Source organism: Pseudoalteromonas luteoviolacea (assembly GCF_001750165.1).
GTDB classification, from domain to species: Bacteria; Pseudomonadota; Gammaproteobacteria; order Enterobacterales; family Alteromonadaceae; genus Pseudoalteromonas; species Pseudoalteromonas luteoviolacea_G.
Genome location: NZ_CP015411.1, coordinates 2,864,957 through 2,980,299, shown reverse-complemented (window position 1 = coordinate 2,980,299; position 115,343 = coordinate 2,864,957). Strand labels below are relative to the sequence as shown.

Here is a 115,343-nt window from a genome sequence, read left to right as displayed (position 1 = left end):
TTTATGGTCTGGCGCCTTTTGCACAAATTACAGTCATTGGTACGGGTTTTAATGAATTAACTCAAGCCCAACTGCAAGACTTAGGTGGTTATGCAGCGGCGAGCACGCCAGCCAATGGCAAAGATCAGTATGCGTTGATCACTGATACTTTAAACACACAAGTATCAACACCTGCTGCTTGGATTGCGATGGGTGCAGGTCTTCGTGACTACCACTTTGATAAATATAAAGCTCAGGCAAAGCAATCTTCTCCTCGTAATTTTGTGCTTCATAGCAATAACAGTGCTGCAGCCACAAAAAAATATAATGACGATTTAAAGTATATGGTGCAAGGTGTACACCTAACCCGCGATATGGCTTCAGAGCCTGGTAAATCTATTTACCCGCAGAGCTTTGTTGATAGAGTAAAAGATGCCTTTGATGACATTGATAACGTTGATATCAAGGTGATGAAAGTCAGAGAAATGAAAAAGCGAAATATGGGCGCAATTTTAGGTGTTGGCTTGGGCTCAATTCATGAACCACGCATGTTGGTGATCAACTACCGTGGCGGTAACAAAAAAGACGCGCCAATTGCGCTGGTGGGTAAAGGGATCACGTTCGATACCGGTGGTATCAGTTTGAAGAAAAACAGCGGCATGTGGCAGATGAAATCTGATTTGTCTGGCGCTGCAGCGGTTGCTGGCACTATGCTAGCAGTGGCAAGTAGAGGTGAGCGCGTCAACCTAGTAGGTGTGATGCCGCTTGCTGAAAATATGCCAGCTGAAGATGCTATACGTCCGGGTGACGTACTGACAACAATGCAAGGTACGACAATTGAAATCATCTCAACAGATGCAGAGGGTCGCTTGTTGCTAGCGGATGCAGTTCGTTATGCACAAGATGAATTTAAGCCTAGAATGCTTGTTAATATTGCAACGTTGACAGGATCAGCAGCGAGAGCATTAAGTGATGAGTATGCGGCCATGGTTACGCGTGATTGGTCTCTTGCTCAAAACATGATGCAGGTCGGTGAAGCCAGTGGTGAAGCGGTTTGGCCTTTGCCTCTACACCCTAATTTCTTTAAGCAGATTAAGTCAGACATTGCAGACATTAAAAACTCAGGTGCAGGTAACCCAGGTGCAAGTATCGGAGCTGCAGTGGTGGCAACGTTTGTAGATAAAGATATTCCATGGGTTCATTTGGATATTGCGGGCGTTGATTGGTTAAATCAGCCGATTGCTGTGGCACCAAAAGGCTCTCAAGGCTGGGGTGTACGGTTTTTAGATCAATTAGTTAGACAAAATAGCAACTAAACAGTTGGTTATTTGCATAGAGTGCTACTGCAAGTTAGGTTTTGCACTCTATGTTTACGCAAAATTACTCTTCACACGAATCATTTTTTAAGTACTTCAAATTAATCATTCCATACTGCGTATTCATATAGGGCTCGTATAGCTTTGTCGTGCGCGTTATCTTTATAAATTGGCCATTTATTTAGTTTTTAACAAGTTTCATCTAGAGGCTAAAAAAAGCGGCACCATTATAATAGGGCCGCTTTGGCGGATATAGATATAGAAGAAGTATTAAATTAATAAATTATCTGTTTTCCGAAAAGGTTTTACATACAGTGTACAAAGCAAATAATAGTCGAGTTTTTAGATGGTATGTAGGCAAGGAACGTAAAAGTTAGACGTTTAAAGTTTACAAAAGTTTGCATTTAAACTTTTATGAAAATTGGTACACTGAAGATGGACTATATAGATGTGGTTGGGTTTTATATAAAAAGAAATGAGAAAAAGCCCTTGATCAGCATTAAATTTATATCAAGAAAAGGAAGTGGTTTGAGTATTAAACCAAAGTTACTCATCGTTGAAGATGAGCCAAGCATATTAAGAGGTTTGACTGATTTATTTGTATTTCATGGCTATGATGTTGACAGTGCCGTAGATGGAAAAGAGGGGTTAGAAAAGGGGATATCGGGTGATTACACCTGTATTTTGCTCGATGTTATGCTGCCGTCAATAAATGGTTTTGATATTTGCAATACTCTGCGTGCTCATTCTCGTACTCAACCAATTATGATGTTAACGGCGAAAAATGCTGAGGAAGACATCATTAATGCGCTCACACTTGGTGCTGATGATTATGTGTCAAAGCCTTTTTCAACTTCAGAGCTGGTGCTGAGAGTTAGTGCATTAGTCCGGCGATCAGGGTGGACAGAACAAGGCGATATCATCACGCTTAGTGAGCAAGTTTCAGTTTGTTTACAATCACTTACTGGAAGCTCTTATCAACAAGATATTAAGTACACGCGTCGAGAAGTTGAAATTTTGGCTTATTTAAATCGTAAAGGCGGGTTAGTGTCTCGTGATGATTTGTTAAGACATGTCTGGGGATATAAAGAAACGAAGGATATTGACACTCGGACTGTAGATATCCACATTGCGAAAATCCGTAAAAAAATTGAAATTGCCCCTAAAAAGCCTAAGCATTTGATCACCCACAGAGGTGAAGGATATCAGCTCTACATACAATAAGAATAATACATGACTTTCATAAAAAATAAGCGCTTACTCAATTACTCTGAGCGCTTAAAACGTCTTCGTATCTCGGCGGTTTTACTTCTATTTGTGTTATTAATTCCACTTTCATTGCTGTTTTTTATTAGTTATCAGCAATCGGAAAAAAAACGCTTATCTGAGTATCAAAAAGAAGCCAGTAATTTAGTCAGGGTTATTAATAGAAAGCTGTTTCGGATGACCAGTGTTAGTAATCAAATTCCAGTGGATGCATTTAACTATTATCGCTATATTCATAACCCAGTTACTAAGCAAACGCAAAAAGTGCTTTCACCTCTAGCGCAGCTTGATGGGTCACAAAATATCACTGGACTTGTGGGGTATTTTCAAATTGATCACAAGGGCAATTTTAATTCTCCAATTTGGCCAGATGCAATTACAGTTGATGAGCTGGCTGACACTTCCAATGAAATACAAACCTTAGAGGCGATCACTCGTCGTGAAATGGCGGTAACTGTTTATCACACTGTATTTCAATCTAAATCGATTAAAGCAATGCTGAGAACTGGGCTAGAGCTTAACGGAAGTCAGTTTGATGTGAATTTTGACTTGCCTGAATATATTATCTTTTATCGTGTTGTTGCTGTTTTGGATCAGCCGGTGTTACAAGGGTATGTCATAAAAAGAGCCCCGTATTTACACCAGCAAGTGATAGATATCCTCGAGAATAGACGTTTTGACATGCCCATTGCAGTTACGTTGAAGGCTGTGGATGACATGGTTCCCAATGCATACTTTATATATTCGCCTGTAGAGAGAGTACCTACCGTTACACAGCCTGAGATACTTGATAATTTGTTTAGGCAGCAACCAATCTTTGAGGCTCGACTGCACTGGCCATACAAAAATTATGCAATATCGGTGAGCTCACAACTTATGCCACTTGCTGGTACAACCATATTTAGCTTAATCTTTAACGGTATTTTATTAATCGCCATTGTATCGGCTTGCTATGGTTTTTATCGTTTTAGTGTTAAGCAGTTGGCGCTTTCAGAAGAGAAGAATAACTTTATCTCATCAGTTAGTCATGAGCTTAAAACACCGCTTACTTCTATCAAAATGTACTCTGAGATGCTTAAATCTGGCATGATAACTACGCCAGAACATCAAGGGGAATATTACGACTTTATCTGTGATGAAAGTGATAGGTTGGCACGACTCATTGATAATATTTTGCAGTTGTCTGCTTTCGAGCGTCAGCAGCAAAGGGTTGATCCTGAATATATTCCGTTGACGGTGTTGCAAAACATCATTCATTCTAAAATTTCGTCATTGACTGACAAGCATGGCTTTGAACAGGTTCATCGCTTGGCGTTTTCAAAACCTGAGTCTGTTTTGGCATTTATAGAATCAGACGCTTTTACGCAGGTGGTGATAAATATAACGGACAATGCCATTAAGTTTTTTAAATCAGCAAATATAGATGATCCGACACGAAAGAAAATTGATTTTATTTTTCAACAGCACCCAACAAACCAAAGAATGGTCCAATTGGAGATCCGAGATTATGGCAACGGTATCAGCAAGGAGCAAGAGGATAAAATATTTGAGCTCTTTTATCGAGGGAGTAGTGAGCTTACTCGAAATACCAAAGGAACGGGGATTGGATTAGCACTTGTCCGAGAGCTGATGTTGTCGCAGCAAGGTGAGGTTCAAGTACAAAGGAGGCACCCTGGTTTGGCTTTATTAGTGTCATTTAGGTTAAAGCTCAATGATGAGAAAAACAGCTAAAAGAATTGGAATAGATTATTGAATTGATATGCAATTGCATACAGTTAGCTTTACTTAGGGGGCTTATAAAAAAGTGTGTGGTTCTGAACGATGCTCCAGCCTTATACCGAGTACACTTGTCTGATATAGGAAAGGGTATACGTGTATTTTAGTTCCGAGAGATACCAAGTAGCTGTAACAATCTGTAATAGTTTTATTTTATACCTCGACCCACAATAAAGACATTGTATTAGCCTGAACAAAAGGAAGCATCGCAATGTTTTTAACCCAAAGTCAAAAAGAGAATATTGAGTCAATAGTTGGGAAGAGCAATGTATATTATCCAAACGACGACTTTAATAGCGAAAAAAATCCTTACAATCAATCACGCAAAGTGTTTAACCGCAAGTTTGATTTTATCCCAAGTGCTGTTGCTCAAGTAACTAATACTGAGCAGGTTTCAGAACTCATTGCGTATTTACAGAAAGAAGGCATTGATTTAACTGTAAAATCTGGTGGCCACGACCATGAAGGTGAGTGCGTCGCGACGGGGAAAGTGCTGATAGATTTTGCATGCATGGGTGAAATTGACGTAAGTGAGAATAAATCACAAGTCAGGATCCAGCCAGGTGCAAAATTCGTCAACATAAAAGAGGAGCTTGATAAACACAACCTTGGGATCCCTCATGGTACATGTATGACAGTGGCGATCGCTGGTTACACTATGGGTGGCGGTTGGGGACCATGGACTCGTAGGTATGGCATGGGGTGTGAGCGACTGATTGGCGCCACGATTGTACTTGGTGATGGCACAGTTGAATACCTTGGCCAAAGCGCGACTTACCACAATAAAACGCAGTCTGCTCATAATAGCCAGCTGTTAAGCGCCTTACGAGGCGGTGGAGGACTTAGCTACGGTATTGTCACAGAGTTTTTCTTCGAACCATTTGAGCTGCCAGGAATTGCACAAAGTTTTGAGATTAAAAGAGATACGTTACCTGCTCTGGAAAATATTAAAGCAACAACCATTATTGCTGCTTGGGAGCACCTAATTGCAAACGATAAAAATCACAACTTAATTGGTACTAACTTAAAAGTTGATGCCAAAGCGGTGGCTTGCGCATCTGAAATCAGTCAAGATGCTGTACTAGATTGGCAAATGAATGGACACTTTGGCGGAACTATCGAGGAGCGTGATGCATTGCTGGCAGAATGGGCAAAAATTGTTGGACTGACAGGGGGAAAATCGTCACAGTTAAACGCACCTAATTTACTGTCTGAACTATATAAAAAAGTGAATGCAGATGCGCAAGTGCACTCAAGTGCCAGCAATGCAGGCGATTATGCTCTGAACTTTGATAGCTGGGATCGCAGTACGGGTATAGAGCTTGAAACAGATGGACCTGCACCACATAAAATTACTTCAAGGATGCCTACATCGGATTGGGATGAGCAAGGGCGAGAAGCGCTAGTTAAATCTCTACAGTCGACTTTGCTTTTTGACCAAAATAGTAAATCAACCGTGTCTGCGTATATTACGCTTGGCGCAATAAGTGGGCCGTATTACACAAATAAACTGAAAGCGCCGCTGAACGAAAGGGTGTCTTGTGCATTTCCTTACCAAGACCGACCTTTTACCATCCAATATCAAGCATGGTGGGACCAACCAGACAAGGGTAAACCAGTGAGCAAAGAGCAAGAGATTGCCACGCGTTTTTATGAAAATAGAGCACAAGACTGGATTGAGTCGTGTCGCAGCTATGATATTCCACATACGTATGGGTCGTTCATCAGCTTTAAAGATGCCTCCGTTGAAACGAAAGACTACTTTGTCGATAAGTACGAAGAGTTGATCAACACTAAATTAGAATGTAGTAGAGACGATAAGTGTTTACTTAGAAGCCGTAAGACGATTATTTAAGGCCGTTTTATTTCCGGTTGAATTACAATCACGTCATCCATGCTTTACGGTTGGCGTGATTAAAAAAGCAATGTTAACAAAGCCCGCTATAATACCTGCCATATTTAATTATTTATTAATCTAATCAGAAGCTTGTGCTTTAGTGCTCAGCGATATAAATTCGGAGCCTAATCGTTTATTTTTTCAGTGGGAGAGATTAAAAATGGAAAAGCTGTTTTCATATGGCACATTGCAGTTAGAGCATGTTCAAATTGAAACGTTTGGTCGCAAACTAAAAGGTGAAAAAGACCAGCTTGTTGGCTATGTGCTATCCGAGGTTAAAATTACCGATGCTGAGGTGATTAAAACCAGTGGTAAAGACATACATCCGATTTTGAAATACACGGGTAGCGAGTCAGATATTGTTGAAGGCACGGTATTTGAAATCACCCCTGAGGAGCTTGCCCAAGCAGACGAATATGAGGTGGATGAATACGTTAGGATTGCAGGGCAGTTTCAATCAGGTCAGCAAGCTTGGGCATATGTGTGCGCGGCAACAGAGTCTGCTAGAAGCTGAAACTTTTAGTGTTTATCCCCTAAAACATTTGGCTGTGTAGGTTGTTCGGCGATTAGTAATCTAGCCGCCTTATAGTCGCTATTCACCTTTGTAAAGGCGAACATTAACAAGCCTTTTTTTGAGTCTAAATAACCTGTACTTCAAATGATAAAGGCCTAAGCTTGCCCTCTTAAAAAGCTAAATTTATAGGGTTTATTTGCGTATGAGTGATTAGTTCTTTGTTTTGGCTACTATTCTGTTTTAAAAGGATGTTATGTAAGGCAACTGCAGTGCCTAGTTGTTGGATATCCAGCTTATACATATTTTCAGGAGATATTGGAGGTCAATGTATTGTTGGTTGATATATTGATACTGCCAGTAATATAGCAATCAATACCAAAAATGCGGTAACGGGTTTGCTCAATGGTGATTCTCCAATTCATCACTTTGCATTGTAAGTAGTGATTGCTGGTAGGTATTACCTTCTTTTTTGAATAAATACATAATCAAGCCTTCCTCTAAGTAAATTGATCCCTTACTCCAAATGATAAAAGCTTTCGATTCACCACCTAAATATTCAAAGCCGTATGGTTTATCCCATGGATCAAGTGGCATATCTTTCAGTAAATTAGGGGAAGTTTGAGAAAGTTCATAGAAGTTTTGGAGTTGGCTAATATCTTTATTCAAGAGTTTGTCATACGCGATAACGGCGGTTCGAAGTAATAAGATATCTAACTCAACTTTTTCGATTAGTGGGTTAGATGTACAACGAATGAGGTTCACCATTGTTGCGAATAGGCCGGCGCTCAATAATGAAACGGCTAAGGCGTATACAAAGTACTTTTTCATTCTTTATTATCTGTTCATTGGGGCATTATTAGTCTTACTAAACAAAACCTTATCTGATACGAATGAACACACACTTTATTAAATGGTTGCACAGAGTGTTATTTGTCTCGGGCGGCGGTGAAATCGATAACCCTATCTCAACAGTTTACGCATATTGAGCACGCCACTTACTTGGAGTGGTGCCTAATTGCTTTTTAAACTCCATATAAAAAGAACTTTTGTTGTTAAAACCACTATCCAGTGCGATTTGAGTGATGTTATCCCTTGTAGTGCTCTGTTTGAGTAGCTCACAAGCGAAATGGATTCTGTGCTCATTGAGCAATGTATAAAAACTTTTGTTCATATGCTCATTTAACAGTTCTGAGGTTTGATGTTGAGTCAGTCCAAGCTGCTGTGCCAGTTGCGCAAGTGTTAATTGGTTGTCTAAGAATACTTGTTTTTTTTCAAGTAACTGTTTGAGCTCATCAATACAACTTTGCGCAATCGATGGGCTTAGTTGTAGTTGCTTTTCGGATATTGGCCGATCAACTGAATCCGCTAGGTGAGCTTGTTTAATACGATAGACAGAGGTGAAAGAGCAAGCCAGTAAATAAATACAAACACTGATATTCAAAATCAACCATAGTGGGTAAGTCAGTGGTGAATTGCTTAAAAATGCGATGGCAACCCCCCCGTTGAGTGTAATAACACATACTACCCAGCCCAGTAATAATTGACTGCTCTTTAGTGTTGCCACTTTTGCTGCCCTGTGGCTATGCCATATCGCTGTAACGTAGCTGAACATCAAGCCAAAATAGATAACATACATGAGTGCAGCTTGGGTATGAAAGTTGGCGAGTTTTACAATGAGAAAAGCAATAAAAGGTGTGCAATGTAGCAATACTGTTTTGAGTTTTGGTGTGACGTCATATCGATAGAATAAATATGTAAGGCCACAAAATAACACAATGCAGTTGTTGGCTATCTGGGAAAGTAAAGGCGCATGAATATTAAACTTAATTTGAAGATAACTGGTAAATGGTATCAGCAACAAAACGCAATTCGCGAGGGTCAAAAATGGTAAGCGGGTATTAAAGCTGCGCTCGTACTTCTGCATCTTGCCTACACAAAACAATGTTAATAAACACGATACGAGATAAAACTCTTGTTGTAGTTCAAGCCACATAATCGACTTATCCTTAGTGAGAGTGGTCATACACGATTTACATTGTCAGTTTAGCTAAATTGACAGATATAATTACTTGATACATCACGTTATTAATTCAAAAAACTCCTATTTTATCAAGATGGAATAATTTTGATTGCAGCGCTTTAAAACTAAAAAGGTGATAAATACAACGACTAGGAGTCATCATGAAATCTATTCAAGCAGGTTTAGTTTTATTAGGTTCAGGGTTTTTAAGCTTTAATGCGAGTGCAGAACCTTTAACAGCAGCACAGGTAGAGCAGGTAAAACAGAATGTTTTAACGTATATGAGTGCCTGGAATATTCTTGAAGAAGGTGAGCGAGTGAGTCATTTGGAGCGCGCGACTAATCCAGGTTTTCGCTATCAAGACCCAACAACAGCCGGTTTTTTGGTTAATGATGCACAAAACGTCAGTAATTGGATCAGCGGATTTCAAGGGCAAATGCGTGACTTCGGACTCTGGCCTTTTGATGCAACTTTGGTGTCAAATGTTGAAATACATGGCAGTGTCGAAAGTACAAACATAAGGTTCAATTGGCACATATCTGCTTTGGGTGGTGCGGTGACAGTTGCCGAAGGGGTAGATTATGGTACAGCTTCAAATTTAAAGTTGGACTCTATCACTGGCTTTTTTGGGCCACTTTCACCGCTTTGTCGCTCACCGCAATGGCAAGCTGGCAGTACGTATGTACGAGATAATCAAGTGACGTTCAAGGGCGCAATTTATAAAGCGAGTTGGTGGACGCAAGACTCGCCAGAACAAGATGCACAAGCTTGGGTCAAATTAACAGACTGCAGTGTTGCACCGTAACGCATAGTTAGCAATCAACCAGAGTGGTTCGAAATGAGCCCTCTTTTAAATTTTCAGAAAATATTGAAACTTTGTTTGTTGACGCTAATATAAAGATTACCTAGCGAAAGAAATAAAGGAATATTCTATGGGTAATAAACATTATCTAGTTGACCGCTCTCTCCATTGGTTTGCTGCCTTTTTAATCTTGTTTATTTTAATGAACATGGGCGCGCAGATCCATAATATAGACTACCGCATTAAAGGTCAGGACTTGCATCGCCAAGATGCTATTGAGACTCATGCATTAATGGCGCTTGGCTTATTTAGTTTAGTACTAGCAAGGTTTGGCTGGGAAAAGCTATTCGCCAATAGGCTGCCTCGTCAACTGATGCAAAATGAGCTGCACAAAAAGCTCGTTAAAACCGTTCATCTGTGCTTTTATCTTATACTTATGGGGCTTGTGATCACCGGATTGGGTATGGCAGTAAACGCAGAAGTGGATATTCACTTATTTGGCGTGCAGTTGTCTGATGTTGCAAGTAGCAACGGGCGGTTTTATGCAAAGATGCTAGATGTGCATTTGATACTCATTGACACATTATGGTGGTTAATTGGATTGCACTTTATTGGCGTGTTATATGCGCGTAAGTAATTTTAGAGGGGAGTATTCAGAGTGAATATTTCACCCTGAATACATTCATGCTTTTACTTAAGTGCATCTCGAAGTGCGGCCAGTAGCAGCGCGATATTTTGTTCATTTGCGGTACTGCCCATCAGGCCAATACGCCATGTTTTTCCAGCGAGTTGTCCAAGCCCTGCGCCGATTTCAAGGTTATATTTGTTCAATAGCATTGATCTAACCGCCACATCATCAATGCCCTCTGGGATCAAAACAGAGTTGAGCTGAGGTAGGCGATGCGCTTCATCAACCAAGAAGGTAATACCAAGGCTTTCTAGACCATCGCGCAGTGTTTCATGTAGTTTCTGATGGCGTTGCCATGCATTTTCAAGCCCTTCTTGTTGGAGCATAAGTAACGATTCATGCAAAGCATACAGTGAATTGATAGGTGCGGTGTGGTGATAGCTGCGCTTACCCTCACCAGACCAATAGTCCATGACTAATGATTGGTCTAAAAACCAGCTTTGTACCTTGCTTTGACGAGATTTTAGCACTTCGACAGCCTTTTCACTGAAGCTGACAGGAGAAATTCCCGGTACGCATGATAGGCATTTTTGAGAGCCTGAATAGATTGCATCAATACCCCACTCATCGACTCTAAGCTCGCTGCCGCCAAGAGAGGTAACAGCATCAACAATGCTCAGCGCGTTATATTGTTTTGCAATTTGGCACAAGCTTTTTGCATCACTACACGCGCCTGTTGAGGTTTCTGCATGCACAAATGCTAGGGCTTTTGCTTCAGGGTTAGCTTTAAACGCATCACTGACTTTTTCAATTGAGACCGGGTGTCCCCATTTGTCCTCTACTACAATGGCTTTGGCACCGACTCGTTCAATGTTTTCTTTTAGGCGGCCGCCAAATACTCCATTGATACAGACAATAACTTTATCGCCTGGTTCAATTAAGTTAACAATACACGCTTCCATACCGGCAGAGCCTGGCGCTGAGAGCGCAATTGTAAAAGGGTTTTGCGTGTTGAATGCATATTGGAGGAGTTGTTTGATTTCGTCCATTAAACCAATGAACTGTGGGTCTAGGTGGCCAATGGTTGGTCTTGATAGTGCGCCTAAAACTCTCGGTGATACATTGGATGGGCCCGGGCCCATAAGTATACGTGGTGTTGGATTAAATGACTCAAACATAAAAGCTCCCGTTATTAGTGTGTTAGTCGGTTTAGCGGTGAAATATGGAAAAACACGTGATGTACAATGAGGCTTAATTGTGTGTGCTTTGATATATATTATCCAGTGTTTATATCAAACTTTATTTAATTATTTTTCACTTTGTAGGCGCTGGCTTTTGGCCATTTGTTTATTACGGCGTTAAGTATACTTGCCGCCGCGACTAAGAATATGCAGCCAAACAGAATTGGAAATAATAAAAACCCTAGGTGTGTATTACCTGCCATGATAATAACCAAAGGGGTTGCGCCTGCTGGTGGGTGAATGATTTTAAATATCTGCATGGCTGCGATAGCGCTGCCTACGCCAAGGGCCATGGTCCAGATATTGGTGCCAAGCAAGAGTAAAATAAGCAAACCAATTGCACCAGAGAGTAGGTGCCCCCCGATCACATTTTTGGGTTTAGACAATGGGGAGTGTGGGACTGCAAAGAGTAAAACGCAGGTTGCCCCAAACGGCGCCATTAAAAGTGGATATTGAACGAATGTAGAGAGCATACCTAAGCCCCAAACAGCAAAAAAGCCACCAAAAAAGCCTCTTGTTACCTCTGTAAATGTACTCATCTTCTCTCCTTAATTTGAGTGACATAACAAGTGTACAGGTTTGTACACTCTTGTTTGCTAGAGTACAGACCTGTACACTTTCGGGCAAGTGTTTTTTTGAGCAGAAAAATGGATATAGAGCAGCATATTTTAGATGTGGCAGAGACGTTGTTTAACCAGCATGGTTTTAATATGGTTGGTGTAGACTTGATCAGGGATGAAGCAAAAGTGTCTAAAACCACTTTATATCGACGCTTTGGCGATAAACTTGGGTTAATTGAGGCCGTTTTACTTAGACGTCATCGCCGCTTTGAGCAAGCGCTCAGTGCGGTTTTGGATGATAAAATGACCCCGCATGACAGACTGTCAGCCATATTAGCATGGCATTTTGAGTGGTTTAATTCGTCGCATTTTCAAGGGTGTATGTTTATGCATGCCCAATCTGAGTTCAAACAGACAAAACAAAAGCCCAGTAAAATTGCAATGACTCATAAAGCGTGGTTGCTGTCTTTGTTGGTCCGAGCGATTGGGGATGAACAACAATATGCAAGCAAGCACGCTGAAATCTTATTAACCTTTTTTGAGGGCTTAATCGTACGTGCTGAGTTTGGCTGTATTATGGAAGATAAACAATTCTACCAGTCAGCATGTTTGAAGCTTTTACCCCAGTGATAAATACATCGTTATGTAAACCGCGTTCTAAGCCAGTCAACAAAAATCTGTTGTTGCTGACTGTAGCGAACTTCTTGCGATGATAAGTAGTACCCAAGCTTGGAGCAGATAGGTTGATAAGTGTGCGCTGTAAGCACACCGCTTTGTTCAAGGGGGCGCACTAAAGTGTGCGATGCAAAAACAAAGCCTGATCCTGCTATGGCCTCTTGAATACAGTACAGCTCTTGGTCATAGGAAATTAACTCGTACTGTGTATTGCTCATCTGATTTCGGTTTAACCACGCATGCCAGGGTGCCTCGGGGAGTGATTGGTTTTTCCATTTTGGTATGAAGACCGTATTTTGGTTATTGCAGTCAAAGTTTCGATTTGCGTATAAATTAAAGCGTTCGAGTGAGAGAGTTTGGCGCTTGTCAATTTGGCTAACATCACCAAATCGAATTGTAATTGCTTTGTTGTCATGGACGAGGTGCTCACCGGTGATCACCGACACCTCTATATTCGGGTGTAATTGAGTAAAATCCCTCAATGCGGGAATAAGCATCTGTGCAGCAAAGGATGAAGTAGTGTGAACCTCAACGCGTAGATTTTGATCTACCAACAGGTGGAGTGCTCGCTCTATGGTACCAAATCCCAACGTTGTAGCTTGAGCCAGCTCATTTCCTGCTTTTGTCAGCGCGACTTCTCGGGTTTTTCTAGTAAATAATTCGATGTCCAAGCGCGACTCTAGGTTTTTAATATGGTGTGACACCGCGGTAGCAGTGAGGCTCAGTTCATCAGCCGCGAGTTTAAAACTGCCGTGTCGTGCAGCAGCGTCAAACACCTTAAGCGCTTGCATTGATACGTTTTTCATTGAACACTCCTAACGTTTAGCACAACAATATTATACATGAGTAAAACTTAGTTATAAGGTGGTTCTTTTCATTTGTCGCGCAGTCATAAAAGCCGCAATATTGCAGCCATTGAACAGTAACAATAGGTGTTAAACTCAATGTATTCAGTATTGCATATAGATTCAAGCATTAGAAAGCGTGTCAACGACAACCCAAATCATGATTCAATCTCTAAAAGGTTGGCCCATAGTTTTGTCGATTATTTAAAAGAAAACTCATCTATAAAAGGGTATCAGTATCGAGATGTCGGAATGAATCCCCCGCCATTTACGGATCAAGACTGGTTAGGCGCTGTATTTACGCCACAAGAAAATCGCAGTGATTACCAGCGTCAGAAGTTGGCAGTATCAGATCGGTTAATTGAAGAGGTAAAAGTGGCAGACATCATTGTGATCTCCACACCAATGTACAATTATGGGATGCCAGCGCAATTAAAAGCTTGGTTTGACCAAATTGTGAGGATCCATGAAACATTCAGTTTTGATTTAAGCAGAGGTGATTTTCCATTAGCACCAATATTAGATGGTAAAACGTTGGTATTGATCACCTCATGTGGTGAGTTTGGTTTTGAAAAAGGGGGGATCAGAGAGAGTATGAATCACTTGGCACCTCACATTAAAACCTTATCTAAATACCTAGGCTGTGAGCAAGTGTTCGAAATTGCCTCTGAATATCAAGAGTTCGCAGACTTGCGCCACCAAACTTCGCTGGAAGCGGCGTTTGTTGAAACACGTGCACTGGCGAATAAACTTTCTTAATCAACTTGAAACAGCGAAAAGCGATTTTTGCTGTTTATTCTTGTACTGACAGTCTTTATCATTGATACATACCTTAACTTGCCAAAAGGAGTATACTTTGGTTAAGCCCTCTCAAGATCCGTCCGTTGCGTTGATATGCCAACGTTACTTTTCCGAACACAACTTGCCGAACAAGTATCTAGCCAGCTGGCACTTTTGTGACAATGAACAGGACGCAAATACATGTTTAGCTTTAGTACTCGCAGGGACGAAAAAAGCGACTTCACCATCGTTATGGTGGTATGAGGCAAATAATGAGGCGTTGCCTGAAGAGGGCGATCTAAACGTTGTAACAAACTTTCAAGGGCAAGCGTTCTGTATTATAAAAACCACCAAAGTGACCATTATGCCGTTTAATCAAATTAGTGAAGCATATGCGTATAAAGAAGGTGAGGGTGACAAATCTCTTGCTTATTGGAAACGTGTCCACTGGGCTTATTATCATCGAGAATTGGCTGATACTGATTTTGTGCCTGAGTGTGATATGCCCATTGTGTGCGAAGAATTTGAAGTCGTTTTTGTGAAGGAGGCATCATGATTGAAGCCGTGATCTTTGACATGGATGGAACCTTAATTGACTCAGAACCAATGTGGAAAGAGGCAGAAAAGCAAGTATTCAGTAGTTTAGGCGTTAATATAAAAGAAGAGTTGGCTGCAAAAACAGCGTCGATGACAACCATTGAAGCTGCTGAGTTTTGGTATAAGGAATCACCTTGGGTTGGAGCGTCTATTTCACAAGTGGCAGATAAAGTCGTTAATAAAGTATCTGAGCTCATTGTGCAACGAGGTGAAGCACTGCCTGGTGTACATGATGCGTTGGATTTTTTAACTGAAAAGCAGGTGAAAATTGGATTGGCAACTAATGCACCAAATGTACTTATTTCGGTAGTATTGAACAAACTCAAGATCACGCACTATTTTTCAGTTTGTTGTTCATCAGAGTATGAAAGGTTAGGCAAGCCCAGCCCAGATGTTTACTTAAGTACTGCGGCTAAGCTGCAAGTAGCACCGCAAAACTGTCTCGCAGTTGAAGACTCTGTAACCGGACTTTGTGCTGCAAAAGCTGCAAACATGTGCACGCTAGTTGTGCCTCATAAAGATGAATATCACAGTGATAAATTTGCACGAGCTGACTATAAATTGGTGAATTTGACAGAGCTAAAATCACTATGGTTGGATAGAAAAAACTAAGCTTAGCTGCACAAAATGCGCTCAAATGCAGTTAAATAGGTTGTCTTACTTTGCAATTATCGCAAGCTGTTACTAGCATCAAACTGTGGTGTAACGAAAATTATTTCGCTAAGGAAGACAATGAAGATTTTGATCGTAGATGATACTTACTTTATGAGAGAGCTAATTAGCGAAAGCTTACAAGAGCGTGGCTTTAAAGAATTGACCCAAGCATCAAATGGAGAAGAAGCGCTACGAGCATTGTCACATAAGGACTACGATTTAATCGTGACGGATTGGAACATGCCAAAAGTAAATGGGGTAGAGCTTATTAAAAGGATGAAGCAAAATCCCTCCTGTCGAGATACAAAAGTGATTATGCTGACTGGAGATACCACACCAGAAAAAATTCTCGAAATGAAAGCGCTGGGTGTAAATGGCTACATCTCAAAACCATTTACGCCAGAGCTGTTAACTGATTTAGTCCTCAAGTTAGCATAGGCACACTTTATTTAGCCATTTATTCGCTTCGACTCAGCCCACAAATCTTCCTCAACTACTTGAAAAAATGCTAAAAGGCAGAGACTATAAGCGCAGTTTATCAACTAATCTGAAATGGAAATTAAAATGACTAAAGTGTTGCATACAGAATCTGCTCCAGCGGCTATTGGCCCATATGTTCAAGGGGTTGACTTAGGTAATATGGTACTGACTTCTGGCCAGATCCCAGTAAATCCAGCAACGGGCGAAGTGCCAGAAGCAATTGCAGATCAAGCAAGGCAGTCGCTAGAAAATGTTAAAGCCGTTGTGGAATCTTCAGGCTTGAGCGTTGCTGACATTGTAAAGCTGACTGTATTCGTTAAAGACTTAAACGACTTTGGTACGGTTAATGAAGTATACGGTAACTTTTTTGATGAGCACAAAGTGGCAAACTACCCCGCGCGTTCATGTGTTGAGGTTGCACGTTTACCTAAAGATGTAAATATTGAGATAGAAGCCATCGCGGTACGTAAACAATAAGCTTCGTCAATAAAAAGGAGCTTTTGCTCCTTTTTCACATTCTTCTCTACTGGCATTGCCGATACTCAGTGAGCGCACTCCCAGCTCGAAAAAATGATGATCATGGAGTTATCTTATGATTGAAAGAATGCGTGGCCAGTATATTGGCCGAAATAAAGCATCTGCTTATAAAGATTTAGTGTGGACTGTGGCAACCTCTTTTGACACACAAGTAGGTTTAGCTGAGCAGACACACAATACGTTAGACACTATTCAAAAGAACTTACAAGAACTTGGATCAGACAAAAGCCAGATTGTATCTGCACAGGTGTATATTGCCAGTATGGCTGATAAGCAAGTGATGGACGAAGTATGGCAAGCGTGGCTTGGTCCGAACCCTGAGCACTGGCCACAGCGTGCTTGCTTAGGTGTGGACCTTGAAGGGGATGTATTAATTGAAGTGACTGTTACAGCAGTTAGAAATATATTTGATTAATTAGGGACTTGTAGAGAAAACAATGATTGAGCTAGCTCCGGCTTTACCTGAACACATCGACGCATTTGTAGTAATGGAACAGCACAGTGATACCACACCATTTATTATTCCTTATACGAATGCTCAGCATCAAGCTGAAATGCGAAATCAGGATACTATTTATCTTTCAATATATTCAAACAAGGCTTTATCAGGGTTTTTCATCCTAGTACGACATGCCAACACAGAGATAGAATTTAGACGGGTTGTCGTGGATAGCAAATGTCGTGGAATTGGACAGCAAGCGATTGCACAAATGGAGCAATATTGTATCGCGCATTTTGATACTCAACGGATCTGGCTAGACGTATTCGAGTCAAACCAGCGCGGGTTACATATCTATAATAAGCTGGGTTATAGACAGTTTAAAACTGCGCTTCATCAAGGGCAGCCTCTAATCTTGATGGAAAAGTACGTGTAGATAAAAACAGCTTTGACAAAAAATACAGGTATAGATATGCTGATAAAATGCACAAATTAATTAATCAGAATATTCGACACATTATCATCATCATTCCTTAGGAATGGTGGGATTTGATGTGTAAATATTTTATCAAACCCGCCCAATACGGCGGGTTTTTTATGCGGTATTAGGAGACAAATCATTAAGGAAAATAAATGAAAAAAGTCGCCGTATTTGGCAAGCCAGGCAGTGGCAAATCGACGTTGAGTAAATATTTAGCAAAGCAGGTAGATTTGCCTCTGTATCAATTAGATATCATGGTATTTAATCAGGATGGCAGCCATGCCTCCCGAGCAGAGTTTGAGGATAGCCACGACAAAATTCTGCAACAACCAAGTTGGATTTTAGAAGGGCTCGGTCCGTTGGGTTCTTTCAAACAGCGCCTAGCTCACGCTGATACACTTATATACATCGACTTACCTTATTGGCTGAGCTATTGGCTCGTAACAAAGCGCGCAATCAAGGGGCTAATTCAACCCCCAGAAGGGTGGCCACAAGGGTGTTCGATTTTGCAAGGCACGCGTCAGTCATATCATTACTTAAAGCTATCACGGCAGTTTTGGAATGATGAATTTGAGCAGAATTTAAAAAACATTGCCAGTGACAAACAGCTCTATATCGTACGCTCTTTGGGTGAGCTTAAATCGTTAAAGCAAAAGTTAGCAAGCTAGCTTCTGTAGATGTGAGCAATAGCATTGCCATTGCTCATCTTAACTATTCATCTTGATCAAATGTGGCTTGTAATAAGGACTCTGTTTGAATCGCAATGTCTTTCATTTTAATGGCATATTGCTCTAATGCTTTTTGTTCTGGCGTTTGTGCAACAAACTTTGAAACTGGGATGGGGTAACCTGCTTGATCCATCGCGATAAAACTAATAATACAGTGATTGGTTTCGACCATGTGCTGTTTTTGCGGATCGCCACACCGAACTTGAATAAAAATTTGCATACTGGTTTTGCCTGTGTGTGCAATCTTTGCTGATACTTCAACAATTTGACCAACTAGAATAGGCCTGTGAAAGCGAACGCCTGCCACGGATACGGTCACACAATAAGCGCCGCTCCAGCCAGCAGCACAGGCATAGCCAGCTTGATCAATCCACTTCATTACAACGCCACCGTGTACTTTGCCACCAAAGTTGACATCGGTTGGTTCAGCTAAAAATCTGAAAATCACTTCTGATTGGTTGGCCATGTGCACCTCATCATTTTTTTAGTATGAGGTAAGTATAGAAAAAAAGGGGCATTTCGCCCCTTGCAATTTAGGATATGTAAATAATTGGTTGGTTTTACATATTGGGGTAGTTGGGACCACCTGCGCCTTCAGGGGTGACCCAAGTAATATTTTGGCTGGGATCTTTGATATCGCAGGTCTTACAGTGGATGCAGTTTTGCGCATTGATGACAAACTGCTTCTCACCTTCTTCATTTTCATTCACTTCGTATACACCTGCAGGGCAGTAGCGCTGTGCAGGTTCTGCGAACTGCTCGAGGTTCACGGAAATAGGGATCGTGCTATCTGTTAACTGTAAGTGGCATGGTTGCACTTCTTCATGGTTCGTATTAGATAAAAACACTGAAGAGAGCTTGTCAAAGCTGAGCTTACCGTCTGGTTTTGGATAATCGATTTCTGTTGCATCTTTTGCAAGTCTTAATGATTCATAGTCCTTACTGATGTCTTTGATGGTGAACGGTAAAGCGCCAGAGAAAAAGTTCTGATCAATCATGTTATATGCACCGCCCAAGTAACGGCCGAGTTTGTGCATAGCAGGGCCAAAATTGCGCGATTGATATAGCTCTTCATGCAGCCAACTGGCTTTAAATTTATCATCGAAGCTGTGTAAATCTGCTTTCGCATCTTCTTGTGAGAGTGCTTCGATAATGGTATCAGCGCCAATGATCCCTGATTTCATGGCGGTATGATTTCCCTTGATCTTTGCAAAGTTCAAAGTCCCCGCATCACAGCCAATCAATAAACCGCCCGGAAAGTGCATTTTTGGCAAGGCATGCAAGCCACCTTTAGCAATAGCTCTAGCACCGTATGAAATACGTTCACCGCCTTCGAGTGTTTGCTTAAAGACAGGGTGGTGCTTCATGCGTTGAAATTCATCGAAGGGGCTAAGATATGGGTTTTTGTAGTTCAGGTCGATGATAAGACCCACCACAACTTGGTTATTTTCAGCGTGGTACATAAATGAGCCACCGTGGGTCTCACTATCTAGTGGCCAACCTGTGCCATGTACAACTGTGCCTTCTTTATGTTTTTCTGGATCTATTTGCCAAATTTCCTTAAACCCAATACCGTAGTGCTGAGGTGTGGCATCTTTATCGAGCTCAAACTCTTTGATTAGCTGTTTACCAAGGTGACCTCGGCAACCTTCTGCAAATACAGTGTACTTCGCTCTAAGCTCCATACCAGGCATGTAAGTGTCTTTTGGTTGGCCATCTCGATCTAGGCCCATATCACCTGTGACAATGCCTTTTACTTCTTTGTCTTCAATGATTAAAGAGTGGGCACTAAAGCCAGGGAAAATCTCAACACCTAACTCTTCGGCTTGTTCAGCCAACCATCGGCATACATTACCCATTGAAACGATGTAGTTGCCATCATTTTTGAAGGTTTTCGGCACAACCATGTGGGGCAGGTTGGTTGCGTTTTGCTCATCTTTGAATAGGTAGATTTCGTCTTCTGTAACTTTTGTGGTTACTGGTGCCCCTTTTTGTGCCCAGTCAGGGATGAGTTCATCCAGTGCTTTCGTTTCGAACACCGCACCGGACAAAATATGTGCACCTACTTCAGAGCCTTTTTCTACCACACAGATCATGAGTTCTTGTTCTTTTTGCTGTGCTTTTTGAGCGAGTCGAATAGCGCACGATAGGCCTGCAGGGCCTGCTCCCACTATGACGACATCAAATTCCATGGTTTCACGTTCGACCATTTTTACCTCGTATACATTGACGGTAGATTAACTTAAACTCGAGTTAAGTTTTTTTTACGTTAAGCTAAGGTTATTTTAGGTTGACGTTTACGTCAACAGGAAGTAGGCTGGTTTCATTAAATTGTTTCATTGACGTACGCGTCAGCTATACAAATAACCAGATGATGGAGTAACCATGAAAGTACTTGTACCAATCAAACGCGTGATTGACTACAACGTCAAAGCGAGAGTCAAGGCAGATAACAGCGATGTTGATCTTACAAATGTGAAGATGGCCATGAACCCGTTTTGCGAAATCGCAGTAGAAGAAGCGATTAGATTAAAAGAAGCAGGTAGTGCAACTGAAGTAATTGCCGTATCAATTGGCGATAAAGCTTGCCAAGAACAACTTCGTACTGCATTGGCACTTGGTGCTGACAAGGCTATCCACATCGAAACAGACGCAACGTTAGAGTCTCTTCATGTTGCAAAGTTACTTGCTAAATTAGTAGAACAAGAAAACCCTGAATTGGTTATTCTAGGCAAGCAGTCAATTGATGCTGATAACAACCAAACAGGACAGATGCTGGGGGCACTGACTAAGCGTGGCCAAGGCACGTTTGCATCTAAGCTGGTAGTTGAAGGTGGTAATGCTGTGGTTACTCGTGAAGTAGATGGTGGTCTGCAAACTGTCTCACTGGCGTTACCTGCTATTGTAACTACAGACCTTCGCTTAAACGAACCGCGTTATGCGACATTACCTAACATTATGAAAGCAAAGCGTAAGCCTCTCGATGTAATTGCTGCTGACTCACTGGGTGTAGATTTAGCACCACGTGTCGAGCTAGTCAGAGTAGATGAGCCTGCTAAGCGTGAAGCAGGTGTTATTGTAGAGAGCGTTGAAGAGCTAGTAACAAAACTTAAGACAGAAGCAAAGGTGATCTCATGAGCGTATTAGTTATTGCAGAACATGAAAATGGCGTATTAAAGCCTGAAACCGCGAAGGTGATCACTGCGGCTGTTAAGATTGGTGGCGATGTTGATGTGTTAGTGGCTGGCAGCAATGTGGCTGCGGCGGCAGATGCAGTAGCTGGTATTGCTGGCGTTACGTCAGTGAAATTAGTAGATGATGCTAATTTTGAGCACCAATTAGCTGAAAATACCGCTGATTTAGTGGTTGAGTTGGCAGGTGGTTACAGCCATATCTTAGCGAGTGCTTCGACAACAGGTAAAAACATTTTGCCTCGTGTTGCGGCGCTATTGGATAAATCACAAATTTCTGAAATTGTCGACGTAGTAGATGCAGACACATTTAAGCGTCCAATTTATGCGGGTAATGCAATTGCGACGGTTAAATCACTTGAGTCTCAAAAAGTCATTACAGTTCGCGCAAGTGCATTTGATGCTGCGGGTGAGCAGAGCCCAGTGTCTGTGGAGTTACTTTCGAATGGCGCAGCTAACAGCCTAAGTAGTTTTGTTGGCGTTGAGCAAACTGAATCAGAGCGCCCTGAACTAACCGCTGCCCCTGTGATTATTTCAGGCGGTCGCGGCATGCAAAATGGTGATAACTTCACATTATTAAACGGTATTGCTGACAAGCTAGGTGCAGCAATTGGCGCTTCTCGTGCGGCAGTTGACGCAGGCTTTGTACCAAATGACATGCAAGTCGGTCAGACTGGTAAGATTGTTGCACCTGATCTGTACATTGCGGTGGGCATTAGCGGTGCTATTCAGCACCTTGCTGGTATGAAAGATTCGAAAGTCATTGTGGCAATAAATAAAGACCCAGAAGCACCAATTTTCCAAGTTGCTGACTATGGTCTGGTCGCTGACTTGTTTGACGTCTTACCTGAGCTAGAACAAGCTTTGTAACCTATTCTGGTTGTTGAAGCCGTGTGCATTATGCCGCGGCTTTTTTATTTTTTGAAAACTTAGATTCATGTCTCTCTTCATACTCTCTTACCCATCACGATACTAGGTTATACTTTTAAGGTCTTCGACGACAAAACCCTACGCTGGATGAGAAAAATGCGCTTTAGACATTAGTCTAATTAACGATTGTTGCGCCCTAAGCTTGCAAGTTTTAAAGCGATAAATATGTTGAATGTTGTTATTTATTGTACTGTTAATTGCCAAAGCATATGCGTTGACGCTATACAAGATTGATTTCATTCGACTACCTCAAAGAATATTAAGATAAATTTGCTCGCTATCGCTTATACGCCGCAATAATTATGAATCCACAGAGTGTTTTCGTTTCATTTTAAAGTCGCAAAAATTTTAATAATTTTTGTAGAGAACGCATTTCTTCTAACAGCCTGTCTACACATTTTGTGCATTCAAACTCTGTGATCACTGTTTTATGTTTGTAACTTATTTGTCATTAATCGGTAACTTTTCATAGGATGGGTAGGCAGTATCACATTTAATTTAACTAAAAGGATGTTAAAAAATGAAAAAATTACTTTTGAGTCTTGCAGCGCTTAGCACTCTTACTGTTACAGCAAGTGAATTACCAGAACTTGATAGCTTGATCAATGAACCAGAGTTTCTCGAGTATAAAGACTCTTTAAAAGAAGAAGTTGTTAAAACACATGAAAACTATCAGTTATATATTGAGGAGCTACAAAATAAAGGCGAAATCTCGCCTATGGCACCAGCCCCTAAATTGACTTATCTAGAGATTCGAGGTGTACGCTCTGCCAAGTACCCTCAGTGGGATAATATTTCAGCCTCTTCATTTTCGACTAATCAAGATCATGGCGGTGAATTTTATGCCGTAACTTTGGAGTATGGATATGCAACTCCTTCATCAAGACGCTTTCAAGTAAATGGCTTAACGCTGTCTCTTGCGTTATCTGATCCCATCAAAGATGCAGGTAACATTGTAATTGGCTATGTTAATTATTGGCATAATACGCAAACAAGCTTCAGTAGCGGGACGTCTACTTATAAGGCTACTTCAATAAATTTCCCATACAATACCGAGGATGATCGTCTGTACATTAGATAGCCACCAAGACCTAGGAATGAGTGCTTAATCATTAAGCACTCGTATTTAAACCATATTGATAGACTTCAAGTTTCCTGATCATTGATTCATAATTTTTTACAACATCATCTGTTGCCATTCCTTGCTGCTTTACACTTGCCAGGTTGTCTTTAAGTTGCGTGATAACATTGAACTTTTCACTTTGTGCTTGCGCCAGGGTTGTACCACCTAATTGACCGTCATGCTTGATAAGGTTATATCGACCGGTCATGAATGCGACCTCTCCAAAGCTGAGTACACCTTGTTGATAGAGCTCTTCAGCTGCTTCTGATTGCTCTTTAAGCGTCATATTTGAAAAGTCGAACTGTCTTTCAGGCGCCGAATGTGTATATTCTGTTTTGTTTGATTCAGAAAGTCGCTGGTGGTTTTGAACCTGATTAGAGTGAGTTGCTTGGCTATTTGCGGTTGATACTTGGTAGTAACTGTTAATTCCAACTGAGTTTATCATTTCTATTCCCTAACATGATGTGTCATTGAGCTATATGAAGCAAGCAGCATTCCAAGTTGGCGGGTGTTAATCAAATAAAGTAGTAACTGTGTTTAAGGTGCGCTTTCAAAAAAATTAACTGTATTACAATTAACAACTTAATCTTGATACTTTGGTGAGGGGCACATAAGACTGAGAGTGAGATTAAAGAGTAGGTGTTTTTAAGCGGCAATTTGGTGCTCGCTTTGAAGCGGTATATAGGCGGCAGCGGCGTGTGATTGCCGCATGTTTTCATTCTAAACCTTTAGTGTCTTACGAAGTTCTGAAGGTGTGACACCAAACCAACGTTTGAACGTGCGGCGAAAATTGGGTAAGTCGTTAAACGCTAGAGCTTTGGCTACCTGTGCATTAGAGTAGCCTTGTTGTTGAATACAAAACGCGGCTTGTTGGCTAAGCACTCGGTCTCTTAAGCCGCTGAATTGACTGTTATGTTGTTTGAGTTTTCTCTTCATTGTTGCTTCACTCACCATAAAGTGGTTGGCAAGATCTTCTAAACAGGCTTTAGGGTATTGAATCAAAAAGGCTTCGGCGTAGGATAAAAAACCCATTGATAAGCAGGGCTGCAAGCTTGTTAAATTACTCTGTAAAGCTTCCACAGCATCGCGCTGGCGAGTGTGCAGCATGTTTTTGTTAATGACTACAGCACATGTACGATGCCCGAAAGATAACTTGCTGGTATGCATAACATGATAGTGTTCAAGATGTCTTGGCGTGGCGTAAGGAAGTTGAATTTGGATTTCTAACTCACAGAACCGCCAATTGATGAATCCACTGACAAGGCTGAGCCAAACTTCGAGAAAAAATTGATAGGTGCAAGAGGAGGGTTCACTGACAGCTGGGTTTATCAGCAAATGGATAGCTTGCTGCTCCCTAAGTATTCGAGTGCTAAAATAGGGAAATAGATCATTTTCGAGTTGTTTGCAGGCAACTAGCAAGGCTTTTAAGTCGATACAATGAAATAAATAAGATGCATACTTTGCACATAAGTTATGTAGTAGGTGCTGACCCAGCACAAAGCTAATATCTTGGCTCAACTCATGTTTTGAAATATTTGTTATGATCTGCTCTAGTTCCTCATAACTAGAGAGATGGCCTTGCGCCTTGAAATCCTTATAAAAGACCTTTGTTCCTTTGAGCGCTTTATCAGGGTGTATGCCGCGTTGTTTTGCAAGTTCAATCAGCGGCTCTAGTAGCTGGTGGCTATTAAACCTGAGGTCACTTGTCTCGAAATAAGGCATCAGCATGCCTGCTTGTTGTGTGTTAGTTGAACCATCAGTTGTTCGAAAATTTGTTCACTTTGCATGGGAAGTGATACTTCAATACAGGCAAAATGCAGGGTTGTTGGGTTTAACTTTACCAAGTTTTTATCGTACTGATGATGCATTTTTGCCGCTGCACATACCCTACCTGTGATATCTATGGCGGTACTGAGTTTCGTTGCAGGGTATAAGACGACGAATTTATCACCAGCATATCGGCAGGTGAGGTCACAGCCACGAATATTCAACGTGATTAGCTGCCCTGTGTCGCGAAGTAATAGCTCACCCTTGGTGATACCATGCTCAAAGCAAAATCGGCTATAGGCTTTTAAGTCTAAAATAGCGACACAGAATCGGGTGCCATTATCGATGAGTTGTGAAACTTCCGCATCAATTTGCTTTTCCATATAGCGCACACTGTACAGGCCTGTAACATAGTCAGTAAAAGTGTGTTCTCTAAATTGTCGCTCTTTTCTCAATAACGTTAAGTTCAAATAAGTTTGCTCTTGATACCACCAGTACATTGCCATACTCATGACAATCATTCCTACTAATGCTGGAAAGGCTTCTAGTGAGCTAAGAGTCGGGTGAATATGGTTAAAAGAGAAAAACTCATCAAGGCAATCTAAGAGCAATGAAATCAACATTAGTGTAAGTCCAGAAACTAGCGCTGTTGTAACGCGTCCTCGTGGGCGACTTAAAAGTGTTGCGACAAGCCAAGCGAGAGACATGGCTGCCAGGCCTCCTTCACCAATAGCATCGAGCACTTCTAACTGAACGTAAGGTTTTAATTCGCCAAATTGGATTGCAAATAAAAGTGTGAGTGTGACTGAAAAAACAAGCATCACCCATAACTGAAGGTGCTTGATTGGTTTAATACAGTGAGCCATAAATTGATGCCGAGCAAAATGTTTATTGTTGTTATGTTATTGCAGTGAAATTTCATGAACAGGGTCAATTTAGCTCATTACTTTGACAGTTTTTTTAATTTTTACGGCTGCTGCAAGTAAAAAATGGCTGAGCTTGTTTTTATTTGCCAATTTTAGGGGGTGAAATTAGCTCAAAAGCACAGCTTCATAAACTAAAAGCCAACTAAATCAGTACCTTCAGCTGGGTAGTGAAATAAATAATTCATATTGTACAGATATTGTGGCCGCGATTTTTAGGGTAATCAAACAACACAATCTGTAAGAGATAAATATGAAACAATCACGACCGTTACCTTTTTCAAAGCCCTACCAAGCCATTGCGCTGTTATTAGGCGTGTGTGCAACTGGTGTGCATGCAAATACGTTGCAGGGGCGAGTAGGGGATATTCAAAACAAAACTTTTTTTGAAGGTGCTCATGTCAAAATAACTGAGCTCAAAAAACACATCAGTTCAAGTCGAGATGGTCGCTTTGTGTTTACCAAGTTACCTGCTGGGGAGTACACACTGGAGGTTAGCTACATTGGTGCTCTGCCTTACCTTCAAACAATAACAATCAGTGACGATAAGCTGACCCAAGTGGCTGTGAAGCTAAAACCTGTACAAGAAGAGTTAGACAATATCATTGTGGTTGGTCAGCGCGCGGGACAAGCTGGCGCATTTAATCGACAAAAAAATGCGGATGGGATCATGTCTGTAGTGAGTGCGGATGGTATTGGTCAACTTCCTGACCAAAATGCAGCAGAAGCCCTACAGCGCTTGCCGGGGATGTATATTCAGCGCGATCAAGGTGAAGGCCGCTTTGTCGGGATCAGAGGCATTGATCCTGGGCTGAATAATGTGTTGATTAATGGGGCTAACGTGCCTTCACCAGAGGCTGGTGTGCGAAGTGTCGCGATGGATGTGATCCCCAGTGAAATTATTCAAAGCTTAGAGGTAAGCAAAACCGTGACGCCAGATATGGATGCCAGTGCAATTGGTGGCAGTATCAACGTAAAAAGCCTCAGTGCTTTTGACAGGCAAGGTCAAAGTTATAGCTTCACTGTGCAGGGCTCATACAACGAACTAGTCAGCGAATCCAGTCCTAAATTGTCAGCGACTTTTAGCGATATTTTTGCGCTTTCCAGTGACACACAGTTAGGTATTGCGACAGCCGTTTCTTGGTTTGAACGCAAGTTTGGATCTCACAATATGGAAACTGATGGGGGGTGGATGGCGTTAGAGCAAGAAGAGGCTTCAACGGGAGAAGATGTTGCGTTCTTTGGCGCCGAAGAAATAGAACAGCGTCACTATCAAGTGACTCGTGAAAGGTTGGGTGCTGCGCTAAATTTAGACCTTCATCATAATGCCTTCAATAAGTATTATTTGCGGACTTTATACAGTGAGTTTTCGGACGATGAGTTTCGTCTGCGTAACGAATATAAGTATGACAAAGGCAAGTACATAGCTGCGCAGTCAGGCTCAAGTGCGGCATATTTCACAGATGCTGAAATGGACAGAGACACCAAAGATAGATACGAAGAGCAAAGTATTTTGTCATTGGTGGCTGGCGGGGAGCACATACTGCAAAGTTGGTTTGTGGAATACAGTCTTGGCTATTCAAAATCGGATGAAATTGAACCTAATCGATTAGACGTCGATTTTGCGGGAGAAGGTTTTGCACTGGGCTACGGTAGCCTAGATGATGCACCGATACTTGCTCATTCAGACAGTGCTCATGACTTAAGTAATTTTACATTAGATGAGATTGTCAGTGAGCATAACCTGAGCGAAGATGAAGCGGTCAGTTTTAAGCTAGATGTGAGTAAAGATTTAATTGTAAAAGGGCATAATGCGCAGCTAAAAGTCGGTGTGAAATACGGTGATCGTGAAAAACGCAACCTTGTGAATACGCGCGTCTATGATGACGGTTTTGTTGACGTTACGGCATTGCAGTTTGCAGCAGCTAGTCCTGAATTTGAGCTGGGTCAGTTTGGACCGGGATTATCGCGAAGTGGCATAAGACGATTTTTCGCAGAGAATCAAGCGCACTTCACGCTTAATCAATTAGAGACAGACATTGAGAGCAAAGGTAAATCTTATACATCTGAAGAGCGCGTAACAGCTGCCTATATGATGGCGAGTATCGACATTAATGATTTAAATGTTATTGCTGGGGTGCGCTTTGAAGACACAGAATATGAGACATCAGGAAACCGAGTTGAGCTGCTTAAAAATGATATTGAAGACAGTGAGCAAGTATCAATCACGCCATGGAATATCAGCAAAAATTACGACCATTTATTGCCAAACCTGACTTTGCGATATGCCCATTCAGATGAATTAATCACGCGATTTGCGTACACGCATACGATTGCCAGACCAAGCTTCGGTGATGCCGCTGCTTTTCAATTATTGGAAAGCGAAACATCTAGTGATGACGATGGTATTCAAGTGGAACGTAAAGGCGAAGTTGGCAACCCAGATTTAAACCCTTATGAGTCGAGCAATTTCGACTTCTCAATTGAATATTACCCCGGCAAGATTGGCATTATGTCTGCGGGGCTTTTTCATAAAAACATCGATAACTTTATTGCTAAGCAGCAAGTTCAAGACAATGGTCAATGGCAGGGCTATGAAGAAGTGATCCAGTCGGTCAATGGTGGCGAGGCGCAATTGAGTGGCGTTGAGTTAGCTTACACGAAAAACTTCGAGAATGGCCTGATGATCTCAGCCAACGGCACTTTTATTGATGCGGATGAGCATTTGCCAAATCAATCTGACACAGTTGCAAACTTTATGATTGGGTATGAAAACAATGAGGTAAGTGCGCGCCTCAGCTCCAGCTACAAAAGTAAGTCTTACATCATGACTGATAATGATGCTCGCGTTTATCAAGATGCCCACAACCAAATAGACTTCAGTGTGAAGTATTTCATAGATGAGCAAACTCAGATTTATTTTAATGCAGTAAACCTGACCGATGAGCCGTATTACGTGTATCACGGCGAGCAGCGTTACAACTATCAATATGAAAGTTATGGCCGCGCGTATCAGCTGGGTATCACCTTAAGTTCTTTCTAATTTTTCTAAAAACAACAATGGCGCTGCTTGGGTAACCTTGCAGCGAAAATGTATGAAGTTATCTACCTCTTGCTTCGCAGTATCTGCGTTATTACTGAGTGGCTTATTTAATGTGGCTGCTAAAGATTCAATTTCGTTTTTGGCTTTTGGTGATGGGGGATATCACCCTGATTATCCAAAAACTAAGCATATTAAAAAGCCTAAGAATAAGCAGCAATTTATAGCAGCTGAACGCGCTGACTGGCTAGAGGACCACAGACCGATAGAGGAGTTTAATCACGCGCCGATATACGTATATCCCGGCACAGAAATCGCGACAGAAGAAACCGGCGCTGCGGCTGTTGGCAAAGCAATGGCGACACTATGCGAGCGTAAAGCTTGCGAGTTTGGCATTCAGCTTGGCGATAACATCTATCCAGACGGCGCGGATGCGAATGATGGTAAAGATGACCAAAAACGCATGAATGATTTGATATTGGGTCCCTTAAAGCCGCTATTTAAGAATAATAAAGAGCTTGTGGTTTACTCTGCACTTGGCAATCATGATTGGAAGACATCTCGAAAGGGCGTAAAACTGCAAACGCAATGGATGGCTAATCAACCTAACTTTCATATGGATAAACGGGGATACTACAGTTACAGAGTGGGTGAGACAGGCAATGACGTAGAGTTTTTTGTGCTCGATACAAATATGTTGTTATCAGGGCAGCACTATTATGAAATTCCACTGGCAAAAGATGGCAGTGAGCAAGGTCTTGCGACGGCACTGGCACATGGTCATGCTGAAGTGGAAGACATAGAAGTACATGAGTCGCCAGTCAATGGTGAAGATCATAAACAATTAGCGTGGCTTGCAAAGGGGCTGAAAACATCAACCGCAAAATGGAAAATTGTATATGGTCATCACATCTTGTGGTCAATCGGTGGAACAAAATATGATGAAGGGCACGTACTTCGTCGACTGATTCTACCTGAGCTGTGTCAATATGCTGATACGTACATTGCAGGGCACGAACATGACCTTGAATTGCTGACAGATGATTGCTCTCGAGTCATGCCGGGTAACAGCAAGCCCAAACTTCCACTCATTATCAGTGGGGCAGCCTCAAAAATGCGGGGCACACACACGCCATTTGCGCAGCAGCAAGAAAACCGTTATCCAGAGTATGACTTAATTTGGACCAAGAGCTTTATTTGGGGATTTGCCCATATTGAGTTAGATAATCGCGGTGATAGTTTAAATGTGAGCTTTTACACCACGCCACATGATAAGTCTGGCCACGTTATCCCTGAAGCAAGCTTTTCTTTTAAACATCGTAGTGAGTAGTTTTTTCAAAAAACGCTGTTGTATGCATCTGTGTGCAGCAGTTTTCTTGACTGTTTTCATTAATCAATAATTTTCAGTACCTGAAAGTAGTAAGAATAATTCCCAACACTTGTTAGAAAAGTATCTAAATTACGCATATGGGTACAATTACAGCTGTTATATTTGTGTAACTATCCAGTTGAGGCAACAATAAACATAGGAATAAGGAAATGAAACTTACAAGTTTAACATTGGCTGTGATTGCAACTTTGGGCGTGGCGCTATCAGACAACGCGCAAGCTGAAGCGGAAATAAATTCACCTGTGCGTGTCGCGATTGATCATTTAGGTGTGCCTTGGGTGCACAAAGATGACTCAGCTGGGCTTTGGCGTGAAAAGCCATTGCCACATGGTCAAAAGGCGATTGCAACAGCAGGTGGATATTTTCACTATCATTTTGGCACCGGACCTGATGACAAAGGGTATGCATATTATGAAGGAGCGACTTTTGCGGTTGGACAAAATGGCAATGCATATCGATACCAAAATTATGACTGGCAATCGGTTGTTGGCTGCTGGGGCGCAAAGGATGTAAGCTCATTTACAGTTGACCATGCATACTGCGTGAATGGCGATGGTACTTTGAAGAAGTTCAATGATGTCAGTGATAGTTTCGAAGGTTACTATGCCATTAGCAACGAAAAAATTAAAAAAATTGATGTTGCGCTAGGTGGTGTTATTTGGGCCATCACTGAAAGTGACAAGTTGTTTAAATATGATGGCGTAAAGTGGGTACAACAAAAAGTATCCTGTGGCGATTTATGCTCGCTTGTTGACATCGCAGTTGGTGGCGGCCAAGTGTATGTTGTAGCGAGTGTTTACGGCAGCAATGATGGTCCGCAAAGTGTATACACACTGAATAATGGCAATCTAGTTAAATTTGGCTCATTTTATAATATTGATGTCGATAGAGAGGGCGTCATATGGGCAATCTCAAACTATACACGCACACTATTTTTGAAACGCCCTGGCATGAGCGAATTTGTTGAAGATGTTCAAATGAGCTATAAGGTGTCGACTAATATTGGCGGCTAAATACCATTGTATATGAAGAGGGGGGGCCTTGTTGATCAAATATGCTCTTCCTAGCTGTCTTGTCATTTTTACTGATATTCAGGCATACCTAGCCTGTTCATCGTGTTGATCACCTTGGCTTTAATCATTACTTCTGTGTGTTGGCTGTTGAAGGTGCGGCTTGTTAATTTGTCACCCGTAAGCTGTATAAAACGATAAACGCCTGTTTCAGCCAGCGAACGCTCATGATAACCAGATTTTTCCTTCCAGTGTTTTAAACCAAGTTGATGCATTAATATTATGGCGCTGTTTCTCGGATGACCTTTCTCCCAATATTGGGCATTTTCCCTTGGGGGGATCCGTGCCACGGCACCTTTAGCCGCAATTTCATCATAGCAATCACGTGTATCATAAGCTCCATCGCCTGTAACTCGGTCAACATTTCGCCGTAATGACCGCAGTAAATCACCTAACACTTCACCATCCGATACATTCACCATTGATAGCTCTGCACTGACAATGTCATGACTGGCTGCATCTATCGCTAAATGCAATTTACGCCAAGTTCTACGCTTGTTGGCTCGGTGTTTTCGGGTATGCCATTCGCCATTACCATAGACTTTTAGGCCGGTGCTATCGACAACAATATCAATAAATCCCTGCGTGGTTGGCTTGGTTCGATATTGAACATCTAGTGTCTTTCCTCGCTTGCACAAACAGCTGTAACCAGGGGAATGAATAGGTGCATCCATTAAATTGAGGAGTGAATTAACGAACCCTTCAAGTGCTCGAAGTGGCAAATTAAAGACAGACCGAAGTGTCAGGCAAGTTTCAATTGCAAAGTCAGTATATTTATTTGAACGACCACGCCCACCGTGTTTTTCTACGGTTTGCCATTGCTGAATAGCGTCGTCGCTGAGCCAAATAGCAATATTGCCACGCTGTATCAACGCACGGTTATAGGCAGACCAGTTCTTAATTTTCTTTGTCATGGTGGCTTGAGTTACGTTATGTTTTTTTGATCTGATCACGCAAAAGGTCAGAAGTTCAACTATTTAGGAAACAAGGCCAAGAGGGGGACAAACCTCCTCTTCAGGCTTAGATAACATTTATTATTAATATTTAAAACTCTGTGCTTATTAGTTATTCATACTACCTCCATCCGTTTATTAATATCTTGCTGTTCTAGCATTACATAATTATTCACATTTTATGGCTTATTTTAAGCTAGTTAATATACATGTGAAATGTCATAGATATATATAATAAAACTAGGAAGTAATTCATGCTTAACAATTGGTGCAAATTAACCTTATTTATTACATCTTTTTGCTTTTTTCTAGGCGGTGCGCAGGCAGCAAATGAGACATCTAAGCCTAATTTAAAATATGAATTTGAGCTTCAAGTTGGCACAGAAGCCTTGTATAAAGTGAAAATGACACTTAAAGATGAGCAGCCTGCTGACATCACCTACTATGATGAGAAAAACAGACCGATTTATAGAGTTATTTTAAATGTAGATTATGAACAATCTATCAAGCGTGGAAAAGAGAGCACGATAAAGCACTCCATACAAAAGTATAAAAACAATGATTGGGTAGAGTTGTTTTCTCCAGAAATGACATACTTAGTTGGGTTGCCAGGCAAATTAGAAATATATAATGAAGACATGGTTAGAATGTCATTAAATGGTGAGCTTACTATCGCCGATAGCACGCACCTTTGATGAAGAGTTACTAAGCTTTACGAGAAATAGAGCTTAGTAATATCACTGATAAAAGAGAAACATAAAACGATAGCTTGGTACATGCTTCATCTATTTCGCTTCAATATAGAGTGTCATTTCAGTTCGGTTGCTAATGCTTTTTTAAATTAGTATGCCCACAAGGAAATATTTATTTTTATGTTTCAATTAAAAGGTAACTATATCAATAGCTTGAATTATTATATAAAGATATTTGTAACATATGCGCTTATCTTCTAGAATCTTAGCGGTTTTCTAACTGGGTAAAGCGTTCAAATAATTGCATGTTTGCAATCTTTTGGACAAAGGAGAGTAATGAAAAAAGCCATTTTTACTTTGGCCATTGGTGATAACCCAATGTATAAAGCCGCACTTCATAGTTTTAAACTATACGCACAAAAGGTTGGCGCTGATTTAATCGTTTCGGATCAGCTACACTATAAAATAGACATTGTTAACCCCAAGTTTAATGCTTCTCCTGCTTGGACCGAAAAGCTCAGGATTGGCGCGTTATTAAAAGAGTATGATAGAGTACTTTACGTCGATTCTGACATTATCATTCGACCTGACGCGCAAGATATTTTTGAATCACACCAAGATTTGGATACAACTTATTGGCTCAATGAAGGTTTATTAAAAGATCGCGGAGGTGATATTTCGCTTATTTGTGGTTTGTTGGGCTCAGTAGAATGGCCCTCAGAGAAGGGGATGTCTACTTATTATAATGCTGGAGTAATACTGACTTCTAAAGAAGCAGGGTTATTCTCCATGACTAATCTAGAGGATTTGCAGCATCTATGTAATGAGATATCTTTTTATGAGCAAAGCTATTTTAATTACTGTTTGCATAAATATGGTTTTAAACATCAAGGAATTGATAAAACATTTAATCATATGGATATGTTTGGTAATGCTGACTATCTAGAAGCCGATTTTATTCACTATGCTGGTAAAGGGTATGCTAAGACCAGTCGACGTCGCGATGTACAATTCTTAAAGGACTTCTCTGCTATTTATGATGGAATATTACCTGCTGATGAAATTAAAAAGCTCAAAGAGGAAGCATGGCAGGCCTATCTTGAGGTGATTTATAAGAAGTACCCTCTACCCAATATGTTGATAAAGTGCTTTGCAGAACGTTTTGTACCGCGCTAAAAGGGAAGGGGAGTAAGAAAGTGCAGTAATGTTTACTGCACTGAAACATTACAGACTAAGAAGTCTTTTTCTGACGGCTAACTAAACAATATGAACCGTCTTTTGTGCTGGTCATATAGCCAACAAAGTTTTCATCTCTTTTATGAGAAAAAACATGAGTCTCGTCGTTTAATTTACCTTTAAATTGCCACTTTTTGAATACTTCCTCACGCACCACAATGCATGGGTTTTTAACAGCAAAGCTTTCTTTATAAGCCACTTCACAGTGTCCGCCACTGTGAGACATAGAAAAAGTAATATGACTTTGTCTGTCTTTATATTCAAGCACACCCGTTACCAACAAAGTTTCAAGTTCATTTTTGTTAGTTTGGTTTGATACCAATAAACGATGCTTTTTTGAACCTATAATGTCTCTGGCCATAGTCTTTAATTCGGTATGACAGTGTTTAACATTATATTTTTCAATGATCGTTTCAATCGAGTTTTTAGCAACAACCTGTGTACTTGCCATTAAAAGGCCAGCTATGAATAATGGAGATTTCAAAGCATAAGCTCCTTAATTTGAGCTGCAAGTTCATTAGGCGTTGTTGTATGGCTCATAGCGGTAATTAAATCACCTTCTTTGTTTATGATGTAAAATCTTGATGCATGCGCCACAGAGTACTCCATGAACGACTCTTCAAGGTTTTCGTCATCATAATAAACGCCATATAATCCACCAACTTCTTTAGTTTGCGCAGCGCTGCCAGTCAAACCGGTAATACGCTCGTGAAAGTAGTCGGTATATTCCTTTAAATCTTCTACTGTATCACGCGCAGGGTCTACTGTTACAAGTAAGCCCTGCACCTGATCAAATCCCTGTTTCTCTAGTCGCATAAATGCATTTGTCATTACCGCGAGAGAGTTAGGGCATACCTCTGCACAAGACAGATAGCCGAAGTACATGACAACGACCTGGCCTTTATAATCAGAGAGCGAAACAGGTCCGGCATAGCTTTGCAGCGTAAAATCACCACCCAATTCATCGAATGATTTTCTTGTTTCGTTAAAGTCTTTTGTGGTTGTTGATAAATAAAACCAAATGAGTCCAATGATACCAAGAAAAGACGTAATCCAATGTAAGTGAGCGGCTTTAAACTGCTTCATAACTCTACCTTGCTGTTACATAAGTGGTTGGGTCAATGTGAGCAAAATCAACAGACATCAGAACACTCATAGAAGTAATGGCAACAAGCGATAAGATAAATACGCGTTTTGCCCAAGTATGATTGTCCATACGGTGGAAGTCGAAAATTGTGCTCAATAGCCAGATCAAACCAATGATAAACGTAAGTGTCGCGAAAATAGCACCGACATAGTTTAACGTGAATAGCGAAAGTGCAAGTACAGTAAAGGCAACAATAAAGCCAATCATGTGTTTTCTAGCAACTTCAACACCACTGACGATTGGTAAAACTGGGATATTTGCGTCTTTGTAATCTTTGAATCGGTAAATAGCAATCGCATAAGAATGCGGGATCTGCCAAATACAGAAAATTGCTAAGATAACAGCTGCGCCAATATCAAATTGACCGTTAACAGCACAGTACCCCATAACAGGAGGACATGCGCCAGAAATACTGCCTACAAAAGTACCGTATATAGATTTTCTTTTATAATAAAGCGTGTAAAGACCAACGTATACCACGAAGCCTAGCACGCCGAAATAAAAGCTCATCATTGATGCGTACAGTGCTAATGAGGCGAAACCTATGCAACCCAAAAGGGTTGCATAAGCCAAAGCTTTGTTCACCGAAATCGACTCTAAGAGTGGCTTTCGGTACTTTGTGCGTGACATCAACTGGTCGATGTCACGGTCAATCACATTATTAAAAACGCAACCAGAGGCGATGATACACACTGTACCCACTATCATTGCTGTAAATGTAACGAAATCAATATTACCTTTGGCTGCGAGCACATAGCCCGCAACCGCAGTGATTAAGTTACCAAAGATAATGCCTGGTTTTGTAATTAACAGGTAACTTCTTAACATTTTAATGTCCCATGAGCATGTTGTGATTTAGGTGCTCCATAATCCAAATGGAGCCAATCACAACTATGGCCACTGTCAACACAATAAACGCGGCTGAAGTAGTGTTCCATATTTGCTCAGAAGATGAGTTCATGTGTAAGAAAAATACAAGTTGTACAAATAGCTGTGCAATAGCTGTAACTAGGATGATCCCAAGCGTGATAGCTGGAGATGCCATATCGTACATTACAACTAAAAACGGAATAGCAGTTAGTACTAGAGATAGAAGTAAACCTATCGTGTACTCTTTAACGCTACCGTGAGATGCACCGCCAGTGCCATGTTCATTATTAGTGTGGCCCATTACATCACTCCTACTAAGTACACAACGCTAAATACACAGATCCAGATGATGTCTAGGAAGTGCCAGAATAAGCTTAGGCAAGATAGTCTTACCAAGTTATCTTCACTAAATCCGTCACGCTTGAAGTGAACGAATAGAACAAGCATCCAGATGATACCACCGAATACGTGCAAACCGTGTGTTGCTACTAGTGCATAGAATGCAGACCAGTAACCACTTGTTTGCGGCGTAGCACCAAGTGTACTGAAGTGCCAGAACTCATACATTTCTAAGCCAAGGAAACCAAGGCCTAGAAGTAATGTGATGACCAACCAAGTGATCATGCCTTTCATCTTGCGCTGGTTGGCTTGAAGCATTGCCATACCAAACGTAAAACTACTGAATAGTAGGAACGCAGTACCAACTGCAACTAGATTAAGGTCAAATAACTCTTTTGGTGTAGGGCCGCCTGCGAAGCCGCCACTTAGTACTGCATATGTTGCAAACAATGTTGCGAACAAAATACAGTCACTCATGATATATATCCAGAATCCGAATATAGTATCACCACCGGTATCATGATGCTCATGATCATCGTGATGATCGTGAGCGTCGTTTGCGATTACGTGATCGTTTGACATGATTTAAAACTTTCCTCTACTTGCCTTTATTAGCTGCGTGTTCTGCAACAGCTGCCAAGTGCTTTGACTCGATTTCTTCAACTTGATCTACTGGTACGTAGTAGTCTTTGTTGCGATCAAATGAGTACGCAATCCAAGAAGCTACGATACCGATGAAGCTAGCAATAACCATCCACCAGATGTGCCATACGAAACCGAAACCTAAAGATAGTGAGAATGCACTGATCACAAAGCCAGCCCATGTATTTGAAGGCATGTGGATCTTTGAGTACTTCTCAGGCTTTTGGTAAGCAATGCCATGTTCTTTCTTGTAATGATGCTCATCACGGTCATGGATTTTAGGCAGCTTAGCAAAGTTGTAGAATGGAGGAGGTGACGAAGTAGCCCACTCAAGAGTACGACCATCCCACGGATCACCAGTTACGTCCATATTTTGCTTACGATCTCTGAAGCTCACGTAGCCCATGTAGAACTGAACAGCGATACCAGCAGCAACGATGAATGCACCAACCATTGCAACGATAAGTAGTGGCGTCCACTCTGGGTTGTCATAGTAGTTAAGACGACGAGTCATACCGTTGAAACCAAGGATGTATAGTGGCATGAATGCAACGAAGAAACCGATTGTCCATAGTGCACAAGAAAGCTTGTTAAGTTTCTCGTTCAGCATCCAACCAGTTGCTTTTGGCCACCAGTAAGTAAGACCTGCGAAGTAACCAAATACTGCACCACCAATAATTACATTGTGGAAGTGTGCAATTAGGAACAAGCTGTTGTGTAGTACGAAGTCAGCTGCTGGTACTGCTAGCATTACACCAGTCATACCACCAATTGTGAACGTGAATAGGAAACTACATGTCCACCACATAGAAGCTGTGAATTCAACACGGCCTTTGTACATAGTGAATAGCCAGTTGAAGATCTTAACCCCGGTGGGGACGGCTATGATCATGGTGGCGATACCGAAGAAGGCATTTACACTTGAGCCTGCACCCATGGTGAAGAAGTGGTGTAGCCATACAACCATTGCTAGAACCATGATAACGGCTGTTGCCCATACAAGTGATGTATAACCGAACAAACGCTTACGAGAGAACGTAGCTGCAACTTCAGAGAAGACACCAAATGCAGGTAGAATCAGAATGTAAACTTCTGGGTGACCCCATGCCCAAATGAGGTTTACGTACATCATTTGGTTACCACCAAGGTCATTAGTGAAGAAGTTTGTACCTAGGTATCTATCTAGCGTTAGAAGCGTGATAGTTACAGTTAGGATTGGGAACGACAAAATAATTAGTACGTTTGCACACAGAGAAGTCCATGTGAATACAGGCATTTGCATAAGCTTCATGCCAGGCGCACGCATTCTGATGATAGTAACGAAGAAGTTAACACCAGTTAGTAGTGTACCAATACCTGAGATCTGTAGTGCCCAGAGCCAATAATCGACCCCGACCCAGGGACTGTATTCAATACCTGATAACGGCGGATATGCTAACCAACCAGTTGCAGCAAACTCACCAACGAATAGTGAAATGTTAACTAGTAATGCACCAACTACGAATAACCAGAAGCTCAAAGAGTTCAGGAATGGGAATGCAACGTCACGCGCACCGATTTGTAAAGGTACAACAATGTTCATCAAGCCAACAACTAAAGGCATGGCTACGAAGAAAATCATGATTACACCGTGAGCAGTAAAAATCTGGTCATAGTGTTCTGGAGGTAGATAACCCGCCCCCACACTGTCAGCGGTTGCTAACGCTTGGTGAGTACGCATCATAATTGCGTCCGCGAAACCACGGACCAGCATCACAATCGCTGCGATGATGTACATAATACCTATTTTTTTGTGATCCACTGACGTGAACCATTCTTCCCAAAGGTATTTCCACTTACCCATTTTGGTAATAAGTGCGAATAGGAAGATACCGCCAAGTATTGCACAGATCATTACTGGCAAAATAACTGGGTCATGAACAGGAATAGAATCCCAGGTCAGTTTACCCGTGAGCGGATCCGGATCTGTGATTATGGTAGCTTTACTTGCCATTTTGAACCCCAGTGTATTTCTCTATGGTTTTCTTAAAGTGCAGAGGGTCGACATCCGAATAGTAAACTACAGGATGGTCTTTTGATTTCTCGCTAAGCGCTTTGTAAGTAGGTTCGTCTAGCACATACTCTGATGCTTTTACTTTGTTAACCCAAGCATCGAAGCCAGCTTGATCTACAGAGTGTGTTTTGAACTTCATGCCTGAGAAACCAAAACCACTATAGTTTGCAGACATGCCACGGAAGGTACCTTCTTTAGATGCCATCAGGTTTAGTCTATTTTCCATACCTGCCATCGCGTAAATCTGGCTACCCAAACGCGGAATGAAGAATGAGTTCATCACAGTATCTGATGTGATAAGGAACTCAACCGGCGTATTCACAGGGATTGAGATTTCGTTGACGGTTGCAATTTGCTGCTCTGGATAAATGAATAGCCATTTCCAGTCCATTGCCACTACTTGAATAGTCAATGTGTCTTTGTCTTTACCTAGCGGCTTACGCGGGTCTAGAGTATGAGACGTGACATATGTGAAATATGCAAGTGCTGCGATGATCATACAAGGCACAATCCAAACAACAAGTTCGATTTTTGTTGAGTGTTCCCACGACGGCTTGTACTCAGCTTTTTTATTGCTAGTACGATACTTGTACGGGAAGTAAATAGACATAAATAATACAGGGATTATTACAATAAGTAATAAAGCCACAGAAATTATAATCAGGTCTTTCGCCTGCTCACCAATTGGACCCGCAGGGTCAAAAAGCGCAAGCTCACAACCTGTTAGAAGAAACGCCATCGTAAAAACCATTACGAGTGACAAGGACTTTTTCAGCATATTCAACCTACTTGATATCGCGGGTAATTACCCCATTACCTGCCTGAATAAATTAACGAGATTAATGCAATTGAGAACTGTTTCCATTCACACCCCTCTCGGAGGGGAATGTTATAGGGAATACAGCTAAAATTCAAGAATGTCTTGACCCACATCAATACGTTCTAAATTCAAATTTAGATGTTTTTTGAGCGATTTATGTCTAGACTTCGTATTGACACCGTCAAAAATAATTCTGGAGCGTGCGATATGAAAAGACTATTTTATTCCACTGATAGCTTGGATGATGCAGAAATGATTTCGGACGAAGTACATCAGTTAGGCATTGATGACCACCATTTTTACGTACTATCTCGGGATGAAAGTGGTATTAAAACGCATCATTTGCATGGTTCAACACAGATCGAGAAAACGCAAATTTTGTCAGCAAGAAAGAGAGCTTTTTTGCTCGCTGGTGCAACTGCTTTAGCGCTACTTACTTTTATGTATTTTTTTACCGACTTAACCAATAAATTTTTACTACAAGCATTTGCCGCGAGCATAATTGGCGGTTTTGTTGTCATGTTCATTGTTAAACTTGCTGGTAAATCATTCGACGAATACTTTCAACTGCTAGTAAATGAGCACCTTGACGCCGGTGATGTAATTATCATAATCGATGTTGAACGTTCTCAAACACATAAAGTTGAAACCCAACTCGAAGGTCATCCAAAAGCACAATTTTTAGCTGACAGCTCGAATTTGGCATCGCCAATACCAGACTAGTTCTGCAATTTTGTCGAAAAATAGTGGTGATAGACTTTGGAGAATGAAAAAGGTATCACCACTCGTAGCATCAACTTTTGATTGCAACTTATGCTGCAGAGCTAACTTCCTTGTTAGCTTCATCGTCCTTGACTGCCTTCAGTTTTGGCAGCGGGTTTCTTGAACCAATGGCTTCTTCAATAGAATTGAAGCCATCTGCTTTCAATAGTTTAACTAGGCCTCTGTTGATTTCACTTATACTTTGAGGTCCGTCAAAAATCAGCGTTGAAATCATGTGCAAAATGCTTGCACCAGACGTTATTTTTTCATAAGCATCTTTGGCAGTGAACACGCCACCCACGCCAATGATTGTGAGCTTGCCTCTTGTTCTTCTATAAACGTGTCTGATCACGTTGGTAGAAATACGTTGTAGTGGTAAGCCACTCATGGCGCCTTTGTGGAACGGAAGCTCTTCTTTAACATATTCTTGGTTGAATTTTGGTTTGGCCAAGTTGGTCAATACCACACCATCCATTTTATGTTCAACGCACGCATCAACAATGATGTTAATTTCTTCTAAAGTCATGTCTGCAGCGAGTTTGACGTAAATAGGGCGGCCTTCAACTCTGTGTTTATTTACCGCGATAAGTAACGCATCTAGATTGTTCTTATCTACAAATGGTTCGCCATCTTGTGTATTTGGACAGCTTATGTTGATGGTGTAGTAATCCCCAATGTCTTTGAATAACGCCATTGTTTTGGTGTAGTCGTCAATAGAGTCTTGTAAATCAAATTCAGGCGTTATATTAGATTTAGCCGCGTTGATCCCGACTTTTAACTTGCCAAAATTTACACCTTTCAATCGTGATGAAATTTTCTCAGCGCCTTGGTTATTTAAACCATACCAAACAAGAATTGATTTTGATTTAACCATTCTAAATAAACGTTTGCCGGGGTTTCCAGGGCAAACTTCACCGGTAAATGAACCTAGCTCAGCCAAACCAAAGCCAATCGATGGGTAAATTTTGGTTAGTTCACCATCTTTGTCAAAGCCTGCGGATAAACCTAACGGGTTTCTATATTTTACACCGTCAACTTCAATTTTCAGGCTTCGGTGACCGTAGTTGAAGAAAAAAGAGGTGATCCAGCGAGTTAGAAAGTTTGAGCCCAATATTACTCCGACACGTTTAAACATGTAGTGAGCATCTTCAGGGTCCATCAGGAATATCAGCGGGCGGACCGCTCTGTATAGTAGCTTTAAGACAAAGTTACGAATGCCGATGATAAGGCGCATTTTCAACCTCCAAATTTGTCATCGATTGTTGTTGTTGGGTGCTTTTTTACGAGCACATCTGGTAACTCATGTTTTTAGCTTATGATCATTAAATAATAATAGCAATAAGAATCGTTATCATTTACATTGTTCTTATTCAAATTGGAGGTGCTGATGAAAAAGTGGATGCTGAAGCTATTGGGTACAGATGTAACTAAGCCAATTGTTAGAAGTGTAGTTGAGCCTATTTGGCAAAATACAGGTGAGGTTTTTTATTTATTGAATACTTTGCAATTGCGCTATAAATCCCGATATGGGGTGGTGAGTATCGATGCATTTGATATCAATTCATTCTTCAAAAACGTGGACGAACCTTTAGACGAGCTTGTGAGCGAATTTGGAGAAGAGTTTACTTTCTCAGTTTGTGCAGTTGCTTGGGAGAGGCTTGGTAATCAAACGCGGGTCAAGGCTATTGACAACGCCGCGGTGTTTAGATTTAACAAATCATTAGACATATCGACTCAAGCGCTTTTTCAGCACCAGTTTTGTTCGTCTGATGAGAGCAGGAAAAGTGAAGTTAATCTCGCTTTAAGCAGAGGTGTATTTAAATATTATAACGTCCAAATTGGGGAGTTTATTAATCAACTCAAAGAAGCCAATAAAAAAATTAATCATGAGCGTGTTAAACGCCATGGTATAACTGGCGAAAATTTTCACAAAGATGTTTTTGACAGGATATCGGTGGCGTGAAAAAGTATCGTGAAAGAGTGGGGTACTCATAACCCACTCCTGCGTGTGCAACTTATTGGTCGTCGTAAGTTGCGATTTCTTGCTCAATAACCACAAGTTCTACACCTGCCATCTCAAACATATCTCTGGTTTCTTGTGCTGCATGGTAGCGCTTTTTTGCAACAACTTTGGAAATGCCACAGCTGATGATGAGCATGGCGCATACACGACATGGCTCCATTGTACAGTATAAAGTTGCACCATCTAATGGCACGCCATAGCGAGCGGCTTGGCAGATAGCATTTTGCTCTGCATGGATCGTGCGTACACAATGCTGTCGTGTGGTACCATCGCTATCTGTGACTTGTTTCATTAGGTGACCGACATCGTCGCAGTGTGGTAAACCAGAGGGAGAACCCACATAACCTGTTGATATTATTCTTTTATCTTTAACTATAATACAGCCTGATTTACCTCTATCACAGGTGGCCCTTTGTCCAACACTGTCAACTAAATCAATGAAGTATTCATCCCAATCTGGTCTCATTGTTTGCGCCTTCAATACTACTTACATGTCAATAGTATACTCAGTATCTGACTCAATTCGAAGCTTATCTTATCAATGAGTTATATCTTTAAAATGAATCTAATGTATAGGGTGAATATATAATTAATATTATTAATGTATCTATTAGCTTTGGAATTTAGTATAAATTGTTTTTTAACTCTTATACTTTGGCGCTGTATGAAAAATAGATATTTGTTATTTGCTGCTTATTCAAGCTTTTTAGCGGCTGTTTTACATCTTGGATGCATTATATTTGGCGCTCCTTGGTATCGCTTTTTTGGTGCAGGTGAGCACATGGCATCGATGGCTGAAGCTGGGAAGTTTGAACCTACTTTGACTACTTTACTGATTGCAACTGCGTTAAGTACATGGGGCTTATTCGCTTTATCTGGCGCTGGTGTGATACGTCAATTACCCTTCTTGAGAACGGTTATCTTCTTGGTTGCTATGGTATTTATTGGCCGTGGGATTGCATTCCCGTTTATTATGCCTTTGTTTCCTGAAAATACATTGACGTTTTGGCTTGTGAGTTCTTTTATATGTTTGACGATCGGTCTGTGCTACGCATTAGGTGGATGGCAACTGTATAAGCAGCAATCCGATCTATAAAAAGTGATTTATCAATATATATAAGTTGATATTCATATATTTTATATTACGTATGTTCTGACTGTATCCACAATTACCTCCTATATTTCAATTTGGCACTAAACTTGAAGCTCCATATTGTTAGCAGACTCTGCTAGCAATATCTCAACTTATTATCATGTAAATAGGTAAATGTGAGCTCATCAACAGTATGAATCTAACTAAAATTGTGCAAAGCGCACCAAAAGGGGGCAATAATGAACTTCTATGAAGTTAATTTCGATGGACTTGTCGGGCCATCACATAACTACGCAGGCCTGTCATATGGAAATGTGGCTTCAAAAGCAAATGCAAAAAAATTTTCCAACCCTAAGCAGGCAGCTTTGCAAGGGTTAGATAAAATGTTCGCTCTAGCGCAATTGGGCTTACATCAAGGGGTGTTGGCTCCAAATGCCCGCCCAGATTTAAAGACGTTACGTGCGCTTGGATTCGGTGGAAGCGATGCGGATGTTATCGCGAAAGCTGCAAAAGCAGAGCCTCAATTGCTTAAAGCATGTTATTCAGCGTCGTCGATGTGGACAGCAAATGCGGCTACGGTGTCGCCAAGCTGCGATACTGAAGATCGGAAGGTTCATTTTACGCCCGCCAATTTAAACAACAAACTGCATCGTGCGATAGAAGTTGAAACAACGGCTCGTATTCTGAAGCAAGTCTTCCATGATAAAGATTATTTTGCACATCACGAACCGCTACCACAGCATCCGCTTTTTGGTGATGAAGGGGCTGCAAACCATACTCGCTTGGCTGACTCTTATAATCATTCTGGCTTGGCTGTATTTGTTTATGGACAAGATAATCAAAGTGATATCAGGCCGTCCAAATTCCCAGCCAGGCAAACACGTCAAGCAAGTGAGGCGGTAGCACGCAGTCATCTGCTTAAACCTGAAAATAGCCTTTTTATTCAGCAAAACCCTGATGTAATCGACGCAGGTGTATTTCACAATGACGTGATAGCGATAGGCAATGAAAATGTATTTTTATTTCATGAACAGGCATTTTATGATCAGCAAACGTCAGTTAGAAAAATTCGAGAGGCCTACTCTGGTAGTCGGCCTTTGCACTTGATTGAGGTCTCTAGTGCTGATGTGACGGTAGAGCAAGCTGTTCAGAGTTACATATTTAACAGTCAGCTGGTGAGCTTGCCAAATGGTGGAATGGCTCTGATAGCGCCAAGTGAATGTCAAAAAATCAATGCCGTTGAAACGTATTTAAGTACGCTTAAAGAGGCAAGTAATCCCGTCAATGATGTCATTTACCTAGACGTCAAACAAAGTATGCAAAATGGCGGTGGGCCTGCTTGTTTGCGTTTGCGCGTGGTGTTGTCGGAGCTTGAACTCAAAGCGGCCAATCAAGCTTGCCTTTTAGATGAGCAATTATATTCAAAGCTATCTGCTTGGATAAGTAAACACTATCGTGATCAGCTAAGCGAATATGATTTGGCTGACTATCAGCTATTGTTAGAAAGTTATTCTGCTTTGGATGAATTGACTCAGATTTTGCAACTTGGTTCTGTGTATGACTTTCAAATAGGGTGAGCTTAAATGAGCCTTCTATCACCTGAGAAGGCTTAGGTACTTCCTCGTTTGGGCTACATATGTGAGTAGCCCATGCAGCCCAAAGCACTTCGACTGATCCCATGGCGGTATAACTAACTTTTGCCATTCATAACTTATCTGTTGCGATTTACGCGCCAAACGTTGTCTCTATTATCTTTTTTTGAAATTGTGTTGTTTTAGCTCTATTGAAAATGTACCCGAAATCTAAAGTGTATTTTTAATATCGTTGATTATACTTTGCTTATCTCTATCTAGGCATGTTTGGTGTTCTAGTCAGTAGCGGGTCGTGAATTAGGATTAAGTGGTCTTGCTTGAAGTAGATAGTGATGAACATACGATAACCAATGATAGGTGATTAGCTATGTCACTAGTACTTCGATGCGCACAGTACGCTTTTATAACACTTGCCAGCTTGATGAGTTCAATATGTTTGGCACAGAACAATGTATCTCAATCTGATGAGAGCCTGAAAAAAATTCTCAGTGAAATTAACGCCAATTTAGCCCAAAAAGACTACCAATCAGCATATCAAAAAGCCGAAGCAGAAATTGATGAGTGGGCTGGTGAGCCTAACTTCGATTTTTTATATGCTCAAGCCGCGTTAGAGCAGGCCAAGTATGATGAGGCTATATTCGCGTTAGAACGGGTGTTGGTGAGCTGGCCAGATCATGTCCCCAGCCATTATTTGTTGGGTTTAACATACGCGAAACAAAAAAACTATACGCAGGCCAGTGGTGTTTTTTCAAGTTTGCTAAATGCTCAACTCAGTCCGTCAATGCGCGACAGGGTAAGCCAAGCGTTAGAAGCCGTTGAGCGAAATACGCAAAAGCTGGAGCAATCTTTTAATCATACAGTGTCACTCGCTCTGGGTCATGACTCAAATGTAAATAGTGGAGCCTTGGATGATAGAATAGTGATTGGTGGGTTGCCGCTCACATTAGGCCAAAGTAGTTTGAAAACAGCAGATAACTTTATGCGGTTCAAATATCGCTTTCGAGGAAACTGGCAGCAGACACAGTACCAAGGTTGGAAATTAGACGTTAATTACTCAGATCAGCGCCATAAAGATGCTGATCAATATGACCGATATCAAGGCTCAATTCGATTTGGGTATGAACATAAAAAAGATGATTTTACTTTTTCAACTGGGGGGCAATTTGGTGTTTTAACACTCGATAATAACACCTACCAACAAGACTTTGGCTTGTATGGCTCAGTGCAATACAACATTACACCTCATTATTTCACGGCTTTAAGTGGCTTTGCTTTTTCACAAAACAATGTTCAAGACCGCAATCTCGATAGTCGTATTTATACCATTCAAGGCTCCGCAGGGTATTCATCAGCATTATGGCTGTTGAAGGCTGATATTGGATATACCTGGCAGCCAGCCAGATATGATGAAGGTGAACATTATGGCCGAGACTACAATTTTATTTCTGGATCAGTGAGTCACAAAACTGGGGAAAAGGGGTTATTGAGTTTTAAAGCGCAATATAGAGATATTGAACACAGAGCAGATCATCCTCTTTTCTTGTCTACAAGAAACGAAGAGCTTGTCATTCTTAATTTGAATTGGCGATACAAGTGGAGCCAATCACTGAGTGTGGATTTGTCAGCATCTTACTACGATAAACACAGCTCAATTACCTTATATAGCTACGATAGAACAGAATGGTTCTCAGGAGTCCGTTATGAATTCTAATTTTAAGTTGATTGCCAATTGTACACCTGTATCAACAGTGATGGCTCTCGCGCTGTTTTTGCCATTTTGTACGGCTGCAGAACAAGCAGGTAAAACCATAATGTCTCGTGGGGAAGTGATTGCAACTGATAGCAGTAGTGAGGCGAATAGAGCTTTGAAGAGACGTAGTCCAATTTATGATGTGGATGTTGTAAATACTGGTGAGTCAAGTCAGGCCCAGCTCAGAATGCAAGATGGCGCTATTATTGCCCTCAAAGCCCAAACTCAATTGAAGATTGAAGAATATAAATTGGGCAGCGCTGAGGGCGGCTCTGTTGTGATGGAACTTATTTCTGGTGGATTACGCACTATCACAGGTGAAATTAAAGGTGATAAGGGTAATTATAAATTGAAAACACCCGTTGGCAGTATTGGGATCCGTGGTACCCATTATGAAGCTGAATGGAAAAACAACGAGTTACTCTTGGCGGTTTGGGATGGCACCATTGAAGTTGATATGAGTAATGCGACAGGTGCGCAAGCACCTGTTTTACTTGGCAAAGGCGGAGATTTTTCTTTTGCGAAAGTGAGCGAGAGCGGGGCCGTTACCTCACTTCTCAAACCCCCTTCTGAGTTATCTTCACTGTCTTCGTCAGTAAGCGAGTCAGCACAGTCTAATGATACTGAAGAACAAAGTTCTACGGTTGCGAGTGCTGAATTAGACCCCACTGAACAACCGGCTCCAGTGTTGGAGGGGAGTTTTTCTCAAGTGGCTAATGATGTGTCGCAAAATGAGTATATTAATGAGCAAGAATTGGATAGCTTGGGAACCGATGACATCGGTGAGTTAATTTCCGAGCGAACTGGTAGTGCTGCTTATACTGTGCTGGAAAGCATAGACGCAAGCTCAAGCCTTGGTACAGTGAGTGCTCTTAATTTACAAATGACGGTTAACTTTGATCGAGGAACTGTTGAGCAGGGGGCTTTGTCCTTTCAAGATTCTGGTGGTGAGTGGTTTGCTGCATTTAATGGCTTGATAACCACTGAGGGAATGGATCTTGGTGTTAACTTTGCCTCTCATGGTAATAATCTTGCTAATGGGACGATTCAAAGTCAATTCATTAACGGACTTGATAATTTAAGTGGTTCCTTCAATTTAAGAGAAATCGAAAACCCGAGCGTTTCAGCTCGAGGTGAGTTTCTTTTAGGTCAGCCTTAGGAGAAATATGATGAACCTAAGTGCAATGGTACGTATTTATATCGCACTCATATTTGCAGTAGCGATGGTCGGTTGTGGTGGCAAAGACGATAGTAAGCCACTTCAACAAATAGATAATACATCTGAGTTGGTAGAACAGCTCAATGAATCAAGCTCAAACACTTCTTCGAATGTTCCTGTCGTAGTGGACTTTTCATATCAACCGAAATTTAGACATGCTCGATTAGCCGCGACTCAGGTCGTAGATGAATTGATGATCAATGGGACGGGCGATCTTACTCACCCACAAGGTGATTTTACAGAACGTGGTAATATCACGGTTGCTGTTGATAACATTGAAGATCCTGATGGTATTGGCCGCGTTCTGCTAGGCTTTGATAATGCTGAGCAGGCGATAGAGTTATGTAGTGCAAATTGTACTTCTCCTTTCAAGTTCACTCAGACCGGTGTTAATCCATTTGACTTTGGTCAGCCGAGGGGCACTATCAATTTGCAAGTATGGGTTGAGGATCTAAATGGCAACCTGAGCATAGTGGCGATAAAGCAGGTTAATTGGCAGCCGCTAAGTGTTGTGGTAGAGCCCGCGCAAAGACAAGATGATGGTTCTGTAGAAATTAACTGGCAGCCACTTGATAGTGCGCTTAGATACAACGTTTATTTGTCAGAAGAGCCGATAAATAGTCGTTCATCGATTGATTCACTCCCAACGAGTAATCGATTTGTTGCCCTATCAACCACCACCCAATCATTTTCAGGTTTAGATCCGAAAAAACATTATTATGTTCTAGTTACTGGCATTGATGGGAGTGGCGAAAGTGCTTTCAGTGAATCAATATTACTACCTGCTACTGAGCAAACTCCTCCGATTGCGAATAATGACGGCTTCACAGGTTTACAGTTTGAATCGATTTCAGGCAATGTGTTAACTAATGACTTAGATTTGGGCTTTGGACCTATCGAGGTTTTGGGTAACCTTATTACGGCACCATCAAATGGTAGTGTGAACATTTCTGCAAATGGTGACTTTGTATATACACCTAATGATAGTTTTTTTGGTACGGATAGCTTTGTATATCAAATACAAAACTCACAAGGTGCGACTGCTCAGGCGACTGTGACTTTGGAAGTAGAAGCGGTAAAAATCTCTATATTGACACTTAATAACACTTACACGGTCGAGAAAAATACGGAGTTGACTGTGGCGGGAAGAGGTGTGCTGGTAAATGATGTGCACTTATCTGACCAGACGTTGCAAATTGATACTCAGCCAGAGCGAGATGTAGTCAATGGCGTTTTATCGCTTAACTCTGATGGTAGTTTCACTTATGTACCAAATAGCGAGTTTATCGGTGATGACTCATTTGTATACCGTGTACGTAGTAACGATGGTGAGGTGCAACTGGCAGAAGTATTTATTTCAGTTCAAGAAAGCGTCACCAGTATTCCGCCCGTAGCTGTTAATGATGCGTTTGAGACTAGCGAAGACTTTATTCTATCAGTTAGCTCGCCAGGTGTATTAGAAAATGATATTGATCAAGCACTTAATACTGTTTCAATTAGCATAGAGACAACCACAACCAGCGGTTCGCTGGAGTTGACGGAAGAGGGGGGGTTTAGATACGTCCCTAATGCTGATTTTGCCGGTCAAGACTTCTTTATATACATCATAACAAATGAAGTGGGATTGAGCGCAAGTGCATTTGGTGTAATTAACGTCCTAAGTGTTAATGATCCACCTATGGCGATGGATGACTCTTTCGAAGTTGCACAGGGGCAGCCAACTGCGATAAATGTAGTAAGCAATGACAGTGATAAAGATGGTGAGTTAGTTTTATCGACATTAGAAATTGTGATGCAGCCCATGCACGGTTCTGTCTCTGTAGATTCAAGTACGGGACAATTGATATATCAGAGCGATGCCAATTACCGCGGTTCTGATTATTTTGTCTATACAATAGAGGATAATGAAGGTGCTAAGTCAAATGAGGCATTTGTCCAAATTTTTGTTACGGGAGAGAACTCCGCACCAGTGGCGGTAAATGATATTGCCAGCACTTCTCAAGGTGTACCTGTAGATATTGATGTACTCGCTAATGATGCTGACTCAGATGGTTCATTAGTGTTTAGCTCTATTGAAATCACAACAAATCCAGCTAATGGGCAAGTGAATTTGAATTCTAGCGACGGGGTTTTGGTCTACACGCCTAGTTCAGGGTTTTTTGGCACAGATTCATTCCAATATCGTGTACAAGATAATGAAAATCAATTTTCTAATATTGCGTCTGTTACCGTGACGGTACAAGCTGTTAATCAGGCACCTGTCGCAAACGCAGACAGTGCACAGGTTGAAATTGGTGCGTCAGTGATGATTGCAGTGTTAGAAAATGATACCGATTCTGATGGTACTATTGATGCGAGTACGGTTGAGGTTGTTACAAATCCAAGTAAAGGGACGGTTAATATTGGGTCTACCGGAGAGATTTCGTACATGCATTCAGGCACAGCGGTTGGTACAGATAGTTTCTCATACCGAGTGAGTGACGATGATGGTACGCTCTCTAATATCGCACTTGTTTCCATCAATATTGTTGAGCCAAATACCATCCCTATCGCGAATGCAGATACAGCATCACTTGATAAGAATACGTCTGTCATGATTGATGTGCTCAATAATGATGATGCCAAAGGGCAGACATTAAATTTATCTAGTATTGAGATAATTAATCCAGTATCACATGGCTCAACCTTTGTTGATACTTCTACAGGCTATATTAGTTATATTCCGATGAACAACTTTGTTGGTACTGATAGCTTTACGTATCAAATCATGAATAACTTAGGTGAGACATCTAATGTTGCAACTGTGACGATCACCGTTTTACCAAAGAATTACTCACCGACGGTATCACCTAATTCAGCGAATATTGATACCAGTGTTTCTAATGGTGAGCTTGTATTACAAGTTACTGCGTCAGATCCGGATGGTGACAGTATCAGCTACACATTGAATGGCACGAACGCCAGTCTATTTTCAATCGCGAGTAATGGCCAAGTAACGGTGGCTAATGCGGGTCAAATTAGTACTAATGGTGAAGCTGTTTACACGTTGACGGTTGAAGTCTGTGATAATGCCTCTCCTAGTTTGTGTGCTTCGGCGCAAATAACAATCAATGTGAGTGTTGCGCAAACTACATTTGTTGCAAACAAACTGACTACGTTTGGCTCTGATGGAGAAAGTATTGTTAGGCTTCGCGCTTCAATGGAGTCGCACGAAGCGGGCCAATCTTTATTGTTAAGTGATGGTAGCGTGTTAGTCGTCGGTGGAGTAGGGTATTGGAATGAAACCCTAGTCAGGAATATACATCGCGCATCGATAGCGAAGGTGATGCCTGATGGATATCCAGATACAAGCTTTGCAAGTCAAGGCGTGTTTACCAGTTACTTCGGGATTGAAGTTGCTGATCAGCCACAAAATATCGTTGCTAAGGCCGTCGCCGTAGACAGTAGTAATCGTATTTACGTTGCTGGTTTTGCCGATTTTGGTGCAACTGAAGCGCAAGAGCTACTGTTGTTTAGATTGACTGCCGAAGGTGTCCACGATACTTCTTATGGCGCAGGCTCTGGCTATACCAAATTGCCACTCACCACCGGTGGACGAGTAACGCCGATATCTATTGCTGTGGATGATGCTCAGGTTGTTACTGTGCTGAGTAATGTAGCAGTTGGTGAAAATACCAGCATCAAGTTCACTCGTGTGGACGCCAGTGGAAACATAACTGCGTCACTTGATATTGCGCCAAGTTCTTCTCAATATGCCGATGGTGTGATTGACCTGGGTAGTAATTTACTGGTCTATGGCGAAGTTATGTCGGAGGCTGGGAATAAGGATTTATTATTTGTAAGAGTAATAGAAGATACGCTTGCAATTGACACTAGCTTCCAATCTGCCGGATTTTTACAAATTGATATTTATAGCGCCGCATTTGACAACCAAGTACATGATGTTATTCAGTTGAGTGACGGGAAGTTGTTACTGACAGGAGACTCTTACCTTACCGGTGGTAGTGATAAATCGGTATTTGTAATGCGGTTGAACAGTGATGGCTCAATGGATACTTCATTTAATTCTACAGGGTACATTTTATACGAGCTAAATCAATTACCTGCATCCGGTATTGACGGTCAGGACTTTTCAACATGGAATGCGTTTGGCTTTGGTCTGTATGCGGATGATACACACTATTACGTTGGGATTGGCCGGGGACAATACAGTACGTCTTCAAATGCTGTACAGCTATTTAGAACGGACTTAAACGGAGTCATAGATACGAGTTGGCTACCAGAATCTGGCGGTCCTACAGCCTACAGACAATTTTTATTGACTCCAGTTGATTGGCATCGCACGAGTCAAGGGCTGTTTGTTTATGGTTATCAGTATCGCTCTGTAGGAAACAATTTTTTCTATTCTCAATGGATCGGAGAGTTTACGCTCAGTGCAGCTTTAAATAGCAATTTTGGCTCAGCAGGTGAAGTCAACTTAGACACAGGAGATGCCAACGAATCATTTACTGAAGGACTGAGCATTCAGTCGTCATCGAGCCAATTACTTCTCACTGGTAACGCAACGACTTGGCAGAACGGCGAAGTGCCTTATGTCTATAAATTAGATGACACAGGTAAAGGGGTTGCAAGTTTTGGTAACCTTGGCAAGGTGCAGCTCGCGCTGAGTACTTCCGTAACGACAACCACTGCCGTAGAAGCATTGGCTGGTAATATCTTACTTGCAGGCAATCAGACGGTTGATCAAGCGGTCATTGTGAACGTCAAAAATAATGGTCAGCAAGATTTTGACTTCATACCTGGTAGCAGTGCAACCGCCATCGGTATTTCCGCTTCTACTTATGGTGGCACGGGCAGTACAATTAAAGTGACCAAGTTATACACATTACCGACCTCAGACTTTATCGCATTTGCGAAAATTAATGATGGCTGTATTGACCAAAGCCATGCATTTTTCTATTCGAGTGTGGGTCTGATGTTAGGACACTTCCAATACCCTGTTCCTAGTGAAGTTTCCTGTGGTACCACAGCGAGAGGGATTGATTTTATTCACCCCGTGTCCACAACGGAATTAGTTGGTATTGGTACCGATGAGCAAGTATTTAGCGAACCACGCGTGATTCTAGCGAAATCGAATTTAACAGGTGACTTGGATGCATCGTTTGGTACTGCAGGTGTATCAGCCTTAGACATTGGATTGGTATCTGGAGAAACGATGGACTTAAAAGGCTCGTTTGTTGACTCGCAAGGCAAGTTTGTCATATTCGGCACTGGTGGAAGCAAAAACTTTGTGCTTAGAGTGAATATTGATGGCTCTATTGACAGTACATTTGGTTCTGGTGGTGTATTGATATTTGAACAGTTAGGTACGACAGCCGTTGTGGTCAAGCAAGGTTGGGTTCAAAGTACTGGGGAGTTGGTGTTATTCCTACAAGAATCAAGCGGTCAAGGTGTTTACATTGCTCGGGTTAAATTGGGGGATGACGCAGGTACTCTCGATACAGCGTTTAACACTGTTGGTTATCAGAACTTTTCAACCCCCATGACAGGACAGTTATCCTCTGCTATTAGTTTGAATAATGGAGATAGTTTTGTACTTGTTTTACAACAAGATGAGCCGAAGGTCATCGTGTTGCAAGCAGGAATCATTGAAATTTCTGACTAGCGAGGTTGATATAGGATGCAGTTAAAATTCTACGGTGTGAGGGGCTCTATCCCCACACCGGGGCCAGATACAGTCAAATATGGTGGTAATACAGTGTGTGTATCACTGCAAAGTCAGAATAACACACACATTATCTTGGACTCTGGAACCGGTATTCGAATTCTTGGTGATGAGCTAATAAGAGATACTCGGGACATATACATTCTACTAAGTCATAACCACTGGGATCATATCCAAGGTTTTCCGTTCTTTGTGCCTGCGTATATGCCAAATAGGACGATAGCAATTGTGCCAGGTGTCACGGATTGCCAGGCACCTGATGCAATTTTAAGGCAAATGGATGGTAGCTATTTTCCAGTTCAATATGATGATTTACCCTCAGCTGTCAGAGTCTTACCGCAACAAAGCGATAAGTGGCACTATCACGATATTTATATTGAACGTATGGCGATGAATCACCCCGGAGGAGGCAGTGCGTATCGCTTAACGGTTGATGGTGTAAAAATTGTTTACGCTATAGATAACGAATTATACCCTCCGAATGACCCCGTTACGAGCTTTGATGAGTGGGTGGAGTTTGTAGATGGCGTTGACTATTTAATCCACGATGGTCAGTTTATTCCCAGCGATTACCCATTGAAAATGGGATGGGGACATTCTCAAATTAAAGATGCTTTGGCTTTAGCGGTTCAAGGGAAAGTAAAAAATTTAGTTATCATTAGTCATGATCCGGCAAGAACTGACAAAGACTTGGACCAAATCGCATTAGACATTGGCCAAAAAGGGTTTGATTTTAATACCATTATTGCGCATGAAGGCTTAGTGATTAAATGAACCTTGCCAAACACTTCAAGCTTTACCGGCTTCAGTGGGCGACAGGTAGTGTTATTACATTTTTCTTTATTTTACTCCATATGCTAGCGTTGTCGCCCGCAGCACCTTACGGGCAAGTATTGAAGAGATTTGAGGGCCTAGCTTATGACGTGAGGCTCGAAGAATCACTTCTTTGGCAGCAAAGGTCTTTCTTACCCATTGTTATCGTTGATATAGATGAACAAAGTTTGATTGAAATAGGCCGCTTCCCTTGGAGTCGCCACGTAATGGGAAAGCTACAGGACCAACTTGTTGCTGCGGGAGTATCTGTTGTTGCATACGATGTTTTGTTTTCTGAGCCCGAGTTAAACCCGGCTATGCAAGTAGCATTACATTTGGGTTCAACGGATCCACAGACAAACGAAATACTTAGAACGATTGCCCCAGATATTGATGCCGATATTGCCTTTTCTAAAACACTAGATGCAACAGATACTGTATTGGGTATGTTGTTTGAACACCAACAAGATATTCTTGTTGGCAAACTTCCTGATCCTATTTTTGCCAGTGAGATTTCACCTGAAAATTTGCCTATCCCAGATTTTGCAGGTCACGTGGCAAATGTAAAAGTACTGCAACAAAATAGTCCTGGAACTGGGTTCATTAATAGCGCACCAGATGGAGATGGGTTTGTAAGATACTCAATGTTAATGATTAAGCATGATAAAGAAGCTTATCCGGCTTTGGCTCTGGAGGCTGCGAGGTTATATACCTTAGCTGATACCGTAGAAATTGTCGCCAAGCCCTTTGGTGATGGTCATAGCGTTCAGGGAATAAAATTAGGCACTACTCTTATTCCCACAGATGACTATGGTCGCGTTGCGATACCTTTTAGAGGTCCAGCTTTTAGTTTTCCTTATATTTCGGCAATTGATGTGATCAATGGAAATATTGACAAAAATTTATTTGATCAGGCTATTGTTTTTGTGGGTACGTCCGCCGTTGGTCATGCTGATTTGCGAACCACACCAGTAGGTGTGCAATATCCAGGTGTTGAAGTTCATGCCAATGTACTAGAGGGGTTAGTGTTTCCAGAGTTGCTGCCTTCTCGCCCCGATTGGATAGACGGCGCGGTCGTGGTGTTGCTTGTGACATTGGGCTTGACAATGTCAGTTGTATTGCCGTTGTTAGGTGTTTTGGGGATGACGCTGTTAGCTTTGTTTGTCACGTCATGTTTTATCTTTTTTAGCTTCTATGCATGGGTTGTGTGGCGGTTGGACTTCCCACAAGTTGCGATATTAGGCCTGACGATTACGCAAACGACAATCTTAGGAAGCCTTGGCTTTGTTAGAGAGCATAAAGAGCGTGTGCAAATTAAATCTATATTTGACCAATATGTTCCACCTGCACATATTGCTTCTATGTTAGAGCAACCTGATCAGGCTTCCATGGAGGGAGAGAAGCGTGTAATGACTGTATTATTTGCTGATATACGAGAGTTCACGAGCATCTCGGAGTCGCTCGACGCAGGCAGGTTAAAGGCTTATTTAAATCAATACTTTTCACCAATCACAAAAATTATATTTGAGTATCAAGGAACGATTGATAAATATGTCGGTGATATGGTGATGGCTTTTTGGAATGCTCCATTGCTTGTAAATGAACACCCAGAGCTTGCAGTTAAATGTGCGATGCAAATGCAGCGTCAAGTAGAAGACTTGCAAGCGCAGATGCTAGAGCAAGGTTTTCCGCCCTTTGCTATTGGTATTGGCTTAAATACTGGGGACATGAATGTGGGGGATATGGGTTCTGAGTATCGAAGAGCATACACAGTCCTTGGTGATGCGGTGAATCTAGGGTCGCGGCTTGAGGGCTTGACAAAATTCTATGGTGTAGGGGTACTGGTGAGTGAGATGACCTATGAGCAGTGCCCGGACATTGTTTTTCGGCCAATTGATAAAGTAAAGGTGAAAGGTAAAAACCTCGCTGTGACCATTTTTGAGCCTATAGCGCTTAAAAATGAGGTAACAGAAGCTCAACTTGAAGAGCTCAATGCACATAAAAAAGCTTGGGAGTTGTATTTATCGCAATCTTGGCAGGAAGCTTTGTCAGCTTTTACTAAACTAATAGAGTTACAGCCACAAAGAAAAATTTATCAACTTCTTTGTGAAAGAGTGCGTGAAATGCAATCACATCCTCCCGGAGAAAACTGGGATGGAAGTTATACGCACAAATCGAAATAGTATGGGTGTAAAGGGCCATGGATCTGTCAATTCGTAGCAAAGTAGCTGAAGAAGACATCATTGAGAGCCAAGTCGCGTTAAAGCATTTGCTTAAACTTGCGATTGAGCTTTCATCAGAACATGATACTGACAGGCTATTAGAGCATATTTTAGAGTCAGCGATTGCATTGAGCAATGCTGAAGGCGGAACAATTTATTCGGTTTCAGAAAATGCGCAACTGAAGTTTGCAACGCTTATTAATGAGCCGCTTGGGTTACACATGGGAGGGACATCAGGCAAAGAGATACCTTTCCCTGCGATACCAATATATTTAGATGATGGCTCTCCCAATGAAAGTGCTTTGGTCGCGCTCGCAGCTGCAAAAAAAGATGTGATCAGAATAGATGATGTTTATGATTGCACAGATTATGATTTATCAGCAGCCAGAGCCATGGATAAGAAAACAGGCTATCACACACAGTCTGTGTTAACGGTGCCTATGGCAAACCACGAACGGGATTTAAATGGCGTATTGCAGCTGATTAACCCCCGCTGTAAAGACAAAGTGGTGAGATTCTCGTCAGATCTGGTTGAGTTGATATGTTCAATGAGCTCATTGGCAGCAGTTGCTTTGACCAATAGACAGCTGATTGATGATATGGAAACGTTATTTCAAGCATTTACCAGACTAATTGCGAAAGCAATCGATGAAAAGTCGCCTTATACAGGGGGTCATTGCCGAAGAGTACCAGAGTTAACTATGATGATAGCGAGCGCAGTCCATGACGCAAAATCAGGACCAATGGCTGACTTTAAAATGACGGCGGCGGATAGACATGAGCTTTCTCTTGCTGGTTGGCTGCACGATTGCGGCAAGATTGCCATCCCTGAATATGTGATGGATAAAGCTACTAAGCTTCATTCAGTATACGATCGAATTGAATTGGTTATTGCTAAGATTGAAATAGCAAAAAGAGACATAGAGCTAGACTATACTAAGCGGATCATGAAAGCTGAGGCTTTGGATCAGCAGCAAACCGTCAAGACGCTGAAAATGGAGTTACAGCAGACTTTGGATAAGTTAGAAGATGAGTGTGCTTTTTTAACTCGCGCTAATATCGGTGGCGAATTTATGAAAGAAGCTGATCAGCAACGAGTTCAAAGTTTGGCTGACAATTACAACGTAGTAATCGGTGGCATAGCGCAGCCTCTGTTATCTCAAGAGGAAGTCTATAATTTAAGTATTGCTAGAGGCACACTCACCACAGAAGAGCGGTTGGTGATTAATAAACATATGGATATTACGCTGGAAATGCTTGAAGCGTTACCATTTCCCAAGCACTTACGAAGAGTCCCTGAGTTTGCAGGGGGGCATCATGAAAAAATGGATGGGACGGGGTATCCAAAGGGCCTTACTAGAGAGCAAATGTCTGTACCTGCAAGGATCATGGCCATAGCTGATATATTCGAAGCGTTAACCGCTGCTGATAGACCTTATAAAGACGCGAAGCCACTCAGTGAATGCTTGTTTATCATGGGTAAGATGAAATTGGGTGATCACATTGATCCAGACTTATTCGATGTGTTTGTCAGCTCAGGTGTGTATTTAGATTATGCAAATCAGTATTTAAAACCAGAGCAAATTGACGAAATAGACACGGACAAAATCCCCGGATATAACAAGCCATAGGGGAGTTAGTTAACGCGCCAAGGCGGGTTTAAACGGTTTTCTCCAGCCCAATAAAGCTTGATTTTGTTATTGGAAGGGTCAACGAGTATGGCTTCTTTCCAGAGATACCGTTCCAGCGTTGGTAACTGTTCAAATTGAATGCCTTTTGCAACAAGCTGTTCCACCCATTCATCAAGTTCTTTGTGCTCAAAATATATCACAGCGCCGCTTTTAAACTCTTCAGTCTCTAGCGATAAAGAAAAAGAGCTGCCACCTATTGGGCATTCAAATCGAGCATAGTGCGGCGTATCAACAATTAAATTGAAGCCTAGAAGTTGATAAAACTCGACGGCTTCAGGCATGTTATTTACAGGTAGTGTGACTTGATTTAAGTTCATTATCGTTATTAGCTGTGTGGTTGATGTATAACCATAATTTCAGAAGGGGGTTTATTTGTAAACGATAAAGTCTAATCACCCTTAAAGTATGAGCTCCTGCTCTGGGCCATGCTTATTTATATGGTCAATGAGTTCTGGAAAAAAGCACAAAAATGACGTTTCGAGTTGATCAAGGTTTTCAGCTACTTCAACCCCAATTCCGCTAAATTCATTTTTAAATCTTACCCTTTTTACAATATTATCAAGTGCCTGCTGAGTACCATTGAGAGTGCAATATTGTGCAAACCAGTCATTGGTAATTAGGTTTTCGACCACCCGCTGCATAGGTAAGTGCATCGCAGGCAGTTGCTGATTAAGAAGTAGGTAGCTGTTTTCTTTGAACGCTTCAAATGAAGTCGAGCTAAATTGCGTCCAGTGTTTAATAAGAAGGTGATCATATAGAACATCTAGTGCAATGCCAGAAAATCGTCGGCGCTTATCGCTAAAAAGTAATTTTGATTGTTTAACGAGAGGATGGCTGTCAGTAAATTTATCTACCAATATATGATTGTCTAACGCGCTTTTGATACTTTGTGGTAGTGTTGTGGTTTCTAAGCCGCGTTGAAAATCACCTAGCAGATTACCATGATATGACTGCGCATTTCCCTTTGCGAGAAATAAATGGGCTAGATAATTCACATAATCACCTATTGATTACAATTTAGTTCGAAGTGTTCTCTGACTGATATTTTATATGAGGCTGAAATGAAAATAATCAATAAAAAGGCCGTGCTAAAACGGATTTTTATTGCGTGTGCCAGAGAACGATTAGTATAGATAAATTTTATATCAATCGCGGCCAATATTTAGTTTGTTCTGCTAATCTTAATGGTATGAGCCATAGTAAAGAAGACCATTGATGCTTGATCTACTGAACTTTGATAACGAGGTACAGTTATGATTGCATATGGATTTTTGCCTTTTTCAGCTTACGTTATTTCAGACTTTATCTTTTTCCATCGCAATCGTTCTATCAGTTTTGACGTGCTTGTTAGACAAGTTAGGTTTACAGGCGTTGAAGCATTAGGGCTAGTTGTACTTATTGCTATGTTGATAGGTGCATTAATCATAGTTCAAGGCTATCCGTTGCTCGCGGCCATTGGGCAGGGGAATTGGATTTACGATATCTTAATTTCTACGATAGTGCGAGATTTGGGACCGTTTATTGTTTGCTTTATTGTGTTAGCGCGTTCTGGCACGGCTATTACAACTGAGCTTGGTAACATGGTGGTGAGTAAAGAAATTGATGCATTAGTGGCTATGGGAGTGTCGCCAATTTCTTACCTTGTTGCACCTCGCGTGTTAGGGATGATAGTTTCTTTGGTGTTGCTGATGAGCTATTTTGTCGCATGTGGCATTTTTGGTGGCTACATTGTCAGTAATGCTTTTCAGTCAATACCTGTCAGTACTTTTTTTGCAAAGCTCGTCAGTGAGCTACATTGGTTTGATATTGTTATCATGTTACTAAAAGTCGCTTTTTCTGGCCTTTTTATTAGTTTAATTGCTAGTTATCACGGATTAACAGTCAACCGAGCTATCACTGAAGTGCCGCAGCGGAACATTAAAGCGGTGGGCAGAGGGCTCATTTCAATTTGTTTGATCCATGTTTCACTTACTTTGTTATACGTGATAATAACAGGGCGATGACAATGCAAATTGAGTTCAAAAATATTTCGCATTCTGTAAAAAACAAAACCATTTTTAATGATTTAAATGCACATGTAAGTAGTGGGCGATGTTTAGTTGTGTCAGGTCGTTCAGGGTGTGGTAAGACATTGTTTTTCAGTATTGCAAGCGACATTATTCGACCTGACAGTGGTCAGGTGCTGGTCGATGGTCGAGATGTAAATACGATGAATGCGAAAGATTACTCCGATTTTAGACGTGACTTGGGTGTTGTATTTCAATTGTCAGGGCTCATTTCTAACCTCACATTAGAAGAGAACCTGATGCTGCCTTTGAATCGACATTATAAAGAACTAGGTAAATCTGAAAAATATCGACGAATTAATACGCTGGCTGAAGAGTTTGCGTTGCAGCATTATTTACCGCAACGCACAGAGATGCTGTCCTCAGGGCAAGCCTCATTGGCTGGTCTTGCCCGCGCATTATTGCTCAAACCTAGAGCTGTGATTTGGGATGCGCCAATGACGGAAATTGACGAGCAGTGGGGACAATATGTACTTAAGCTATTAATGCAACTAAAGGAGCAGGGAACGACATTAATTTTGTGCTCCAATCGCAAAGAAGTGATTGAAACTTTGGCTGATGAGCAGTTAGAACTGAATGAATTGTTCTGCTTTTCGGAGTTTTAACCTATGCAGCATAGCGTAAAAAAAACGAATAATATCGTCCTTGTCTTTGGTGTGGCTGGCATTCTTATGCTGGTAATAATGACAGCAATGATTTTGGTGAACAACCATACTTTTGCCGATAAAGCTTATTATAGAACCGTGCTGCAAGATGCGAGTGGGTTAAGTGCATTACCAGCTATCTATTTTAAAGGCTTAAAAGTAGGTCGAATAGAGGGCTTCAGGTTGGATCATAAGACGAATTTAATTGAAGTTGAGCTATGGGTATTTAGAGAGTATCAAAATAAAGTGGTGAAGTATGCGGTACTAGCTGGTGAACAGCATCCCATCTTTGATGATGTAACGACTTTTGAGCTTATTCTACCGGACCCCAGTAGCGTGATTGAATACGAACAGCTAGCGCCAAACAGCTATATTCCCCATATAAATAGTGAACTTGGAAAAAGCTATGTAAATAAGGGGGTTATTGCGCAAAAAGGTGATGATATTGAAAGTATCTTGGCCAGTATAAATCAACTTCTGCAGAACTTTCAAAAAGAAGATAACCCAGAGGCAGGGGCGATATTTAGGGTCTTAGATCGTGTGGCTAAAATTAGTGATAATTTGATGGTCGTGAGCGAAGAGGTTAAAAGCAGTGATTTGTTACCGGATGCAGAACGCACGCTTGCTCAAAGTCAACAAGTCCTAGAGCAAATGCCAAAGGTATTGGAGCAAATAAATACAACTTTACTCACTACTGAACGCCTGATGGGTCAAGCCGGCTCAACTTTACATAACTATGCAGAGCCTGCCAAGATAATTGGCGATGTTACCAATAGGCAATTACCTATCGTGTTAAACAATTTAAATGAGAGTTTAACGGTGATGCAGATCATGCTTAAAGAGGTACACAGTGAGCGAGAGCAATTCGCCATTGCAATACACAGTATGCAGCAGGTATTGGACAAAATGGATAAGACTTTACAGGCGTTAAATAACCACCCTATGCTCAAAGATGGCATCGAGAAACAGCCACAGACAACTGGAATAGAGATGCATGATTAAGTTGACATATGTTGTGATGTTAATCTTATTTGCATGTTTGAATAGCGGGTGTTCAAGTGCGCCTGAGAAGCAATATCGCGTTACTAAATATTTGGATTTAGCGAATACTTGGATGGCCCGTGGGGATAGAAAGCGTCAAGAAGAAAAGTTAGACCTTGCCTTGAGCAATTATCAAACGAGTTATAAATACGCGAACATGCGAAATGATTTGACGCTGATGGGGATATTACATCTAAAACAAGCAACTATACATATAAACCAAAATCGCATTGAACAAGCGTCAGATTCGATCGATAAAGCTAAAGCACTGCGTCAATACGAAGGGGCTGATATTTTATTACCCATTAAGTCGCTAGAAGCTAAATTTGAGTATGTATTCGGGAAAGCCTCCAAGGCCGAAAGTATAGCTAACGAGTTAAGTGCTACATATAAAAATGACAGCGAAAAGCATATTTATTATCGCTGGTTAAGTTGGATGTACTCTGGGGCAAACTCTTTGGATTGGGCGGAGGCTGATAGTGATTTAAAAACACTGAAACAGCTGAAATCGACAGGTACTTTAGATAACATTGAAATTTTCTCCTTTGTAATTTACTACAATGCAAAGTGGCGTGTGCAAGAGCAGGATGCACGAGCAGTGTCTGCAATCGAAATGGCGCTACAACATTTTTCTGAACTGGAGCTAACTAACCGTATAAAAGATTGCTATGCCCTTGCTGTACAGTGGTATGAAGCAAATGATGATAAAAACAAAGCGGCGTATTTTTCCATGCGTTTAAAAGAGCTTTCAACTAATATACCCCGTTAAAATAGATCTATACATCTTCAATTAAATACATTTCACTTCGGTCCCTGCCATTATTTTTTGCTTGGTAGAGGGCTTTATCTGCTTGGAGTTGTGTTGCTTCAAATGCCGCTTTTGAGACCGTTTCCGTGTTGGCAATTCCAGCACTTAGGGTCACGTTGTTTAATGTAGGGTTAAGTTGCTCTAAACTTTCAGAAAATGCAGCTCTGACTTTTTCTGCTAGTTGCATTGCGTGAGCTGGAGAGGTGTCAAATAAGACGATGCAAAACTCTTCTCCTCCCCAGCGAGTGACGAGATCAGAAGCGCGTACAGAAGATTTTAACTTTTTGCCAACGTGTGCAAGTATTTGATCGCCTGTTTTGTGACCAAACTCATCGTTGATGTATTTAAAGTGGTCAACGTCAAGCATAATGACGCTCAGTGAGCGACATTTGCGTTGAGATAAAGGCATTATACTATCTAGGCATTTAGATAGGCCTCTGCGATTTAGCAAATCAGTCAGTTCATCATGATGCGCAGCATATTCTAGTTTGCGAACAAACCGTCCAACACTTAAAAGCATCAGGAGCGGAACCCCTGCAACGATACCGATTAATGCGACAACCCAAGTATACCCACCGACCCAGCTGAACCTTTCGCCAATACTTGGCAGTGCTCCGAAAGCACCATACAGTGTGTAAAAGAAGCTTAATATGAGCTCCAATAGAACAACCGACACCGTTATTGTGACAGCAATATACTCGTTTCTATCATGCTTTGCATGTTGCCAAAGGACCCAGGCATAATTAGCCCTGACTAAGAGTAACCAGACACCAATACCGAGCAGACGCAGTGACCTATCCGGTATCAGTAAGGTAAAAACCAGTGACAAGGCTAAGATTGGCACGATGAGCAAAAATATTTTTTGTTTAGAAGGGGGTTTGTGGACAAAGTGCCAAGCACCGATTAACCAAAATGCATGTCCTAGAATTAGGCAAGTATTGAAAGTGATAACCATGACATACCTTGGCATGCCTTGCATAGAAAGTTGAGATAAATAGGCAATGGACAATATGCCCAGTGCAATTGCCCAATATCTAGTCCCTTCAATTGTTTGACTCATTCTTGTGATAGCACTGAGCACAATTGCGCCAGTAATAGAAGCGAAGAAAAGGGAGAGCATTAAGGTTAAATCATGAACTTGCACTAATTACAGTGTCCTTTTGATTATGCTTGAGGTGTTCTCACATTAAAAACCGGCAGGCAGCCTCACGCGCAACTAACTAAATCTTAGCAAACGTTTTGACTTTTGCATTAATTTGCTAGGTTGCGCCTATGCATTAGGGCTAAATGTGAAGGGTATTCTATAGTAATAATTGACATACTCTCTGAGGAAGAAATATGAACAAAGAGGTAAATCAACTATTTGTATATGGCTCTTTGGCACCAGGGTGTGCAAACGAACATGTTTTAAAACCTTTGGCTGGTGATTTTGAAACAGGTTGGGTGAAAGGAAAGCTTTACGAGCAAGGTTGGGGGGCTGCAATGGGTTATCCCGGCATTGAGCTGGACGCTCAAGGAGAGTGGGTACAAGGCTTCTTATTTTATTCTGAACAGCTTACTGATTATTTACATGTGTTAGATGGTTTTGAGGGCTTGGAGTACAAAAGGGAAGTATGTGAGGTAAAAAAAGCATCTGGGGACATGTGTATTGCATATATATACACATTAGTAAAACACGCTTAATACGCGTAAAAACTTGGCCGTGAGGCAAAAGTCACTGCTGAATTCCGTATTTAGTTAATGTTTAGTCAATATTTACGATGAAAAAAGTTTGGTTATTTCTTTTACTCTTCAATAGCTATGCATTGGCTTCACCGATCCGAATTGTTGTGAATGATTGGACGAGCCAACAGATCCTAGCCAATATCGCTGAACAAATATTTATCCGGCTTGGTTATGAAGTTGAACTAATAAAGGTGACTGTTGATATGCAGTGGTTTTTATTGAAGACCGATAGAGTCGATTTACAATTAGAAGTATGGCAGGGCACGATGGAAGATAGATTCACACAATTGCATCAAGCGGGGGTAATTGTTGACCTTGGTAACTATTCTATTGTGACTCGAGAAGATTGGTGGTACCCGCTCTATGTTAGGGACATGTGCCCAGGCTTACCTGATTGGAGAGCGCTTAGGGCTTGTGATACGGTGTTTGCAAGGGCTGGTTCAAAAGGGAAGGGGGTGTATGTGGCAGGGCCATGGGAAAAGCCTGATAGAGCGCGAATTAAAGCATTAGGCTTGAATTTCATTGTCAAACAACTAGACAATGGAGAAGCTATTTGGCAAGAGCTGAAAGTGGCGATTAACGATAAACGCGCAATTTTAGTATTCAATTGGACGCCCAATTGGGTGGGGGCTGTCTACCCTGGTGAGTTTGTTGAGTTTCCAACTTATTCAAAAGCTTGTGAACAAGACAACTTGTGGGGAGTAAATTCAAAACTACCATATGACTGTGGTAATCCAAAGGCTGGTTGGCTGAAAAAGGTATCTAGTAATCGGTTTGTGAAGTTATTCCCTTGCTTGGCTAAAGGGGTGGAACAGTTTGATTTAAGTAATGCAGAGGTTGAAGAGCTATCCGCCCAAATTGATGTATATGGGCGAACAGCAAGGCGGGTCGCTCAAAACTGGGTAAAAGCGAACAAGTCACGCTGGGAGTCACTCTTCATACAATGTAAGTCTACGAGACGCTAATTTATTGCGTCGTAGATTGCCTAACTATAAGTTTTGGCGGCAGCAACGTATCAACTATTGGCTCACCTCTAATAAGAGAGAGTAAATTAGTAACAAGCATTTGGCCTGCCAAGGTGGTGTTTTGTTGAATGGTTGTTAGCGAGGGCGTAATGTAATTCGCAGCAGCGATGTTGTCAAACCCCACTACATTCACGTCTTCAGGGATTTTAAGGCCCGCTTCTTTTAGTGCTTTGATGGCACCGATAGCAATGAGGTCGCTAGCAGCAAATAAAGCATCAAATATTACATTATTTGCTAGTAAAGAGCGTGTGGCATGATAACCTGACTCTTCAGTTGAAATTGCATTGGCAATATTTCGTTCCCCTACAGGGATATCGTGGCTTTTTAACGTTTCTTGAAAGCCTTTAAAGCGCGTTAAAAACTCGGGGCTGTGTTCAGATGCATCGCCGATGAAGACGCAATGTTTTCTTCCATTAGCAATGAGATGTTGTGCGGCGAGTTGGCCACCACCATAGTTGTCGCAGCTCACGGTTAAGTCTTGTCGGCCTTCGACTTTTGCACCCCAGCACACAAACTTGGTATTTTGTGCGAGCAAGCTTTGAAGCCTCGACTGGTAATCCATATAATCACCATAGCCGAGTAAAATAATACCATCAGCACGGTGGCTGTCTTCATATTCTGCTCGCCAATCTTGGCTGATAGATTGGAAAGAAACCAACAGGTCATAGCCTTCTTTCGCGCATGCTCTGGTAATGCTACCTAGCATATTTAAGAAAAATGGATTTATTTGAGATTCATCACCAGTGGGATCTTCAAATAATAGTATTGCGAGTGTCGCGCTTTGCTGAGTACGTAAATTGCTGGCATTTTTATCTACTTTGTAATTAAGCTTTTTTGCTATATCCCACACTTTCCTTCGAGTCTCCTCATTAACGAGGGGACTATTACGCAGTGCTCTGGAGACTGTAGATTGCGAGACCCCAGCAAAGTGTGCAATGTCAAAAGAGGTCGCTTTACCTTTTGTTTTCATATTCAAAACTAGTTTAATTGCGTCGTGAACATTGTCTTTGATTATTTTTTTTTTGCAACCAATTTAATAAAAGCAGTAAATTTTTATTGATGTACTTTGACACCGGTGTCATAATGTCGATGTTTTATCATTTTGTTGTCAAAACGTATTTGGCTGCTCTGAATAGAGCAGCTCTTTTTTCAGCCTGCGTGCAAAGTTTCGGCTGACTATGATTTGGAATAACAAGTGGGGCAAGCCCCTATAGGTGTTTCGAACACCACAACAACAGAGAAAAACAGCATGAGCCAGACAACACTTAAAAGTTCTATTGGTCATGACCGTGCGTTCGAGCCGATTATCGTTGCCGATATTGGTGGTACAAATGCTCGCTTTGCCGTCGTGACAGAATACGATTTAGACTCTAACCAGTTTAAAATTGACCATCAACTCACTTTCCCGAGTGCAGATTTTCAGTCATTTGAATCAGCTTTATCAGCTTTCCTCGATTCACTCATTATTTCAAAACCTTCCAGAGCTTGCTTTGCAGTCGCCGGACCAATTAAAGGTCACCAAGTATTTTTAACGAATTTGGGTTGGAACTTTAATACTCAAGATGTTCAAGCACAGTTTGGGTTTGAACAGTGTGCTGTGATCAATGATTTTGCAGCATTTGCGTATGCCGCCCCTTATTTGAAAAAAGAAGACAATATTCAGATCAAGGCGGGCCAAGCAACACAGGGTGCAAATATAGCTGTGATGGGGCCTGGGACAGGATTTGGTGCAGCATGTCATGTGAGTGATATACACAGTAGCTCTGTTTTGAGCTGCGAGGCTGGTCATATCAGCTTAGCTGCTGTAACAGAATTAGATAGACAGTTATTACACGCTTTAAAAGAAAATATTGCCCATGTATCAGTTGAGACCGTGTTTTCTGGACCTGGTCTTGCCAGATTGTATAAAGCGATGGCACAAGTCAAAGGGGTACAAGCAGAGGATTTAAATGCTGCTCAGATAAGCATGAGGGCAGGAGAGTGTGAAGTATGTGATGCAACGCTTAACCAATTCTGTGACTGGATTGGCAGTGTTGCTGGTGATCTTGCGTTAACCTTCGGGGCGTTAGGTGGCGTGTTTATTGGCGGTGGAATTTTGCCTCGCATGACTGAACGACTCATATCAAGTCGATTTGTTGAAAGGTTTACAGAAAAAGGGATAATGTCTCAGTATGCAGGGCAAATTCCAGTAACTTTGGTTGTGCAGGACAATATTCCTTTAATTGGAGCGGCCGCGTGTCTTCACAGTCGTAGCCAATTTTCGTAAATTGGAATAAATATGAAAAAAGTAACCATAAACAGCGTAGCTGAGTACGCAGGAGTATCGAAAAAAACGGTCTCTAGAGTACTGAATAATGAACCTAATGTAAGTCCGGCTACGCGTGAAAAGGTACTCAAAGTTTTTAAAGAGTTGGATTATAAGCCTAACCCTATCGCTCGTGGACTGGCGCGTAATAAAAGTTTTATTATTGGGTGTTTATATGACAACCCAAGTAAAAGCTACATTACTCGTGTGCAGAGTGGTGCGTTAGAGGCATGCCATAAATTCAATTATAACTTGCTTATACATCCTTGTGAGCTTAGAGGTGAGGAGTTGATCCATAATGTTGATCAATTGCTTACAACCTCTCGCTTAGATGGGCTAGTATTGACTCCCCCTTTTTCTGATTCTCAAGAGTTAATTGACTTTCTGAAAACACAAAATGTGCCCTTTGCACGTGTTGCCTCTGCACTAGAAGATGACACGTCGATCTCCGTTCGAAGCAATGATGAGCAAGGTGCATATGAGTTGACTGAACATTTAATTTCTTTGGGCCATAAAGACATTGCTTTTATTCGCGGTCATAGAGATCATAGTGCGACGGAAAAGCGCTTTAGTGGTTACCAAAATGCGCTTCAAAACCATGGTATTGAGTTTAAAGAGAGCTTAGTCGCTCAGGGTAACTTCAGTTATAACTCAGGTGCTGATAGTGCAAAACAGATATTAGATTTAGAGCCGATGCCGACAGCAGTATTTGCCTCTAATGATTACATGGCAGCTGCAGTACTGAAATTAGCGACTCAAAGGAAGATTAGAGTGCCAGAAGATCTTTCCATTGCAGGCTTTGATAATGCACCGATTGCCAGACATATATGGCCGGGTTTGACCACAATTGCACAGCCTGTAGAGGAGATGACTCGCCAAGCAGTTGAGCAATTGATTTTGCAAATATCTGATCCCTCAGCAGAAGTTTATCAAAAAGTACTAGAAGCAAAACTTATTACCAGAGAATCTACAGCTGCAAAATAACCAGTTTTAATTACATCTACTTGTCAAAAGCCCAATCCCTAGCGATTGGGCTTTTTTTGTCCATAATTTAGATATGGCCCTAATTTAATCTAAATTTAATGTTCAATAGGTTGACACCGGTGTCATAAGTGTGAGTTAATACAGTGACACCGGTGTCAGGTTGAGGTGAGAGACAACCTGTCAGCGTACCTTTGAACGGGTAAATCAAAGCTGCTCAGTACATGTGAGATGTGCTGAGCCTTTTTCCTCTAAACATGCAGAGAGGCGGATTATGTTGCATCCTCGAATTCAAGAAGTTACTGAAAGAGTCGTTAAACGCAGCCAGACAACTCGTAGTGCCTACCTTAAGCGTATACAAGAAGCAAAAAAACAAACACGCGTAAGAGCAGGACTTGGGTGTGGTAACTTAGCACACGTGATGGCTGCTTGCTCAAGCAGTGACAAAGCAAGGTTGAAAGCCGATGATCAGCCAAACCTTGCGATTATCAACTCTTACAATGACATGCTTTCTGCACATGTTCCTTATATTGAATATCCAGATTTAATAAAAAAGATAGCCACTAAGTATGACGCAACAGCACAGGTTGCTGGTGGTGTACCTGCCATGTGTGATGGTGTTACACAGGGTCGCGATGGTATGGAGCTATCTTTATTCTCTCGTGATGTTATTGCAATGTCTACTGCTGTGGCGTTGTCACACGATGTGTTTGATGGTGTTTTCTGCTTAGGTGTGTGCGACAAGATTGTACCTGGATTGTTAATTGGTTCTCTTTCTTTCGGACATTTACCAATCTTCTTCTTACCTGCTGGACCAATGGAATCAGGTATTCCTAACAAAGAAAAAGCACGTGTACGCCAAAGTTTCGCACAAGGCCTTGTTAGCCGTGAAGAGCTGTTAGAAGCTGAAAGTGCATCATATCACAGTGCTGGTACTTGTACTTTCTATGGCACAGCGAATTCAAATCAGATGCTGATGGAGATCATGGGTCTTCATTTACCAGGTAGTTCATTCATCAACCCGTACACTGAGTTACGAGATGGGTTAACGGCAAGTGCTGTGAAAATGATGCTTGAACAGCTTATTGAAACTAAGTCAGCAAACCCAATTGGTGAGATTGTTGATGAAAAAACCGTTATCAATGGATTAGTTGGTCTACTCGCGACGGGTGGTTCGACTAACCATGCGATTCACTTGGTTGCAATGGCGAAAGCCGCAGGTGTACAGATCACATGGAAAGATATGGCAGAGCTTTCAGAAGTGGTGCCACTTTTGACTCGAATTTATCCAAATGGCTCAGCGGATGTAAACCACTTCCAAGCTGCTGGCGGTATGGGCTTCTTAATGCGTGAACTGCGCGATGCGGGTTTCCTACATAATGATGTTAAAACCATTGTTGGTGAAGGCCTAGATGATTATACCAAAGAGCCAGTTTTAGATGTTGACACCAATGTGATCATGACCAACAGCGAAGGCCCAAGTAAAGTGAAATGGGTGCCGTGCCCAGAAAACTCTTTAGATGAAGATGTGCTTAGACCGGTATCAAATCCATTTAATAAGCAAGGTGGCTTACAGCTGTTAACGGGTAACTTGGGCAAAGCGGTCATTAAAGTATCAGCTGTTGATGAAAAACATCAGTTTGTTTCTGCGCCTGCAAAAGTATTTAGTTCACAAGCGTCTCTTCAAGATGCATTTGCCAATGGTGAACTAAATCAAGACTTTATTGCTGTGATTAAAGAGCAAGGTCCTAAAGCTAAAGGTATGCCTGAACTACATAAGCTGACACCAGTGATGGCAACTTTGCAAGACCAAGGTTATAAGGTTGCGATTGTGACGGATGGCCGAATGTCGGGCGCATCAGGTAAAGTGCCTGCTGCTATCCACCTAGCACCAGAAGCCGTTGAAGGCGGTATCATCGCGAAAATCCGCGAAGGTGACATGATCACGCTTGATGCACCAAATGGTGATTTAATTTTGCATGTATCAGATGAAGAGCTAGCTGAGCGCGAACTTGAATTAACGCAACCGGAACTTACATTTGGTACTGGCCGAGAGCTTTTCACCGGGTTTAGAAACATGGTGAGCAGTGCAGATATGGGTGCTAGCGCCTTTGGTATCGACGAATAACAACATTGGGGATGGGGTAAATATGAAAATACAAGAAATCTTATCGGCAGCACCCGTAGTACCGGTAATTGTCATAGAAGAATTAGAAGATGCAATTCCTTTGGCGCGTGCTTTATACAATGGTGGATTGCGTGCACTTGAAGTAACGCTTAGAACACCTGTTGCAGCAGAGGCTGTAAAGCAAATTAAAGAAGCACTGCCAGAGGCCTATGTTGGCACTGGTACAGTTGTCGATAAAGCCTCTTTTGAAGCATCTGTTAATGCAGGCGCAGACTTTATGGTAAGTCCTGGCGTGAGCTCAGAGTTATTAGAACTTGCTAAAAGCACTGATATTCCATTTTTACCAGGTGCTGCTACACCAAGTGAAGCAATGGAGCTTGCCTCGCATGGCTTTAAGTTTTTGAAGTTTTTCCCAGCAGAAGCTGCTGGTGGTGCACCCATGCTTAAGTCAATTGGTGGACCTCTTCCGCAAGTGACATTTTGCCCAACTGGCGGAATATCACTTCAAAGCGCGCCTAAATATTTGGCGTTAAACAACGTAATTTGTGTTGGCGGTACTTGGATGTTGGATAAATCGCTAATTGCAAATAAAGACTGGCAAGCCATCGAAGCGCTTGCAAAACAAGCAAGTGAAGTTAAATAATTAGGGGAATGTAATCATGATCAACATCGCAATTAATGGCTATGGCCGCATCGGTCGCAACGTACTACGCGCACTTTACGAATCAGGTCAAAATGACCAAATCAAGATTGTTGCTATCAACGACCTTGCACCAGCAGAAACAAATGCCCACTTAACTCAGTTCGATTCTGTACATGGTCGTTTCAATGAAAAGTTAACACTTGCTGGTAATACACTGGTTATCGGTAATGATGAAATTACACTAACGCAGGAGCGTGATCCTGCAAATCTTCCATGGAAAGCATTAAATGTTGATATCGTACTAGAATGTACCGGTATTTTCACTTCACGTGAGGCTGCGGCTAAGCACATTGAAGCAGGTGCAAAGAAAGTAATCGTCTCAGCGCCAGGTACAGATTTAGATGCGACCGTGGTTCACGGCGTCAATAGCGATGTGTTAAATGAAAACAGCAATATTATCTCAAACGCATCTTGCACAACTAACTGTCTTGCGCCAGTTGCAAAAGCATTAAACGATGTCATTGGCATTGAGCAGGGTAGCATGACTACAATTCATGCATTTACAAATGACCAAAACTTATGTGACGTGTACCATAAAGATTTGTACCGTGCTCGTAGCGCAACACAGTCTATGATCCCGACTAAAACGGGTGCAGCAAAAGCAGTTGGTTTAGTATTACCGGAGCTTGCTGGTAAACTTGACGGTATGGCTGTTCGTGTTCCTACAGTGAACGTATCTTTGGTTGATTTAACGTTCGTTGCTAAGCGTGAAACAACGACTGAAGAAGTGAACGAAATTGTAAAAGCTGCAGCAGAAGGTGCGATGGCAGGTGTACTTGAATACAACACCTTACCACTTGTTTCAATTGACTTTAACCATAATCCTGCATCATCGGTATTTGATGCAACGCAAACTAAGGCTGAGGGTAAGCTGGTTAAAGTGATGGCTTGGTATGACAACGAGTGGGGTTTCTCAAACCGTATGATTGACCAAGTTAAAGCTCTAGGTGCATTCTTATAATTGCAACTAAGTATTAAAATGAAGCCCTGCAAAATATGCGGGGCTTTTTTATGCGCGCTGTACAGAAATGCCATTTACATTGATGATTGTACGATTTCGGTGGGTGGTTTTTATACAATATGTTGATTATCTTCATGCTCACTTGTGATCGGGTACAAAACCTCTAATCAATTGGTATAAGTGACTTGAGTATCAACGCGCAATATGAAAAAATTCCAATTAATTAAAATACAGTAAACTCAGAATCGAGGAACATAATATGCGCATTATCCTTTTAGGCGCGCCTGGTGCTGGTAAAGGCACTCAAGCTCAATTTCTTATGGAAAAATTTGGTATCCCTCAAATCTCTACAGGCGATATGCTTCGCGCCGCTATTAGCGAAGGTACACCATTAGGTCTAGAGGCAAAAAAAGTGATGGATGCTGGCCAATTGGTTTCTGATGAAATCATCATTGGTTTAGTTAAAGAGCGTATCGCAAAGCCTGACTGTGAAAAAGGTTTCCTATTAGATGGTTTCCCACGCACAATTCCTCAAGCTGACGCAATGAAAGAAAATGCAATCAATATTGATCATGTGATTGAGTTTGACGTTGCTGATGAAATCATCGTTGAGCGTATGGGCGGCCGTCGTGTACACCCTGGTTCTGGCCGCGTTTACCACGTAGTTTACAATCCGCCTAAGGTTGAAGGTAAAGACGATGAGACTGGTGAAGACCTTATTATCCGTGCTGATGATACAGAAGAAACTGTACGTAAGCGTTTAGGTATCTACCATGACCAAACAAGACCGCTTGTAGATTACTACAACAAAGAAGCTGATGCAGGTAACACTAAATACCATAAGCTAGATGGTACTCAAGCAGTTGATGCTGTGAGTCAGCAACTAGGCGAATTACTTGGTTAATTTATAAAGTTAATTAAGCGCACACACCCAGTTACTTTGTGACTGGGTTTTTTTTATCCTTAAATTATGGATAGCTCCATGCTAAAAAGAAAAAGGCGCTTGAAAATCAAGCGCTAAAAATTCTAAGGGGGAATTCAAATGTCAAACAAACATGTTTAGACAGGTATATTTAACGCTATTTCTATGACTAATTTATGACAATGTTATATTGCTTTGCTCAATTTTTTTAAGTTCAATTCTTTTGCACAACAGGGCTTACTAAACCAATATCCTTGAAATTCGGTAATTCCAAGCTGACTTAGCCGTTCAAAGTCTTTTTGTGTTTCAACACCCTCTGCAAGTAACGATATTTGCATGTTTTCACATATTGTTTTGAGCCCTAGCAGAAGCGAGCGCTGTTTTTTGAGATCGGTTATGTCTGTAAGTAGGCTTCTATCAAGTTTCAAGCGTTGTATCGGGCACTCGAGTACTCGCGCAATGTTCGAATAGCCGGTACCAAAGTCATCAATGCTTAAGATAAACCCTAATTCATCTAATTGGTCCATTACGTGATTGTGGTCATCGGCAAAACTGTACTCGGTGAGTTCTAACTCAATAGAACTCGGAGCGATACCATATTTTCCTGTGATTTTTTGTATTTGAGGAATAAAATTAGGATCTTCGATATCTCTAGAGCTAATATTTATAGCAATGGGGACATTAATTTGAGGGTTCGCGGTCAAAAATTGACAAGTTCGATCTAACATTGTCCTGGTCACATGACTTACAAGGCCAAACTCTTCTGCAATGGGAATAAATTGTGATGGAGGTACCCAGCCCAATAAACTGTTGTGCCACCTAGCAAGCGCTTCGTAACCAATAATGCTTTTACTGATATCATGTTTGCTTTGCAAATATAGCTTGAGTTCACCAAGTTCAATAGATTTCTCTAGTAATAATGCCATTTCATGTCTGGCTAATGTCTGTCTACGTGTGAGCTGATCAAATACAGTAATTATTTGATTGGGTGCCCTTAACTCGCACGCTTGTAAAGCACTTTTGAGGAGTCGTTCTGCGATGTAGCCATGCTCAGGGTATGTTGCAATACCAATCGCGTATTTTGAATGAAACTGGTGCTGACCAAGCTTTATCCAGAAATCTAATTTTTTGTGCCAACGACTTGCGATATCTTTAAGCGAGCCTTTTGCTTCGACTAAAATGGCAATACGTCCAGCACCAATGTAGGCGATTTGGTCTAATAATTCAGCATCCTGCTCAACAATTTGATTGATGCGTGCATATAGTGTTCTGTGTTGTTCGCCATCAATCATGTAGTCAAGAACGTGTTTATTTAAATTATCCGCAATTAATAATGCAAAAGGCTCACCTCTATCTATGTGTGCTTGAAGCTGCTCAAGGAGCCAAGTTTTATTTGGTAAGTTGGTTGCTTTATCAAAGTACTTTGCTTGCTGATGCGCGACATCGAGCGTTAATAAGTCCTGTTGAAGTTGCTGTTGATCAGACACATCTTGTAGGTACCAGGCTTTAATTTCATTGGAATGCAACTCTTGTGCAGCAACTTCAATACACTTTTGTCCGACAGTAAATGTTTTTGGGACTGAGTCAAGGGGCTCGCTTTCATACGATAAGTACTCAAGGCTGTCAGAGGTTATCCTATTGAGTGATAGTGGCAAAGGAAGTGTCTGTATACTCAATAACCGTTTGGCTGCGTCATTTGCTTCGACAATATTAAATTCTTTATCTACTAAAATGATGGCGCTAAAAGATTTTTGAAAAAAACGTTGGTAAATCTGTTTTTGCGATTTTAACAACGTATTATTTTCATGCATATGCTTATTTAGACGATTAGCCGCTAAGCTAGTTCGCCAAACAGCCAAAGGGATACAGCAGTTTAAAAAGAAGAAAAGAAGTAACTGTATATGTAAAACAGCGTCTACTAACATGTGCTGTCCCGCAGGGACTATTGAGATATTAATGTTCTGCAATATAAGAATGAACGGAATAATATTTAATACAGCATACAAGGTGGCCGTTTTTTTCCCTACCAAAATGAGCGCAATGATAGGTGTGATATATACGAAGATTGATCCTAGGTGCGCTAATTGTAAGTTAGGAATAAATAACTTTATCATCACCCCCGCTGCTGCGATGCATATCAGCAGTAAATGAGCAGTAACAAAGAAAGAACGGCGACTAAATAAAAGTAGGGCAGCTAAAGACAGAGTAAAACCTGAGGTTAATGCAATCACATAGTTTAATTTGTAGTCTATGGCCGCAGGCAAGCTGTTAAGGAAAATACCGAAGCACAGTACAAGCCCCGTAGTTAAAATAATACGAAGGGCACTGAGACGCCATGCTGGGACGTCTACTCGTGGTTTTTGTTCTTCTTCAAGTAAGAAAAATCGGCTTAATGTGCTCAAAACTAAATATTTCGTATTATTATTTTGAACAATACTAAGGGCATACTGTACACAATTCAATGACAAATCAACAAAATAAAGACTTAAATCAATTTGATAACGTTGTCATTTTTGAATTATCTTGACAGTTCGTCAATATGTTGAGCGTTTTTTGTCTTTATATGTTAACGGTGTTGTGTTTTGTTAACTTCTGTAGTTATCGTCTTTAAACGTTTTTTCAAGCTTCTTAGTTGGATGAGAAGTGAGCAAAAGAAACCGCATGTACTGAAAAAGCATAAAAAAGACGGTAGTATAGGTGTAATAAACAAGAGCACAAAAATTGAGTAAGTGATAATGAGCAAAGGGTTCATGCTAGTCTGTGACGGCAGTAATGGCGCAGGAAAAACGACGGTCATTAAAGGTATTGAAGCATATTTAACTTCAAAGGGGTATGAAGTTGTTTTAACTCGTGAACCTGGTGGCACGGTTATTGGTGAGAAGATCCGAGAAGTTATATTAGACCCGAAAACACCACAAATGACCGATTTAGCCGAATTGATGCTTTTTGGTGCGGCAAGGGCTCAGCATATTGAAGAAAAAATAAGGCCAGCGATAGAGTCGGGTAAAGTTGTGATTTCAGATCGTTTCGATGCTGCCACTTTTAGCTTCCAGCATTATGCAAGAGGCATTAACCTCCAAACGATAGAGACGATAAATAACCTTGCCTTAAATGGCTTTAAGCCAGACTTAAATATCATCTTAGACCTTGAGCCAGAACTAGGTTTGAAACGAGTGCAGCAAAGAGGTGAAGGTTTAGACAGACTTGAAGTTGAAAAATTGGATTTCTTAAAAAGGGCACGTGAAGGTTATTTAATTCAAGCAAAGGCTGCACCTGAATCATTTGCTGTTATTGATGCAAGCTACTCTCAAGAGGAAGTGCTGAAGCGATGCCTTGAAGTTGTAGATGAACTGATGGGGCGAACGGCATGATGTCTTTTTGTAATAAAGGCGACGCATAATGTACCCGTGGATTGACTTGGTACACAAGCAATTACAAGACAGTTTTAGTCAAAATCGTTTTCATCACGCACAATTAGTTCACGGCTTAACTGGTGTTGGTAAAAGTGAATTGGTTCGAAACTTGAGCGAAGATTTGCTCTGCATAAATAGTACAAATATGCTTTCCAGTTGCGGTCAGTGTAAAAGCTGTTTATTGCTGCGTGCGCAAAATCACCCTGATCTACTCTATTTGGCAGGTGAATCTAGTAGTATTGGTGTTGATGAAGTGCGTGCATTGAACGAGTTTGTTTTTCATTCTGCTCAGCAAGGGGGGAACAAAGTCGTCGTTATTGAGCAGATAGAGAAAATGACAGAGTCTGCTGCCAATGCATTACTTAAAACGCTAGAGGAGCCTGCGCCAAAACGTTATATATTGATGACTTGCAACGATTTATCTAAGGTTAAAGCGACGGTTTTGAGTCGATGTAATCAAGTACAAGTTGCGATCTTAGATAAAACAGTATCGCAGCAGTGGCTAGATTCCAAAGGTATAACGAGCCAAGAGTTTGTTTGGGCTGAAAGGTTTTGTAAACAGCCATTGCTTCTTGAAGCATGGGCTAATCAAGGGGTGATATCCGAAGTTGATGAATTATGGAAAGTTGCTCATGATATTACAAGTGTTGTTGATATAAATACACTAGAGAGTACACTGTCAAAAGACGCTAGCTTACATGCTGTTTTCGTTCGTTTTTTAATTGAAGTGTTTAAGCAACAGCTAGCAGCCGGGCAAATAAACTTTATGCAATTTCATAATTGCTCAAAACAAATGGAAAAATACATGTCCGATCACCACAAAATTTTAGGTATAAATAAAACCCTAAGCCTATCAAATTTGGTGTTTGGAATTCAGCGCGTATTGAAACAGGATTGATATCATGCAAGAACTATTAGTTGATATTGAAGACAACGATGAGTTATATCGAAGCTATATGCCATATTTAAAAAATGGTGGCATTTTTGTTAAGACTAACAGTAGGTTTGATATGGGAACTCCTGTCTCAATGAGAGTCATGCTACCTGACGCACTAGAAGAGGAGCAGGTGACTGGCAAAGTCGTTTGGATCACACCTCAAGGCGCTCAAAACTCCAATCCTCCTGGTATTGGAGTCTGTTTCGATGCTGAATTTGAACTGTTAAATGATAAGATAGTTAAAATTCTGGGCACTGCACTGAACCTAGATAAACCAACCTATACGATGTAAGAAGTAGTAATGATTGTAGATTCACACTGTCACCTTGACCGTTTAGATTTCGCCAAGCTAAATATTGAATTGCCTGAGGTTTTACAGGCAGCCCGCGAGAGGCAAGTAGAACATTTTTTATGTGTAAGTGTTACACTAGAACAGTTTCCCAATATGTTAATGGTTATAGAGCCTTTTAATGATGTTTCTGCCTCGTGCGGTGTGCATCCTCTTAATCAAGAGGATGCATTGGATAAAGCCCAGCTACTAAATTTAGCGCAGCATCCAAGAGTTGTGGCCGTTGGAGAAACTGGGTTAGATTACTATTACTCAAAAGACACTCATCAAGTCCAACAAGATAGCTTTGTGGGTCATATTGAGGTCGCAAATGAGTTAAAAAAACCTTTGATCATTCATACTAGAGATGCACGCAAAGACACAATTGACATAATGAAAGCCCACAACGCGCAAGATTGTGGCGGTGTGCTTCACTGCTTTACAGAAGATTGGGATATGGCAAAGCAAGCTATTGATATGGGTTTTTATATATCAATCTCGGGAATTGCAACTTTTAAAAACGCACGAGAGCTGCAAGACGTTGTTAAAAAACTGCCTTTGGATAGATTATTAATAGAAACAGATTCTCCCTATTTGGCACCCGTCCCGCATAGGGGAAAGACGAATCAGCCGGCCTATGTTCAAGACGTTGCTTATTTTATTGCAGATCTTAAAGGTCTGTCATATAAGGAACTTGCACACGCAACCACCAATAACTTTTATCAGCTATTTAGTTTAGCAAGTCGTAGTAATGGTTGTTAATCAAGCCAACCTTCCTATATTTTTGTGTGGGCCTATGGCCCGCCGAGCTGAGTCAAGCTTAGTTAGCTTTCAATTTGTAACCACTCAAAAAGTCAGTTTAAGGATTGAATTTACAGGTTATCAAACACACACAGCTCAAACAGAGATCCCCCTTGGTGAGTCTCTCTTTTTAGTCTTACTCACTGTAAGACCAATTGATGGGGAGTTTGCCACCGATACTGAGTTGCCTTATCAAGTATTTAATGATAACAAAAAGATCGATATGGGCCGTTTTAGTTATCAGGGGAGTACTACTCTGGTTGTGCCGAAAGTGCTCACCAATGTTTTACATGGCTCTTGTCGAAATCCACATCACCCAAGTAAAGACAGTTTAGTTGAAGCTGACGCTTATATGGAACGTAGCTATCAAAATAGTCATGAAAGACCAGATTTGCTGATATTGTCAGGCGATCAGGTTTATGCCGATGATGTTGCTGGTCCAATGCTGGTAGCAGTCCACCAGCTAATTGAACTGCTTGGGATTTATAAAGAAGTGCCGCTCAATTTGGCACTGCCAGAAGTGTTGGAGCAACAGCTTTACAGTAGAGATGTATACTTACCAAAAGAGCCTTGGGAGAATAGAAGTAAGCTGACACTTGGCTATTGGCTGCGCAAAGATGAACCGCATTTTTCTAGTGTAAAAGCGGCAAATCACTTAATTACAACTGAAGAATTTATCGCTTTTTATGTTTTAAATTTTAGCGCGGAAGCTTGGCGACTTGTGGCGCCTTTCGATATTGATACAAGTTTGTTTGAGAGTAAGTACAAAACACTTTTTGAAGCTGAATCTAGAGCTCTGCAAGATTTTGTTTCGACCTTACCTCATGTGGAAAGGCTTATGGCCAATGTATCAACATTAATGATGTTTGATGATCATGATGTAACTGATGATTGGAACTTAACACCTAGATGGGAGCAAAATGTAGCTAATTCAAGCACCAGTAAACGTATTATTAGTAACGGACTTATTAGTTATTGGTTGTTTCAGGGGCTAGGAAATGATGCTTTACAAACATCAGGTAGTTTATTGGCAAGCTTTTATGGGGCGTTGCAAAAACAAACATGGGACTTTAAACAGTTCGATAAAGAGATAGCGCGTTTTGGTCAGTGGCACTACTGTTTGGATACAACACCAAAAGTAGTTGTGATCGACACTCGAACGCACCGATGGCGCAGTGAGCAAGACTTTGACGAACCCAGTGGGTTGATGGACTGGGAGAGCTTAATGGAACTTCAGGAAGTGCTGGTTAACCATGAGAGCGTACTATTGGTGAGCCCTGCACCTGTATTTGGCGTAAAAATTATTGAAACGATTCAATCTATTTTTAACTCATGTGGTGAGCCATTAGTGGTTGATGTAGAAAATTGGATGGCTCATGAGGGGGCTGCACGAAAACTGATAGATATTTTTAAACGAGAGGACACACCAAAAGAGACGATTATATTGTCTGGTGATGTACATTATTCATTTTGTTTTTCAGTTCAAGCAAGGTTTGGTAGGCATCATAACCGTATCTGGCAGCTGACTGCATCTGGAATAAAAAATGAGTTTCCAAAAGGTCTTCTGTCTATTCTAGAGAAACTAGATATTGTATTTTTTGCGCCTTGGAGTCCTTTCAACTTATTTACTAAACGTTGGCAACTCGCTGTTTCAAAACATAAATCAGATTATGAAAATGGTCGTTATTTAGTGTCTGATTCTGCAATCAGCTTAGTAAACATAGAAAATGGCAAGCTCAAAGGTTATACCCTTTTACATGGGACTGGCGAAGTCACTCAGTTTGATTTGAACTAAAGCATGCAGAGTTAAGCGCGAAACGCAGCTTTTGCTATAGTTACCTTTAACTATAGAGACTTAAGTGTTATTTATGCTTGCGATACTGCGCTTATGTATAACTACTTTGATGAGCAAAAATGGATGTATAGCCATGTGTGTTATGCATCTGTTATTGAATTTGAGCACGTCTTTTGCGAGCCCCACCTTTACTGATACGTCTCAAGTTATGAGGCGTTTTGATTATGAGTCTGGGCTTAGCCAAGTCACAATAATGGCGCTGACTGAAGATCAGTTAGGGTACATATGGATTGGTACCCAAGCAGGGCTGAATCGGTTTGATGGTCATGAATTTAAGCAATTCACAAGCAAGCAACAAAATGCTTCAGAGTTAGCTGGTTCTTTTGTTACTGGATTATGCCACAGTGGAGAAACTGTGTGGGTAGCTACCAGCACAGGTTTAAGTGCCTATCACACCGTGACGGGTCGGTTTCAAAGTTTTCTAAAAGATAACTACCAAGCTATTACCTCTGATAGGGTTAAAACTCTCAATTGCAACGGCAATTTTATATCTGTTACTACAGAAAACCATGAATTCTATTTAATTGATAAAGTGACGTTCGAAACGAAATCCGTCAATTTAGAGGGACGTTTTCCGAGCCATGCAATTGCCTACAATAATCAGGTTTATTATGTCACTGAAAGTGGGTTTATGGTCTATCACATGCAATCCAAAAGAAATGCAGTTTTGCTTGCGGGGGAGTTCAAGTATTTAGCTTTGCGCGGTGAAAGAGTATTTTTAATCACGAAAGACAATAAGCTATTGAGTTATGACACTTTGTACGAGCGTACTTTGTGGGAAATAGAAGTTGGAACAGGCATGGGGTTGGAACTCAATAATCTTCATATCTCAACTGATAGATTATTTGTAGGTAGTAATTATGGTGTGTACCTCTATGACTTAAATGGTAATTTCAAAAAACACTGGTTCAAGCATGAAGGTCAGGGGCTCGGGTTACAAGACAACAGCATCATGTCTGTATTGGTAGATAGCAATCAAGATTTGTGGTTTGGTACGGAGACGGGCGGATTGCATTTTATTAGTCAACTCAGTGAAAACTTTGGTCATGTCAGTGAATTTAATTATCCTCATAGCCCATTACCTGAACCTGATATTAGGAACTTTGCCCTAGACCGATTTGATCGGCTTTGGCTTGCGACGTCTTCTGGTTTGTATTTTTTCGATAGCACAGGTTTTAAGCAAGCACATCATGTGTTTTCTGAACTTTCTGTTGTAGAGAATGCATTCATCACCAAGCTGTTCATTCGTGGTGAATATATGTGGATCGCAACGCGAGGGTTAGGCGTATATCGTTTTAGATTAAAAGGGGGAGAACTACTGAATATTATCCCCGATGTTGGGAAAGGTCCTGAACTAAGCTTTAACGATATTATTGAGTTTCAGGGGAGGGTTTTAGTCAGCTCGCGTACCATGGGTTTATTATTTTTCAATGAGGTCACGAGTAAACTTGAGCCATTTCTAACCTTGGAAAATGCGCCAAGTCATGTGTCCTCCTTACTTGTCCAAGGCAATTCGCTCATATTTGGGAGCATTGGAGATGGCCTTTTCAAGTATGAAGAAGGGAAATTATCGCAGATTACGATAGCGGATTCTTTGGCTTCTGATATTGTGTTTATGCTTCAAGAAGATAGCTTTGGTCGAATTTGGGCTGGTAGTGAAACTGGTATATCGGTTATTGATAGTAATTTTTCTGTTGTTAAAGTCATCAAAAAGGCGGATGGGTTAGCAAATAGTGCGATTTGGGCGCTTTTATATGATCAGCAGGACCATGTGTGGTTTGGTACTAGTGGGGGATTGTCGAGGATCAATATTCATGATTTCAAAATTGATAATTTTTTACCAGTTGATGGAGTGCAAGGCAATGAGTTTAATTACAATGCGAGTTGGTTATCCCCTGATGGACGTGTATTCATAGGTGGCTCTAATGGTTTTAATCAATTTCATCCAGAGCAAATAAAAATATCTCCCATTATTAGACCCCTTTTAATATCTAATATTGAGTTATTGGGTCGAACATTGCATCCATCAATAAATAAAGAGTTAAAACTAGCTCCTGAGCTGACCGCTTTTCTTGAGCTGGAATATGATCAAGATATTGTGTCTTTGCATTATTCCAGCTTAGATTATGGCTCAGAGGGGTTAAGGTTTTATTATCGAATTATTGGGCTTAGCGAGCAGTGGTTAAAACTGGCGGACGGGGTCAGGCAAATTAACTTGTTAAAGCTTAATCCTGGCTCGTATCAGGTGCAAGCATACACAATTAATCGTTTCAACCAAACTTCCCCGATCCATCATTTTGATATTCAGATTAATGCGCCATGGTGGTGGAGTAAGTATACCAAAGCCATTTATTTTTTAGTCGCGACTATGCTGCTTGTTTTTTGGTTTAGGCTACGGCAGCAGCGTTTTCAGCAAGTCGTTAACGACAATAAAACTATGAATGAGTTACAAGAGCGATTAGAGCTTTCTTTGTGGGCAAGCCAAGATGAAATGTGGGACTGGCACATTGATACAGATAAGATTTATCGTCATTGCGTGAAACCGCGCATTGAATATGGTGATTGTCAGTCTGAGATGTCTGTTCATGATGCAGTTCAGTTTATACATCCAAAGGATTATATAGGATGGGAAGAAAAACTAGAGGCATGTCTAGAGGGTGAGCAAGACACTTATGAAATCGCCATTAGGGTAAAAACAATTGATGAAAAATGGACTTGGGTACTTGAGCGAGGCAAAGTTGTTAGTAGGGATAGTCATGGAAAAGTACAGCGATTGGCTGGGTCATTAAAGGATATCGCCGAGCTCAAAGCACATCAAAACGCCTTGCAGTTATTAAACGAAGACTTAGAAATTAAGGTTGCGGTACGCACCGATGAATTATACCAGAAAAACCAAAAGTTAGAGCAGGCTATGATTGAGCTGAAACGGACTCAGCAAGAACTCATCGAGAGTGAAAAAATGGCTTCGTTAGGCAATGTTGTCGCAGGGATCGCACATGAGATAAATACGCCATTGGGGATCTCTATTACTGCTATTTCATACAATCAAGAAAGTCTCAAACAAGTTTCAACTAAATTGCAAAATCAAACACTGAAGCAATCAGACCTAGAGCAGTCAATTGAAGAGCAGCAAGAAGGTTATTTACTGATGAGTCGAAACTTGGATCGAGCAAAAGAGCTGATCAGTAATTTTAAGCAAGTGGCAGTAGATCATTCAAGTGAAGTTCAAAGAGAAATTAACGTAAAGTGTTATGTTGAGGATGTATTTAAGTCTTTGAGCCCACTTGCAAATGGTAAACACATTATGTTGGAGATTGAAGGAGATGAAAATATTTTAGTGGATACTTATCCAGGCGCACTGTATCAAATACTCACCAATTTATATAACAATTCAATACTACATGGCTTTGAGGGGTTGGATAAAGGCTGTGTAAGTGTGATAGTTCAAAATCTTGAAGGGTTCTGGACGCTAATATATAAAGACGATGGTGTGGGTATGGGAGAGAGCAGTTTGCAGACTATGTTTGATCCGTTTGTAACGACTAAGCGTAGTCAGGGTGGGTGCGGTTTAGGTATGCATATTGTTTATAATTTGGTTACGCAGTTACTGAAAGGCGAGATATCAGCATGGTCAAAACCTGGTAAAGGGCTTGAAGTAAAGTTGAAAGTGCCGATGCGACATGCGGGTAAAAGTAATTAGGCAACATAGGCTAGCTTAACCAATTTAATGCAAAGCTAGCCTAATGTTATATGGGTAATATGAGTTTAATTGATCGTAATTACAATATCATGGTTTATATTGTCTTGTTGTATATTCCAATTCTCTATTAAGCGGGTAGTACCACCAGTATTTCGACATATAATCTGTGTTGCAATTCTTCCCGTTCTCGCGTCATAGTAAACGGTCTCATCATATGAAATTATATCGTCAAGGAATCCATCATTATGCCATGGCTGCAACCGCAACGGAGAGTCGCTCTCAATACTTGAGGCGGTACAAAAACCTGTTGATTCACTATTATCAATATTTAGAGTCGCACGATATCGGACATCTTGATAAAAGCCTGGGTACAGTTGGTCGCCGTCAAGCCAACGTTTTGCATCTAGCTTGCTCTTTAGTTTGATTGTTGGAGCCGGGGCGATGTTGTGTCGTATGTGTTCAATTGAGCCTTCGGTATTAGTACAGAGTAATTCAACATATTTTTCTTTATTTTCATACCCTTCTGGTATTTGGCCTGTTATGACTTTTCCATGTATTTCCAATTCAGTTAAAAAACGATGGTCATTGAGTGAGTAAATGGACGCGGATTGGCAAGGTATATTGCTTGCAGGATGGGGAGTGTATACACGAACATCATATGCTGAGCTAGACTGCGTTACCATAATATTTATTGCGGCTTGGCCGTAGTATGTAACTCTGCCAGGCTCACCGTCAGTATCATGAATCACTGTAGCAGCAACAGCCGTTGTATTGAGGGCTATCGCGATAGGGAGCACAAATTTTACTCTCATTATAATTTCCTTTTTACATGTTGATAAAATCACTTTATCGCGAGATTTGTTTCAGTTAAAGCATTTTTAGATTGAATATTCGAGACTGTTTTTAATTTATTTTAAGTTAATAAATAATGAATTTTTCAATGCTGATAATCTAACTTAGGTGTATACCTTGATACTTTTATGATGGAGAAAGTTTAGGGAGCTTAAAAGCGATTCGAAAAATGCTTATATAATGCAATGAATTAGGATAAATGAAAAAGAAATATTTTATGATAATGCGAATAGGTAACAAGCTTAAGTGTAAAGTGCAGGGCATGGCTGCAACCATGCCCTACTGTGAGGTATGAATTTACATTACACGCATACCTGGCTCCGAACCGTCGTCTGGGTTCAAGATATAAATCTCTTTACCACCAGGGCCCGCAGCTAGAACCATGCCTTCAGATAAGCCAAAGCGCATTTTACGAGGTTTAAGGTTAGCAACCATAACAGTTAACTTGCCTTCAATGTCTTCTGGCGCATAAGCTGACTTGATACCAGCAAATACTTGACGAGTTTCACCACCTAAGTCTAACGTCAGCTTAAGCAGTTTTTCTGCCCCTTCAACATGCTCTGCTTTGGCGATTTTAGCAACACGTAAGTCAACCTTAGCAAAGTCATTAAATTCAATTTCGTCTGCTATAGGCTCTTTGGCCAGCGGGCTGTTCGGATCCAAAGCTGGTTTCGCTGGTTCTAAGCTTTCTTTAGATGCGTCTACCATTGCATTGACTTTATCCAAATCTACACGCTGCATTAATGCTTTGAATTTATTAATTTCATGGCCAATTAACGGCTGAGAAACCGTTTCCCATGTGAGTTCAGTTGCAAGGAACTGTTCAACATTTGCGCTCATGCCAGGTAGCACTGGTTTCAAGTAAGTCAGGATGACCTTGAACATATTCAAGCCAAGTGAGCAGACCTGATGTGCGCGCTCTTGAGTAGCTTCGTCTTTGATTAGTACCCAAGGTGCTTCAGCATCAATGAACTGATTTGCTTTATCAGCAAGCGTCATGATTTCACGGATTGCGCGGCTATATTCACGATTTTCGTAATGTGTTGCAATTATGTCAGCAGCTGCGCTGAACTCTGCCAAAAGCGCTTTATCCATGATTTCATCGCTTAGCTTACCTGCGAACTTCTTAGTGATAAAGCCTGCACAGCGGCTAGCAATATTGACTACCTTGCCAACGAGGTCTGAATTTACACGCTGTGCAAAATCTTCAAGGTTTAAATCTAGGTCGGTAATACCACTGTTAAGCTTGGCTGCATAGTAATAACGAAGGTATTCAGGGTCCAAATGCTCTAAGTAGGTACGAGCTTTAATGAACGTGCCTTTTGACTTAGACATCTTCGCGCCATTTACGGTTACAAAACCATGGGCGAATACATTGGTCGGCTTCCTAAACTCAGCACCTTCAAGCATTGCTGGCCAAAATAGACTGTGGAAATAGATGATATCTTTGCCGATAAAATGGTACAGCTCCGCGTCTGAGTCTTTACCCCAGAATGCGTCAAAGTCGATGCCACTTTTATCACACAGATTTTTAAAACTAGCCATGTAACCAATTGGTGCGTCTAACCATACATAGAAGTATTTACCAGGGGCACCTGGGATCTCAAAGCCAAAATAAGGGGCGTCACGGCTAATATCCCACTGCTGTAAGCCTTCAGCAAACCACTCTTCTAGTTTGTTAGCCATTTCAGCCTGTAAACTGCCAGAGTGAAGCCATTCTTTAAGCATGCCTTCAAAAGCAGGTAGGTCGAAGAAAAAATGCTCTGAGTCTTTTAAAACAGGAGTCGCGCCAGACATAGCAGAGCGAGGGTCTTTTAGCTCTGTTGGACTGTAAGTAGCGCCACAGGCATCACAACTGTCGCCATTTTGATCAACAGCATCACATGTCGGGCACGTACCTGTCACGAATCTGTCAGGTAAGAAAATATTTTTTTCTGGGTCAAACAGTTGCGAGATAGTACGCTTTTTGATGTGACCTTTGTCATTTAAGCGAGTATAGATAAGCTCACTGAGCGCTTTATTCTCGTCGCTATGTGTACTGTGATAGTTGTCAAATACAATATTGAAGTCAGCAAAGTCACGTTGTCTTTCGATACTTACATTTTTGACCATTTCTTCAGGCGTAAGGCCTTGTTTTTGTGCGTTTAACATTATCGGCGTACCATGCGCATCATCTGCGCATACATAATATGCCTCATGGCCACGCATTTTTTGGAAGCGAGCCCAAACATCAGTCTGAATGTATTCAAGTAGGTGCCCTAAATGTGTTGGGCCATTTGCATATGGTAATGCACTTGTAATGAGAATTTTTCTCTTTGTCATAGTTTTCCCATGGTTAATTAGCCGCTTTGGCTAACGCCAGTGTAAACTTTGTGCTCAATTTGACGGTGAAATTGAGAACAATTTTTTTGTCCAACTGGATTATGCCCTAATAACGCGATTTTGACTGGTCTTAATTTATCGAATGTTACATAATTCCTGCGTTCTTTTCATCACCAAATGGCGTTTTATTTGTATGTTTGGCATCAAGAAGTTTTTTAGTAAAGAAGATCCTGCTGAAACGGAGATTGTGACGCGATTAAATAGTTATCGCAGTGCTATTTTTCCAATGGGAGTCTTAAGCGAGTGGATATTATCAATTACAAAGGATAAATCTCATTACAAGGTTGTAATTGAACTACCATTTGCAGCCCAATCCCAGAACAAACAACTTGAGCAATATCTGGTAACTCAGAGGATAAAAGATGTCCGTGTTTTGATTCAAACAAACATACCTGATTCGTATAAATTTAAGAAAATTAAGCACATTATTCTCGTTGCTTCAGGAAAAGGTGGAGTCGGAAAGTCTACTACAGCGGTGAACTTAGCATTAGCATTGCGTGGCGAAGGCGCTAAGGTTGGCTTACTGGATGCTGATATTTATGGGCCCTCTATTCCTTCTTTATTGGGTTTGGTGGGCGAGCAGCCTTCCGCAAAAGATGACAAGACACTCAACCCAATGAAAAAGTACGGGTTAAACACAATGTCTATTGGTTATCTTGTGCCAGCGGAGAATGCAACTGTTTGGCGTGGGCCTATGGCTTCGCAGGCGCTCAATCAGCTGCTAAACGAGACTGATTGGGGAGAGCTAGATTATCTCATTGTCGATATGCCGCCGGGCACAGGTGATATTCAACTCACGATGACACAAAAGCTGCCAGCCAGTGGCGCCGTAATTATAACGACGCCCCAAGACTTGGCACTGGCTGATGCGCAAAAGGGAATTGCTATGTTTTCACAGGTGAACTTACCAATTATAGGTTTGATTGAGAACATGAGTTATTTTAATTGCCAACACTGTGGCGAGAAAAACTCGCTGTTTGGTAGCGATGGGGGCAGTGAATTAGCTGCGCGTCATGGTGTGCCCTTGTTGGCTGAAATTCCCTTAGATCTTGATATTAGAATAGGGTCTGAGAAAGGTGATAACATCATTGAGCGAGGCGATGGTATTGCTGAACATTATATATATAGCGCGCAATTGATCGCCAGCATGCTTCAGCTTCAATCATCTCAATCTGCTGGAGTTGAAATTATATTTACAGATGACTAGCCTTTTCCATTGCGTCACATTGAGCATTTTATTTCTCGCAAACACTGGCAAATGTGTCCTTAGGCTACATACTTATCTATGTGGTTTTGGGGCGCCTAGCTAGTATACGCGTTAGGTAGACATGATTGTGATAGTCCATTTGGATAGCCAATCTAAATCACTTACTCAAGGAGGTGGGTATGTGGTTGTATATAAAAAAGTTATTCTTATTTTTTTGGCTTATTGTTATTGGGCAATATGCACTTGCCTCTCCAAGTAGCAGTGTCGAACAATTTACTGACACATCAAACCAATTAACAGTTGACACAGTAATAGATCGTAATCTCAGCTTTGAATCGGCTCATGATGGCGTCAAGTTTGTTAAAGGGGAAACACTCTGGGTAAAAGTGACTAATCCAGTCCCTGTGAACGACCAGTTGGTCGTTATTACAAGCTCAATAGAAGGAACTTTGAAATTATATCAAGTTTTTGACGGCAAAGTAGAAACTTACAAGCTGGTATCACCAGAATTGGCTCACCTTGCTCCTAACGCACATATTCTTCCTTCAGTAGCTTTGTCCGAAGATCATCGAGTTTATGATGTATATATTCAAATTCAAGCTAAGTATAGTGGCATGCTTTCTTTGTCAGTCATGCCAAAAGAAGACTACAGGAAAATATTAAATACACGGTTGTTTGTAGTAGGGATGAGCAGTGGAATTCATTATTTTATAACTCTGTTTGTTTTTCTAATGGCTGTGAGCCAATCTCGCAAAGGGCTTGCTGTTTTAACTGCTTATTTTTTGTGTATTAGCATCCAAAGTGGCGTGTACAGCGGGGCAAACAACTTGGTTTTTCCAAATGAAATCGCAAGTTATTTTGCACTCTACCAAAGTCAAATATATTTATTATCGCTCATTTTTGCGGTGTTATTTCTCAATTACTTTATGGTGGTCAAGCGCACAGAATCTAAATTTCCCCAGCTGGTTAGCTTATCTGTTTGGGGTCTTGGTGCCCTAACTATACTAGTTGCTCCATTAAATGCTCAGCATTCATTAGTATTTCATCTACTAGGTAGCATAGTTTGTTGCGTGGTTTATTTTGTGGTTTTGGCCAGTCAATTTAAGCAACACAGAAGTGAAGTGTTGGCAATAGTGATAACCTGGCTACCTGTTTTTGCGTTTAAAGTATATGTATTTGTTAATCAATTCGGCTTTTACTTACCTATAGATACATCAATATTAAATCATGTACTTATTACTGTGCATATTATTTTTCTGGCTTCTTTTTTGTATTGGCATGATAAAAATAAGAAAAAGCAACTTCTTTTTTATGCAACACATGATAAAGACACTGGTGCACCGAATCGTTATATGTTGCAGCAGAGTCTAGAATCTTTGGTGAAAAGGAATAAAGACCATACTTTGTTACTTTTCAGGCCTTTAGTGTTGCAAACGATTAGGTTAAACATGGGATGGAGCTATGCGAATGCACATTTAAAAAAACTACTTAATAAAGTCAGTGGCCAGCTAAATACTTATGGCAATGCAGTTATTGCAGGTCATGATAATTTACATACATCAATATATCGCCTCGATGACTCTCTATTTGCAATTATTTTGTTGAGTAAATTTGAATTAAGTCAAGTAGAACAATTTGTATGTGTTTTGTCAGCGAGTTTTGAAGAAGGCATAGATTTTGGCGGCGACTTGCTAGTTGACCAATTAGAAATTGGTGTAGCAAGTAACCCGATCCATGCAACAACCCCAGACGCTTTGATTCAATGCGCCATGCAAGCTATGGCCTCTAAGCCCGTTGGAACAAATAAGTGGCAATTGTTCGATTTTGGAAATTCAATCGTATCTCAAAGACGTATAAAGATAGCATCAGCCTTAAAGGTGGCTATTGAGCGTGAGCAACTTAGTTTATATTTGCAGCCGCAGATACATTTAGGGTCTGGACGAGTGTATGGTTCAGAAGCATTACTTCGATGGCACCATCCTGAGTTAGGCGTTGTCCCTCCGAGTGAGTTTATACCGATTGCTGAATCTTCAGGCATTGTGTTTGAGTTAACAGAGTGGGTCATAGAAACCGGTTTGAAGCAGCAAGCTGAAATTGTTGAGTTACTGCCTTCTCACACATTATCTCTGAACATCTCAGGAAAAGATGTTGGTCGGAAAGAGTTAACAGTACAATTGATCGAGTTAGTAAATCAATATTCACTAGCCCCATCTCAAATCGTCTTGGAAGTAACAGAGTCTGCAACGGTAGAAAATGAAAATACACTGTTTGATACGTTAGCTGATTATCGCAGTATTGGGCTGCGTGTCGCAATTGATGATTTTGGCACGGGATATTCGTCTTTGGCTTATTTAAGTCAACTCGGGTTTGATAAACTTAAAATTGATAAGCGCTTTGTCATGGACGTTGAAAGTTCGAAAACGAATCAGACGATTTGCAAAGCGACTTGCGATATGGCCCATAGTTTAGGATCAGTTGTAGTCGCAGAAGGAATAGAGAGTGAAGGGAGCTATCGTCAGTTGCAGAGTTACCACTGTGATATTGGCCAAGGCTATTTTATTTCAAGGCCATTACCTTTTGAGCAGTATAAATTATGGCTGCAAAGAATGATTGATGTAGAGGATGTGATTCACTACCTCACTTCTTAATGCTTACCAGTTTTTGTGGTTGCTTCTAAACAATTGGAGATAATACGGCCAAGACTCATAAAATCTATCGGTTTTGGTAGTATGTCATGCATACCTACGGCAGAGAAATGTTTCTGGCTGAGCTCATCTGTACTGGCGGTCATGGCAATGATTTGCGCATACTTTGGTACTAGGCCTCTTTGTAAAATAATGCTCGTCGCGGTCAGTCCATCCATAATTGGCATAATACTATCCATGAAAATAAGGTCGTAAGTGTTCAGCTCGCATTTTTGAATCGCCACTTGACCGTTGTCAGCAAGGTCAGGAGTAATATTAAACTTGCGTAAAAAAGCGGTGATGACTTTTTGGTTAATCTCATTATCTTCAACAACCAGAACCGTCAACTTTGATGCGTCACACTCATTGGGTGTGTGTACGTGTTGAAGATTTGGTTCACTGGCACTTTTTAAAGGGATATATACTTTAAACTGACTACCCTTTTTTAAAGCACTATCTACAGAAATGGTACCCTGCATAAGCTCAATGAGCTCTTTTACAATAGACATGCCAAGGCCTGTACCGCCAAAATGACTACCTACTTCGTTTTCACCTTGTTTAAATGGATCGAATAAATGCTCGATGCTAGCCGGTGACATGCCTATGCCGGTATCGTTTACTTCTATGTACAAATCTACATCAGACTGTCGATAGCTCGAATATACTCTTAGTTCAACAACACCTGTATCTGTAAACTTGATGGCATTGCTGATCAAATTGGTTATGATTTGATTTAGCCTAATAGGATCGCAATTGACCCAGCAATTTTGTGGTAAGTCGATAGAATAAGCGAATTTAATGCCTTTGCTGCTGGCCAGTTGTTTTGATAGCTCAGCGATATCGTACATGATACGAGTGATATCACTTTCATGGTAGGACAGAGAAAGGCCCTTTTGAGAAATTTTAGAAAAATCTAAAATTTCATTTATTAGACTGGTTAATATCTCCGTGCTACGTAATGCCAATTGTAAGTTTTCGGTTACTTTATCTTGATCATTTTCTTCCATTGAGTTTAAGAGTAATCCATTAATTCCATTTAATGGGGTTCTCATTTCATGACTGATTTTAGCTAACAGTAAACTTCGTTCATTTAACAGCTTTTCGGCTTCTAGCTTTTGATTTTTCAAATTTTTCCTAAGCTGAACACTTTTGGTAATATCTTGCATCGAACCAATGAGGTCTACGCATTGGTCTTGTTGGCATTCAATTTCACCGTGGCATGAAAGCCAAATTTTACGGTTGTCTTTTGTTGTTGCAGGAAATTCTAATTCCCACTGCGTTCCCATTTTTATAGAGTTAGAGATTGTGTTTAAGAACTTTTGTTGATGGGATTCACCATCAATAAAATGAACCCACTCAGAAAGAGAAGGGGTTGTATTCAAATCAATGCCATGCAGCTTTTTAGCCTCATCACTCCAAAACACTTGCTGACTAGATGTATTGAGTCGCCAACTTCCAATAGCGGCAACTTGTTCTACCTTTTTTAGCGTCTTGTAGTTATTCTCCAGTTCTACTTTTGACTCTATTCTTGCAAGTTCAAAGCCTAGCCATTGGGCAAATAACTCAACATAATCGATATGTTCAGCTGTAAATGGGCGACTGATCTTAGCTGCGGAGAAATTGATTGTGCCAAATGTACGGTGAGCAATGCGTATTGGTGCACCGATATAAGACTCTAATTTAAATTGCGTATAGCAAGGGTGTTTTGAGATCTCACTGTTACCAGCATGGTGAAATGATAAAGCCTTGTCTGCTTTGAGCGTGTGAACACAGTATGTGCCATCGAGATCAAACTGACACTGTGGGGTTAGCGCTGCGTTTTCAGATTCTACATACAATATAGTGTATGTGGAACCAGTGACTTCACTGACGATGGCGACTTCAAGGTCAAAGGTCTCAAGTCCAAATTTAAGTAATAATTGAATTTTCTCTGCTGTACTTATGTTCTGCTGGGACACGATATTATGGAATCGTCTTAGAAAGCTCACTAGCATAAATCCTTTTATTAGGCCAAAGATAAGTAACCGAAGTGATACTTGTAAAGTATAGAGAGATGATACTATATTAAAACACAGGTATTGTAATTACATAATTTATTATTTTAAATGGGATTTAGCCGCTTTGGCTATGCAAAGCACTGCCTAAATTTTGAAAATAATAGTCAATATTATGGGCTATTTTGATCATTTCTTCTGTAAGAGGAAACCCGCCGATAGACTCCAAATCCGACTGAATAACATCAGATACGAGAAACTCGTTTTGAATATGATGGTGATGAGCTATGTAACATTCAAAAGCGCGTGCAGTCAATTCTTGAGGTAAGCTGTAATATAAACGCTGCGCTTGTTTGTCTAACGAAATTGCGCGCTGAAAAAAAGGACTTGGTTTAGTACCATCTTGTGTTAGTAAGATTACTTTATATATTTCGTTGAGTAACTGGTTTAGTGGATGTGATACATCTGGTGTGGATGTGAGCCATAATGAAGATGCGAAGTCATTTGCCTTACTGTGATTAAACAAGTGTTTAGATATATAGTGATCAAATGCATGCCACCATTCGTGGGCAAGCGCACCGCCACCAGCATTTTTGGCCAACGCAAGTGTTCGTTTTGCAGGCGCATAATGTGCCTGGACACCTTTTTGACCACCACTACCAAATGCTAAATTTAATGTCCCTCTTAACCCGATGGCTTTCGGGGGCAATGATAAGATTTGAGTCAGATCCGCGAGTGAGTCATAGATCAAATTAGCCGCAACAAGCTGTTCTTGCTTAGTAACCCAATTCCCAACAATAATGGTTTTAAAGCCAAAAGTTGTCTTTAATTCATCAAAACAAACCTGATCACCAAATCGGTAATCAGGACCATTGCGTTTAAAGTGTCGATGAAGCCTAGTCATCTTCATGGAAGTATCGCTTTTTAACATCCTCAGGCATAAACTTTGTTTGTTCGTGTATCATACCCGTGAGCAAATGGTGTAACGGCTCTGCACTTAATTTCTCGTAACACTCTAAGAAATAGGCGCACGCTTCTAAAGTTGATAAACTATATGATTGTTCAGCTTTTCTTATCGCATATTTATTTTCTGGTAGCGCTGAAAAGGTAATTTTTTTAAGGTGATTTAACCATGGGTTGAGCATTGCAATTTTGTTCGCTTTTTTCCATGTACCATCTAGCACAAAGAGAGTATCTATTGTTTGTGAATTTGACACCATAGACTCTACCGCAATGGCATTCTGGTCTGGGTATAGAAGCCCACAGTGATGTGTTTTCGCAATTTGTTGAGCAACTGTGAAATCTGATGGTTTTTCGCCTACGTATACTTCAACAGAAGTAAGTTGCAATGTTAGCAATCGAACGGTGTTTTTAGTTACGGATACTTCGCTGGGATGTTGTAATACAATAATCCTAGTTTTGTTATTCAGCTTTGGACTTACCACGTAGCTACAAACACATGTTTTAATCGAAAAGTGACAAATATCGCAGGTACTTCTTTTCATACAGGCTTTGAACAGGTTAAATTGGTATATATCTTAACATAATTTATAGTTGGCTTTGCTCTTGTTGATACTCTTAACTAGCATATAGTTATAAAAGAGCATACGGGCAATAGACAATAAAGGACTTTTATGGATACTAAAATTGATGAATCTTGCTTGGAAAACATGCAGGCACTGTTAGGCGAACAGTTTAGCGACACATTGGAGTTTTGCCTCAGCGAATTTGATAGGTTAGCAAATGAAGTGAGAGCAACCATTGATAATGACTTGGAAGCGGCTACAAGAAATGCACATAGCTTAAAGTCTAACGCAGCCCAGTTCGGCGCTATGAGTCTTGCCGATGCTTCAAGAACCATTGAAATGGCATTGATAGAAGGCAACGTAGACTATGCGAAAACGCAGGTTAGCGTATTATGCAGTGAAGTTGATGCTTCAAAAGCATTGTTGCAGCATTGGTTAACTTCAACAAAAGTTTAGTTATAAAAATCCGTTATCATGCCTTAGTGACATAGGGTGATCAGTTAAATATTCTGTCAACGCACTATTTAGGTATGTGCTGTTGATATTCCCCAAATGATACTTTTATATTCCCTCATTCATGGTTATGCTAGGCTAAGAATGAGGGAGAGAAGAATGAATAAAATAAGTAAAAGCAATAAATTAAATGGGGTTTGCTACGATATTCGTGGGCCAGTTTTGTCCCAAGCACAGAAAATGGAAGATGAGGGCGTAAAAGTACTCAAGCTGAACATTGGCAACCCTGCCGCATTCGGTTTTGATATGCCTGAGGATATGCACAGAGACATTATCAGAAATTTGCGCCAAGGTCAGGGATATTGTGATTCAAAGGGGCTATATTCTGCGCGCGTAGCCGTATATCAATACTATCAACAGAAAAACTTTCCAAATATTAGTGTCGACAATATCTTTATTGGCAATGGAGTGAGTGAGCTCATTCAAATGGTCACTCAAGCGCTACTCAATGATGGTGATGAAGTGCTAATTCCAGCACCTGATTATCCGCTGTGGACTGCTTCAGTTAAGCTCTCTGGTGGTGTTCCTGTGCATTATATGTGTGATGAGTGTGCGGATTGGTTTCCTGATATTGCAGATATTAAAGACAAAATTACCAGCAAAACTAAAGCACTTGTGTTGATTAATCCTAATAACCCAACAGGTGCGGTCTACAGTAAAGAGTTGTTAGAGGCGCTTATTGAGGTTGCTAGAGAGCACAACTTGCTTATCTTAAGTGATGAAATTTACGAGAAGGTCTTGTTCGATGGGACCGAGCACTTCTCCATTGGTTCGTTGTGTGATGACCTGCCAGTGATCACCTTCAATGGGTTGGCAAAAACCTACCGAGCTGCCGGCCTGAGAATGGGGTGGATGGTTGCCAGTGGCAAGGTCTCAGCGATGCGAGATTTACTTGAAGGACTAAACATGTTGGCATCAATGCGCCTATGTGCAAACGTGCCTGCTCAATTCGCAATACAACAAGCTCTCGGTGGAGTGCAGTCGATAGATGATTTGCTATTACCTGGTGGGCGTTTATACGAACAGCGTAATATTGCATGGGAAGGTTTAAATGATATTCAAGGCATATCTTGCGTAAAACCTAAAGGGGCATTATATGCATTTGCCAAGATCGATACTAAGCATTTTAATGTGAAAAATGATGAGCTGATGGTTCTGGATTTACTTAGAGAAGAAAAAATTCTACTCGTACATGGTCGCGCATTTAACTGGCCATCACCAGACCATTTTAGGCTAGTATTTTTGCCTCATAAAGATGAACTTGAACCTGCGCTGCAATCTATGCAACGCTTTTTTGACCATTACCGACAGTAAATTTATTGGTTGAAAATTATTACCGATTTAATTAATTTTTTGCGATATTAGTAACATATTGAGTATATAACCTTGGTAGTTCTGCTAATATCGCTGCTTTGCCGAGTATGTTCTGTTTTGCGATGGCATCGCGTATTGTATTTGGTGTAACACATTTCGTCATCATGTTCGCGGTTTTTATATGGCTAATATGCCAAGGCTCAGCGGCAACACCCCCCCGGTATTTATCATACGGTTTAAAAAAACCGAATTCAGATAATGAAGATTCGAGCCAGCAAGAAAATTCATAAAATGGACCTCCTGACTGATACTCCCAAGGTTCTAGTTGCAGAGATTCATGTGGTGCTAAGCAATTTTTAGCATAAATATCTAGGTCACTGCCAAAATGATGCCGGCTTGCTCCTGGGAGCGCAGAAAACAGCATAATAGATTCAACTATTTCACTGTCTGTCAAAGAGTCAGTATCAATAGGGATACTGTTCTTATCAAGAATAGAGCGCTTGCCACTAAACTTGGCATTCCAAATCGAAGCCTGACGGTGAAAATCCCTATGTGCTGATGCAATTGTAAACTCAAAACCAGCTGCTTTGACTGCCTTGTTAAGTGCATCCAAATCGTTGACAATTTGGTTGTGTACCAGTCTATCCTGGTAATCAACCAAATGTGATGTTTCTAAGCCAAGTGCTTGAAGCGCAATAGTACTCACTAGGCTTTTACCAAAAGTTTTTCCAAAATAGACTCGTAGATGAGTGCTAAATCATCTAAGGACTTTGCACAGACTTGCTCATCCACTTGGTGTATTGTTTTATTCACAGGACCTATTTCAATCACTTTGCAGCCAGTTTGTGCGATAAACCGCCCATCAGATGTGCCGCCAGTTGTTTCAGGGGTGGCATCGATGCCAGTCACTTCTTTGATGGCTTCTAAAGTGACATTAAGCAGCTCGCCAGGCTCGGTTAAAAAAGGCAAGCCATTGACAATCCAATTGAGTTCATAATCTAGGTTATGAGACTTAAGTATCTCATTTACCCCTTTTTGTAGCTGTTCTACTGTAGATTCTGTACTAAATCGAAAGTTGAATTGTACGTCAACTGAGCCTGGGATCACATTTCCAGCCCCTGTGCCGCCATGAATATTGGAGATTTGAAAACTAGTTGCAGGGAAGAAGTCATTGCCTCTATCCCATTCTTTACTACTTAATTCAGTAAGTGCTGGTGCAACATCATGAATTGGGTTTCTTGCAAGGTGAGGGTAAGCTACATGCCCTTGAATACCCTTAACTTTAAGGTGTCCCGTTAGAGAGCCTCGTCGACCATTTTTGACAACATCACCCAATATATCCCTAGAAGAAGGCTCGCCGACCAAGCACATATCTATTTTTTCGTTGCGCGCTTCAAGTAAGTCAACAACTTTTGTGGTGCCATTGATAAACGGACCTTCCTCATCAGATGTGATAAGAAAACTGATAGAGCCTTCATGGTTTGGGTGTCTTGCAACAAAACGCTCTGTTGCAACAACCATCGCAGCCAAAGAGCCCTTCATATCAGCGGCGCCTCTTCCGTGCAAAATGCCGTTTTCAACCAGGCCAGCAAAAGGGGGATGAAGCCAGTCTTTTTCATTGCCGACTGGCACAACATCAGTATGACCTGCAAAACAAAAGTGTGGCCCTTGCTCACCTCTTCTTGCCCATGTATTGAGCGTATCGGTGAAAAAGAGCTCTTCAATTTTAAATCCAAGCTTTTCGAGACGGCTATTAATTAAGCTTTGACATCCAGCATCTTCAGGAGTCACAGATTGACGTTGGATCAGTGTTGAGGCGAGTTCTATTACATCGCTTAAAGGCGGTTGGTTCATTTAAATATCTCTTGATATTGCGCAGCCTTAAATCCGATATGTAGTTCAGAGTCCACTTTTAAAATCGGTCGTTTAATCATTGCTGGTGCATCGAGCATATGCTGTTTTGCTGAGGTTTCATTTAAGCTTTGCTTTTGCTCGTCGCTAAGCGCACGGTAAGTCGTGCCTCGCTTGTTTAAAACTGTTTCCCAGCCTAATTGCTCAACAAAGTTATCGAGCAGTTCTGGTGTTAACCCATCTTTTCGGTAATCGTGGAAATCAAAGTCTATATTTTGTTCCTGAAGAAACTTTTTTGCTTTTTTAATGGTGTCACAATTAGGAATACCGTATAGGATTATGCTCATAATTTACTAGCTCTTGATAATGTAATTAACGGTTCTTTACCCGCATTCACTTGATTTAATGGATAATAACATGGCCCTAGCTTATCTGCATTGAGAATTACCAATGTTCCGGTGATCGGCAGGTCCTGAGGAATATCGAAGTAACAGAGGATATCTCCTGTGATGATATGCTTTCGGCCGATACTATGCTTGATTAAGTTTTCCATCTTGCAGTATTCACTTGGAATGTGTAAGTGCAGTAAAAGTTGCAGTCCAGATTCGGCGCGAATAACAAATTCACACCCTTGTTGACTTACTTTGATGACTCTCCCATTGCATGGCGACATCATCAGTGCTTGGTTCATTTTGACACAAACACCGCTGCCAATCATACCCGTTGAAAATAGTGATAAAGGGTGCTGAGTTAATGGGAATACTTTGCCAGTAAACGGACTTGCAATGTGCAAAAGGGGGTTGGCTATTTGCGTGATTGGTGCGTAATTTATAGGTTTAGAAAATATCATTAAACAAAAAGGTAACCGTCTTTTCTGAGTGCTTGAATAGCATTATTGAGTTGTTGCTCTTTAACTAATATATAGTCAGTATCGTATGTAGAAATAGAAAAAATAGACACATTGGCGCTGGCTAGGACCCCTGAAATGTTTGACATAATGCCTGTCAACGAAAAACCCAATGGACCAATAATTTCGATGGCTCTCCAGTAAGGCTCCGCAGCGAAGCTCTCGACTTTAATGTCAGAGGGGCAAACGATTGACAATTCTTCCGTTGTTTTTGCAATGAAAAAGATATCAGATTGCAAAACTTGCGCAGGAATTTCAGCATCGTTATCGAGGCTGTGAATTGTAAAGTCTTGTTGTAGTATTTGTAGCGTTTGTTTGGACATACTTGCGCTCTAACTGCATCGACTCTTTCATAGTATAGGCAAGCAAAAAGAAAAGAAACCATTTTATTAAGGGAGTAGAGGTTTCTACTCCCTGGAAGTTTTATGAACTGCTTATTATGGACGTTGGCCTGCTTGAATAGCGGTTAAGGCAATCGTGTAAACGATGTCATCAACCAAAGCGCCACGGCTAAGGTCGTTAACTGGTTTACGCATCCCTTGTAACATTGGGCCAATACTAATCAAGTCTGCGCTTCGCTGAACAGCTTTATAGGTTGTATTACCAGTATTTAAGTCTGGGAAAACAAACACCGTTGCTTTACCTGCGACTTTACTATTTGGTGCCTTTTTGCGCGCGACGTTTTCCATAATCGCCGCGTCGTATTGTAATGGGCCATCAATATCTAAATCAGGGCGTTTTTGCTGCGCAAGTTTTGTAGCTTCTCGAACTTTGTCAACGTCCGCACCTTGTCCAGAAGTACCTGTGCTGTAACTGATCATAGCAACTTTTGGTTCAATGCCAAAAGCAGCCGCGGAATCCGCTGATTGAATTGCAATATCAGCAAGTTGTTCAGCTGTTGGGTCTGGGTTAATCGCACAGTCACCGTAGACTAAAACTTGGTCGGGTAACAGCATGAAAAATACAGAGCTTACCAGTGAAGAATCAGGTGCTGTTTTAATTAATTGCAGGGGAGGGCGGATCGTATTGGCAGTTGTGTTTACTGCACCAGATACTAAGCCATCAACTTCATTTTCAGCAAGCATCATAGTACCAAGCACTACGTTGTCTTGCAGTTGCTCTGCTGCAACAACTTCGGTAAGCCCTTTGTTCTTGCGCAGCTCAACCATTGGTGCAATGTACTTATCGACAGCTTCATTAGGATCAATAATGGTGATGTTTTCGTTTAATACGACACCTTGTTGCGCTGCAATTCGCTGGATTTCTTCATGGTCACCCAATAAAACGGTTTTGGCTATACCGCGTTCTCCACAGATAGCAGCAGCTTTAATGGTACGAGGCTCGTTGCCCTCTGGAAGTACAATCGTTTTATTGGCTCTGCGGGCTTGGTCCGTCAACATGAATCTAAATGCTGGAGGTGACAGTTTTCTTGTGCGGGCAACACCTTGAGATAAGCTATCTAGCCAATCTGGATCAATGTGGTCTGCGTTATGCTGTTTCACTTTATCGATACGTTGTTCGTCATCAGCAGGGACTTCCATATTGAAGTTGTGCAGTAATAACGACGTTCTCCAAGTATCAGCTTCAGTAGCAAGAATTGGTAACCCAGTATTCATTGCTTGTTCGCACAATTCCATGATTCTAGGCTCTGGTTTGAAGCCCCCAGTCAGCAAAATGGCACCAAGCTTGGTACCATTCATTGCAGATAGGCATGCAGCGACCAAGATGTCGGAACGATCTCCTGGTGTGACCAAAAGGGCACCTGGTGTGAAATGATTTAGGATGTTGGATACTGTGCGAGCACAAAATGTGACACGGCGTAGACGCCTATGCGCCATATCTCCTTCATTGATAACTTCAGCTTGTAGGTATTCACTCAAGTCTCTTACACGTGGCGCAACAAGGTCAAAGTCCCAAGGGATTGCGCCTAATAGCATAAACGGATGTTTACGGAAAATCGGCAACGAAGCCAAGCGGTTCATCTCATTTTCTAGCTGGTCCGGTTCATGCTGATCAACCAAATCGGCGCGCGCACGCCCGTCTTCATCGAGAGGCGCATTGACTTTGTTAAAAATACAGCCCAACACTCTTGCATGATCAATACCACCATAGTTGCCTGAAGCAATTTCAAGACGGTCTTCAAGTTGATCGTTATTATCGTTACCTGGGGTCAATACGAATACAATATCAGCCCCCAATGTCTGAGCGATTTCTCGATTTACACGACCAGCATAAGGCTGCTTTCTGGTTGGAACCATGCCTTCAATAATAGCGACTTCATCGTCTTGTACACTGCTTTCAAAGCGTTCAACGATCTCTTCCAACAGGTCATCACCTTTTCCGTCTCCAATCATTTGTTCTGCATAGTGCAGCTCAAATGGTGTGGGAGGAACAATTGAAGAACCTTGCTTGATAATTAACGTAGACTTTTCTGGGCCTACATCGGCATTGCGTGGTTGAGCAATAGGCTTGAAAAAATTAACTTTAACAGCTTTTTGCTCTAGAGCACGAACTAAACCGACAGAAACAGATGTTAAACCAACCCCAGTTGAGATTGGGATAAGCATTATTCTACGACCCATATTTATTGCTCCCCAGCAAGCATTGCAGCGTCTTGTGCGATGACAAGCTCTTCGTTCGTTGGAATAATCATAGCGATTGGGTTTGAAGAGTCATCAGTAATTATGCCTTCATTACCAAATCTAGCTGCTAAGTTACGCTCATTATTTAACTGGAAACCTAAGAAGCTTAATTGGTTAATGACACTTGCGCGGATCACATCAGAGTTTTCACCAATACCACCTGTAAATACCAATGCATCAATCCCGCCAAGAGGTACAGCAAAGCTGGCAATTTGTTTGGCGAGTCTGAAGCAGAAAATATCTAGAGCAAGTTGCGCTTTTTCATGCCCTTCAGCAGCGCTTTCTTCGATAGTACGGCAGTCATTTGAAAGTTCACTGATCCCTAATAGGCCGCTTTCTTTATTCAACAACGTATCTATTTGTGTTGCAGAATAACCGAGTTGATGAACTAGGTAGGCAAATAAACCAGGATCTATATCACCACTGCGCGTGCCCATTACAAGCCCTTCTAATGGGGTTAACCCCATACTGGTATCGACAGATTTACCATCTTTTACGGCACAGACAGAGCAACCGTTACCAAGGTGCGCGGTAACAATTTTAGAAGATTTACCAACTAAACCTAATTGTTCGACGGCCTGGGCCGATACATAGTAATGGCTAGTACCGTGGAAACCATAGCGTCTAATGCTGTGCTTTTCATATAGAGAGTATGGTAACGCGTATAAAAATGCAGTAGGTGCCATTGATTGATGGAAAGCCGTGTCGAATACAGCTATTTGAGGCAAAGTTGCAAATGCTTCGGTTGCAGCTTCAATGCCAAGCAAGTTTGCAGGGTTATGTAACGGCGCAAGCGTCGCTGTTTGCTTGATAGCATCGAGTACAGTGTCGTTGATCAGTGCTGATTTAGTGAAATGTTCGCCACCATGAACAACGCGATGGCCAACGGCAACTAACTGTTGGTCAAGCTTAAGCGATTTGACAAGGTCGACCAGTTCATTGATAGCGACTTCATGGGCGTCACCATTGGATAGAGAAATAATGTGCTTTTGGCCATTAAATTTATATTTAATTTGAGGTGATGATTCACCTAAACGTTCCGCTAAGCCGGATAAATGCTCTTTTGCAGAGCTTGAATCTATGATTGCAAATTTGAGGCTAGAGCTGCCACAATTGAGGACCAAAACATGCGACGATGACATAATGACTTTCCGTTTTGACAATAAGAGTAATTGCGTATTAAGCTAAATGGTGAAGTTCATTCAGCATTACACTTAATACTAAGGTATAATTGACATGAATGACGTAATTTTACCTTATTTTTTTAAGAAAAGTTAGCACCTAGGAGTTATGATGCAGAAAAGTCTTATTTCACAAGTGCAACTGGGCCGCCAATACGCTAAAGAATGGCCAATGCGTAAGGAGCTTGCGCCTCTATTCCCTGAGTTTAGAGTGATTAAGGCAACGGAACTAGCTTTACAAACAATGCCAATTTTGGCGCTTTTTACTGTATTTTTTCAAACCAGCCAATTAGGCATGGAATTTTTACCTCAGTCGATTGCAATCGCTTTATTTTTTCTTACATTACCCGTGCAAGGGTTATTGTGGCTAGGTAAACGTTGTGATACGTCTCTAAGTCCTGCTTTATCTTCATGGTACAGGGAGCTTTATCAAAAAATGGTGGCCAATGGGTATCAAGGTGATATTTGCACTGGAAAACCAACTTATCGAGCATTGGCAAAGCTGCTACGAGATATGTTTGATAAAATGGACAAAGCTTTTACCAAAGAAAATTTATAATTTAGCTATGCACATTTTTTGATGTGCCACTTAGAAGCGAGTGCGTATATACTTTTTCTTCCTCAGAGAGATAAGCAGAAGTAAGGGGGTCAACCAGCCTAGTGTGCCCCCTGAACTCGACTCTGTTTTTGTCGCTTGCCCTCTGTTAGCTGGGTCTTGAGCAGTTTGATTTGTTGGAGTTACGCTCAATTCAAAAGTGTCTTGTGCAACTAGTACGTTGTCATAATACGCTTTCACACTCACCGTCTGTTCGCCAGCCTCATCAAAAGTAACCTCAACCTCTTTTCCATTACGTGACAAACCGCTCGAAAACTCCCATTGATAACTTAGTGAAAGGTCATAATCTGAAGTGAGCACAACGTTTGCAGTGATTGTTTTTCCGGCCTCTATTATATCTGGTATAGCCAAGCTAATAGATTTGATCGCAGGAGAAATAGCATTGACTTCGTACTGTTTACTATAACTCAGATTTTCATTGACAGAAGCTGTGAGTGAAACTGTATAAATTCCGGGCGTACTATATTCATGAGTTGGATTTTCATCGGTACTATTTGTTCCATCTCCAAAGTCCCACAGATAAGACGTTTCTTGAGCTACTAGCAGGTAGGGGACGCAATACATCAAACTTGCTATACATATATTCCTTTTGGTCGACATAAGTTAAATCCTTCACTTTTAGGCAAACATTGTTTGCTTTTCAAATATTGAGCTGATTAATTGCAAGTCAAAAACGTTGTTAATCTAATATATTAAAATCGACTTTTAAATACATACTTTAATATTATGAAATTGTTTATAAATTGTCCGGTTTTGCGGTTTTTAACTGGATTGCTTCTTTCTGATTGGTTATTTTTTATTAGTTTTATTTGGACGAAATAACTTCAGAAAGGAGTCTCAGTGTTTAACTTACGACTTAGTATTGCCTTAATTGCTTGCCAACCCTTTACGTATAATGCGATGGCACATCAGCAACATCCCTACATTCATCAAGTTAATAGCTTAAAATCGTCAGGATTTGAGTATAAATTAAATAAAGAGAAGGGATCTGATAGCGCGATTCGTTTTGAGCATTATGATTTATACTGGCATGGCGTGCGGGTATATAATAGTACTTTGATTGTTAAAAATACGATTTTTGGTGATAAGAAATTAATTTCTGGCAATACCAAGTTAACTACACAGCTTAAGTCTGAACAATTACAAACTATGGCAGTAGCGAGTAAGTTTGCATTTGAAGATGAAGAAGTTTCTCAACATATATATCAGCGCTACCCATTAACGATAGATATTATTAAAACTGAGCGTTTAATCGTACGAGAAGAAAATCTAGCCTCTCATTTTGTTTATCGAGTTGAGGTGAAATCAAGGCAGCATAATCGTCAGTTTTTAATTTTGGATGGTCAAACGCTAGAAAAGTTAAGCTCTTCAGTAAGTCATTACGCATTTGATGGGCATCACGATGAAAGTTATCACGCAGTTTCAACAACCACAGGTAATTATAAATTAGGGTTAAACTGTCACCAAGCACCGAGTATGGCGACTCAAAAATGTCAAAACACGGTGCTGCCAATAGAGCATCCAGTAGCACAAAAGAATTATCCTAACTACCCCGTAATGAGTAATGTTTATTATAGAGGTGAAGCAAACACCGCGTTTAATGAATTTAGTGGTTATCCAATGGTTGTAAAGCTTGAAAACAGCCGCTGTATTTTTAAAAACAACTGGGTTGAAACATATCAAGGTAGTGCCTCAGAACCATATTCGTATGCATGCCCTAATGGGGCCGATGAAAGCCACGGTATTGATGGAGACCCATATTTTTATTATTACCTGAAAGGGGCATTTAAAGCCGTTAACGACGGACACTTTTTTGGTGGCGTGGCTGTGCAAACTTTGCACTGGCATTTTAAGGCGCTCTTTCCTAACCAGCAAAATCGCTGCGATGTAGAATCTGGCTATTGTTTGAATAAAATCAAGCAGCGCGTTGATGTTAACAACCTTTATCAAAGTAGTTGGGATGGGGAGTTTACGAACTATGCTGGTGGTACCATAGGAAAACCATTCCCGCATGGCAGTTCTTTAGACATTGTTGCGCATGAAATAGGACATGCAATTCTAGAGTGGAACACAGGCAACATTCTCTCAGATTTGAACTTTGACGGGGAATTATTTGCTGAACTTCGCGCGAAACGCAGCGCACTACATGAGAGTTTTGCTGATATTACAGCGATTGCAGTAAAAGATTATTATGCAAATCATTTGCATGCTGAACCGTCAGATTCTAACTGGATACATACTTCGATTTTTTCCGACCTGTATCACTACGATAATAAGTTTTGGGGTATTGGTTATGATAGTAGACTTACCAATTCTTTTTTACGACATGTATCCATGCCAAGATTAGATGGTATCAGCATGGATGATTATCGGGATTATGAACAAACAAGAGGGCCGCATCAGCGCGCCGGTGCACTCAATAAATTGTTTTATTTAATTTCAAGTAGTGACGGCTGGAATGTACAGCGTGCATATAGACTGGTTTTAAAAGCCATGACAGGGTGTTTTCCTTCAAATGCTGGCATGTATGAGGCGTCACAGTGCCTTATTGCTACAGCCGATGCTGATGATAAGCAGCATATAAGCAATCTTGCAGAGCTGGTTGGTTTTGTTTCATCAGCGAAGGCTAATAGCCAACTTAAGGTAACAGTAAAGCGTATGTATGGAGAAGTACAGTTCGACATCAGTGACCCAAGAGTATCGCAGGATAATATTGCTCACTTAGAGGTGAAGTTGGATGAAAAACCAATTCTTTCATGGTCACCGCAAAGTACTGAGTTGTGGGAAGAAGTTAAGTCTATACGTCGTACTTTTGGAGGTGGGGCCCATGAGCTATCATGGCATGTAGAACTTAACGATGGTACTGAATTGGAGTCAAAACGACTATTGAGTTTGTTTGACGCGCCACTATGTAAACCAGTTCAAAATACTGAACGTTTTATATCTGAGCTGTCTTTCAATGGCCAAAAAAGTGAGGTTGAAGCAGGGGGGAGTGACATCATGTTGACAGATCCTGTTTATAAACAATCACCTATCAGTATAGAAATGCTAAAACTTGATAACAATGTGGCCATTGCTGCCTATTTAGATACGGATAGAAATGGCTATTTTGATGCTGATAGTGAAAAACTGAACAATCTGAGTGACTCTGAGGGTAAGCTTGTTTATGACCTTAGCCAATTCCGAAATTTAGAGACTGGCCTTAGTGTTGTGAGATTCGTGTTATCTGCACAACAAGAAACATCAAGCTGTGCTGGATTAGATGAATCACAAGTGATAGATGTATATATGGCCTTAAATGAAGGGCAGTATACAGCACCTAGCATTGATTTTGGTTTTAAACAAAAAAATAGCGATCTATATTTATCCATAAGGCAACAGTTTAGCAATGCGTATACATTCAAATGGATTTTTGATCAGAAGGAAGTTGTGACTTCTGACTATCATATTGTCAGGTCAATGAACCAGACATCAGAGGTTACTTTAGTATTACTTCGAGATGGTATAGAAGTGAACCGCCTGACTAAAACTGTGAATGTTGCGCCAGAGCCCGAATTTAACATTGATTGCCAGCAGAATGGTACAGAATGTAAATTATCGGTAGAAGGTGAGCTTCCGAGTAATATTGCACGATTTGCTTGGCGCGTAGATGATCAACACTATACGAGTAGCTATCGTTATCTAACATATGACTTTGGTACGACTGGCGTTAAAAATGTGACCGTATCCCTCATTTTACAGGGCGCTTCAGTAATATTCGAAAAATCACAATCTATTAACTTAAAAGAAATTATTGATTTTGAGGTTAGCATACAGCAAGAGAATGCTGACTTTACTTTGAACATCTCTCAAACGCTTCCTATTGGTTATTCATTGGTTTGGGTTATAAACGATACTGAATACCCACACAGTTCGGCTGGCATTGAATTAGCAAGCCTTGAACCTGAAGATCGCGTCAGTTACATGTTGAAAAAAGACGGTGAAACGATACTGGAGAAGCCGATAAATATAACTCATGTTAGCGACCCTAATTTGCAGATTAGCTGCCAAAGAGACGGGTTAGTATGCGGTTTTGTAGCTGAGCACCTATCAAATGCAAAGGAATTAAAGTACGTGTGGGACTTTGGTGATGGGACTACCCAAGTAACTAATATACAACAGGTCAATTATAGTTATAAAGCGCCGGGTGAATATACAGCGAGTCTTACTCTGATGGTTGATGGAAGGGCCAAGTTTACAGCTCAGACATTGGTTAAAGTTGCAGAGATAAGTGTTAGTGTTGCGCAGCACAATCAAACCCTGTCGTTGAGTGCCTCTGGAGAGGTAAACGATGAGATGACTTTTCAGTGGCTGATAAATAATGAGATCAAATTTGGTAGTACTATTGATTATGAATTTGCTGACAAAGCACAGCTAACGCGTATCAAACTCAATGTATATCAAGATAATCAAGAAGTAATAGAGATCATTGAGGATATTCAAGTATTTGACAATATTGATCTAGACTTTGAATGGTCTCAAAGTGATTCAGATAATCCACTGAAATTTAGTTTTGCTGTAAAAAAAGAGTAGGCCATAAAAGTATTGTGGCCCATTGCTTTGTATGCAAGGGCCATTCTTTCGAATCACTTTGTGATTTTTTTGAATTGTGTGATTAAAAAAGAAAAGGTCACATTATGGGACTCACTCAATGCTAATTCACTGTAATGGGACGCTTTAAATTTCCATGCAAATGGGGTCATCTTAATTAAATGTTCAACAATGCTTGTCTCAACAGGTTGAATATCCTCGACTAACGTCTGCTCTATTATTTCAAACCCGTCAGGGCACTCTGGCGCTTCGTGCAAGCGCACATCATCATAGATTTTTTGTTTCAGTTCAAATAGGTGTTTGGGACCCGGACCTACGACAATAAGGGTACCATCGTCTTGTAAAAGGCGAGCAGACTCTTGTGAAAAGACTGGCGCAAAAATACTTAGAACGACGTCAGCGCATTCACTTTTAAATGGTGCATCTTTACTAGAGGCTACGCTAAAATTTGGTTTATTATATCGTTTAGAGGCATATTTGACTGCAGGTTTACTAATGTCTAATCCATATACTGCGGCCGACTCAGTGACAGCTGCTGCGACAGCTTGTGTATAAAACCCTTCACCGCAGCCTAGATCTATCACCGTTTTTGGGGTTTTGGATGCGACTAATTTAGCCAACGACTGCTGTAATAAAGCGTAGTGATTAGTTGCGAAAAAGGCGCGCCTAGCTTGGACCATCTCCAAATTGTCGCCGGGTTGCTTGGAGCGTTTAAACTGCACCGGAAGCAAATTGATATAGCCTTCTTTTGCAAAGTCGAATTGATGACGATTTATGCAGCCCAGTGTATTATTTGTGTGTGTTAGTGGTTCTGAGCAAATGGGGCAACGGTAATCTAATGTCATCTATCTAAATATTCCTGATCATAAAAGGTCCTAACCCAGTTAGGTCGGTAAGTGATCATCAATGTAATGGCCATGCCATTTAACATGGCTTCTGGAAACCACATGATCACTGAGTAAAACATATAATTGTATTGCAGTGTCTGCCAGTCGTATAGGCCTACTGACCAGTAATAGACACCGGTGAGCATTATTTTACAGGCAGCGACAATGCCTGCGCAAATAAATGCGCATACAAATATATAAATAAAAAAGTGTCTCGGTAAATACTGATAACAAATTAGAAAAATTGCGTAACTGATATAAACGGGAATAATGCCCGTCAATAACCAAAATGTGAAAAACTCAATTTGAGTAGCAGCGAAGGTGAAGTGTAACAAAGAGGCAAGAAGCGTGCTTATTAGTGATAGCCGCCAGCCTAAGATTAAAGTAACGGCGGTGATGGCCAGAATGTGAATATCTAAAAATGGCAAAATGCCAGCCTGAATCTTCCATAAAATGGCCATAACCAGGGCACAGCACAAGACGCCCGTTTGTCTTTGTGGAGTTTTGATTAGTGCAATAAATTGTACTTTATCAAAACTCACTGCAAATGCGAGCAATGAAAACAACATAATTGCCATTGGCTGTTACCTATCATTGCAAGGAGTTGCTATCTATTATGCTTAGATTTTGAAAGTAGCCCAAATTGGTGCATGATCAGATGGTTTCTCTATGCCTCTGAGTTCATAATCTATATCACTTTCAGTACAGGTGGCCATTAAGCCTTCTGTAGCAAGCACGACATCGATACGTAATCCTCGGTTATCATTAAATCCTTTTGAGCGATAATCAAACCACGAGTATTTTTCTTGTGCGTCTGGTGTTAATTCTTTAAAGGTGTCTTTTAAACCCCAGTCCATTAATGTTTTAAGCCACTCACGCTCTTCTGGCTGGAATGAGCATTTACCCGTTTTTAACCACCGCTTCATATTGGCATCGCCAATACCGATATCACTGTCCGTAGGTGAGATATTAATATCGCCCATAACAACAAGATTAGCATCTGGAGATTCATTGGTATTGAGGTGGGTCATTAAATCTTTATAAAATTGACGTTTATACGGAAACTTAGTCTCGTGGCTAATATTGTCACCTTGTGGGAAGTAACCATTCATGACCGTGATATCCTTGCCGCTTTCAGTCTCGAATACGCCCGTGATCATGCGTTTTTGAGCTTCTTCAGTATCTGTTGCAAACCCTTTTAGGATAGATTTTGCAGGTTTTTTTGATAACAAAGCTACGCCATAATGGGCTTTTTGACCATGAAAGTACACGTTGTAGCCCATCGCTTCTACATCTTCGATTGGAAAAGCTTCATCATGCACTTTAATTTCTTGTAAGCCTATTACGTCAGGTTGATGTTTGTCGATAAGTGCTTGAAGTTGGTGCAGTCTAGCTCTAAGGCCATTGATATTGAAAGAGATAATTTTCATATATAAAAGTCATAGGTAAATAAAAATGAGTGTATCATTTTTACTTATAAGATAGGTGAAAAGTTTACTTATAAAGGCTTCTTAATTGTTAATTTTTTTTACCATTCTAGCCAGTTAAATCGACATGTTTATGAAGTTGTTAATTGATCATTAAATAGTCAAAAAAGTTTATTTTTATCATTTACAGACTTATTTTTGGTTATATAATGCGCAGCAATTCGTTCTTTTGAGGTAGATTATGTTTAAGTCTTTCACTATTGCTGCACTTGTTTCTCTTACATCAACTGGTGTTTTTGCATCTGAAGCTCATAGCTTTAAAGCAAGCGATGCATCTGCAATTTCTAAAGTATGTGAGGTTGCTGCCAACCAAGGTTTAAGTGCTGCAAGAAAAGAAGGCGCACAACATGGTGTGTTTATTTCTCGCTTCTCTGAAACTGTAAAATGTAACGGTGAAGACATTCGCACATTTGCTAAATCTAAAAGTGAAATGCAAATAGTGAAACAAAAGACTCAATCAAAGTTAGTGGCAAAAAATACATCAGTAGCAACTGAATTGTGTTTGAAGGCAGCTAAAGAAGGCTTGGACAGTTTAAAAACATATCGTGGTCAAGTTAGAAGCTTAAAGTGTAATAATCTGCCAGTTAAGCAATTTGTTCAACAGGTTAACAAAACAGCCTTGTAATAAGTAACAGAATAAAGTTTTAAACCCAGCATTATTGCTGGGTTTTTTTATACCTATATTTTGAGTGTATCAACTTCAGGTTAAGCTTATCCCATTGGGTTTATTTTTTGTAAATTAATAGCGTCTCAAATGTGTTTTTATTGTTTTTTCTATGTGTTATAAATGTTGTGGAGATGTATTCTAATAACACTACGGAGAAGAAAGATAATGAAAAAGGGGATTACGCTAATAGCATCTGCGGTCGGTATTGCATTGCTTGGGGGGGCAAGCCCAACATTTGCAAATGACGGCGAGGTTGAACGAATAGAAGTAACTGGTTCACATATTAAGCGCTCTGACTTGGAAGGGCCTTCACCAATTCAAACGATTTCTGCAGGCGATCTGGCCGCAACTGGATCGACAGATCTCATCGGTGCATTACAAAAGTTACCGGTTGCTGGTGCTGGTACATTCAGTACACAGGGTAACTCAAGTGATGATACTGCAAATGGTGGTTCAAGCGTCGCTTTGAGGGGATTGGGCGCTTCGTCAACCTTGGTATTGATCAATGGGCGTCGCGTTGCAGTGAGCCCATTTGCAAAAGATATTGAAACATCTTTTGTCGACTTAAATACCATTCCAGTGTCATCTGTTAAGCGAATAGATGTTTTGAAAGACGGTGCTTCAGCAACTTATGGTTCTGATGCCGTTGCAGGGGTAATTAATATTGTTTTACGAGATGATATTGACGGATTTGAAGTTGCAGGCAAAATATCTGATACCGCTGATGGCGGCGCAGAGGAAGAAAATTTTACGCTTTTATGGGGCAGTTCGACAGATAAAGGGCATCACAATTTTTCGTTAGATTATTTCAAACGCGGCGATGTATTTTATGCGGATAGAGACTACGCATCTACGGCAGATCAAAGGTTCAGGGGCGGTAATAATGCACTAAGCTCTTCTGGTATTCCGGGTAGTATTGAAGTAGTAAGATCTGATGTAACTGACGCTCAATGGGAAGCTTTACCTGTAACTCGCGTTGAAGATGACGGCACAAAAGTAAGACAAACTTTATTTGCTGATGTGTGGGGTTCAGATACATGTCCTGAAAATATGATCATTGGTGATATTTGTCGCTACGATTATGCACCACATATGACACTTATTCCCTCTACAGAGCGTATCAGCTTTAACTATAATGGCGTACAAGAAATCACTGACGGTGTAGAAGGTTTTGCAGAATTCTCTGCACAACATACGTCAACGTTTATTCAAGGTGCGGCCAGCCCAAGTTTTACTGAATTATTTATGTCGGGTGATAACCTGAACCATCCTCTTGCAGATCAGCCTGACCACTTTCTTCATGGTGTAGATATTTCTATGCGACGACGAACAGTCGATATCGGTAACCGTAAAAAAGACGTTGATTCTGAATACTACCGAGCAGTTATGGGGATGCGTGGTGAGTTTAAAGAGTGGGATTGGGAGTTTGCCTATTCTGCTATTCGTTCTAGCGCTGTAGAAAAAGGGTTTGATGGCTTTCCAAACAAAATTAGAGCTCAGGCTGAAATAGACAATGGCAATTGGAATCCATTTGAGCCTAGCCAAAATTCTCAAGAAACATTGGACAGAATTGAAACAACGACGACCCGTTATGGTGCATCCACTATGCAATCATTTGATGCGACCATCTCTGGGGAGCTCTTTGAGTTTGGTGATGGGTATGTTGCGGCTGCATTTGGTTTAGAGCATAGATATGAAAAAATAGAAGATAATCCAGATAGCCAGTATTTGAATGGGGAAATATTTGGAACTGAGGCGACGCAAGCAAATGGTGATCGTGACAATACTGCCTTGTTTGCTGAATTTAATGTGCCAGCAACTGAAAACCTAGAGCTGCAACTTGCGTTACGTTATGAAGATTACAGTGATTTTGGTAACACTACGGACCCGAAAATTGCATTTCGTTGGACACCACTTGAAGAAGTTGTGGTTCGTGGTTCATGGGGGACCGCATTCAGGGCTCCTTCACTGGTACAACTACATTTAGGTAAAACAGAAGAATCTCCGAGCGTTATTGACCGTGAACGCTGTAAAATCACCAAAGATCCCTTAGATTGCGAACCTTTTGAGTATACTGCTGATGTAGCCGGTAACAAGAGCTTGCAACCTGAAGAGTCTACCAACTACAACTTGGGTGTAATTTGGCAAGCATCTGATGAATTTAGTATTGGTCTAGATTATTGGAATTATGACCAAGACAACTTAATTAAGAAAATTGGTGCTCAAGAGATAGTGGATTGTTGTGGCGATGACACAAGTCTAGTAATTCGAGATCCAAGTACAGGAGGCACGCCTGGTCGTATTCGTCGTATTAAAGATACATTCGTTAATATTGGTGGCAGAAAAACAGATGGTATCGATATTGATCTAGAGTACAGATTACAAACGCAAGATATGGGGGAGTTTAA

Annotated in this window: 101 protein-coding genes (2 of these 101 running past the window's edge); 60 read left to right on the top strand and 41 right to left on the bottom strand. The window is 41.0% G+C overall.

Features of this window, described 5'->3' with window-relative positions; translation table 11 throughout:
* The 5 genes from S4054249_RS12610 to S4054249_RS12590 all read left to right on the top strand — a co-directional run.
* Positions 1-1,295, top strand: partial view of a leucyl aminopeptidase gene (locus S4054249_RS12610; protein ID WP_046357093.1) — the 3' portion only. 238 nt of this gene lie to the left of the window's left edge; only the last 1,295 of its 1,533 coding nucleotides appear in the window; its start codon lies off the left edge, out of view; the stop codon is at positions 1,293-1,295.
* Between the two features lie 528 nt (positions 1,296-1,823).
* Positions 1,824-2,519, top strand: coding sequence for a response regulator transcription factor (locus S4054249_RS12605; RefSeq protein WP_046357135.1), 696 nt, complete (start codon positions 1,824-1,826; stop codon positions 2,517-2,519).
* Between the two features lie 9 nt (positions 2,520-2,528).
* Positions 2,529-4,292: a sensor histidine kinase gene (locus S4054249_RS12600; RefSeq protein WP_046357094.1), complete on the top strand. Its 1,764-nt coding sequence runs from the start codon at positions 2,529-2,531 to the stop codon at positions 4,290-4,292.
* A gap of 256 nt (positions 4,293-4,548) precedes the next feature.
* Positions 4,549-6,192, top strand: coding sequence for an FAD-binding oxidoreductase (locus S4054249_RS12595; RefSeq protein WP_046357095.1), 1,644 nt, complete (start codon positions 4,549-4,551; stop codon positions 6,190-6,192).
* Between the two features lie 202 nt (positions 6,193-6,394).
* A complete protein-coding gene (locus tag S4054249_RS12590) occupies positions 6,395-6,748 on the top strand; it encodes a gamma-glutamylcyclotransferase family protein (RefSeq protein WP_046357096.1) in 354 nt (117 codons plus the stop codon).
* 399 nt (positions 6,749-7,147) lie between these two features.
* Here S4054249_RS12590 and S4054249_RS12585 read toward each other — a convergent pair whose 3' ends face one another.
* Both S4054249_RS12585 and S4054249_RS12580 read right to left on the bottom strand, forming a co-directional pair.
* Positions 7,148-7,576 carry a hypothetical protein gene (locus tag S4054249_RS12585; protein WP_046357097.1) on the bottom strand — a complete coding sequence of 143 codons (429 nt, stop codon included), beginning with the start codon at positions 7,574-7,576 and terminating at the stop codon, positions 7,148-7,150.
* Between the two features lie 145 nt (positions 7,577-7,721).
* Positions 7,722-8,741: a helix-turn-helix domain-containing protein gene (locus S4054249_RS12580; protein WP_046357098.1), complete on the bottom strand. Its 1,020-nt coding sequence runs from the start codon at positions 8,739-8,741 to the stop codon at positions 7,722-7,724.
* A 188-nt stretch (positions 8,742-8,929) separates the two neighbouring features.
* On the opposite strand from S4054249_RS12580, the gene S4054249_RS12575 reads away from it, so the two are divergent.
* Together S4054249_RS12575 and S4054249_RS12570 are read left to right on the top strand one after the other, a co-directional pair.
* On the top strand, positions 8,930-9,574 hold the full coding sequence (locus S4054249_RS12575; protein ID WP_046357099.1) for a carbohydrate-binding protein: 645 nt from the start codon (positions 8,930-8,932) through the stop codon (positions 9,572-9,574).
* 127 nt (positions 9,575-9,701) lie between these two features.
* The gene (locus S4054249_RS12570) at positions 9,702-10,208 is read left to right on the top strand and encodes a cytochrome b (protein WP_046357100.1); all 507 of its coding nucleotides are present in this window, start codon (positions 9,702-9,704) and stop codon (positions 10,206-10,208) included.
* A gap of 53 nt (positions 10,209-10,261) precedes the next feature.
* On the opposite strand, the gene S4054249_RS12565 is transcribed toward S4054249_RS12570, so the two are convergent.
* On the bottom strand, positions 10,262-11,377 hold the full coding sequence (locus S4054249_RS12565) for a pyridoxal-phosphate-dependent aminotransferase family protein (protein ID WP_046357101.1): 1,116 nt from the start codon (positions 11,375-11,377) through the stop codon (positions 10,262-10,264).
* Between the two features lie 125 nt (positions 11,378-11,502).
* A complete protein-coding gene (locus tag S4054249_RS12560; protein ID WP_046357102.1) occupies positions 11,503-11,979 on the bottom strand; it encodes an HPP family protein in 477 nt (158 codons plus the stop codon).
* 108 nt (positions 11,980-12,087) lie between these two features.
* Here S4054249_RS12560 and S4054249_RS12555 point away from each other — a divergent pair, with 108 nt between their 5' ends.
* Entirely contained in the window at positions 12,088-12,630 is a 543-nt protein-coding gene (locus S4054249_RS12555; RefSeq protein ID WP_046357103.1) for a TetR/AcrR family transcriptional regulator, read from the top strand.
* Positions 12,631-12,641: 11 nt separating this feature from the next.
* On the opposite strand, the gene S4054249_RS12550 is transcribed toward S4054249_RS12555, so the two are convergent.
* Entirely contained in the window at positions 12,642-13,481 is an 840-nt protein-coding gene (locus S4054249_RS12550; protein WP_046357104.1) for a LysR family transcriptional regulator, read from the bottom strand.
* Positions 13,482-13,619: 138 nt separating this feature from the next.
* On the opposite strand from S4054249_RS12550, the gene S4054249_RS12545 reads away from it, so the two are divergent.
* From S4054249_RS12545 to S4054249_RS12510, 8 genes are all read left to right on the top strand, one after another.
* Complete coding sequence (locus S4054249_RS12545) at positions 13,620-14,279, top strand: FMN-dependent NADH-azoreductase (protein WP_046357105.1); 660 nt, start codon at positions 13,620-13,622, stop codon at positions 14,277-14,279.
* A 97-nt stretch (positions 14,280-14,376) separates the two neighbouring features.
* Positions 14,377-14,856 (top strand): ASCH domain-containing protein, encoded by a 480-nt coding sequence (locus S4054249_RS12540; protein ID WP_063881452.1) that lies wholly within the window; start codon positions 14,377-14,379, stop codon positions 14,854-14,856.
* Complete coding sequence (gene hxpB / locus S4054249_RS12535) at positions 14,853-15,509, top strand: hexitol phosphatase HxpB (RefSeq protein WP_046357106.1); 657 nt, start codon at positions 14,853-14,855, stop codon at positions 15,507-15,509. Before S4054249_RS12540 ends, hxpB begins: the two co-directional genes overlap by 4 nt.
* Positions 15,510-15,629: 120 nt before the next feature.
* Complete coding sequence (locus tag S4054249_RS12530) at positions 15,630-15,989, top strand: response regulator (RefSeq protein WP_046357107.1); 360 nt, start codon at positions 15,630-15,632, stop codon at positions 15,987-15,989.
* Between the two features lie 126 nt (positions 15,990-16,115).
* Complete coding sequence (locus S4054249_RS12525) at positions 16,116-16,508, top strand: RidA family protein (RefSeq protein ID WP_046357108.1); 393 nt, start codon at positions 16,116-16,118, stop codon at positions 16,506-16,508.
* 115 nt (positions 16,509-16,623) lie between these two features.
* Positions 16,624-16,983 carry a RidA family protein gene (locus S4054249_RS12520; RefSeq protein WP_046357109.1) on the top strand — a complete coding sequence of 120 codons (360 nt, stop codon included), beginning with the start codon at positions 16,624-16,626 and terminating at the stop codon, positions 16,981-16,983.
* A gap of 22 nt (positions 16,984-17,005) precedes the next feature.
* Positions 17,006-17,443 (top strand): GNAT family N-acetyltransferase, encoded by a 438-nt coding sequence (locus tag S4054249_RS12515; protein WP_046357110.1) that lies wholly within the window; start codon positions 17,006-17,008, stop codon positions 17,441-17,443.
* Between the two features lie 197 nt (positions 17,444-17,640).
* A complete protein-coding gene (locus S4054249_RS12510; RefSeq protein ID WP_046357111.1) occupies positions 17,641-18,156 on the top strand; it encodes an adenylate kinase in 516 nt (171 codons plus the stop codon).
* A 43-nt stretch (positions 18,157-18,199) separates the two neighbouring features.
* Here the strand turns inward: S4054249_RS12510 and S4054249_RS12505 are convergent, their stop codons facing one another.
* Both S4054249_RS12505 and S4054249_RS12500 read right to left on the bottom strand, forming a co-directional pair.
* Complete coding sequence (locus S4054249_RS12505) at positions 18,200-18,682, bottom strand: acyl-CoA thioesterase (RefSeq protein WP_046357112.1); 483 nt, start codon at positions 18,680-18,682, stop codon at positions 18,200-18,202.
* A 94-nt stretch (positions 18,683-18,776) separates the two neighbouring features.
* Entirely contained in the window at positions 18,777-20,426 is a 1,650-nt protein-coding gene (locus S4054249_RS12500; RefSeq protein WP_046357113.1) for an electron transfer flavoprotein-ubiquinone oxidoreductase, read from the bottom strand.
* 175 nt (positions 20,427-20,601) lie between these two features.
* Between S4054249_RS12500 and S4054249_RS12495 the strand changes: the two genes are divergently transcribed.
* The 3 genes from S4054249_RS12495 to S4054249_RS12485 all read left to right on the top strand — a co-directional run bounded on the left by S4054249_RS12495 (position 20,602) and on the right by S4054249_RS12485 (position 23,418).
* Positions 20,602-21,354, top strand: coding sequence for an electron transfer flavoprotein subunit beta/FixA family protein (locus tag S4054249_RS12495; RefSeq protein WP_046357114.1), 753 nt, complete (start codon positions 20,602-20,604; stop codon positions 21,352-21,354).
* The gene (locus S4054249_RS12490; protein WP_046357115.1) at positions 21,351-22,277 is read left to right on the top strand and encodes an electron transfer flavoprotein subunit alpha/FixB family protein; all 927 of its coding nucleotides are present in this window, start codon (positions 21,351-21,353) and stop codon (positions 22,275-22,277) included. The genes S4054249_RS12495 and S4054249_RS12490 overlap by 4 nt, the downstream gene beginning before the upstream one ends.
* A 580-nt stretch (positions 22,278-22,857) precedes the next feature.
* Positions 22,858-23,418: a DUF4879 domain-containing protein gene (locus S4054249_RS12485; RefSeq protein WP_046357116.1), complete on the top strand. Its 561-nt coding sequence runs from the start codon at positions 22,858-22,860 to the stop codon at positions 23,416-23,418.
* 31 nt (positions 23,419-23,449) lie between these two features.
* Here S4054249_RS12485 and S4054249_RS12480 read toward each other — a convergent pair whose 3' ends face one another.
* The 3 genes from S4054249_RS12480 to S4054249_RS12465 form a co-directional block, all read right to left on the bottom strand.
* Complete coding sequence (locus S4054249_RS12480) at positions 23,450-23,905, bottom strand: hypothetical protein (protein WP_046357117.1); 456 nt, start codon at positions 23,903-23,905, stop codon at positions 23,450-23,452.
* A 275-nt stretch (positions 23,906-24,180) separates the two neighbouring features.
* Complete coding sequence (locus S4054249_RS12470; RefSeq protein ID WP_046357119.1) at positions 24,181-25,182, bottom strand: helix-turn-helix transcriptional regulator; 1,002 nt, start codon at positions 25,180-25,182, stop codon at positions 24,181-24,183.
* On the bottom strand, positions 25,182-26,093 hold the full coding sequence (locus S4054249_RS12465; RefSeq protein WP_052961048.1) for a GGDEF domain-containing protein: 912 nt from the start codon (positions 26,091-26,093) through the stop codon (positions 25,182-25,184). The genes S4054249_RS12470 and S4054249_RS12465 overlap by 1 nt, the downstream gene beginning before the upstream one ends.
* Positions 26,094-26,403: 310 nt before the next feature.
* Here S4054249_RS12465 and S4054249_RS12460 point away from each other — a divergent pair, with 310 nt between their 5' ends.
* From S4054249_RS12460 to S4054249_RS12450, 3 genes are all read left to right on the top strand, one after another.
* Positions 26,404-29,193: a TonB-dependent receptor gene (locus tag S4054249_RS12460; RefSeq protein WP_046357120.1), complete on the top strand. Its 2,790-nt coding sequence runs from the start codon at positions 26,404-26,406 to the stop codon at positions 29,191-29,193.
* A gap of 52 nt (positions 29,194-29,245) precedes the next feature.
* The gene (locus tag S4054249_RS12455; RefSeq protein WP_046357121.1) at positions 29,246-30,520 is read left to right on the top strand and encodes a metallophosphoesterase; all 1,275 of its coding nucleotides are present in this window, start codon (positions 29,246-29,248) and stop codon (positions 30,518-30,520) included.
* A 209-nt stretch (positions 30,521-30,729) separates the two neighbouring features.
* Positions 30,730-31,593, top strand: a complete 864-nt coding sequence (locus S4054249_RS12450) for a hypothetical protein (protein ID WP_046357122.1) — start codon at positions 30,730-30,732, stop codon at positions 31,591-31,593.
* Between the two features lie 68 nt (positions 31,594-31,661).
* Here S4054249_RS12450 and S4054249_RS12445 read toward each other — a convergent pair whose 3' ends face one another.
* Complete coding sequence (locus S4054249_RS12445; protein ID WP_069949091.1) at positions 31,662-32,564, bottom strand: IS5 family transposase; 903 nt, start codon at positions 32,562-32,564, stop codon at positions 31,662-31,664.
* Positions 32,565-32,857: 293 nt separating this feature from the next.
* Here S4054249_RS12445 and S4054249_RS12440 point away from each other — a divergent pair, with 293 nt between their 5' ends.
* Together S4054249_RS12440 and S4054249_RS12435 are read left to right on the top strand one after the other, a co-directional pair.
* Positions 32,858-33,298, top strand: a complete 441-nt coding sequence (locus S4054249_RS12440) for a hypothetical protein (protein ID WP_046356165.1) — start codon at positions 32,858-32,860, stop codon at positions 33,296-33,298.
* Positions 33,299-33,631: 333 nt separating this feature from the next.
* Positions 33,632-34,471 (top strand): glycosyltransferase family 8 protein, encoded by an 840-nt coding sequence (locus S4054249_RS12435; RefSeq protein ID WP_046356166.1) that lies wholly within the window; start codon positions 33,632-33,634, stop codon positions 34,469-34,471.
* A gap of 55 nt (positions 34,472-34,526) precedes the next feature.
* Here S4054249_RS12435 and S4054249_RS12430 read toward each other — a convergent pair whose 3' ends face one another.
* From S4054249_RS12430 to cyoA, 7 genes are read right to left on the bottom strand one after another with little or no spacing between them, the layout of a single operon-like run.
* Positions 34,527-35,015 (bottom strand): hypothetical protein, encoded by a 489-nt coding sequence (locus S4054249_RS12430; RefSeq protein ID WP_046356167.1) that lies wholly within the window; start codon positions 35,013-35,015, stop codon positions 34,527-34,529.
* On the bottom strand, positions 35,012-35,617 hold the full coding sequence (locus S4054249_RS12425; protein ID WP_046356168.1) for an SCO family protein: 606 nt from the start codon (positions 35,615-35,617) through the stop codon (positions 35,012-35,014). The genes S4054249_RS12430 and S4054249_RS12425 overlap by 4 nt, the downstream gene beginning before the upstream one ends.
* A gap of 4 nt (positions 35,618-35,621) precedes the next feature.
* Positions 35,622-36,506, bottom strand: a complete 885-nt coding sequence (gene cyoE, locus S4054249_RS12420; protein WP_039609740.1) for a heme o synthase — start codon at positions 36,504-36,506, stop codon at positions 35,622-35,624.
* A 1-nt stretch (position 36,507) separates the two neighbouring features.
* Entirely contained in the window at positions 36,508-36,849 is a 342-nt protein-coding gene (cyoD, locus tag S4054249_RS12415) for a cytochrome o ubiquinol oxidase subunit IV (RefSeq protein ID WP_039609741.1), read from the bottom strand.
* Positions 36,849-37,469, bottom strand: coding sequence for a cytochrome o ubiquinol oxidase subunit III (gene cyoC / locus S4054249_RS12410; RefSeq protein ID WP_039609742.1), 621 nt, complete (start codon positions 37,467-37,469; stop codon positions 36,849-36,851). Before cyoC ends, cyoD begins: the two co-directional genes overlap by 1 nt.
* Before the next feature lie 16 nt (positions 37,470-37,485).
* Positions 37,486-39,522 carry a cytochrome o ubiquinol oxidase subunit I gene (gene cyoB / locus S4054249_RS12405; protein ID WP_046356169.1) on the bottom strand — a complete coding sequence of 679 codons (2,037 nt, stop codon included), beginning with the start codon at positions 39,520-39,522 and terminating at the stop codon, positions 37,486-37,488.
* Positions 39,512-40,321 (bottom strand): ubiquinol oxidase subunit II, encoded by an 810-nt coding sequence (cyoA, locus tag S4054249_RS12400; protein ID WP_230851852.1) that lies wholly within the window; start codon positions 40,319-40,321, stop codon positions 39,512-39,514. The genes cyoB and cyoA overlap by 11 nt, the downstream gene beginning before the upstream one ends.
* Positions 40,322-40,609: 288 nt before the next feature.
* Between cyoA and S4054249_RS12395 the strand changes: the two genes are divergently transcribed.
* The gene (locus tag S4054249_RS12395; RefSeq protein WP_046356171.1) at positions 40,610-41,125 is read left to right on the top strand and encodes a hypothetical protein; all 516 of its coding nucleotides are present in this window, start codon (positions 40,610-40,612) and stop codon (positions 41,123-41,125) included.
* A gap of 88 nt (positions 41,126-41,213) precedes the next feature.
* On the opposite strand, the gene S4054249_RS12390 is transcribed toward S4054249_RS12395, so the two are convergent.
* A complete protein-coding gene (locus S4054249_RS12390) occupies positions 41,214-42,398 on the bottom strand; it encodes a quinone-dependent dihydroorotate dehydrogenase (protein WP_046356172.1) in 1,185 nt (394 codons plus the stop codon).
* Positions 42,399-42,551: 153 nt separating this feature from the next.
* Between S4054249_RS12390 and S4054249_RS12385 the strand changes: the two genes are divergently transcribed.
* Positions 42,552-43,127: a hypothetical protein gene (locus tag S4054249_RS12385; RefSeq protein ID WP_046356173.1), complete on the top strand. Its 576-nt coding sequence runs from the start codon at positions 42,552-42,554 to the stop codon at positions 43,125-43,127.
* A 52-nt stretch (positions 43,128-43,179) separates the two neighbouring features.
* Here S4054249_RS12385 and S4054249_RS12380 read toward each other — a convergent pair whose 3' ends face one another.
* Complete coding sequence (locus S4054249_RS12380) at positions 43,180-43,653, bottom strand: deoxycytidylate deaminase (protein WP_039609746.1); 474 nt, start codon at positions 43,651-43,653, stop codon at positions 43,180-43,182.
* A 198-nt stretch (positions 43,654-43,851) separates the two neighbouring features.
* Between S4054249_RS12380 and S4054249_RS12375 the strand changes: the two genes are divergently transcribed.
* From S4054249_RS12375 to S4054249_RS12340, 8 genes are all read left to right on the top strand, one after another.
* Positions 43,852-44,283 carry a hypothetical protein gene (locus S4054249_RS12375; protein WP_046356174.1) on the top strand — a complete coding sequence of 144 codons (432 nt, stop codon included), beginning with the start codon at positions 43,852-43,854 and terminating at the stop codon, positions 44,281-44,283.
* Positions 44,284-44,519: 236 nt separating this feature from the next.
* Complete coding sequence (gene astB / locus S4054249_RS12370) at positions 44,520-45,857, top strand: N-succinylarginine dihydrolase (RefSeq protein ID WP_046356175.1); 1,338 nt, start codon at positions 44,520-44,522, stop codon at positions 45,855-45,857.
* Between the two features lie 382 nt (positions 45,858-46,239).
* A complete protein-coding gene (locus tag S4054249_RS12365) occupies positions 46,240-47,583 on the top strand; it encodes a tetratricopeptide repeat protein (RefSeq protein ID WP_046356176.1) in 1,344 nt (447 codons plus the stop codon).
* Positions 47,573-48,781 (top strand): FecR family protein, encoded by a 1,209-nt coding sequence (locus S4054249_RS12360; protein ID WP_052960963.1) that lies wholly within the window; start codon positions 47,573-47,575, stop codon positions 48,779-48,781. The genes S4054249_RS12365 and S4054249_RS12360 overlap by 11 nt, the downstream gene beginning before the upstream one ends.
* Before the next feature lie 7 nt (positions 48,782-48,788).
* Positions 48,789-54,506, top strand: coding sequence for an Ig-like domain-containing protein (locus tag S4054249_RS12355; protein ID WP_080928353.1), 5,718 nt, complete (start codon positions 48,789-48,791; stop codon positions 54,504-54,506).
* A 15-nt stretch (positions 54,507-54,521) separates the two neighbouring features.
* Positions 54,522-55,340, top strand: coding sequence for an MBL fold metallo-hydrolase (locus tag S4054249_RS12350; protein ID WP_046356178.1), 819 nt, complete (start codon positions 54,522-54,524; stop codon positions 55,338-55,340).
* Entirely contained in the window at positions 55,337-57,562 is a 2,226-nt protein-coding gene (locus tag S4054249_RS12345) for a CHASE2 domain-containing protein (protein ID WP_052960964.1), read from the top strand. Before S4054249_RS12350 ends, S4054249_RS12345 begins: the two co-directional genes overlap by 4 nt.
* A 17-nt stretch (positions 57,563-57,579) precedes the next feature.
* Complete coding sequence (locus S4054249_RS12340; protein WP_046356179.1) at positions 57,580-59,232, top strand: HD domain-containing phosphohydrolase; 1,653 nt, start codon at positions 57,580-57,582, stop codon at positions 59,230-59,232.
* 5 nt (positions 59,233-59,237) lie between these two features.
* Here S4054249_RS12340 and S4054249_RS12335 read toward each other — a convergent pair whose 3' ends face one another.
* Both S4054249_RS12335 and S4054249_RS12330 read right to left on the bottom strand, forming a co-directional pair.
* Positions 59,238-59,609 (bottom strand): VOC family protein, encoded by a 372-nt coding sequence (locus tag S4054249_RS12335; RefSeq protein ID WP_046356180.1) that lies wholly within the window; start codon positions 59,607-59,609, stop codon positions 59,238-59,240.
* An 81-nt stretch (positions 59,610-59,690) separates the two neighbouring features.
* Positions 59,691-60,287: an ACP phosphodiesterase gene (locus tag S4054249_RS12330; RefSeq protein ID WP_046356181.1), complete on the bottom strand. Its 597-nt coding sequence runs from the start codon at positions 60,285-60,287 to the stop codon at positions 59,691-59,693.
* Between the two features lie 258 nt (positions 60,288-60,545).
* Here S4054249_RS12330 and S4054249_RS12325 point away from each other — a divergent pair, with 258 nt between their 5' ends.
* Genes S4054249_RS12325 through S4054249_RS12310 form a run of 4 tightly spaced genes read left to right on the top strand, consistent with a single transcriptional unit; the run spans position 60,546 to position 63,812 of the window.
* Positions 60,546-61,295, top strand: a complete 750-nt coding sequence (locus S4054249_RS12325) for an ABC transporter permease (RefSeq protein WP_046356182.1) — start codon at positions 60,546-60,548, stop codon at positions 61,293-61,295.
* 2 nt (positions 61,296-61,297) lie between these two features.
* Positions 61,298-61,963 (top strand): ATP-binding cassette domain-containing protein, encoded by a 666-nt coding sequence (locus S4054249_RS12320; protein WP_046356183.1) that lies wholly within the window; start codon positions 61,298-61,300, stop codon positions 61,961-61,963.
* A 3-nt stretch (positions 61,964-61,966) separates the two neighbouring features.
* Positions 61,967-63,004, top strand: a complete 1,038-nt coding sequence (locus tag S4054249_RS12315) for an MlaD family protein (protein ID WP_046356184.1) — start codon at positions 61,967-61,969, stop codon at positions 63,002-63,004.
* Positions 62,997-63,812 (top strand): hypothetical protein, encoded by an 816-nt coding sequence (locus S4054249_RS12310; protein ID WP_046356185.1) that lies wholly within the window; start codon positions 62,997-62,999, stop codon positions 63,810-63,812. Before S4054249_RS12315 ends, S4054249_RS12310 begins: the two co-directional genes overlap by 8 nt.
* A gap of 7 nt (positions 63,813-63,819) precedes the next feature.
* Here the strand turns inward: S4054249_RS12310 and S4054249_RS12305 are convergent, their stop codons facing one another.
* Positions 63,820-64,995, bottom strand: coding sequence for a GGDEF domain-containing protein (locus tag S4054249_RS12305; RefSeq protein WP_052960965.1), 1,176 nt, complete (start codon positions 64,993-64,995; stop codon positions 63,820-63,822).
* 194 nt (positions 64,996-65,189) lie between these two features.
* Between S4054249_RS12305 and S4054249_RS12300 the strand changes: the two genes are divergently transcribed.
* Positions 65,190-65,534, top strand: a complete 345-nt coding sequence (locus S4054249_RS12300; protein WP_046356186.1) for a gamma-glutamylcyclotransferase family protein — start codon at positions 65,190-65,192, stop codon at positions 65,532-65,534.
* 77 nt (positions 65,535-65,611) lie between these two features.
* Positions 65,612-66,541, top strand: a complete 930-nt coding sequence (locus tag S4054249_RS12295) for an ABC transporter substrate-binding protein (RefSeq protein ID WP_046356187.1) — start codon at positions 65,612-65,614, stop codon at positions 66,539-66,541.
* A gap of 1 nt (position 66,542) precedes the next feature.
* Here the strand turns inward: S4054249_RS12295 and S4054249_RS12290 are convergent, their stop codons facing one another.
* On the bottom strand, positions 66,543-67,571 hold the full coding sequence (locus tag S4054249_RS12290) for a LacI family DNA-binding transcriptional regulator (RefSeq protein WP_046356188.1): 1,029 nt from the start codon (positions 67,569-67,571) through the stop codon (positions 66,543-66,545).
* Positions 67,572-67,850: 279 nt separating this feature from the next.
* On the opposite strand from S4054249_RS12290, the gene glk reads away from it, so the two are divergent.
* The 6 genes from glk (at position 67,851) to adk (ending at position 74,583) form a co-directional block, all read left to right on the top strand.
* Positions 67,851-68,867, top strand: a complete 1,017-nt coding sequence (glk, locus tag S4054249_RS12285; RefSeq protein WP_046356292.1) for a glucokinase — start codon at positions 67,851-67,853, stop codon at positions 68,865-68,867.
* 12 nt (positions 68,868-68,879) lie between these two features.
* Positions 68,880-69,890, top strand: coding sequence for a LacI family DNA-binding transcriptional regulator (locus S4054249_RS12280; protein WP_046356189.1), 1,011 nt, complete (start codon positions 68,880-68,882; stop codon positions 69,888-69,890).
* A 271-nt stretch (positions 69,891-70,161) separates the two neighbouring features.
* Positions 70,162-72,015 carry a phosphogluconate dehydratase gene (gene edd, locus S4054249_RS12275; protein WP_046356190.1) on the top strand — a complete coding sequence of 618 codons (1,854 nt, stop codon included), beginning with the start codon at positions 70,162-70,164 and terminating at the stop codon, positions 72,013-72,015.
* A gap of 22 nt (positions 72,016-72,037) precedes the next feature.
* Complete coding sequence (locus S4054249_RS12270; RefSeq protein WP_046356191.1) at positions 72,038-72,658, top strand: bifunctional 4-hydroxy-2-oxoglutarate aldolase/2-dehydro-3-deoxy-phosphogluconate aldolase; 621 nt, start codon at positions 72,038-72,040, stop codon at positions 72,656-72,658.
* A gap of 16 nt (positions 72,659-72,674) precedes the next feature.
* The gene (gap, locus tag S4054249_RS12265) at positions 72,675-73,679 is read left to right on the top strand and encodes a type I glyceraldehyde-3-phosphate dehydrogenase (protein WP_039609764.1); all 1,005 of its coding nucleotides are present in this window, start codon (positions 72,675-72,677) and stop codon (positions 73,677-73,679) included.
* A gap of 259 nt (positions 73,680-73,938) precedes the next feature.
* A complete protein-coding gene (gene adk / locus S4054249_RS12260) occupies positions 73,939-74,583 on the top strand; it encodes an adenylate kinase (protein WP_039609765.1) in 645 nt (214 codons plus the stop codon).
* Between the two features lie 203 nt (positions 74,584-74,786).
* Here adk and S4054249_RS12255 read toward each other — a convergent pair whose 3' ends face one another.
* Positions 74,787-77,003, bottom strand: coding sequence for a GGDEF domain-containing phosphodiesterase (locus S4054249_RS12255; RefSeq protein WP_145925018.1), 2,217 nt, complete (start codon positions 77,001-77,003; stop codon positions 74,787-74,789).
* Between the two features lie 333 nt (positions 77,004-77,336).
* Between S4054249_RS12255 and tmk the strand changes: the two genes are divergently transcribed.
* The 6 genes from tmk to S4054249_RS12225 all read left to right on the top strand — a co-directional run bounded on the left by tmk (position 77,337) and on the right by S4054249_RS12225 (position 85,635).
* Positions 77,337-77,972, top strand: coding sequence for a dTMP kinase (gene tmk / locus S4054249_RS12250; RefSeq protein WP_046356193.1), 636 nt, complete (start codon positions 77,337-77,339; stop codon positions 77,970-77,972).
* Between the two features lie 28 nt (positions 77,973-78,000).
* Positions 78,001-78,912, top strand: coding sequence for a DNA polymerase III subunit delta' (holB, locus tag S4054249_RS12245; protein WP_046356194.1), 912 nt, complete (start codon positions 78,001-78,003; stop codon positions 78,910-78,912).
* A 4-nt stretch (positions 78,913-78,916) separates the two neighbouring features.
* The gene (locus S4054249_RS12240; RefSeq protein ID WP_046356195.1) at positions 78,917-79,243 is read left to right on the top strand and encodes a PilZ domain-containing protein; all 327 of its coding nucleotides are present in this window, start codon (positions 78,917-78,919) and stop codon (positions 79,241-79,243) included.
* Positions 79,244-79,252: 9 nt separating this feature from the next.
* The gene (locus tag S4054249_RS12235; RefSeq protein WP_046356196.1) at positions 79,253-80,041 is read left to right on the top strand and encodes a TatD family hydrolase; all 789 of its coding nucleotides are present in this window, start codon (positions 79,253-79,255) and stop codon (positions 80,039-80,041) included.
* Positions 80,031-81,875 carry a metallophosphatase gene (locus tag S4054249_RS12230; protein WP_046356197.1) on the top strand — a complete coding sequence of 615 codons (1,845 nt, stop codon included), beginning with the start codon at positions 80,031-80,033 and terminating at the stop codon, positions 81,873-81,875. Before S4054249_RS12235 ends, S4054249_RS12230 begins: the two co-directional genes overlap by 11 nt.
* Before the next feature lie 133 nt (positions 81,876-82,008).
* On the top strand, positions 82,009-85,635 hold the full coding sequence (locus tag S4054249_RS12225; protein WP_046356198.1) for a two-component regulator propeller domain-containing protein: 3,627 nt from the start codon (positions 82,009-82,011) through the stop codon (positions 85,633-85,635).
* 65 nt (positions 85,636-85,700) lie between these two features.
* On the opposite strand, the gene S4054249_RS12220 is transcribed toward S4054249_RS12225, so the two are convergent.
* Both S4054249_RS12220 and metG read right to left on the bottom strand, forming a co-directional pair.
* Positions 85,701-86,447, bottom strand: a complete 747-nt coding sequence (locus tag S4054249_RS12220) for a hypothetical protein (RefSeq protein ID WP_046356199.1) — start codon at positions 86,445-86,447, stop codon at positions 85,701-85,703.
* Between the two features lie 337 nt (positions 86,448-86,784).
* The gene (gene metG / locus S4054249_RS12215) at positions 86,785-88,809 is read right to left on the bottom strand and encodes a methionine--tRNA ligase (RefSeq protein WP_046356200.1); all 2,025 of its coding nucleotides are present in this window, start codon (positions 88,807-88,809) and stop codon (positions 86,785-86,787) included.
* 193 nt (positions 88,810-89,002) lie between these two features.
* On the opposite strand from metG, the gene S4054249_RS12210 reads away from it, so the two are divergent.
* Positions 89,003-90,076, top strand: coding sequence for an Mrp/NBP35 family ATP-binding protein (locus S4054249_RS12210; protein ID WP_046356201.1), 1,074 nt, complete (start codon positions 89,003-89,005; stop codon positions 90,074-90,076).
* A gap of 179 nt (positions 90,077-90,255) precedes the next feature.
* Positions 90,256-92,724: an EAL domain-containing protein gene (locus tag S4054249_RS12205; RefSeq protein ID WP_052960966.1), complete on the top strand. Its 2,469-nt coding sequence runs from the start codon at positions 90,256-90,258 to the stop codon at positions 92,722-92,724.
* Here the strand turns inward: S4054249_RS12205 and S4054249_RS12200 are convergent.
* The 3 genes from S4054249_RS12200 to S4054249_RS12190 form a co-directional block, all read right to left on the bottom strand.
* A complete protein-coding gene (locus tag S4054249_RS12200; protein WP_046356294.1) occupies positions 92,721-94,748 on the bottom strand; it encodes an ATP-binding protein in 2,028 nt (675 codons plus the stop codon). The genes S4054249_RS12205 and S4054249_RS12200 overlap by 4 nt on opposite strands.
* Before the next feature lie 124 nt (positions 94,749-94,872).
* Positions 94,873-95,664 (bottom strand): CLCA_X family protein, encoded by a 792-nt coding sequence (locus S4054249_RS12195; protein ID WP_046356202.1) that lies wholly within the window; start codon positions 95,662-95,664, stop codon positions 94,873-94,875.
* Positions 95,651-96,259, bottom strand: a complete 609-nt coding sequence (locus S4054249_RS12190; RefSeq protein WP_046356203.1) for a tRNA-uridine aminocarboxypropyltransferase — start codon at positions 96,257-96,259, stop codon at positions 95,651-95,653. The genes S4054249_RS12195 and S4054249_RS12190 overlap by 14 nt, the downstream gene beginning before the upstream one ends.
* Positions 96,260-96,388: 129 nt before the next feature.
* Between S4054249_RS12190 and S4054249_RS12185 the strand changes: the two genes are divergently transcribed.
* Positions 96,389-96,736 carry an Hpt domain-containing protein gene (locus S4054249_RS12185; protein WP_046356204.1) on the top strand — a complete coding sequence of 116 codons (348 nt, stop codon included), beginning with the start codon at positions 96,389-96,391 and terminating at the stop codon, positions 96,734-96,736.
* A gap of 156 nt (positions 96,737-96,892) precedes the next feature.
* Positions 96,893-98,107, top strand: coding sequence for a pyridoxal phosphate-dependent aminotransferase (locus tag S4054249_RS12180; RefSeq protein WP_046356205.1), 1,215 nt, complete (start codon positions 96,893-96,895; stop codon positions 98,105-98,107).
* A gap of 31 nt (positions 98,108-98,138) precedes the next feature.
* Here the strand turns inward: S4054249_RS12180 and S4054249_RS12175 are convergent, their stop codons facing one another.
* The 7 genes from S4054249_RS12175 to S4054249_RS12145 all read right to left on the bottom strand — a co-directional run bounded on the left by S4054249_RS12175 (position 98,139) and on the right by S4054249_RS12145 (position 104,649).
* Positions 98,139-98,813 carry a M15 family metallopeptidase gene (locus tag S4054249_RS12175; protein WP_046356206.1) on the bottom strand — a complete coding sequence of 225 codons (675 nt, stop codon included), beginning with the start codon at positions 98,811-98,813 and terminating at the stop codon, positions 98,139-98,141.
* Positions 98,813-99,961 (bottom strand): succinyl-diaminopimelate desuccinylase, encoded by a 1,149-nt coding sequence (dapE, locus tag S4054249_RS12170; protein ID WP_046356207.1) that lies wholly within the window; start codon positions 99,959-99,961, stop codon positions 98,813-98,815. The genes S4054249_RS12175 and dapE overlap by 1 nt, the downstream gene beginning before the upstream one ends.
* Complete coding sequence (locus S4054249_RS12165) at positions 99,958-100,305, bottom strand: ArsC family reductase (protein WP_046356208.1); 348 nt, start codon at positions 100,303-100,305, stop codon at positions 99,958-99,960. Before S4054249_RS12165 ends, dapE begins: the two co-directional genes overlap by 4 nt.
* Complete coding sequence (locus tag S4054249_RS12160; RefSeq protein ID WP_046356209.1) at positions 100,302-100,808, bottom strand: PTS glucose transporter subunit IIA; 507 nt, start codon at positions 100,806-100,808, stop codon at positions 100,302-100,304. The genes S4054249_RS12165 and S4054249_RS12160 overlap by 4 nt, the downstream gene beginning before the upstream one ends.
* Positions 100,808-101,188 carry an ACT domain-containing protein gene (locus S4054249_RS12155; protein WP_046356210.1) on the bottom strand — a complete coding sequence of 127 codons (381 nt, stop codon included), beginning with the start codon at positions 101,186-101,188 and terminating at the stop codon, positions 100,808-100,810. The genes S4054249_RS12160 and S4054249_RS12155 overlap by 1 nt, the downstream gene beginning before the upstream one ends.
* Before the next feature lie 114 nt (positions 101,189-101,302).
* Positions 101,303-103,447 carry a phosphate acetyltransferase gene (gene pta, locus S4054249_RS12150; protein ID WP_046356211.1) on the bottom strand — a complete coding sequence of 715 codons (2,145 nt, stop codon included), beginning with the start codon at positions 103,445-103,447 and terminating at the stop codon, positions 101,303-101,305.
* 2 nt (positions 103,448-103,449) lie between these two features.
* Complete coding sequence (locus S4054249_RS12145) at positions 103,450-104,649, bottom strand: acetate kinase (RefSeq protein ID WP_046356212.1); 1,200 nt, start codon at positions 104,647-104,649, stop codon at positions 103,450-103,452.
* A 151-nt stretch (positions 104,650-104,800) separates the two neighbouring features.
* Here S4054249_RS12145 and yfbV point away from each other — a divergent pair, with 151 nt between their 5' ends.
* Positions 104,801-105,247 (top strand): terminus macrodomain insulation protein YfbV, encoded by a 447-nt coding sequence (yfbV, locus tag S4054249_RS12140; RefSeq protein ID WP_046356213.1) that lies wholly within the window; start codon positions 104,801-104,803, stop codon positions 105,245-105,247.
* A gap of 30 nt (positions 105,248-105,277) precedes the next feature.
* Here the strand turns inward: yfbV and S4054249_RS12135 are convergent, their stop codons facing one another.
* Positions 105,278-105,904 (bottom strand): PKD domain-containing protein, encoded by a 627-nt coding sequence (locus S4054249_RS12135; protein ID WP_046356214.1) that lies wholly within the window; start codon positions 105,902-105,904, stop codon positions 105,278-105,280.
* A gap of 240 nt (positions 105,905-106,144) precedes the next feature.
* Here S4054249_RS12135 and S4054249_RS12130 point away from each other — a divergent pair, with 240 nt between their 5' ends.
* A complete protein-coding gene (locus tag S4054249_RS12130) occupies positions 106,145-109,876 on the top strand; it encodes a PKD domain-containing protein (RefSeq protein ID WP_046356215.1) in 3,732 nt (1,243 codons plus the stop codon).
* Positions 109,877-109,929: 53 nt separating this feature from the next.
* Here the strand turns inward: S4054249_RS12130 and S4054249_RS12125 are convergent, their stop codons facing one another.
* The 3 genes from S4054249_RS12125 to xthA are packed head-to-tail and all read right to left on the bottom strand — an operon-like array spanning position 109,930 to position 112,211.
* The gene (locus S4054249_RS12125; protein WP_046356216.1) at positions 109,930-110,739 is read right to left on the bottom strand and encodes a putative RNA methyltransferase; all 810 of its coding nucleotides are present in this window, start codon (positions 110,737-110,739) and stop codon (positions 109,930-109,932) included.
* Positions 110,736-111,359 (bottom strand): hypothetical protein, encoded by a 624-nt coding sequence (locus S4054249_RS12120; protein WP_080928355.1) that lies wholly within the window; start codon positions 111,357-111,359, stop codon positions 110,736-110,738. The genes S4054249_RS12125 and S4054249_RS12120 overlap by 4 nt, the downstream gene beginning before the upstream one ends.
* Before the next feature lie 42 nt (positions 111,360-111,401).
* Complete coding sequence (gene xthA / locus S4054249_RS12115; protein ID WP_046356217.1) at positions 111,402-112,211, bottom strand: exodeoxyribonuclease III; 810 nt, start codon at positions 112,209-112,211, stop codon at positions 111,402-111,404.
* A 238-nt stretch (positions 112,212-112,449) separates the two neighbouring features.
* On the opposite strand from xthA, the gene S4054249_RS12110 reads away from it, so the two are divergent.
* Both S4054249_RS12110 and S4054249_RS12105 read left to right on the top strand, forming a co-directional pair.
* Positions 112,450-112,893 (top strand): hypothetical protein, encoded by a 444-nt coding sequence (locus S4054249_RS12110; protein ID WP_046356218.1) that lies wholly within the window; start codon positions 112,450-112,452, stop codon positions 112,891-112,893.
* A gap of 207 nt (positions 112,894-113,100) precedes the next feature.
* A protein-coding gene (locus S4054249_RS12105; RefSeq protein WP_046356219.1) for a TonB-dependent receptor plug domain-containing protein crosses the window boundary here: on the top strand, positions 113,101-115,343 show its 5' portion. The gene runs 424 nt beyond the window's last position; only the first 2,243 of its 2,667 coding nucleotides appear in the window; its start codon is at positions 113,101-113,103; the stop codon falls past the right edge of the window.

Bases quoted from the DNA above. Each gene is read 5' to 3' on its own strand.
- S4054249_RS12600 (WP_046357094.1), top strand. From the start codon at position 2,529: ATGACTTTCATAAAAAATAAGCGCTTACTCAATTACTCTGAGCGCTTA.
- S4054249_RS12595 (WP_046357095.1), top strand. From the start codon at position 4,549: ATGTTTTTAACCCAAAGTCAAAAAGAGAATATTGAGTCAATAGTTGGG.
- S4054249_RS12590 (WP_046357096.1), top strand. From the start codon at position 6,395: ATGGAAAAGCTGTTTTCATATGGCACATTGCAGTTAGAGCATGTTCAA.
- S4054249_RS12585 (WP_046357097.1), bottom strand. From the start codon at position 7,576: ATGAAAAAGTACTTTGTATACGCCTTAGCCGTTTCATTATTGAGCGCC.
- S4054249_RS12580 (WP_046357098.1), bottom strand. From the start codon at position 8,741: ATGTGGCTTGAACTACAACAAGAGTTTTATCTCGTATCGTGTTTATTA.
- S4054249_RS12575 (WP_046357099.1), top strand. From the start codon at position 8,930: ATGAAATCTATTCAAGCAGGTTTAGTTTTATTAGGTTCAGGGTTTTTA.
- S4054249_RS12570 (WP_046357100.1), top strand. From the start codon at position 9,702: ATGGGTAATAAACATTATCTAGTTGACCGCTCTCTCCATTGGTTTGCT.
- S4054249_RS12565 (WP_046357101.1), bottom strand. From the start codon at position 11,377: ATGTTTGAGTCATTTAATCCAACACCACGTATACTTATGGGCCCGGGC.
- S4054249_RS12560 (WP_046357102.1), bottom strand. From the start codon at position 11,979: ATGAGTACATTTACAGAGGTAACAAGAGGCTTTTTTGGTGGCTTTTTT.
- S4054249_RS12555 (WP_046357103.1), top strand. From the start codon at position 12,088: ATGGATATAGAGCAGCATATTTTAGATGTGGCAGAGACGTTGTTTAAC.
- S4054249_RS12550 (WP_046357104.1), bottom strand. From the start codon at position 13,481: ATGAAAAACGTATCAATGCAAGCGCTTAAGGTGTTTGACGCTGCTGCA.
- S4054249_RS12545 (WP_046357105.1), top strand. From the start codon at position 13,620: ATGTATTCAGTATTGCATATAGATTCAAGCATTAGAAAGCGTGTCAAC.
- hxpB (WP_046357106.1), top strand. From the start codon at position 14,853: ATGATTGAAGCCGTGATCTTTGACATGGATGGAACCTTAATTGACTCA.
- S4054249_RS12530 (WP_046357107.1), top strand. From the start codon at position 15,630: ATGAAGATTTTGATCGTAGATGATACTTACTTTATGAGAGAGCTAATT.
- S4054249_RS12525 (WP_046357108.1), top strand. From the start codon at position 16,116: ATGACTAAAGTGTTGCATACAGAATCTGCTCCAGCGGCTATTGGCCCA.
- S4054249_RS12520 (WP_046357109.1), top strand. From the start codon at position 16,624: ATGATTGAAAGAATGCGTGGCCAGTATATTGGCCGAAATAAAGCATCT.
- S4054249_RS12515 (WP_046357110.1), top strand. From the start codon at position 17,006: ATGATTGAGCTAGCTCCGGCTTTACCTGAACACATCGACGCATTTGTA.
- S4054249_RS12510 (WP_046357111.1), top strand. From the start codon at position 17,641: ATGAAAAAAGTCGCCGTATTTGGCAAGCCAGGCAGTGGCAAATCGACG.
- S4054249_RS12505 (WP_046357112.1), bottom strand. From the start codon at position 18,682: ATGGCCAACCAATCAGAAGTGATTTTCAGATTTTTAGCTGAACCAACC.
- S4054249_RS12500 (WP_046357113.1), bottom strand. From the start codon at position 20,426: ATGGTCGAACGTGAAACCATGGAATTTGATGTCGTCATAGTGGGAGCA.
- S4054249_RS12495 (WP_046357114.1), top strand. From the start codon at position 20,602: ATGAAAGTACTTGTACCAATCAAACGCGTGATTGACTACAACGTCAAA.
- S4054249_RS12490 (WP_046357115.1), top strand. From the start codon at position 21,351: ATGAGCGTATTAGTTATTGCAGAACATGAAAATGGCGTATTAAAGCCT.
- S4054249_RS12485 (WP_046357116.1), top strand. From the start codon at position 22,858: ATGAAAAAATTACTTTTGAGTCTTGCAGCGCTTAGCACTCTTACTGTT.
- S4054249_RS12480 (WP_046357117.1), bottom strand. From the start codon at position 23,905: ATGATAAACTCAGTTGGAATTAACAGTTACTACCAAGTATCAACCGCA.
- S4054249_RS12470 (WP_046357119.1), bottom strand. From the start codon at position 25,182: ATGCCTTATTTCGAGACAAGTGACCTCAGGTTTAATAGCCACCAGCTA.
- S4054249_RS12465 (WP_052961048.1), bottom strand. From the start codon at position 26,093: ATGGCTCACTGTATTAAACCAATCAAGCACCTTCAGTTATGGGTGATG.
- S4054249_RS12460 (WP_046357120.1), top strand. From the start codon at position 26,404: ATGAAACAATCACGACCGTTACCTTTTTCAAAGCCCTACCAAGCCATT.
- S4054249_RS12455 (WP_046357121.1), top strand. From the start codon at position 29,246: ATGAAGTTATCTACCTCTTGCTTCGCAGTATCTGCGTTATTACTGAGT.
- S4054249_RS12450 (WP_046357122.1), top strand. From the start codon at position 30,730: ATGAAACTTACAAGTTTAACATTGGCTGTGATTGCAACTTTGGGCGTG.
- S4054249_RS12445 (WP_069949091.1), bottom strand. From the start codon at position 32,564: ATGACAAAGAAAATTAAGAACTGGTCTGCCTATAACCGTGCGTTGATA.
- S4054249_RS12440 (WP_046356165.1), top strand. From the start codon at position 32,858: ATGCTTAACAATTGGTGCAAATTAACCTTATTTATTACATCTTTTTGC.
- S4054249_RS12435 (WP_046356166.1), top strand. From the start codon at position 33,632: ATGAAAAAAGCCATTTTTACTTTGGCCATTGGTGATAACCCAATGTAT.
- S4054249_RS12425 (WP_046356168.1), bottom strand. From the start codon at position 35,617: ATGAAGCAGTTTAAAGCCGCTCACTTACATTGGATTACGTCTTTTCTT.
- cyoE (WP_039609740.1), bottom strand. From the start codon at position 36,506: ATGTTAAGAAGTTACCTGTTAATTACAAAACCAGGCATTATCTTTGGT.
- cyoD (WP_039609741.1), bottom strand. From the start codon at position 36,849: ATGGGCCACACTAATAATGAACATGGCACTGGCGGTGCATCTCACGGT.
- cyoC (WP_039609742.1), bottom strand. From the start codon at position 37,469: ATGTCAAACGATCACGTAATCGCAAACGACGCTCACGATCATCACGAT.
- cyoB (WP_046356169.1), bottom strand. From the start codon at position 39,522: ATGGCAAGTAAAGCTACCATAATCACAGATCCGGATCCGCTCACGGGT.
- cyoA (WP_230851852.1), bottom strand. From the start codon at position 40,321: ATGGCGTTTCTTCTAACAGGTTGTGAGCTTGCGCTTTTTGACCCTGCG.
- S4054249_RS12395 (WP_046356171.1), top strand. From the start codon at position 40,610: ATGAAAAGACTATTTTATTCCACTGATAGCTTGGATGATGCAGAAATG.
- S4054249_RS12390 (WP_046356172.1), bottom strand. From the start codon at position 42,398: ATGCGCCTTATCATCGGCATTCGTAACTTTGTCTTAAAGCTACTATAC.
- S4054249_RS12385 (WP_046356173.1), top strand. From the start codon at position 42,552: ATGAAAAAGTGGATGCTGAAGCTATTGGGTACAGATGTAACTAAGCCA.
- S4054249_RS12380 (WP_039609746.1), bottom strand. From the start codon at position 43,653: ATGAGACCAGATTGGGATGAATACTTCATTGATTTAGTTGACAGTGTT.
- S4054249_RS12375 (WP_046356174.1), top strand. From the start codon at position 43,852: ATGAAAAATAGATATTTGTTATTTGCTGCTTATTCAAGCTTTTTAGCG.
- astB (WP_046356175.1), top strand. From the start codon at position 44,520: ATGAACTTCTATGAAGTTAATTTCGATGGACTTGTCGGGCCATCACAT.
- S4054249_RS12365 (WP_046356176.1), top strand. From the start codon at position 46,240: ATGTCACTAGTACTTCGATGCGCACAGTACGCTTTTATAACACTTGCC.
- S4054249_RS12360 (WP_052960963.1), top strand. From the start codon at position 47,573: ATGAATTCTAATTTTAAGTTGATTGCCAATTGTACACCTGTATCAACA.
- S4054249_RS12355 (WP_080928353.1), top strand. From the start codon at position 48,789: ATGATGAACCTAAGTGCAATGGTACGTATTTATATCGCACTCATATTT.
- S4054249_RS12350 (WP_046356178.1), top strand. From the start codon at position 54,522: ATGCAGTTAAAATTCTACGGTGTGAGGGGCTCTATCCCCACACCGGGG.
- S4054249_RS12345 (WP_052960964.1), top strand. From the start codon at position 55,337: ATGAACCTTGCCAAACACTTCAAGCTTTACCGGCTTCAGTGGGCGACA.
- S4054249_RS12340 (WP_046356179.1), top strand. From the start codon at position 57,580: ATGGATCTGTCAATTCGTAGCAAAGTAGCTGAAGAAGACATCATTGAG.
- S4054249_RS12335 (WP_046356180.1), bottom strand. From the start codon at position 59,609: ATGAACTTAAATCAAGTCACACTACCTGTAAATAACATGCCTGAAGCC.
- S4054249_RS12325 (WP_046356182.1), top strand. From the start codon at position 60,546: ATGATTGCATATGGATTTTTGCCTTTTTCAGCTTACGTTATTTCAGAC.
- S4054249_RS12320 (WP_046356183.1), top strand. From the start codon at position 61,298: ATGCAAATTGAGTTCAAAAATATTTCGCATTCTGTAAAAAACAAAACC.
- S4054249_RS12315 (WP_046356184.1), top strand. From the start codon at position 61,967: ATGCAGCATAGCGTAAAAAAAACGAATAATATCGTCCTTGTCTTTGGT.
- S4054249_RS12310 (WP_046356185.1), top strand. From the start codon at position 62,997: ATGATTAAGTTGACATATGTTGTGATGTTAATCTTATTTGCATGTTTG.
- S4054249_RS12300 (WP_046356186.1), top strand. From the start codon at position 65,190: ATGAACAAAGAGGTAAATCAACTATTTGTATATGGCTCTTTGGCACCA.
- S4054249_RS12295 (WP_046356187.1), top strand. From the start codon at position 65,612: ATGAAAAAAGTTTGGTTATTTCTTTTACTCTTCAATAGCTATGCATTG.
- S4054249_RS12290 (WP_046356188.1), bottom strand. From the start codon at position 67,571: ATGAAAACAAAAGGTAAAGCGACCTCTTTTGACATTGCACACTTTGCT.
- glk (WP_046356292.1), top strand. From the start codon at position 67,851: ATGAGCCAGACAACACTTAAAAGTTCTATTGGTCATGACCGTGCGTTC.
- S4054249_RS12280 (WP_046356189.1), top strand. From the start codon at position 68,880: ATGAAAAAAGTAACCATAAACAGCGTAGCTGAGTACGCAGGAGTATCG.
- edd (WP_046356190.1), top strand. From the start codon at position 70,162: ATGTTGCATCCTCGAATTCAAGAAGTTACTGAAAGAGTCGTTAAACGC.
- S4054249_RS12270 (WP_046356191.1), top strand. From the start codon at position 72,038: ATGAAAATACAAGAAATCTTATCGGCAGCACCCGTAGTACCGGTAATT.
- gap (WP_039609764.1), top strand. From the start codon at position 72,675: ATGATCAACATCGCAATTAATGGCTATGGCCGCATCGGTCGCAACGTA.
- adk (WP_039609765.1), top strand. From the start codon at position 73,939: ATGCGCATTATCCTTTTAGGCGCGCCTGGTGCTGGTAAAGGCACTCAA.
- tmk (WP_046356193.1), top strand. From the start codon at position 77,337: ATGAGCAAAGGGTTCATGCTAGTCTGTGACGGCAGTAATGGCGCAGGA.
- holB (WP_046356194.1), top strand. From the start codon at position 78,001: ATGTACCCGTGGATTGACTTGGTACACAAGCAATTACAAGACAGTTTT.
- S4054249_RS12240 (WP_046356195.1), top strand. From the start codon at position 78,917: ATGCAAGAACTATTAGTTGATATTGAAGACAACGATGAGTTATATCGA.
- S4054249_RS12235 (WP_046356196.1), top strand. From the start codon at position 79,253: ATGATTGTAGATTCACACTGTCACCTTGACCGTTTAGATTTCGCCAAG.
- S4054249_RS12230 (WP_046356197.1), top strand. From the start codon at position 80,031: ATGGTTGTTAATCAAGCCAACCTTCCTATATTTTTGTGTGGGCCTATG.
- S4054249_RS12225 (WP_046356198.1), top strand. From the start codon at position 82,009: ATGTGTGTTATGCATCTGTTATTGAATTTGAGCACGTCTTTTGCGAGC.
- S4054249_RS12220 (WP_046356199.1), bottom strand. From the start codon at position 86,447: ATGAGAGTAAAATTTGTGCTCCCTATCGCGATAGCCCTCAATACAACG.
- metG (WP_046356200.1), bottom strand. From the start codon at position 88,809: ATGACAAAGAGAAAAATTCTCATTACAAGTGCATTACCATATGCAAAT.
- S4054249_RS12210 (WP_046356201.1), top strand. From the start codon at position 89,003: ATGTTTGGCATCAAGAAGTTTTTTAGTAAAGAAGATCCTGCTGAAACG.
- S4054249_RS12205 (WP_052960966.1), top strand. From the start codon at position 90,256: ATGTGGTTGTATATAAAAAAGTTATTCTTATTTTTTTGGCTTATTGTT.
- S4054249_RS12195 (WP_046356202.1), bottom strand. From the start codon at position 95,664: ATGAAGATGACTAGGCTTCATCGACACTTTAAACGCAATGGTCCTGAT.
- S4054249_RS12190 (WP_046356203.1), bottom strand. From the start codon at position 96,259: ATGAAAAGAAGTACCTGCGATATTTGTCACTTTTCGATTAAAACATGT.
- S4054249_RS12185 (WP_046356204.1), top strand. From the start codon at position 96,389: ATGGATACTAAAATTGATGAATCTTGCTTGGAAAACATGCAGGCACTG.
- S4054249_RS12180 (WP_046356205.1), top strand. From the start codon at position 96,893: ATGAATAAAATAAGTAAAAGCAATAAATTAAATGGGGTTTGCTACGAT.
- dapE (WP_046356207.1), bottom strand. From the start codon at position 99,961: ATGAACCAACCGCCTTTAAGCGATGTAATAGAACTCGCCTCAACACTG.
- S4054249_RS12165 (WP_046356208.1), bottom strand. From the start codon at position 100,305: ATGAGCATAATCCTATACGGTATTCCTAATTGTGACACCATTAAAAAA.
- S4054249_RS12160 (WP_046356209.1), bottom strand. From the start codon at position 100,808: ATGATATTTTCTAAACCTATAAATTACGCACCAATCACGCAAATAGCC.
- S4054249_RS12155 (WP_046356210.1), bottom strand. From the start codon at position 101,188: ATGTCCAAACAAACGCTACAAATACTACAACAAGACTTTACAATTCAC.
- pta (WP_046356211.1), bottom strand. From the start codon at position 103,447: ATGGGTCGTAGAATAATGCTTATCCCAATCTCAACTGGGGTTGGTTTA.
- S4054249_RS12145 (WP_046356212.1), bottom strand. From the start codon at position 104,649: ATGTCATCGTCGCATGTTTTGGTCCTCAATTGTGGCAGCTCTAGCCTC.
- yfbV (WP_046356213.1), top strand. From the start codon at position 104,801: ATGCAGAAAAGTCTTATTTCACAAGTGCAACTGGGCCGCCAATACGCT.
- S4054249_RS12135 (WP_046356214.1), bottom strand. From the start codon at position 105,904: ATGTCGACCAAAAGGAATATATGTATAGCAAGTTTGATGTATTGCGTC.
- S4054249_RS12125 (WP_046356216.1), bottom strand. From the start codon at position 110,739: ATGACATTAGATTACCGTTGCCCCATTTGCTCAGAACCACTAACACAC.
- S4054249_RS12120 (WP_080928355.1), bottom strand. From the start codon at position 111,359: ATGGCAATTATGTTGTTTTCATTGCTCGCATTTGCAGTGAGTTTTGAT.
- xthA (WP_046356217.1), bottom strand. From the start codon at position 112,211: ATGAAAATTATCTCTTTCAATATCAATGGCCTTAGAGCTAGACTGCAC.
- S4054249_RS12110 (WP_046356218.1), top strand. From the start codon at position 112,450: ATGTTTAAGTCTTTCACTATTGCTGCACTTGTTTCTCTTACATCAACT.